Source organism: Neobacillus niacini (genome assembly GCF_023715785.1).
GTDB lineage: Bacteria > Bacillota > Bacilli > Bacillales > Cytobacillaceae > Neobacillus > Neobacillus niacini_E.
On sequence record NZ_JAMBOX010000005.1, the window covers coordinates 1 to 115,343 of the forward strand.

Below are 115,343 nucleotides of genomic sequence, written 5' to 3' on the forward strand. Positions count from 1 at the left end.
AAAGCGAAGCACCTGGAACGGAAATCAACAGGCCCCCTAGCAGGGGCAATTTTAATAAAATCGGCCATTCAATTTCCATTAAAATAAAAAATTGCCGAGAAATATACCCTTTCTCGACAATCTGAGCGTGCACTTCGATGTGCACGCTTTTTATATTATGCAAATTGGATACTGTTGTCATTATTGCTCGGAAACAGCTTTGATTACATCCTCATTAAACACTTTATAGGATGCTAGAATTTGATCCAAAGAATCGATCATAGCACCTCTGTTTAGTTGTTTTATCAAATATCCATCTGCCTCTGCTTCATATGCTTTTTTCTGGTATTCAAGATTGTCAACCATGGTGAAAATGACGATTTTTGCTTCCGGCAGCAGTTTTCGCAGTTTTTCAAGTGTTGCAAAACCATCTAATTCACCCGTCATAGACAAGTCAAGCAGGATCAAATCAGCAAGAATGGTCTCCGCAAGCTCTACCGCTTCAATACCGTCTGATGCATAATATAAATTGTCTACACAATAAGCCTGCTTAAGTATTAATGAAAGCTCCTCTACTACAATTTCTTGGTCATCGATGATCATAATATTCATCCCTTAAAAAACCCTTCCCCTCTTTATCATTTCCTCGTAGCCATCAACTTTTATAAAGCCGCTATTATTACAGGCCATCCAATCTCCCCAGCCATTTTCTTATTGAATTGCCATAATTCTCTTACTTCAATTTTAGCTTGAAAATGGGCCATTCTTCTGCTCATTTCTTTAACATTAGGTGACAGTTTCCACTAAATTGTTGATAAAATGTTACAAAACGTTGGAGAAATGGGAAACTTGAGAAAAAGTTAGTCCGGCCGCGTTACAATGAAGAGAGGACTGTAAAGGGGTGAAAACATGTCATTATGGATGAAATGGCTAGAAAGCCTTAGCCATGAAATAATAGCAGCCGACCATTGTCTGCGGAAAATTAGCCCATTTAGCACCTGTACCTCCTGTGTGGATAGCTGTGAGACGCAGGCGATTTCTTTTGAAAACGGAATCCCTATGGTCAACAATCAAAACTGTAACCTCTGCGGCCGTTGCGTAACGGTGTGTCCCGTTGTGGCGCTTGAGGGACAATCGCCCTCCAGAAAAGTTGTCAATAAAGTTTTAATTTTGGAAGATGGACCAACGCCTACGGTTAACGAATTATTATTTATGTATAAAAATGAGATTAGAACAATTTCCATATCCAGCCCCAATCAGAAAGTGGACCAAATTATAAAGGAGACGAATTCTCAGTTAATGGGGATGAATCACCTACCTTTTGATATTCGTAATGATCATGAATCTGTTAAATTGCAGGCAAAGAAGCTTTCAAGGCGCGATTTTTTCAATAAACTTTCATCTGATAGCAAGAAACTTGCCGCAACCACTGTAACACCAGCAAAGTGGCGCTTCAATCACGCGAAATTCAAAATGACGAACTTGTATCCCAATTGGGCGTTTTTTGCGATTGAATTCCGCAAAGAACAATGCACCTTATGTGAAGCTTGTTTTCGTCTCTGTCCCGAAAACGTATTTTCGAATGATGGAGAACAGCTTACGATCACCGCCGTGAATTGTACGGGTTGCTCGCTCTGCGTTGATGTTTGCAGATACCAAGGAATAAAGATTAAACAAGAAATACGTGAATCTGCAGCAGAGTGCATAACCATCCATAATACAAATTGTAAAACTTGCGGTGACCCTTTCTATTCATGGGAGGAAGAAGATAACTGTTTTATTTGCAAAAGCAAGGAAGCGAACAGTATTTTGAATTTCCTCTAATAGAAAAACAAAACAAGTATAGCAAACTGGCAGTTACCAAACTGTTCGTTTTTTATTTGCTAGCCAGATTCCACTTAACAAGTTCCAGATTGGTTAAGATTAAAGGAAATCTACTAGGAAAAATCAAGACGGATTTTGCAATTGACGAAGTAACAGTTCAGGACGGTAAAATTTGAAAAAAAGCGAACAGTGTTATAGACACTGTTCGCTTAACAGATGGTCGAGAAAGAGTTTATCTCGAAAATTTTTACTTTGTTTGCATTCAAATGATATTATTCCTGAAAGATTGTTGTTTTAAGTTCCATGTTTTTGGCTTTCAGATCGACATAACAGTTTATTCTTCACTTCGGTCGTTTTGAACCGCTCTTATCGACCAGCAACACGGTTTTTTCTTGGCTTCGGTCGTTTTGAACCGCTCTTATCGACCGGCACCACGGTTTTTTCTTGAGTTCGGTCGTTTTGAACCGCTCTTATCGACCGGCAACACGGTTTTTTCTTGGCTTCGGTCGTTTTGAACCGCTCTTATCGACCGGCAACACGGTTTTTTCTTGAGTTCGGTCGTTTTGAACCACTCTTATCGACCGGCACCTCGGTTTTTTCTTGGCTACGGTCGTTTTAAACCGCTCTTATCGACCGGCAACACCGTTTTTTCATGAGTTCGGTCGTTTTGAACCGCTCTTATCGACCAGCACCACGGTTTTTTCTTGAGTTCGGTCGTTTTGAACCGCTCTTATCGACCGGCAACACGGTTTTTTCTTGGCTTCGGTCGTTTTGAACCGCTCTTATCGACCGGCAACACGGTTTTTTCTTGGCTTCGGTCGTTTTGAACCGCTCTTATCGACCAGCACCACGGTTTTTTCTTGAGTTCGGTCGTTTTGAACCGCTCTGATCCCGAGCAATGACCATGGCACTGTTCGCTTTTTTCTTAATCTCTCTCCAAAAGAGCCGCACCGGAGATCCCCGGTTTAGTCATTTCATATATATTTAAGATGAGATCCAATTCTTCCTCGGTCAACACATCATATTTTAGGCATAATTCACGTACAGATTTGCCGGTTATCGTTGCTTCCCGGGCAATTCTTGCCGCCACTTCATAGCCAAGATGCGGGTTAACAGCCGTGATAATCCCGACACTCTTTTCTACGTATTCTTTTAATTTAGCTTCGTTTGCTTCAATCCCCTTCAAGCAATAATCGGTAAACGAACGGAAGCCGTTATTCATGATACTGATGGATTGCAGCAGGTTAAAAACTAGCACTGGTTCCATTACGTTTAGTTCTAACTGCCCCGCTTCGGAAGCCAAACAGATGGTATGGTCATTCCCGATCACCTGAAACGCAATTTGGTTAATCATCTCTGGCATGACCGGATTTACTTTTCCCGGCATGATCGAAGAGCCTGGCTGACGTGCTGGCAAGGTGATTTCCCCCAACCCCGCGCGCGGACCAGAAGCCATTAAGCGGAGATCATTAGCGATTTTCGACATGTTCATCATGCAGACCTTCAGCGCTGCCGAAACCTCGGTATACGCATCCGTGTTCTGTGTCGCATCAACCAAATGTTCAGCATTAACCAATGGCAGGCCGCTTATTTCAGCCAATTGTTTCACCACATCTTGAATATAGTTCGGGTCCGCATTTAATCCAGTTCCTACGGCGGTTGCCCCCATATTCACTTCATATAGGTGGGCACGTGATTGCTTAATTCGCTTAATATCCCGTGCAAGCACCCGTGAATACGCTTCAAATTCCTGCCCAAGGCGGATTGGCACAGCATCCTGAAGATGGGTACGCCCCATTTTAATCACTTTTTCAAACTGCTTCGCTTTTTCAAGAAAAACAGCATGCATATCATCCATTGTTACTAGCAATTTATCCAGTAGGTTGAGAGCGGCAATATGAATCGCGGTTGGAAATACATCATTGGTCGATTGCGACATATTGACATGACTGTTGGGACTTAAGTGCTTATATTCGCCTTTTTCATGCCCCAGCAATTCTAGCGCCCGATTGGCAATGATTTCATTGGCGTTCATGTTCATGGAAGTCCCTGCTCCGCCCTGGATCGGATCGACGATAAAATGATCATGCCACTGTCCGGCAATCATCTCATCGGCGGCTTGGACAATTTTTTCGCCTAGCCCACTATATAAACGCTTTGTATTCATATTGGCAATGGCCGCCGCTTTCTTCACCATCGCCAATGCGATGATTAACTCTTGGTGAACTTTATAGCCGGTTATCGGAAAGTTTTCAACTGCTCTCAGTGTTTGAATCCCATAATAGGCATCCGAAGGTATTTCCTTCGTTCCCAAGAAATCCTGTTCCACTCTTGTTTTATCCATCTGCAACATTTCTCCCACCTCTATAATTAAAAAGAATACCCTTTCAATAAAATAATACCAGTACATTAAGGTACTGTCTCCTATTTCACTGTTTTTTAATAATATTGGACCAGTAACTCCGCAAAAAGAGCACTGGTCCGGAAATGCTACAGATATGTTCCGTTTTGATTTTTAATTATTTTTGTATAATAAATGTAAATGGGCCATTGAAAGGAGATTTATTAAATGCAAGCACATGAGATTATGATCAGTCCAGTCCATAAAGTGAAAGACAGCGACCTGGTCAGAGCGGTTATTGAAAAATTTATTGAATATCGAATTAGCGGGCTTCCTGTCGTAAATGACAAAAACGAGGTGGTCGCCTTTGTCAGTGATGGCGACATTATGCGATACATAGGTAAACACAAGGACAGAGTCGTAGACAGCTTTTTCTATACGTTTGTTATTAAAGGCGACCAGGAAGAATTTGAAGAACGGGAAAAACGTTTGCTAAACTTAAATGTCATGGAAATTGCCAAGAAAAAGGTGTATAAAGTGGACTGGAATGAAAATGTCGAGGACCTTGCGGCTATTTTGGGTAATAAGCAAATCAAAAAAGTTCCGGTTGAACGTAACGGGGTATTGGCTGGCATCATCAGCCGTGGCGATGTGATCAGAAATTCCTTCAAGGCTTTGCTCTAAACCAAAAAAGGATCTGTACCATTGCAGATCCTTTTTTGTATAACTCTAATGAATATCCCGCTTTTTGAAGCGGCCGCCGCGCACTTCGGAAATATCAGCAATCGCCAGAAATGCCGAAGGGTCAATATCTTCTACAATTGTCGTTAGTTTTGATTCCTCAAGTCTGGTAATGACACTGAAAATAACCTTTTTATTGTCGCCAGTATAAGCTCCCATACCTTTTAAATAAGTGACTCCCCTGCCTAGCCGTGCATTTACGGCTTCACCAATTTTTTCGGCGTCATCACTGATAATCCAGACAGATTTTGATTCCTCGAGCCCTGCAACCACGGTGTCAATCGCCTTAGATGCAATCACATAGGCTAACAGCGAGTACATGGCCCGGTCCCAGCCAAATACAAAACCGGCCGTCCCCAAAATAAAAATATTCATTAACATGATGATTTGCCCTACCGAAAACGGCACTTTTTTATTTATGACAATGGCGAGGATTTCGGTTCCATCCAAGGCACCGCCATTGCGTATAACAAGGCCGACACCTATGCCTAAAATCATTCCGCCAAAAACAGTAGCCAGAAGGATATCTTCAGTGAACGGAGGAATCGGGTGAAAAAATGAAGTAAAAATAGATAATACGATAATGCCGTATATAGTTGAAAATGCAAATGTTTTCCCCATCTGTTTATATCCCATATAAACAAAAGGCAGGTTTAACAGGAACAGAAATATTCCCAATTTCCAACCAGTTATATGAGACAGCATAATGGAGATCCCGGTTATGCCTCCATCAATGACATGGTTGGGAACCAGGAATATTTCCAGCCCCGTCGCCATCAGGACGGCTCCGATGGTAATGGCAATGATTCTGACTATGATCCTGGTTAGAGGAAGTTTGCGGTGTTGAATTGTTGATTGAACAAGTTCTGTCATCCAATCACTCCTTTACGATATTATAGTCTCCCTAATTCAGTTTACAAGTGAGAGTTATCTTAATTATATCATTTTCGGTCAATAATATGAACCCTAGTTCAGGTTTGGATAGGAACAAAAAATAGCGGACGGTCGCTTTTTGACTGTCAGCTTCAGATTTATTATTCGGTAAAACCAACCATGAACTCGTCCGGATTAGAACCAGTACGCTCATCCTTATTCAATCCGTTCAATTTTTCCATATCTTCAGCAGTTAGCTCAAAATCAAAAATTTCAGCATTTTCAATGATTCGCTGTTCTTTAATGGATTTTGGAATGGTCACTACTTTATTTTGCAAATCCCAGCGTAAAATAACCTGGGCGGTTGTTTTTCCATATTTTTCAGCAATTTCCGAAATGGTCGGTTCATCTAATAACTTGCCTGCCTTGAGCGGTGACCAAGCCTCAAGCTGAATTCCTTCCTGCTGGCAAAATGCCAGTAAATCCTTTTGTGTCAGGTGTGGATGATATTCCACCTGATTCACCATTGGCTTGATCTCGGCATCCTTGAGCAGTTCCTCCAAATGATGGATATGGAAGTTGCTTACACCAATCGCCCGGACCCGGCCTTCCTTGTACAATGTTTCAAGCGCTTTCCAGGTTTCTTTAAATTTATCTTTACCCGGCCAATGGATTAGGTATAAATCCAGGTAATCAAGACCTAATTTCTTTAGGCTTGTTTCGTATGCTTGAAGCGTGGTTTCATAGCCTTGGTCAGAATTCCACACCTTTGAGGTAACGAATATTTCTTCCCTGGGAACTCCGGATTCGCGAATGGCCTGGCCAACGCCTTCTTCGTTTTTGTAGACAGCAGCGGTATCAATGCTGCGGTAGCCGTGTTTCAGGGCAGCTTTTACGGATTCAATAACCTCGCTGCCTTCTTTTACCTTAAAAACTCCCAGGCCGAACCATGGCATTTCTACGCCGTTATGTAATTTGGTCGTGTCCGTTAAACTTTTTGGCATCTTCATTCTCCTTTAATCATGATATGTACGAAACCTATTTCCCTGCCCATCCCAATAAAAATACTACATGAAAATAACGAAATCTTCCATTAAGAAACCTTGTTAAGCAAAAAAACACCCGCATGAGTGTTTTTCCTACTGTGACGCCCTCTTTATAATAATATCCTCGATGGAATGATGTTTGCTAAGCTGACCGGTATGGAGAATTTCTATACCTTGTTTTTGCATTTGGTGCACTTTCTGATTTACTTCAGCAAGGAGCAGACCGGAAAATAGTAAATACGGAACGACAATGACCCTGCCGGAGGTTTGTTCGGCAATCACTCTCAAACCATCATCAAACCTTGGTGACGCCGCGGCAAGATAACATACCGAAACAGATGCTGTTCCAAGCCTCTCACGGATTCCTTCGGCAATTTTTGAAAAAGCAGGATGAAGATCCGCGTCACTGCTGCCCCTGCCAACGATTAAAATCGAGTCGCTCCGGGAGATGTCCCCCGCAGATTCCCGAATAAGTTCTGCCAGCCCGTCAAGTAGGCCCGATTGTATACCAAACGGGTCCTTTACCTGCACTTTAACAGTTGGATAAGTATTTTTTAGTGCAGCAAGGGCTTGGGGAATATCCTCTTTAATATGTCCCGCAGCAAGCAGAAATAAGGGAACAACACTTATTTGAGTTGCCCCTTTTTCAATACAACGGGCGAAACCTTCTGCAATCGACGGCTCCGTCAATTCCAAGAAAGCGAGCTCCTGAATCGGTAGATGGATTCGCTCCATCACCCTTTGGACAAAACTCCTTGCTTCCGCGGCGCCTGTTTTTGAGCGCGTGCCGTGGCCGACGTATAGGATTGCTTTCATCCTGGCTGCCCCCCTTCTGCTGTTGCAAGATTGCCTTAAATGATATTTTGTCCACGTAAATAGTTTAATACTTGTTCTACGGCCTCGGCAACTGATACCTTATATGATTGAATCGTTATTTCCGGCTGTTCCGGTGCTTCATATGGAGAATCAATCCCTGTGAAATCCTTGATTTCGCCTCGGCGAGCCTTTTCATAAAGCTGCTTTGGATCGCGGCGTTCACACTCCTCGAGCGGACAGCTGACATATACCTCGATGAACTCCCCTGCCTCAAACAGAGTCCGTACCCCATCACGGTCCGATCGAAACGGGGAAATAAATGCCGTGGTTACAATTTTGCCGCTGTCAACAAACAGCTTGGCGACTTCCCCAATCCGGCGAATATTTTCAGTCCGGTCATCTTCCGAAAAACCAAGATCCTTATTCAAGCCATGACGGATATTATCCCCATCCAAGACATATTCATTGATCCCCATGCGGTACAATTCATGTGAAACAGCGTTGGCGATCGTCGATTTCCCGGAGCCAGATAGCCCGGTAAACCATAGCGTGCAGCTGCCGTGGCCATTTTGGATCCGGCGGTCTGATTTTGTGATCGACGTTTCATGCCATGTGATGTTGGTTGCTTTCCCCATTTTCCGATTCTCCTTATACAGTCGTCTTTTCTCGCATGCCTTCAATCAATACTTCCACCACTTCTTTGCGGCTGAAGGTGGAAGGCGGAAGCACTCCGGCACGAAGCATCTCCCTCACCTTTGTTCCGGAAAGAATGACCCTATCCTCTTTGCCATGCGGACAAGTTTTATCGGACGCCATTCCGTCACACTTCGTGCAATAAAAGCTGTGCTCAAAGAACAATGGCTTAATACCTAGTTCCTCTTCGGTAAATTCGCTAAAAATATGCTGGGCATCATAGGTGCCGTAATAGTTGCCGACACCGGCATGGTCCCTGCCAACAATAAAGTGGGTGCAGCCAAAATTTTTCCGGGCAATTGCATGGAAAATCGCCTCTCTTGGCCCGGCATACCGCATCGCCGCAGGATAGACGCCAAGCTGTACCCGCTCTTTCGGATAATAGTTTTCAAGTAGTACCCGATAGCTTTTTAACCGGATATCCGCTGGGATATCATCCGATTTTGTATCCCCGACAAGCGGGTTAACGAACAGGCCATCAACCGTCTCAAGCGCGGCTTTTTGAATGTATTCATGGGCGCGGTGGATTGGATTTCTCGTTTGGAATCCAACGACAGTTTTCCAGCCTTTTGCTTTGAAAAATTCCCTCGTTTCTTTCGGCTCAAACCACACATCACCGAATACGCCTTTTTCCGCCTTTTTTACTAGCACGATCTCACCGGCCACATATACCGGCCCCCGTTCAAATAAACGTTTTACCCCCGGATGGGCGATTTCCTCTGTTTTATAAACCTCGATGGCTTCTTTAGTTAAATCAGGTTTAAACGTTTCGGAAACTGTGATCACCCCATACACTTCGTTGTTGTAGGTGAGCTTGACTTCCTCGCCAACAACCAACGAATCTGCCACTTCATAGGAAACAGGCAGGGTTACCGGAATCGACCAAACGGTACCGTCCGCTAAACGCATCGTGGTGACCACTGCCTCGTAATCTCTCTTTCCAAGAAAGCCTGTTAAAGGGCTGAACAAGCCTATTCCGATTAGTTCCAAGTCACTTAAAGCAACTGAATCAATTTCTATTTCTTTTTTTACTGAGCTAATATCGTAGTGCGGATTGAAAGCTTGAACAAGCTTCCCGCCATGTGGTTTGGGTAGGAATGACATTTTTAATCAACCTTTCGTAATAAATCTTTTGTAAAATTTGTCTCAGTTACAGCCGCTGTCTTTATCAATTTCAGAACACCGAATACGGAAATGAGCACGCCGGCCATGACAATAATCGGGTAAACATTCTGTACAATTACCAGCTGGATGATGGTATAGGATAAGACCATGGATAAGACAGGGGAAACGAGCCAAACCGTAAGCAATTGAACAACAATATCCTTTTTTAGCACCGATTTTCCATGCTTGGCAAAACCGATTCCGATAATGGAAGAGGTAGTAATCTGCGTTAACGGCACCGGAATTCCAAAAATGGATGCTGCCGTGACAATGCCTGCCCCCGTTCCGGATATGACACAACCCTCTTCCAATCTTAATGTAGTGATTTTTTTACCATTGGTTTCAATGACCCGGTGGCCCAAGAGACACGCGCCCAACGCGACGGCTAGCCCGCCCCAAAGTACGCCGCTTTCCTTGGACATCAAGGATGCCGCAACAAGCGGCCCAACGGCATTGGCCACATTGTTCATTCCCGCCGAAAAGGCTTCAAACAGGCCCATAATCACAACCAAAACAGCCAGGATTGGAGCCGTCTTACTCGTTGCCAGCAGGGATTGAACGGCTTTTATTTTTAAAAAATAGGTGGCGAAAATCGCAATGAAAAAGGCAGCAAAGGGAGTGAGCAGCCAAAACATCATAATCCATAAAAGCTTCCCTACAAACACAGATTGATAGACAATCCCTGCTCCGACAACGGAGCCGACCGCCACTTCGCTCGTGGATAGAGGGATTCCAAAGATATTTGCCAGGAATAATGACAATGCTGCTGAGGCCAACACGATTAACGCAATCGCATTGGTAAATGTGCTGCTAGGTACGATTTCACTGCCAATTGTTTTGACCACTTCACCTCCGCCGAGCCATGCCCCTAGAAAAACAGCGATGGCACATAGAAATAAAGCCAATTGCTTCTTCACTACTCCGGCGCCATAGGGAATTCCCATTGAGGCTGCCGCCCCACTAGCACCGATATTGACGGCAAAAAACAACCCGATTGTAACTGCAATGATGGTTACCGTAGGAATCCCCTCCTTAAGATGTGTGCAAGCCACACTCTGTCTTGCTGCTTCCGCTCCAGCGGCCGGCACGGGAATCGCCATCACTTCCGACCGCCTGTGTACATGGGAAGCAGCCAATGCTCGGATAATTCCGGTCGTGCAGTTCGTTGTACGGGAGGTCTCGGCTTCTGATGTACTGCCAAACCTCATCCCATGTCCAATGAATTAACGGGCAGATTTTAATATTTTTGAACTTTTCATCTTTGTTTAGAAATTGGGTATCCTTCCTGGTTGGCGATTGATCCCGGCGAAGGCCGGAAATCCAGGCTTCCTTTGAGGTCAACGTCTCTCTTAACGGGATCACCTTCCTGATCTGGCAGCATTGGTTAGGCTCCCGTTTCCATAATGCCGAGCCATACTGGGCCGCTTGTTCCTTCAAGGTTATCGCCGGTTTCTTCTTTTCAATCTTCAATGACGGGAAACGTTTCTCGATTTTTTCAATAACTTCATAGGTCTCGAGAAAATGAAGGTCGGTATCCAAAAAAACGATATGGGCATCGGGCTTCACCTGATAAATCAAATCAATCAACACGATTGCCTCTGCCCCGAAGCTCGAAGCATAAACCATTTTGTTCTCTGAATATTGACTATACGCCCATTCCAAAACGGCGCGTGCCCCTTTTGTTTCATCATTTGATAAAAAGTTGTCGGAAATTTGGTTCCAATTTTCATATGTCACAGTATTTGTCAAAGTCGTTAGACCTCCTATCTCTGCAATAAAAAAAGGCAGTCTTCCACCATTATAGGTGCAGACCGCCTCTAGTTTGTCTAGTCAGCGAGTTTTATTGTTTTGAAGACGAACCTTCTCATTTTTCTCAATTTGCACTACTTTCCCATCTTGGACAACTAGTGTAATCGATCCAAATTTAATACTTTCAAGCATTGCCTTAAGATGTTGGGCAATTTCATGCCATTCTTCTGTTGGTCGCAGCCGATTCGCCCCCCCTTTTTTAACTTTTATCTCGCTTGCATTTAAAATTAATATTAAAATTAATCCTATTATACCGATAGGAATTTGTCAATAATGTGTATTTCAATTTTTCAAAATTTTTTACAGAAAAAAAAGTTGACAATGATTTTTCCCAAGCGAAACATTTTTTGCTATTACAATAATTTTAATAAGAGACTAAAAAGGTTGCTCTAGACACACTCGACAATCGATTGCTAAGATAATGATGGCAGTAGAAATTGGGGGCTTTAACCATGGAGCAAGAAAAGTATCTGGAATTAAAAAAGGGCGAACGCGGGGCAATTATTAGTATAGTGGCATACCTTTGTTTATCCGCACTAAAGCTAACAGTCGGCTTTTTTACAAATTCCGAAGCATTAAAGGCGGACGGGCTTAATAATACAACCGATGTCCTGGCTTCAATTGTTGTATTGATTGGGTTGAAATTATCGCAAAAACCTGCTGATCGAGATCACCCTTACGGTCATTGGAAAGCGGAAACTGTCGCCTCCATGGTATCTTCTTTTATTATGATGGCTGTGGGGATTGAAGTACTATATGCTGCGGCAACGACCATGTTGAATGGGAGAAGTGTCTCCCCAGATCCAATTGCGGCCGTTACCGGTTTATTTTGTGCGATTGTCATGTATGTTGTTTACCGCAATAATCGCAAGCTCGCTGAAAAAATCAACAGCCAATCGGTAATGGCGGCGGCCAAGGATAACCTTTCCGATGCCTGGGTCAGTATTGGGACGGCCATCGGCATCATCGGCGCCCAATTTCAGCTTCCCTGGCTTGACCCGGTAACCGCCATTGTGGTTGGCTTGCTTATTTGTAACACAGCGTGGGACATCTTCCGCTCCGCTTCCCATAGTTTGACCGATGGATTTGATGTGAAGGAAATGCACTCTTTTAAAAATACAATTGAGGAAATTCCCGGTGTAAAAGGAATCAAGGACATTAAAGCACGGAATTACGGAAACAGCGCCGTGGTCGATGTCGTCATCCTGGTCAATTCCACGTTAAACATTCGGGACGCGCATGATGTGGCCACAAAGGTAGAGAACGAGCTAATCAAAAAACATGATGTTTTTGATGTCCATGTACATGTCGAGCCAAATTAACGCGAAAAGGCGGAGAATCGTTCATTCACCGCCTTTTAACCATTTTTTCTGATTTATATTACTAATGAGGTAGGTGATAAAAGAAAGACCAACGAGTCCGGTTGCCCCTTTCCAAAGGATCTCTTCGTTAATATACAGACCAGAAAAAACTCCGGCCACTCCCAGGATCGCCAGAAAAAATGCTTGTTTCTTCTGATTTTCAAATTTGGTAAAGTAAAACTCTCTTTGCTTGAGTGCCTGCGTTTGCTCAAGGTAACGATTCGGCGCCTCAAGCAAATCAGTAATAGAATGAAAGATTTGAAAAACCGGCTGGGAATGAATCCATTTTAATACAAGCTTCCATTTACTTTGATTGCCATGATTCAGCCAATCAATAAAAGCGGGTTTGGCTATCTCTAGCAATTCCTGGTCCGGGCTAATGCTATGAAGCATTCCCTCAATGGTTACGAATGATCGGCCAAGGAAAATAAATCTGGTTGGAACCTGGATTGGCAGTGATTTAATCATTTCATTCAGGTCTTTTTTTACCTGAAACAGGTCCATCTCCTTCAACTGATTAAAATCAAAAGAAAAGGCTTCTTTTAATACCGGCTCAATGGCTTTTGTGTTGGCGCCAGGTTGGATGAAACCCAAATCTATTAAAACTTTGACTGCCATGGCATAGTTTTTTGCCAATATCGCTTGAATCAGGTCCTGGAAATTCAGCGCGTCTTTTTTCGAAATCTCCCCGATTATGCCAAAGTCCAAAAGGATGATGGTGCCATCCGCTTTCACCAGTACATTCCCAGCGTGTGGGTCTGCATGAAAGATACCGGCCTCCAGCCATTGTGGGATAAACATTCTAAACAGCCGCTGGGCTAGTTCTGCCCTGTCTATCGAGTTTTGTTCTAAAAAATCAAGGTCAGTAATCCTTGCCCCTTCCACCCATTCCATGACCAAAACTTTCGAGGTTGATAGATTGGGATAGGTTTTAGGAATGGCGAGCCCTTGAAAGGACTGAAAACGATGGCGGAAAGTTTGGATTGCTTCCAGTTCCTTTTTGAAATCCACTTCTTTTTCAATCACCGTTTTTAGTTCCTGAAATAACATCTTAAAATTAATAAAACCCTTTGGAACAGGGGCAAAATGATCGGCAAACCAAATAATAATCGACAATGCCCGAAAATCAGTCGTGATAATCGACTTTATCATAGGACGCTGCACCTTGACAGCCACTTCTATTCCGTCTTTGAGTATGCCGCGGTAAACCTCGCCAATGGATGCAGAAGCTACAGCTATCGGGTCAATAGATAGCATGAATTGTTCAATCGGACCGCCCCATTCTTTTTCAATGACCACTTTGATTTCTTCCCAATCGGAGGGGGGCACCTGATCTACTAAGTCCTGTATTTGGCTGATAAAACTATTGGGCAGCAAATCGGCCCGAATACTTAAAAATTGACCGACTTTTATTAACAATCCCTCTAAATCAAAGAGCAATTGTCGAAACTCTTGTCCAATATTCCCCCATAGCTTTTCCCGCTCTATTTCGGATTTTTTCATCAACTTGTACCAGTACACCCTTAGGAAAACAGACAAAGCAAAGGACAAAATCCTCCACATCCGCCGCGACTTTTGCTTGTATTTCATTGAATATCCACCCCTCGTTAAACAGCTACATTAGTATTATAGACGTTTTGCCTAGAACTGGAAATACTTTGATTTCATTGGTATGTTAGGGATATTTTTGTCAAGACGTGAAAAACTAATGTTGCTTAAAAAAGGAGGTTTTTCGATGGATAAAGAGATGTCCTACGGAAGTGATTACAAGTTTATTCCAGCTACTTCCATTGCCAGTGGTATTGGAATTGAAGTGTTACCAGATATTTATTCTTATACCATCCAAATTGTCAATATATGTTTTGTGGGAAACCCGGATCGAAACGAGTATGTTTTGGTGGATGCCGGAATGCCGGAATCAGCAGAGGAAATTATTAGGGTTGCGGAGGAACGGTTTGGCAGCGGCAGCCGACCAAAGGCGATTATTTTAACGCATGGGCATTTTGATCATGTTGGAGCCATTGTGGAGCTGGTAAACCATTGGCAGGTTCCGGTGTTTGCCAATGAAATGGAACTGCCGTTTTTAACCGGCCTTCAGAGTTACCCTGAACCGGACCCAACGGTCGAGGGCGGCATGGTAGCCAAGATGTCACAGATGTTCCCGAATGAGCCAGTTAACCTGGGGAGCCAAGTGGAAAAGCTGCCTTCCGATGGAACCGTCCCGTTTTTAGATGGGTTCCGCTGGATTCACACACCAGGCCACTCGCCTGGGCACGTTTCCTTTTTTAGGGATTCCGACCGGGCTTTGATTGCTGGTGATGCGTTTATTAATGTAAAACAGGACTCTTTATATAAGGTATTGACGCAGGAACAGGAAATCAATGGCCCGCCCCGGTATCTGACGACAGATTGGCAGGCGGCAAAGAGCTCTGTTCAACGGCTAGCCGAATTGAACCCTTCTGTTGCTGTTGTCGGGCACGGGGCCCCTGTTGCAGGTGATACGCTATCTAACGGACTTCGGAGGCTGGTGAACGACTTCGACCGGCTGGCAATTCCGGATTACGGGAAATATGTGGATGGTGGCGGGCCGCACTGAGGTTTTATTGAATAGGGTTTGCGGTGTCTTTTTGTGGCGGGTTTAACGGGTTATTGAGCGAATCGCGGATATATTCGGATTATCGCAGATATATTGAATTTATCGCGGATATAGTCGCGACTATCGCAGATATATTAAAATTATCGCAGATATAGTTGGTTTTACCGCAGATATATTTTTTTTCACCCGAGATGAAGGACAGTTTCTCCATTTTGTCCTTCCAAAAACAAAAAAAGGATTGCCGCACATCCCCATGCGGCAATCCTTCCCCATTCCTTACACCATAATTTTGCAAATATTGTTGGTAAACTCTACCGGGTCCTCGACTGGCAACCCTTCGATCAACAGGGCTTGGTTGTACAGCAGATGGGTATAGAGGCCAAGTTTGTCTTGATCGGAGGCAAATGCTTCCTTCAACGCATCAAAAACCTCGTGGTTGACGTTGATTTCCAATACTTTTTCGGCCTTGATGTTTTGGTTGTTCGGCATCGCACTCAAAATTTTCTCCATCTCGATAGAGACATCGCCGTCGGTCGATAAACATACCGGATGTGACTTCAGACGTTTGGAGACGCGGACATCCTTCACTTTGCCTGCCAAAATTTCCTTCATCCGCTCGAACAAATCCTTGTTGTCCTGCTGTTCGGAAGCAGCTTCCTTTTCCTGCTCTTCCGCTTCAAAGCCCAAGTCGCCACTGGACACGGATTTAAATTCTTTCTCCTTATAGCTCATCAACATTCTGATGGCAAACTCGTCAATTTCATCTGTAAAGTATAAAATCTCATATCCTTTATCTGCCACCAGCTCTGTCTGCGGCAATTTTTCAATTCGCTCATTGGAGGCGCCGGTTGCATAGAAGATGTATTTTTGGTCCTCCGGCATTCTGGACACATATTCATCCAATGTAACTAGCTTCTTCTCTTTAGAAGAATAGAACATTAATAGGTCCTGCAATTCGTCTTTATGTGAACCGAAATCGCTATAGACCCCGTATTTTAACTGGCGGCCAAACGCCCCGTAAAATTGCTCGTATTTTTCTCGGTCATTTTTTAACAAGCTCAAAAGCTCACTCTTAATTTTCTTGTTGATGTTCTTGGCGATCAGCTTTAGCTGGCGGTCATGCTGCAGCATCTCACGGGAAATGTTAAGCGATAAGTCCTCTGAATCGACCATCCCCTTAACAAAGCTGAAGTAGTCCGGAAGCAGGTCGGCACACTTGTTCATGATTAACACACCGCTGGAATACAACTCCAAGCCCTTTTCATATTCGGCAGAGTAATAGTCAAATGGAATATTCTCCGGAATATAAAGGATGGCATTATATCGGACGGCACCGTCAACGCTGATATGGATATGTTTTAGCGGCTTGTCGAAGCCATAGCGCTTTTCTGAATAGAAATTGTTATAGTCCTCGTCGGTTAGTTCGTTTTTATTTTTCCGCCAAATCGGCACCATACTGTTAACGGTCTGTTCTTCGACGTATTCTTCATACTCCGTTTCGCTTCCCTCTTTCAGCCGGCTATTGGTGACATCCATTTTTATCGGGTAGCGGATAAAGTCGGAGTATTTCTTGATAATCGACTTTAGACGGTATTCCTCAAGAAACTCATCATAATTTTCATCCTCGGTATTTTCCTTGATTTTTAAAATAATCTCGGTACCTAGGGAGTCTTTCTCACATGGTTCGATGGTATAGCCATCTGCACCCTTTGATTCCCATTTATATGCTTCTCCGCTGCCTAATGCCTTGCTGATCACGGTGACCACATCGGCAACCATAAACGCAGAATAGAACCCCACACCAAACTGGCCGATAATATCATAGCCGTCCTTTAACTCATTCTCCGATTTGAAGGCTAGTGAACCGCTTTTCGCAATTGTACCTAGATTGTTTTCCAGTTCTTCCTTGGTCATCCCAATCCCGGTATCAACGATTCTCAGGGTTCGATTGACCTTATCGGCAGTCACCTTTATGTAGTAATTTTCTTTGTCAAAGGTCAAGGACTCGTCCGTTAACGCCCGATAATAAATTTTGTCAATGGCATCGCTTGCGTTGGAAATAAGCTCCCGCAGGAAAATTTCACGATGCGTGTAAATCGAGTTGATCATCATGTCCAATAAACGTTTCGATTCGGCTTTAAATTGTTTTGTTTCCATCACGCTCTCTCCTTCCATTTCTACCTATTCATCATAATTGCCGGAAGTCAATAAATCAATTGGCACTCATCAACCTAGAGTGCTAACAACTATTTTAATATCATAAAATATCTTTTTCGTCAATAAAAACGCGAATGGTCCGGCACCATTCGCTCTAAGCATTAGATAGGCAATTTGACACTTATTGTTGTTCCCGTTTGGCTGCTTGAGATCCCAATTGTCCCTTGATGATTTTCAACAATTTGCATGCTAATCATGAGTCCGAGTCCTGTCCCATTTTCCTTTGTCGTGAAAAAAGGCTGGCCAATTCTGTCAAGATGCCCCTCTGAGATGCCACATCCTTCGTCAATAAATCGAATTTCGAGGTGCTCCTCGTCCATTTTTTTAACTTCGATCTCGATTTTTCCGCCTTTTGGCATCGCCTCGACGGAATTTTTCAGGAAATTGATAAACATCTGCTTGAGCTGATTTTCGTCGCAATATACCTCAGGGATATCTGTTAAGTAATGGATCGTAATTTCGATATTATTTAGTATCGCCTGGGTATCAATTAGTGCTTTCACATGCTCGAGTATATTGGACATTTCCCGCTTCTTAAATTTCATCGCCTGCGGCTTGGAAAGCAATAATAATTCACTAAGAATTAATTCAATTCGGTTTACTTCCGAATTGATAATGCCAAGGTAATTCGAATTAAATGTATGGTCTGCTTCCATCAGTTGGATGAAGCCTTTAATGGACGTCAGCGGATTTCTGATTTCATGGGCAATTCCGGCGGCAAGCTGGCCGGCAACAGACAGCTTTTCTGACTGCAGCAATAATTTTTGCGTCCGCTTCTTTTCCGTTATATCGCGGATAATAATATGGCGGGCTGGTTCATTTTGGTAAATCGCTGGAATCGCTTTTACTTCCACTTCGATTTTAGTGCCATTTTTGTGGAAAAGTTCCACATCCATAAACTCAACCGCCGTTCCAGCTTCCACTTGCTTAGCCCGTTTTTTTATAACTTTAAAATAGGAAGCATCAAGGAATTCAAACACGCTTCTTCCGATTAATTCCTGTTTATCTTTTGCCCCAACTAATTGAACAGCCGTATCGTTAGCAAATAAAATCTGTTCATCTTTGGCAATGACGACTGCATCAGGAGAATGTTCGACAATATCCCGATAGATATTTTCCCGGTGCTGAATATCTTGGAGGAGTTTTTTTCTCTTCAGCTTGATTTCTGTTATATCCTTTGCAATACCATATAACCCGACAATTTCTTCTTTAATAACAATGGGATAATAGGTTATGTTTAAATCTTTCAGTTCACCGCTTTGATAGACGATTTGGCAATCAAAGTTTTGCAGCTTGCCCTCCAGTGAATTGTAGAACATATTGATGGCCCGTTCCAAATGCTCTAATTTTACCACTTTCATATAGGACAGCTTGGAAAATGACTCCGAATCGTAGCCGAAAATTTCCTTGCATGCCGGATTTAGCGGCAGGAAATAGCCATCAAGGTCCATTGCATAAATCGCGTCAGAATCACACGCAAACAAGGGATGATAGCTTTTTAAACTTTCCCTTACGTAATTTTCTAATAATAACCGTTTTTCCTTTTTTATAGTGAGTATAGAACTTTGCTTCACGATCTTAAAGTTCCTTTCCTAAAACTTTCCAAAAAAGCCAAATTAGAAATAGTGCATTCATTCTACTTCCAATTCGGCTCTTGTCAAGATGCAATGATATACATAGTTCAAACTTACCAGATTTTTAGCAGATTGGCACTGATTTTTGCGGTTTTTCTAAAATAATTTTAATGGTAATGGCTGGGAGATTCAATATATAGATTGTAATTTACCTATTTTCATAAGTTGGGAAAAAACCTTTACAGATTTTTTAAAGGAGTAAATACATATCTTTGCAAAACAAACTTTCATATTCTTTTTTATTTCCTCATAAAATGGACAAGGAAGGCAAGTCCCAGGGGGCGAAGAAATATGAAAAATCCGTGGATTTACTGGAAGTTTTATTAATTGGCGATGAATAGAACACTATTAATATATGCCTGTTTATTTTTTGGGGCCACCCTGCAAGGCATGTCCATGTCCCTGTTTTTATTTCCCCACTCCATTCCTTCCGGCGGGGCAGCGGGTTTGGCCATCTTAATGAATCATTGGTTTGGGTTGTCACTAGGTTTTTCCTTGTGGCTCGCCAATATTGTGTTTTTGCTTTTTGCCTTGAAATATTTTGGCTATACATGGACATTCCGAACCATTCTTTCAGTGGCCACCACATCCACTGTTGTCAGTATCATTACGACATCCGTGCCGCATTCACACATTCATGTGTGGTTTGACATGATTGGCGGCAGCATCTTTTTTGGAATTGGCGTTGGGCTGTTGATTCGCGCAGGAGCATCGAGCGGTGGTATGGTGATCCCGGCATTAATGATTGCCTCCTATAAAAAATGGAGTCCGGGAAAAGTAATGATGGGGATTAATTTGTTGATCTTCTTGCTAACCGCACTGGTGATTGATTATAAGATCGTTCTTTACGCGGTCATTTGTCAATTCTTCTCCACCAATATCATTGATTTCATTTATGAGTTAAGGTTTCGAAAACTGCTTTTTTTAACCGCGAATTGGCGGAGAAGGTAAAAAGAAGACCCTTTTTTACAGGATCTTCTTTGATTTTAAAAAGCTTAAAATTTGCTGTACCGATTCCTCGATTTTTGTTTTATCCGTTTCAATTGTGATTTCCGGATGTTCAGGAATTTCATAGGGTGAGGATATTCCGGTAAACTCCGGAATTTCCCCTCGTCTCGCTTTCTTATACAATCCCTTTGGATCCCTGTCCTCGCAGACTCCAATTGGACAATGCAAGTAAATTTCTATAAATTCACCTGGCTCAAATAGCTTACGGACGATTTCCCGGTCACTGCGGAAAGGGGAAATAAAAGCGGAGGATACGATTTGGCCGCTGTCCACAAACAGTTTTGCCACTTCCCCAATCCGGCGGATATTTTCCCTTCTATCGTGGGCACCAAAACCCAAATCCTTGTTCAACCCATGGCGGATATTATCGCCATCGAGTACATAGCTTTTGCAGCGTTCCTGATATAAAGCCAAATCAACAGCATTTGCCAAGGTTGATTTTCCCGATCCCGATAACCCGGTAAACCAAAGTACACAGCTTTTATGCCCATTTACGAGATGACGGTCCAATTTGGTAACGGCTGAATGATGCCATGTAATGTGCCTACTTTTCTCCATTTCCGACACCTTCTAATTTATAAACTTCCTGCATCCCCTGTATTAGAATGGCGACAACCTCCGGACGGCTGAATTCCTTCGGCGGCTGTTCGCCATTTTGCAGCATCCCTCTTACTTTTGTTCCCGATAAAATCACATGGAATTGCCTGTCATGCGGGCAGGTCTTTTCAGATGCCATATTCTCGCATTTTTTGCAGTAAAAGCTGTGTTCAAAAAACAACGGCTTGATGCCAAGCTCTTCTTCAGTGAAGTTGGAAAATATTTTTTGCGCATCATAGGTCCCGTAATAGTTCCCTACACCAGCATGGTCCCTACCGACAATGAAATGAGTGCAGCCAAAGTTTTTTCTGACAATGGCATGAAAAATCGCTTCTCGCGGGCCGGCATAACGCATCGCGGCAGGAAACACCGATAGGAACACCCGGTCTTTTGGATAATAATTTTCCAATAACACCTGATAGCTTTTCATCCGGATTTCGCCAGGAATATCATCAGCCTTCGTCTCGCCGACCAACGGATTCAAAAATAAGCCGTCGACCGTTTCCAGTGCGGACTTTTGAATATATTCATGGGCACGGTGGACTGGATTGCGCGTTTGGAACCCGACAACTGTATCCCATCCCAAAGTACGAAATTTGTCTCTCGTTTCCACAGGGTCCAAATAATACTCTTCAAATTGGCCTTTCTCGGGTCTGGCAGTCAAGGTAATCGGACCGGCAAGATAAATTTCCGGACGGTCAAACAGTTTTTTTACACCGGGATGCGCCAAATCCGATGTTTTGTAAACATTTTTGGCCTCTGTCTTTTTATCGGGGACAAACTTTTCGGCAATCTCCATCATGCCATAAACCGTACCGTTATGAGTGAGGTGAACGGTTTCACCAACCGATAATTCATTCGACTTCTCGATACTTACGGCTAAGGTAATCGGCAACGACCACGGCAAGCCTGAGGTCAGCCTCATTTCCTGCACTACTGATTGATAATCAGCCTTTCCCATAAAGCCTTCCAGCGGGCTATAGGCGCCATTGGCGATTAGCTCTAAATCGCTTAATTCTAAATTATCCAGTTCCACAACATTCAACGAATAATCCACAAAATGGGTAAGATTGATTCGATTGATTAATTTCCCGCCATGGGGAATGCTTTTACTCACTGGTTTTCCCTCCCCAAAAATAGTTTTTGTCTCTATAATTGATGCAGTCCGCATTCTGTTTTTGATTGTCCTGCCCACCTGCCGGACCGCGGGTCTTCCGAATCCTTCACTGGGAGGGTGCATGGCGCGCAGCCAATACTTGGATAGCCCTTGTCGTGCAATGGGTTATAAGGCAGGTTGTTTAAATCGATATACGTCATAATTTCGTCCCATGTCCAATGGATCAGCGGACAAATCTTGATATTTTGAAACTTTTCATCTTTATTGATGTACTGGGTCTTGCTCCGGGTAATCGATTGCTCCCGTCTCAGGCCTGATATCCAGGCCTTTACACCCGATAACGCTTCCCTTAGCGGGGCGACTTTTCTTAATTGGCAGCAAAGATTGGGATTCTCCTTCCATAGTTCTCCGCCATATTGTTCGAATTGCTCTGTTAACGAAAGCTTTGGTTTTATCATCTCAATTTTTAGGGTGGGATAGCGGTCCTGCACCTGATCAATTAATTCGTATGTCTCCACGAAATGAAGTCCGGTATCGAGGAAGATAATTTTCGCCTGCTTGTTAACCTTGGATATTAAATCAATTAATACGATACCTTCGGCGCCAAAGCTGCAGGCGTAAACAACCTCTTCGCCATATTCCTGATATGTCCACTTCAGGACATCGAAATAATCCTTCTGCCCTTCGATAATACCAGCCACTTTTTGTTCATCCCAATTTTCATAGGTTAGCTCTCCTGTCATCCTCACTCCCCCAATTTCAATGTGACTATAGAATTATTTTCCAGCACCATTTTGTTCATCCGGTTTATATGACCGTATTTATAGTATGAAATCAGCGCCCGAATCCAGGAGCCGTGACCAAATACTAAAATATTTTGATAGTATCGATACTTTTTTAAAAATTGGACGATTCGTTCTTCGAAATCAATAAGACTTTCGCCAAGAACCAAGTCCAATGGATTATCGATCCATTCCTCCCCATACGCTTCAACCAATTTCCCTTTGGGATACCCTTCAAGCGGCCCAAAATCCAATTCATCCAGCAATCCTTCTGTTTCAGCGTCGAAGCCGTATGCTTCAGCGGTTTGATGCGTCCGTTTTAAGCTACTTGCGAGAACCACATCAAATGGAGCGAGCTCATTCAATAAGCAGCGATTCTCTTCGATACCACGAATAAACTCATCAGTAATCGGAGAAATTTCGATATCCCGCTTCCCTTGAAGTTTCCGCTTTTTATTCCAATTGGTCGGCAAATGGCGGATTAAGGTAATTTGCATGTCTGGTCCTCCAAATAAAACGTTTCACTTCTAAGGCCACAGCGCTGGGCTTCCAGCATTAAAACATCGGTTAACTTGACATTGCCCAAATTAACATTTGGTCCCAATTCCCGAATAAAATACATTTGATGCTTTGGTGTTGGTGCTTCAAAAATGATTTTGTTTTGGTCCAAATCCTTTACAAGCTCGCGAATTAAGTCTGATTTGACCGAGCCACAACTTTCATATATCCCGGCAGTTCCTGAATCTCTTCCTTCGGTGATGACATATTCGCATCCGGCATCGAGCAGCTGCTTCATTTCTTCTCGCCACTGTGAAAGTGACATTTCTTTTTCTGTATCCTTTGATCCCACCTCGGCAATGACATGAAAGTCATCTTTTAACATCGTAATCATTTCTAGTCGTGTCGCCAGCGGGATATCGAGTGTGCCGTTTGAAACCTCGACCCATTCAATTCCCAGATTTTTCAAATAGTCAATATATTCTGGGATTTTGTTTTGATAGTAGCATTTTTCAAATAAGGTGCCTCCACAATAGGGCTTAATCTGATAATCCTTATATAAATCCACTTTTCTCTTTAAGTTTGGCGTAACATACGCAGAGCCAATACCGATTTTGGCAATATCAATGATGTGGCTGTAATCTGCCAATATATTCCCTAATTCTCCCATTGGCGTTCCAAAATCAGCTATTGAGGTCAAGCCGTACGTTCGGTTTCCTTGTGTGCGGACAGGAAGGGTTAAAAAATCCATAGGCAATGTTCCTCCTCCTTTTTTTCTAGGATAGAGTATTCAAAAAATGGGTGAATGTGTAAATTATAGGTCAATTCATTAGAAATTAGGCATTCGCCTTGAATAAACTTCAGGCCCCTTTCACACACTAAAATAGCTTATTCTAACGATAGGGGTGCACTCTGTTGCCAAAGCAAAAACATAAAGGGATGACCATTACTGCCATTGGTTCCATCCCGCTCATATTAGTGTTGGGTAATTCGATGTTAATACCGATTCTGCCGAAAATGAAAACGGAGCTTGGTATTTCTCAGTTTCAAGTAAGCTTGGTCATTTCGGTCTTTTCTATAGCAGCAGCGATATCAATCCCGGTACTGGGCTATTTTTCTGACCGTTTTACACGGAAGGCAGTCATCATTCCGGCGCTGATCCTTTATGGTAGCGGCGGGCTATTAGCCGGGGCTGCCGCTGCCTGGTTCGACAATTCCTATACCTGGATTCTTGCCGGGAGGATTGCCCAGGGAATTGGCGCTGCGGGAACGGCCCCCATTGCCATGGCATTGACAGGCGATTTATTTAAAGGTGGAGAGCAGAGTAAAGTTCTGGGCTTGGTGGAAGCATCGAATGGGTTTGGCAAGGTCATCAGCCCAATTATTGGTTCATTGTTCGCCCTTTTGTTCTGGTATGCGGCATTCTTTGCATTTCCAATATTTTGCCTGTTTTCCATACTGTTAACCATCTTTTTTATCAAGGAAAAGAAAGCGAAAAAAGAGCCGCCTCCTATTGGAAAATATGTTAAAGGGCTGGTATCCGTCTTTAAAACAGAAGGGCGCTGGCTATTAGCCGCTTATTTAACCGGTGCTGTCTGTTTATTCACCCTATTTGGGATTTTGTTTTACATTTCCGATATTCTCGAAAAAGATCATGGAATTGATGGGGTCCTAAAGGGGGCCATACTGGCAATCCCACTGTTGTTTATGACTACGACCTCCTACATTACGGGAAGTAAAATCGGAAAAAGAATGAAACTGATGAAAACCTTGATTATTTTGGGATTGCTACTAATGACGACATCCTTTGCATCGTTAATTTTCTTTAAAAAACTGGTGCCGTTTTTCTCTGTGCTTGTCGTCAGCAGTATTGGGACTGGCCTCGTCCTGCCATGTATTAACAGCTTTATCACAGGCTCTGTTCCTACAGACAGAAGAGGGTTTGTGACATCTTTGTATGGTTCTGTCCGCTTTTTGGGAGTCGCCATCGGACCGCCAATCTTTAGTAAATTGATGGATTGGTCGCGGCCAGGCATGTTCCTAACGACGGCCGGGTTAACCTTGTTTTGCGCCCTGCTTTGTATGGTACTGATTCATGTTGCGAAAAAAGAACCATCTAAAGAAAAAGAAACCGATACATTATTTGAAAAATTGCAGTTTAGCTAAAGGAGTGGAATGGATTGCAAATATATTTTTCGCCTGAAGTAATTACACCCGAATATCAGGTACTAAATGTGGTGGATTCCGCTAATAAAGCCGTTGGGAACGTTGCCTTTTTATTTGATGAAAAAAAGCTGTTTGTGTATGGGATTTTGGAGGAGGAAGGTGTAGGCGAGGATTTCAAGGACTTGGTCACCCCCTATATCAAAGGTATGACCAAAGCAAAACCAGGTCTCGATGTTTTCTCCTGCCTGTATGTCGGCTGTAAAAAAATCAAGCTAAATGAGAAAGAAGAGGAGAAATAACCGAATATTTCACAAAATGAGGGCTTGTGCCCTCATTTTTTTTTAGAAATGGGCTGACAAGGCATTTAACTACTTCATATTTTATTGATGAAATGTAGTCTAGAGATATTGGAGTGTGTGCCTAATGAGTATTGGCATCATTGTCATGGGGCTGTTGATTGGCTTTATGGTCGGGTTGACTGGAGTGGGCGGGGCAGCCCTTTTAACACCTATCCTGATTTTATTGGGAATCAGCCCATCTATTGCTGTCGGAACAGACCTGTTTTATAACTCAATTACCAAATTGTTCGGCTCGATTCAGCATTGGCGGCAAAAAACGATTGATTTTAGGCTGGTAAAATATCTGGCCATTGGTAGTATCCCAAGTGCACTTATAGCCGTAGGGATGCTCCACCTATTTGATTCTTTTTTTCATAACCAGGAGCAGATCATCAAGCATGCATTAGGATACGTTCTCATCCTTGTTGCCATTGCCACCCTCGTAAAGACCTTTATGAAAAAAAGGCTGGAATGGAATCGCCTGCAATTAAAGCCACTTCATGAAAAAAAGGCGCTTACCATCATGATTGGGGCGATCCTTGGTTTTATCGTTGGCTTAACCTCAATTGGCTCCGGTTCCTTATTTGCTTTGGCAATGCTGTATCTTTACAGGATGAGTCCTTCCCAACTTGTCGGCACCGATATTGCCCATGCCTTTCTATTGGTCACCGCTGCCGGATTAATGCATGCCGGTATCGGCAATGTCGATTACTTATTAATGATGAATCTTCTTATGGGTTCCATCCCGGGTGTCCTGATCGGCAGTACCTTTTCTTCAAAGTTACCAGCTAAACCTCTAAGAGCCGTGATGGCGATTATGATTCTGTTTAGCGGATTGAAATTAATTTAGCCCCCTGCTTTGGAAACTGTGACTATCCCAGTCCCGTTCTAACCATAACAAGAAAACACGGTGGAAAACCGTGTTTTTTCTTGTACTAGGGAATGAAGCAATCCTGTAATCACATTGAATTTAACGACTTCTCGTGATGTTTACTAGCACTTCTCCTGACAAAGAGAAACAATAAGATCAGAAGAACTTCCAACCCGAGGCCCAGTGAAGCCCATGAATAGAAAGAAAAATGAGTATGCTCCATGCTATTTTTAAATAACAACAGCGATAGGTATCCAAAAATGAAAGCAATCGGGAACAAAAATTTATTAGTATTTGATTTATAGAAAAAACCAAGGCAATAATTAATCGCATAAAGCATGTAGGCCAATTTTGTTACCATGCAAGGGATCCATACCGACACTAATACTAAATCAAGTCTGTCCAAAAAATCAGTGATATTAATTTGTTGGATTAGAATGTACGTTGGATACGTGGTTTCCATAACAATATTTGTACCTAAAACGATGATTTCCATGAATAGGACAATGAAAACTAGCAGAAAACCTAGCGCCGTCCCACTAATGACTGCCTTTCTCGCTTGCTTAAGAGGATTCACACTCGCAATGATAATCAAGAATAGAATCATCTCTCCCAGCCATGAAGATATAAAATAGGCAGATTTTATTATATCCATTATATTGGAAATGCTGGGAAGCGGTTTTAAATTTCCAGGCTGCCACTCATTCAATAATAGCAAGGGCAATGATAATACGGTTATCACTAGAATAAAAAAATGGATGCTATTGATCCTTGATATGACCTCCAAACCAGCCATACTGATGTAAATAATAATGAAAATGGTCAGAATCATTAAAATATCCAACGGTGTACTCGGCAACAGCACGGAAGCAATAAAATCCAACAAGGCTCGCAGGTCCGCCAAAAAGGCAATCGACACAAAGAGAAAGAAGACGAGGATAAAGACTTTCTCCATCCCCCTGCTTTTCTTTCCAATCGCAAACAGATCCTTAACATGATCGATATTTCTTCTTTTCCCAATAAGCACATAGACAACCAGCCAGAAGACAGGAAACAAAATAATCGGAACGAGCCAAGAATTCTGGCCGCTAACATGAACAATGATTTGCGGCAGGCTAATGACGAAAGCCGAGAAGATAAAATTGGCGACCAATAAAATTAATTGAAGATTGGATATTCTCTGGGTCATATATTCACAACCATTCTTGAAAGTCTGCCAAATGTATGATTCATAAATGAGGTCACACCGTGCAGGGAGATATTGAGTCCGGCCACGATGGAGAACCCTAGTGCCGCGGCGACCAATAGATACATCCATTTTCGCTCTTTTTTTCCGATGATTTTGGCTTTCCATGAAATCAATATATAAATGAAAAGTGACAGCCAAATCAAAACTATACTTTGGTGCATTTTGTCATCCCTTCTCGACCTTTCCTGAGTTCATCCTTCTCTGAATATCACCATCAACGTTAACCTTAACCTTCAATTGCGGCAAGAGCCGTTCCCAATCCTTCTTCCATTCCTTCTCCCATCTCTGGTATCGGTTTTTATATAAATGCCAGCCAAAACCATAAAAATCGATCCCTTCCGAAAGGGAATGCCTTAGAATTTGATTCACATTTGTTTCTATTTCCTTTTCCATTTTTCGAATAATCATATAATATGTCTTCGGATCCTCTATTCTTAAGTTCGGCTCATTTTCAAGCATGGTGCCGGTCGCACGGATCTTTAATTCAAACACCGGCTTTCCTGCTTCCATGCTCAAATCCGTTTTGACATGATTATCAATAATTTGCAGGGTAATTTCCTTATTTTCCATCGTGGAGAAGGTGAAGGATTTCTTTTTCATTTTTCCTAGAAGCCAAAGAATCCCTTGCGTTTCCTTTTCGTTCGTAAAAAACGAAAGTTTATCTTGTTTCAGTACTGCAAATTGTCTCATGACGACCTCCTTGCCCTTATCATCTTCTTTAAGGGTGCCAGTTGTATCGATAACGGGGACAATTGGGTCTTTTCCTGGCCGCTGCAAATCCTGAAGCACATCCATTACAGTCCTGTTTGAACTGGCCTTGGCCATTTCTCTGATTGCCTCAGCCGAAAATTGTTCCATTCTGGGCTGTGATTCGAGCAATTTCACGGCGTCTCCTTTTGATATCGCAAGATAGGTAGACAATCGGGACTGCGGCTGCATGAAAACCGCACGAACTACTTCTAAAATTCCATCCTTCGCCAGATCCTCACCAATAATAATTACCCGGCGATGGGCAAAATACAGCTTTCTCGATAATCTAATTTGGATATCTTCCATTCCTTCCCGGATGTTTCTTCCCGTCCCTTGGGTTATTAAGGTAGGTCCTTCCCCACTCGTTCCACCACCACCGCCGCTAGACCCGGCACCGCCCAAGGAGCTAGGAAGAGGAATTTGAACAGAAAATCGGACTTTGTTCTTTTCCCCTTTATCGACTCCGGATGCAACCACATAGGCATTATCGTTAATTTCGGTCCGGTCCCAACAACCGGTCAACAAAACGGAGAAACAGGGGAGGATCAGCAGGAAACGTATTTTTCTCATCATGAACTCCCTTCCTCTCCAACTTTTGGAGGTGATGGCATGAGGTTATCTGCTTGTCTTGTCCTATCTTCCTTAACCAATTGACTTGGTCTCCGATCCATCGCCCACCATGGCACTCTTACAAGTACATCTTTTAATGACTTAAATGAGATAGGGGCGACAGGCCAAAAGTACGGAATACCGAAGGAACGCAATTTACAAAGATGGGTTAACACAAGGAGGGTGCCTAATACTACACCAAATAATCCAAACATTCCGCCCAATATCATTAACGGAAATCGAAGCATCCTTATCGACATCGACATGTTGTATCGCGGGATGGTAAACGAGGCTATTCCTGTAATCGAAACGATGATAACGGTCGGTGCCGATACGATCCCAGCCTCAACGGCTGCCGACCCAATGACGAGCGCTCCCAATATCCCAACGGCCTGCCCGACAACCTGCGGCAGTCGCACTCCCGCTTCCCGCAATGCCTCAAATGAAATTTCCATAATCAAAGCCTCAAAGAACATCGGGAACGGAATGGCCTCCCTGCTTGCTGCGATACTAAACAGCAAAGAAGTGGGAATCATTTCCTGGTGAAACGTTGTGACTGCCACGTAAATTCCGGGCAATGTCATGGCGATGAATAAGAAAAACACCCTGAGCAGCCTTAAAAAGGTGTAAATATGAAAACGGCTGTAATAATCCTCGTTTGACTGAAAAAATTGCCAAAAGGTCGCCGGAATTATCAGCACAAATGGCGTCCCGTCTACGATAATGGCAACTCTTCCTTCAAGCAGATTGGCAGCGACCGTATCTGGCCGCTCCGTATTTTGTACTTGCGGGAACGTGCTCCAAGGGCTGTCCTCGATAAACTCCTCAATATAGCCGCTTTCCAGAATCCCGTCAATTTTGATTCGATCAAGCCGGGATAACACTTCCTCCAACAGTTCGGGCTGTGCCAATCCCTCGACATAAAGAATCGCAATCCCTGTTTTGGTTTCTTCGCCAATATCTTTGGATAAGATTTTTAACCGGTTTGAGCGAATTTTGTGGCGGACTAAGGCTGTATTGGGACGCAATGCTTCTGTAAACCCTTCCCTTGGGCCCCGGATAACCGATTCTGTTGTCGGCTCTGACACGCCCCTGCGGTTCCCGCCTTTTGCATCAAAGATAATTGCCTTGGTAACACCGTCAACTAACAGAACCGTATTTCCTTTTAGAACATTGCTGACAACCTCATCCAATTTGGGGGTTTCATCAACTGAACTAATCGAAACAACTCTTTCTTTTATAATGTCAGCCGTAATCCGCTCGCTTTCCAGGTCTTCGATTAGCTGGCGTATTCCGTGCATCTCAATCGAGGAAGAATCAATAAAGCCATCCACAAACAATAAATATGCTTTGACCCTTCCTGCTAGAATCGGCCGGAAGACGATGTCGGAACAGTCCTTGAACAGGTCTTCCAATATTTCAATGTTGTCTGCTATATCCTTCTGAATCTCTTTATTCGTTTCATCACTTTCCACAGCTTTTTGTTTTTGCGCAAAGCTGGTCCTTTTAAATTTTTTCATTCGTCAAACCCCAAGTTTTATTTTTTCTTGCTGAGGAATCCTCCGCCATCATTACCTTTTTTTACTTTAACCCGCAAATAGAAAATTATGCCTTTTGGAAGGAGTTTGTTCGATAGTCAAAACTTTTCATAAAACTTGTCCTGCGATTGGGGAAGCCATCATATAATGTGACAGAACCATTACTAGGGTAAAGGGGCGGAGCGCCGCATAAACAAATTACTTTAGACAAGTTGAGTGGAAAAAATATGCTTTTTCAGAAATGGAATAGGATAAGCCTAGCTCTGCTCACACCGCCTTATTGGCAATGTGTAGAGGTCTGAAAAAGTTTCCATAGTGAATGTAGACTATCCACAAAACAAAGCTTGGACGGAGGGTACATATGTTTATTTTCATTGAAAAAGTGGTATTGGGAATGGCCCTATTAAGAATACTATCCGGCAGCATCGAAATCTTTGCCGCGTTTTTGATGCTTAAATTTAATTCGGTTGAAAAAGCTCTCATTGTAAATAGTTCATTGGCACTGGTAGGGCCGATTATCCTTATTCTGACAACGACAATCGGAGTTCTGGGGCTTGTCGGGGGAAATATCTCGGTCGTTAAAATTTTGTGGATCTTCCTCGGGGTAAGCTGCATTTTAATTGGGGTAAGATGGTAGACAAAAAAAGCAAAAATGCTAGTTGCACTAGCATTTTTGCTTTTTGTTTACGGCGTCTCTTTAAAACTAACCCCGTCTAAACCCTTCCTCAACCAGAAACACTTCTGCTTCCTCATATGTCGCAAAGGATTCCTCCAGGTTTAAGCCGAAATAGATATTCCAAAAATCGTCTTCATTAATCAACAAAAGAACTTGATTATCTTTATTCACCCACCGCTCCTCTTGGTTGTCCCCAACAATAGCGGCTTCCTCCACTGGTTTTTCCTCAGCAGACAAGCTTTGAATGGATTCCCCGATTACCTTTTTTAGCTCCTCAGCTGAATAGTCCCGGATGTTGACCATCCCCTTTTCATCCGTCTGATAGCCCTGCAAACGGCCAGCATAAACAAACCCATTTCCATTGGGATGCAAATGGTATACGACATTTTTCTTTTCATAGACACTTTCATTAAATTGGAAATTCACCCGGCCGAGTGACACATTTACTCGTTCAAGCTCCGGAAAAGATTCAATGATAGCCAGTTTTTCTTCAAAAGTCAGCATAGTAGCCTCCAGATTTTATTTTCCTACCTATTTTATCACAAAAATAATCCGGGCAACCGTGCAGTTCAAGGTACACTGGTCATTTGCCATGGACTAGCCTTTTAGACTCCAGTGGAATTTAGGGGAAAAAGGGTACAAACCTAGTGCCTGTCTAATCCAAAATTCATATAGATATTGTACAACCTGACAAGAGGGATAGATGGAATGGGGGGACATAAGCGGAATCAATGTCATATGGAGGCAATGCCGATACAGGAAAACACCCTGAATTTACAACTAGATGAAAGGAGATTTATATGATTCATTTAACCGTTTGGATCACCATTATTACCTTTTTGGTTACGCTCGGATTCATATTGTGGAGGCCACGAAATATAAATGAAGCCATTCCGGCCGCAATCGGCGCGGTCATTGTCGTCCTTATTGGAAGTGTCTCATTCTCAGACTTAGGGATTATTACCGAGACCATAAGCGGTGCGGCCATCACCATTATGGCAACGATCGTCATGGCGATTGTGCTAGAAAGCTTCGGTTTCTTTAACTGGATGGCGGAGAAACTCGCTGAAAAAGCAAAGGGATCAGGAGTACGTTTATTCTGGTACGTGAATCTATTATGTTTTCTGATGACGCTTTTCTTTAATAACGATGGAAGTATCTTAATCACAACCCCCATACTCGTGATGTTATTAAACAACATGGGCTTGAAAAACCATCAAAAAATTCCGTATTTGCTGTCAGGAGCCTTAATTGCCACTGCTTCGAGCGCTCCTATTGGGGTAAGCAACATTGTCAATTTAATCGCCCTCAAAATCGTGCATATGGATTTGTGGCTGCATACGGTAATGATGTTTGTTCCGGCCACATTAGGATTACTGCTACTGACCTGGTTCTTATTCCTACGCTTTAGACGAATCTTGCCGAAAACCGTTCCTACTAATGTTACAGGGCTAACAAGTTCTTCCTACCACCCACTGAAGCCACAAAGTGGTATTCAACATCCTTCGGAGAAAGCTCGTTCAAAATTTATGCGAAATGTTCTGTTATTTGTATTTGCGGTGCGGTGCAGCCTGTTTGTAGCTTCGTTCCTGCACATTCCTGTTTCTCTTATGGCTGTAATTGGCTCGCTCGTTCTTTTAGCCTGGAGATGGGCCTATTTAAAAATATCCCCTGCCGATATGCTAAAAAAAACGCCGTGGTATATTATCGTTTTCGCTTTCTGTATGTATACCATCATTTACGGTCTCAATAACATCGGGTTGACAGACTGGTTAATCACGTTCATGAAGCCGATGGTTTCTGGCAGCCTGCTTAATGCGAGTGTCATGATGGGGACCCTGCTATCTGTCCTCTCCAATATTTTCAATAATCACCCGGCTCTTATGGTTGGAACCCTCACGCTAATGAATATGGACCTAAGTCTACTTGAATTGAAAATTGCCTATTTGGCCAACGTCATCGGCAGCGATATGGGATCATTGCTGCTTCCGATGGGAACCCTTGCGACGCTGATGTGGATGCACATTGTAAGGAAAGGGAAAGTCATGATCAGCTGGTGGGAGTATATAAAAATCACAGTCGTCGTCATACCGCCTGCCACTTTGTTTACCTTAGTCGTTTTATATTATTGGGTTTATTGGCTGTTTGGAAGCACACTTGCACAGTAAGATTATGAGGAAAAAGGAGAATGAAGATGCTTATCGATTTTGTTGAATTAATCGGAAAAAAAATAGAAGTTGAAATTTCGGGAGGCAATTTTCACAGAGGCATTCTGGTAGACAGCGGACTTGACATCATCGTCCTTTTCGACGGTAAGTCAAATTTCTTCTACTATATTCCATTTGTTCATGTTCAAAGATTAAAAGAATCAGTTTCGGAGGAAGAAGATACCTATACTCAACCCTCGGAAAAACCAATTGAATCGGAAACAATCTCATTTCGCAAGGCACTTACCGCTGCAAAAGGATTATTTGTCCAAATCTATGTAACCGGGAATAAAACCATTCATGGCTATTTAACTAGCATTATGAACGACTATTTCGTTTTTCACTCGCCTGTTTATAAAACAATGTTTATCTCAATGAATCATGTTAAATGGCTCATCCCTTATAAGCCAAACACAACACCCTATTCCCTAAGCAATGAAAATCTGCCACTGATGCCGAAATCCACACCGCTTTCCCGTTCCTTCAATGAGCAATTAAAAAAACTTGAAAATAAGTTGGTGATCATTGACGGAGGAAACAATCCGGAAAAAATCGGTTTGCTCCAACAAATCCGAAATAACAAAATAACCCTCATCACAGCTGAAGGGGAAAACGTTTTTTGGAACCTTGAGCATATAAAAACAATTCAACAGCCTTAACATGGAAGGAGAGATGATGAAAATACCCTATCAAAAAGAATAATCCACCCTGCATGCAGACAAGGATGGATCATTCATACAATAGTCAAATTTTTGAACCGTGGTTCCCTGACCACGGTTTTTTCTAATGGACTTCTTAGTGATAAATTATGCAATTCCAAATAAAAAGGTTCTAAACAAAACGAATTATTTGCCCGTTGCGACTTTTCCCTTCATTACACCATTAAAAGCATTGGTTTTCCAATAAGCCAAGCCCATCGCTGCCAAGAGAAGGATTCCGGTTGTGGCAAACACAATTTGAACCGGGAACAGCCCCCCAATCAATCCGCCAAGCATTGGGCCGGCCATTCCGCCGATTTGATTGGCAGTTTGGTTTAAGCTGAAGGCCCGTCCGCGGAAATCGGAAGCCGTTGATTTTACAACCAATCCGTTTATTGCCGGGAAAACCGCACAGAAAAAAGCACCATAAACGAAACGGATAATAGAAAATCCCCATATGCTTCCAAAAACAATCTGCGCGAGAGTGCCAATCCCACCGCCTAACAGTCCAATTACCAAAACACGATGAAAACCGACTTTGTCAGCCCATCTGCCCCAAAACGGCGCGAAGAGTGCACTGGCAATTCCAGGGAGCGAGAATACAATCCCAGCAACCAATGAAGCTTTTTCTACAGATCCTCCCAATTCCACAATATATAAGGGGAGGACTGGTTCGATTGTCATCACTGACCCTGCGGTGATTACTGTTAACAAAAGGACCAACATCAAAGGGCGGTTTCTCCAGGCAATTTTTAAATCATTTTTAACCGAACCGCGCTCCTTGCTCGGTGTGAAATTATCCTCTTTTACCCAAAGGATGATTAAAATGGTCGAAATGAATACAATGACTCCGGCACTGGCAAACGCAAGCCGGTTTCCAACCAAATGGGAAATTGTTCCGCCGAGCAACGGGCCAATAATTCCCCCGGATGCGGACGCAGTGGAGATCATCGACAAAGCATAGCCCACTTTATCATTTGGGGTATTTGTCCCAATCAAAGCAATCGCTCCAGGAATAAATCCGGTCAGCAGCCCCTGGGCAATTCGCAACGCCAATAATTGATAGGGATTGGTGACAAATGCGGTTAATGTATAAATCAAAAATAGAAATATGCCAGCCCGAATGATCATCGGCTTTCGGCCGTACTTATCAGCGATGCTCCCCCAGAACGGAGAAGCGACGGCCCCCGCAAAAAACGCCGCACTAAATAATAAACCAGACCACATTTCTATATGCTCATGAACACCAATTTGCGGCAGAAAAATCGGCAAGAAAGGTATAACCATCGAAAAGCTTGCCGAAGTGAAAAAGACGCCAATCCAAAGCACTATTAAATTCCGTTTCCATACTACCATATCATTCCATCTCCAACTGTCACGCTACCTTAATAGATAAACTCAATACTACCATATTTTTATTATATTTTCATTCTCGAAATATTCGAGTAATGAAATAGATGAAATATAAAAAGAAAGCCAGCCCTATTGCAAAGGCTGGCCATCTCTCCATAACCAGACCACAATATGGTTAAAGTAAGTCTGATTTTACTATCATAGATCATTAATAACAATATAAGACGCCTTTACCGGCCCATGGACACCGACGACTAGATTTAGCTCGATATCAGCAGAATTACTTGGTCCGGTAATAAAGTTGATGCATGAGGCAACATGGCCAGTCTGTTGATAGATCTCCCGCATTTTTTGTGCGGCCTGCGTCATTCTTGGCACCAAGGAGCTTTTTGGAATAAGAGCGATAAAGGTGGATGGTAAAAAACTAACACTTCTCCCTTTATTTTCGTCGCTAAACAGTACTACTGTGCCTGATTCGGCAAGTGTAACCTCACTAATAATGATACCGACATTTGCATTTTCGGCTTTTGTAATGTTTTCTTGGCGTTTGGTGTTGTCCCATTCATAGACTTCGATGCTTTCCTGCGGCCAATCCGAGTTCATTAATCGTTTTAATCCCCATTGAGCGAACCTCTCATCCCTCCATGTAACAATTGGACCACCACCGTAACCCGCGACAACTTCGTTTAGGATAGACGGTAATTCTTTCAGGTTTGTTGTATAAAGAGAAGTATGGATTTTTTTGCACTGTTCTCTCAATACGTCTAATAGATGATCCTGAGTGGCATCTTTTAAAACTTCATCCTGCGGACGGTGTTTCCAAATCGGCGGTTCTTCAGGAGTAGACCTACGCGGACGCCCGAGTCGGCTGGCAATTTGGTTTAAAAACACCTCGCGATTTTGGATTGTGCCCGTCAACTCATTCGCCCTCCTTTTCACGCCTCTTAAACCAGTCTCTAAATCTTTCCTTATTTGGTGCCGGAAACTCGCGAATTTCCGTCCAGGCCTTTAATGGTCCAGGACCTTTGGATATTTTGTCTCCGACTGTAAATGGATTCATCGCAGTTGGCGCAATTTTCGAACCGATTTTATAAAGAACAGGTGATGCCGCTCCCAAGCCAAATGCCTTCATTGCCAGTTTCTCCGAAATCGGGGCTTTTCCTTCTTTTTCAACAATGACTTCTCGATGTTTATGAAGCAAATTATGCAGCGGAATTTTCACCGGACAAACCTCGGTACAGGCCCCACAAAGCGTTGATGCATATGGCAGTTCTTTGTATTCGTCATATCCGCCAAGCAATGGTGAAAGTACCGCTCCAATTGGCCCTGAATAGATGGAGCCGTATGAGTGGCCGCCGACATGGCGGTAGACCGGGCATACATTGACGCATGCGGCACAACGAATGCATTGCAGGACTGATTGGAATTCGCCGCCAAGAATATCGGAACGACCGTTATCAACTATGACAAGATGAAACTCCTCTGGGCCATCTACGTCACGTTCTTCTTTCGGTCCCGTTAAAACCGTAATGTAACTAGTTAATTTTTGGCCGACAGCACTTCTAGTTAAAAGCGAAACCAGAACTTCCATTTCCTCGAAGGTTGGCACAATCCGTTCCATACCCAATACTGTTATTTGCGTTTTTGGGAGTGCCGTGACCAAATCAGCGTTGCCTTCATTCGTAACCAATGTAATTGAGCCGGTTTCAGCAACCGCAAAGTTACAGCCTGTTATGCCGATGTCTGCAGTTAAGTATTTCTGACGGAGCATTTCCCGGGCGTGCCAGGCCAGTTCTTCAGGCTTGGAAGATTTTTCATAGCCAAGTTTTTTTGCAAAAACATCACGGATTTCCTCTTTATTTTTATGAAGCGCAGGTGCCACGATATGCGACGGGGGATCGTGATCATCCACTTGAAGAATGTACTCGCCGAGGTCTGTTTCAATCACCTGGCAGCCTTCTTTCTCCAAAGCATCATTTAAGCTGATTTCTTCCGTAACCATCGACTTCGATTTGACAATCTTCTTTGCGTTTTTCTTTCGGGCGATATCACGAATATACTCCGTTGCTTCTTCCTTCGTTTGGGCAAAAAACACATGCCCACCGCGTTTGGCAACATTTTCACTTAATTGCTCCAAGTAATAATCCAGATTCACGAGTACGTGCTGGCGGATTTCTTCCCCATGGGAACGCCATTCTTCCCAGTTTCCCAGTTCATCGGCGGCAATGCGTCTTTTCAGCCCCATCCCATCCTGGGCCTTGGAAACAGCACCGCGCATAAAGTCGTTATGTATCCCTTTCTCTACACGTTTCTTAAATTGCTCGTTGCCAATTTTCATAGCCATTGTATTTCCCCTCCAATCCGCCTTTAATAAAAAATTAACGACTATTCAAAACCTCAGCAATATGCAAAACCCTAATCGGTTTTCCTTGTCTTTGTATACGGCCACCGATATTCATTAAACATCCGGCATCGGCACCGATTAGATATTCCGCTTCCGTTTCCTCCACATGACGCACTTTTTCGTCGACCATCTGCTCGGATATTTGTGCCATTTTTACCGAAAAGGTGCCGCCAAACCCGCAGCATTGTTCCTTTCCCGGCAATTCCGTGAATTTTAGCCCTTTAACATTTTTTAATAGGATCATCGGTGCATCCTTCACGCCAAGCAGTCTTGTCATATGGCAGGAGGTATGATAGGTTACAGCCCCTTCAAAGCTGGCTCCGACATCCTCTATTTTTAAAACATCCACGATAAATTGGGTGAGCTCATAAGTTTTCTCTGCCAACCTCTTGGCTTTTGGTTCCCAAACCGGGTCACCCTCGAATATATCAGGATACTCTTGAAACATATAAGCGCAAGAGCCTGAAGGTGACACTACATAATCCGCATCTTGAAATGTCTCCATCATTACCTTCATCGCTTCTTTGGATTCTTTCACATAACCACTATTATAGGCCGGCTGGCCGCAGCAAACTTGCGACTCCGGAAAATCCACCTCACAGCCAAGCCGTTCTAGCAGCTCTACTATTGCTATCCCTACATGGCTTTGAAACATGTCAACAAGGCAGGTAGCAAATAAACTTACCCTCATTTTTTTACTTCATCTCCTTTTGCAATAAATAGCAAACACATTTATTTGTTTAATTATATTATATTTTCGAAATATTATAATGAAATTATCAAAACGAGCATTTTTAACAATGACATATTACAGAAATTTATTTTTAAAAAATGGATAAACTATCTTTGTGCTTCGGAAAGGAGGCACTTGTGATGAATAAAATTACATATTCACTTAGGAGGTTCAAAATGGGAATTTTAAGCGGCAACCCTAAAGAAGAGCCATTGCACTATGGCGAGGTATTTGATATTTGGGCGTCAGATTTAGGCGGGAATGCGATGATTGCTGGTTTCCAAACGATGGTAAATCATGCCGGGGATGAGGACTTAAAAAAGTTATTAGTAGAAGCTATTGAGTTAGGCCAACAGCACAAGAAGCAAATTGAGGAATTGTTAAAAGAAAATGGCATCGGATTGCCTCCGGCACAACCGGAACCACCGGAAGCATGTTTGGAGGATATTCCAATCGGAGCTAGAATCCCAGACCCTGCCATTGCTGCAACCCTTTCAGCTGATATAGCAGCTGGGCTGGTTATGTGCAGTCAAATTATCGGAAAATCGATTAGAGAAGATGTTGCGATGATGTATACCCAATTCCATAATCAAAAAGTTGCTTTAGGGGCAAAAGTTCTTCGTTTGAATAAAGAAAAGGGCTGGCTGATTCCGCCTCCATTGCACTTTAACAAACACGGCGACTGTTAGGCCATCTTGCTAAAAAAAGCAGCGACAAACCAAATTTTTCCCAACCTATTACATGAAAAAAGGCCGAGTCCCCTCAGTCTTTTTTCATTTTTTTCTTATGCACGGTTAGAAGCATAAAAAAGAGCTGTCGACCAGCTATCACAACCTTTTATATTTGTTTACGTTTTCTGACCATCACTCCTAACGTCAGGATACCAAGTGTGAAAATCAAACTTAAAAAGATATGGTAATAACCGCGAAGTTCCTCCATGATCATTAAAACGGATAGATAGATGAGGGTTCCGGCTCCTCCATAAACCGGAACTTGGATATTTTAGGATTACGGTTGATAAAAACGAGCTAGTTCGAACTACTCCCGATGATTGACCACACCAAAACACGTTTCCTTTTTTCGATTCGATTGGAAGTTCACGGACCACGATTCCGATAATCAAGGCACTGTCCACACTCATAATTAAATTGATGAAGATGACTTTCAATAAATCAATAAATAGATTGACGTCCATCGACTTGGTTCTCCTCATAAAAAACACATTTAGTACTATATTATTCTGTAAATATTTAAAAAGAAGGGTTTTTCTGACTAAATACTGAGCACCACAAAAAAGCTGTGTATACTCAGCTACACTGTAGAAGAAATCTTACCAAGCGCGATATATGAACATCTCTAATGACGTGTTTGAGAAAAGATCAGAGTCAAACGCGTTATAAGAACGACTCTTATGACTTGTTTGAGGTAAAATCAGAGTCAAACGCGTTATGAGAGCGACTCTTATGACTTGTTTGAGAAAAAATCAGAGTCAAACGCGTTATAAGAGCGACTCTTATGACTTGTTTGAGAAAAAATCAGAGTCAAACGCGTTATGAGAACGACTCTTATGACTTGTTTGAGGTAAAATCAGAATCAAACGCGTTATAAGAGCGACTCTTATGACTTGTTTGAGAAAAAATCAGAGTCAAACGCGTTATAAGAGCGACTCTTATGACTTGTTTGAGGTAAAATTAAAGTCAAACGCGTTATAGGAACGACTCTTATGACTTGTTTGAGGAAAGATCAGAGTCAAACGCGTTATAAGAGCGACTCTTATGACTTGTTTGAGAAAAAATCAGAGTCAAACGCGTTATAAGAGCGACTCTTATGACTTGTTTGAGGTAAAATCAGAGTCAAACGCGTTATGAGAGCGACTCTTATGACTTGTTTGAGAAAAAATCAGAGTCAAACGCGTTATAAGAGCGACTCTTATTACGCGTTTGAGGTAAAATTAAAGTCAAACGCGTTATAGGAACGACTCTTATGACATGTTTGAGGAAAGATCAGAAGTCAAACGCGTTATAGGAACGACTCTTATGACATGTTTTTTGATTATTCAGTTTCCTAAGCATCGAAATTCCTCCACTATTTAAACCTTAAATTCAACTATTTCGAATTCGAGATAATTCTAAACTTACTCTGAGTTTTGTTAAAACAACGACAATCTTACCAGTCTTTTTTTCCAGCAAATCCGTATATACATAATGAATACCTATTACAAAAGTCCTTTTCAGGATAGTTAAAAAGGTGGGAACCAGCTTGAAAAAAATTGCGATTGCCATTATTCATGGTATCGGCAGACAGGACAAAGAGTTTGCAAGAGAAATGATAGAATTGCTAAAAAGTCATTTTGCCAGCAAGGCAGGAAATCTGGTGAAGGATCCGTCTTCACAGCTCATTTTTCAGCCGATTCACTGGTCAAAGCTATTAGAAGAACGAGAGGAAGATTTGTATAAAAAAATTGTCCATGACCCAAGACTTGATTATCAGGGACTCCGAAAATTTTTTATTCATTATTTAGGAGACGTGATTGCCTACCAGCCTGTAGAGTCTGCGAAGCATAATTACGGGAGAATCCATGAAAGTATCCGCGAAAATCTAAACACCCTTGCCAAAAACGCCGGAGGTTATGCGCCTTTATGCGTTATTTCCCATAGTTTAGGTTCTGTGCTTGCCAGCAATTATTTCTATGATATGCAATCCAAACAGGTGGAAGGCACCCCATCCGCCTTGGAAAAAGGCGATACGCTGGCACTTTTCTATACATTGGGGACAGCCCTGCCATTGTGGAGCTTGCGCTATCATAATTTTGACCGACCGCTAAATATCCCCTCACCTAAACTTAACACATACTATCCAAGTGTTATGGGTGAATGGGTAAACTTTTATGACAAAGATGATATTCTGGGCTATCCATTAAAAGCAATAAACGAAGTCTACCAAGATGCGGTTACGGAAGATAGGCAGGTAAATGTAGGTAATATATTAACAAATTGGAACCCATTATGCCACACCAGTTATTTTACAGACAAAGACGTCATTGATGGAATTGTTGACGGGCTGATCCGAACATGGAGGCAGGTAAATAATCGATAATTTAGTAGAGTCGGAACATGGCGTTCCGATTTTTTTAATTGAAAAACTGCGAATATTTTGTCAATTCTGCAGGAGAAGCGATTGGACGCGTAAGAGGAGACAATAAGAATTTCTTCCCGGAATACTACGTGATTCCGACAAATGACAAGGAACAAAAAAATAATTATGAAGCCCACAAGATGGTAGAATACCTGCTTCGCAACGGCGTAAAAGTGGAACAAACGACAAAAAACATCAATGTTAATGGGACCATGTATCCTAAAGGAACTGGGGACTTCGAACCCTGTAAAAAGAGAAATTTTGAAAAAGCCTAAAGTAGCGGTACTCGGTTCTTCACAATTGATTTTCTCGCTAAAGGAACTGGGATTTGACCTAGTAGGTCAAGCTGAGGCAGACATCATTATTAGTGATGGCTCTACCTTCAGTCCAAGCACAATCTCAGGAAAATCATTTGTAGGGATTGGTTCTTCTGCTATGCGTGCGGTGAAAAACAGTGGAGTCCTCCCAGGGTTGGATTATGCGGCTACCGGAAATGGCCATGAAGGTCTAATTAAAGCCGTCGTGAATGATCACGTATTGACTTCCGGTTATCAGAAGGATGAACTACTTTATACTACTTGGGGTGCATGGATCACTTCTGTTCCCGAAGATGCCGAGGTATTAGCAACCTTCAGCAACTCTGATGATTTCTATGTGGCCGGATGGTGGCCAAAACACGAGAAAGCAAAGGGCCAAATACTTGCCATTACGAAAAACTTTGAAGACTCTACAATCACCTTGTTTGCCAACGACCTAGCCTTTAGAGCCCATACCCAGTACAGCTACCGCTTATTGGCGAATAGCATCTATGCATCAGTAGGGACAGAGGTTCTGAAGAAAGGCAAAGGAAAAGTGAACGGTAAAGAAGTGAAGGCTGAAAATAACAAGGCCGATAAATCCTTCTTTGAAATTGGCAGAGACCGAGACTAAAGCTTGAAATGGGGCCGCCCCAAGAGTGTTTCAAACTCTTGGGACAGCCCCATATTTATTATGCTTCTAGACCTCTTCCCCATTCGTAGCGATAACCCGCTTATACCAATCGAACGATTCCTTTTTCGATCTTTCCATTGAGCCGTTTCCTTCATTATCACGGTCCACATAGATAAACCCATAACGCTTTTTCATTTCTCCTGTTGTAAATGAAACGCAGTCAATGCAGCCCCACGGCGTATAGCCCATGACATCCACCCCATCGAGGTCAATTGCCTTTTTCATTTCTTTAATATGTGCACCTAGGTAGTCGATGCGATAATTATCATGAACGGTGCCGTTTTCTTCCTTCACATCGATGGCTCCAAAGCCGTTCTCAACAATAAATAGTGGCAGCTCGTAACGTTCGTATAATTGATTCAAGGAATAACGCAATCCAACCGGGTCAATCTGCCAGCCCCAATCAGATGCCTTTACATAAGGATTTTTCACGCTGACGCTTGAACCAACTACATGATCAGTGCCTTGTTCATTCACGCCGCTTTTGACAGCATCTGACATATAATAGCTAAGCCCTATGTAATCCACTGTTCCTTCTGCCAAAATCTTGTCATCTCCTGGCTCCATTTTGATGTCGAAGCCCTTTCGTTCCCATTCCTTTAGGGCGTAATTAGGATAGTGCCCTCTGCAGTGTATATCGGCAAAGAACCAGCGGGCATGCATGGATTCAACTTGAAGCATCATGTCATCCGGGTTGCAGGAATATGGATAAATCGGAACAAAGGCAATCATACAGCCAATTTCAAAATCAGGATTAATCTGATGCCCTGCCTTCACCACCATGGCACTAGCGACAAGCTGGTGGTGTGCCGACTGGTACATTACCTCTTCCGGATTCTCTCCATCTTCCACTCGAACTCCAGAATTGGTCCACAAAAAGATTGGATTATCGGTATTCATTTGGTTGTTGATTTCATTAAAGGTCATCCAATATTTCACTTTATTTTTATAACGCTCCATGACCGTGGTGGAGTAGCGGACGAAGAAATCAACCAGTTTCCGATTGCGCCAGCCGCCATATTCTTTTGCCAGATGGTACGGCACTTCAAAATGGCTTAAGGTAATGACTGGTTCGATGCCATGCTTTAACAATTCATCAAACATGTCATCATAAAATTGCAATCCTTCTTCGTTTGGTTTCATTTCATCCCCTTTTGGAAAAATCCTAGTCCAATTAATGCTCGTCCGAAAACATTTAAAGCCCATTTCCGCAAATAACGCGATATCTTGTTTATAGCGCCCATAAAAATCGATCGCCATATGATTTGGATAATATTTGCCTTCAACAATTCCATCGGTAATTCCCCTAGGTACACCATGAGCACCCGCTGTCATCACATCGGCAACACTCGGTCCTTTACCGTCTTTATTCCAACCGCCTTCGACCTGATGGGCTGCAACCGCACCGCCCCATAAAAAATCTTTTGGAAAAGTCATTTCGATTTCCTCCTCTAAAAATTATCTAGGACATCTTAAGTTTACCACTCCACCGCCGAGCTAGTAATCCGTTTCACCCCGCGAATGGAAGCTACTTCTTCAACAAGCCTCTGCATCGCCAAATTTTTCTGCTTCGCCTCAATCATAATATCAAAGTCCTGGTTTAGCTCCTTGGCCATTTTAAAAAATGGCAGGACAAATTCTAAAGAAACAAAGTCCGCATGAGACCGAAATTCCTTTTCGGACTTGGGTGAAGAGATATGAACTTTCGGTACATTTTTCGTATGATTCCATGTGTCAAAAATACGCGGCAAATAATCTTCTAGGGCAACTTCCCCTTTATTCGCCATAAAGTGATGGTAATCGAGAACCATCGGAACGTTTTCCTGTTCACAAACAAGCAGTGTTTCTTCCACATTATACGTTTTGTCATCATTTTCAAGCGTCATATGTTTTTTGAAATCGTTCGGCAGCTTCTTTAAATTTTTGTGGAACCGGATTAAAGAAGTTTCTTTATCCCCATAGGCTCCTCCAATATGGATATTGATGACTCCCTTTTCCAGCCCGTTCATGGCTTGGAGCATTTTGTAGTGATACTCCATGTCCTTAACGGCATTATCGGTGACCTCTTCACGAGGACTGGTGAAAAGCGTAAATTGATTTGGATGGAAGCTAGGCCGAATCTGAAATTTTTGAATCAATTGGCCAAGCTCCTTCCATTCCTTTTTAAACGGGGTGATGAAATCCCACATCACTTCCGGATGGGTTGCCAATGGTACGAGCCCGCTCGAAAACCGATACAATTCGATTTCATGAGCGATATTATAATAGAGAATTCTTTTCGTATGGGTTAAATTTTGGGCTGTTACCCATTTCAGCGTATCGATTCGCTCATTTTTTGGAAGCTTACCGTATCGAGTAAACGTCAATGTTTTTGAAGGACTGGCATCCCAGAGGTCCAATGCTGTGGCCACATATCCGAATCGTATTTTCATCAAGGTACCTCTTTACGTGAAATATTCGATTTTTGCCTCTGGAAAATAGGTATGGATATAGCCGCCGAGGGTGTCCTTTATGTCTTCCTGCTCCGAATCTGTGTACACATATTTGCCAATTCCATACTTTCCCCATTTATATTTCCGTTTTGATTCATCCAGTTCCAATTTGGTCATTGGATAATTTTTTTCAATGACACGTTTGGCAGGCTTGGTAAAGCGATGTTGAATCATTTCAAAGGTTAAATCTCTTTTAGCGGCAGCGGGCAGTTGAGCCTCCAATTTTTCAAACATTTCCTTATAGCCCTCTTTCCAGCCATCATGCAAATAAATCGGGGCAATGATAAACCCCAATGGATAGCCGGCCTGGGCCACCTTCCCCGCCGCCTCGATTCTTTCATCCCTTCTTGATGTGCCTGGTTCAAACGTCTTGATGATGTATTCGTCATTCATACTAAATCGAAACCGCGTCCGGCCATTATGCTTGGCATCAAGCAGGTGATCGACATGAGCAAATTTCGTGACAAAACGGAGTTTCCCATATTCTGATTGTCCGAAAAACTCAATCGCTTTCTTAAGGGTATGGGTTAAATGATCGACCCCCACGATATCGGAAGTACAGGAAGCTTCAAATCTGGTTGGTTCGGGGGCACGTTCCTTCATGTACTTCTCGGCAGCCTCAAAAATATCATCAATATTTACGTATGTACGGATGTATGGTTTACTTCCCATCGTTGTCTGCAGGTAGCAATAATGGCAATGTCCCATACAGCCCGTTACAAATGGAATCGCATATTCCGCAGAAGGTTTTGAGGTATCAAATTTCAGGGTCTTTCTGATACCTACTACCAGGGTGGATTTGGCAATCCGATACCGTTGAAAATCGGTATCCCCCGGCAAATTTCGAATTTGGTTGTGCGAGGTCGTTTCCCTCACTTCAATGCCCATATCGGTAAATTTATCCACCAATTCTTTCCCTAAAGGATAATCCAAGGCTGCCGGTTCAACATAAACAAGCTGTGGGACAAATGGCTTAACCATAATAATAATCCTCGATTTCTGTTTGGCCAAAGGCTTCCTGATAAGCATGTTCTGCCTCGCTAGCACTCGAAAAAACTGCTACTTCATCATTTAATGGATAGAAGGTTTCATACACAAATAATGCTAAATCGCCCGGGGAATCGGGGTTCTGGACAACGGCCGCTTCCTGAACGTTCGCGACGTCCTGAGCATGCGGGTTTCGAATAATGACGTAGACAATTTGCCCTGGTTGAAAGGCTTGATTCATGGTCGTGTCAACTCCTTAAATACATTTTGCTTAGTTTCTCCTAAGCTGAGTTCGTTCATCCTTTCGTTTAAATTAGACTTAATGGAAAATAATATCTTTTAAAAGAAGCAAATGGTGGGGTGCCAAATGAAGAAAAATGTCATTGGAGCAATTCGAGATCACGCAATACCGTTAACAGGTATCGACGATTTACAGCCACTTTTGGATGAGATTAAGAACGTCCCATATGTTTTACTGGGTGAGTCCTCACATGGTACATCCGAGTATTACAAGATTCGCGCGGAACTGACTAAAAAATTGATTGTTGAGAAAGGCTTCACCTTTATAGTGGTTGAGGGCGATTGGCCGGCCTGTCAGGAAGTAAACCGCTATATTAAAGGCTATACCTCTGACGATTCTGATGCCTATGAGGTGTTACGGTCGTTTAACCGCTGGCCGACCTGGATGTGGGCCAATGAAGAATTAATGGATCTAGTGGAGTGGCTAAAAACTTATAATCAGGCGCTGCCTCAGGAACAGAAGGTAGGTTTTTATGGAGTTGACGTGTATAGTTTGTGGGAGTCGATGGAAGAGATTCTTAGCTATTTGAAAAAAATCAATTCATTTGACCTCGAAGCCGCCAAGAAAGCGTTCGCCTGTTTCGAACCATTTAACCGCGAACCGCAAATGTATGGGGTTTCCGCTTCTTTATATGCTGAAGGCTGTCGCGATGAAGTAATTAGGCTTTTAAGGGATATTGTCCTTAATAAGAAGAAATATGGAAGCACGGAGGAAAGCGCTTTGGTGCTCGGATTGGGCACCGGGCGATTGGGGTTGTTTATAATCCGCAGTATGAGCAATTTGGAAATTATGTTCCTTCGGTTATGTCTGAGAGGTACGATGCTTTTATTTTTGTTAGTTCAACCAATGCGCTGCAGCCGCTGGAGGTTGAAAGAGTGTTTGTTTGACGGGTTTTGTTAGTTGGGGGGGGTCTACTTGACCATGAGCTCTTAAAATCTAGCTCTACTGTCTCGGAGACCCTGTGTATTTTTATAAGACCAATACATATTGTACTTGATTAGGCGAGATGGCTGTTACGGCGTGAATGCGATACCCAATACTAAGCAGCTGGGATAATGTTTCGGCACAATTAGGACGTGCGGTCTCGATGGGTGCATGATAGCTTTTATATAAATTGATAAATTGATTATCCTTAGTACAGTTCAGCAAAATGACGTGTCTGCCGGTCCACGCCTGCCCGATGATCGGCTGTGGTTGTATACGTCTTATTCGTCTCAACTCCATACACCCTTTCCTAATTGATACCCTAGTTTATGTATAAAACCCAGTCCTGGTTCAAAATTACTGACTAGGATTATTTCTGTTCCTTTATATACCCGGTAGAGGGTTTTTGAGGATAATCCGAGATAAATTCTAGGGTGTTTGTCCTCATAGAGGCTTCATGAGGACATTTCAAGTTTCAGGGACATTTTAATATTATCTATTTAAGTAGTGATACAGCGCCCCATAAAGATTGGCATCATTTCGGTATTCGCACAGCACCAGATTCGGTGATGCGGCATGATGTGGATTATTCTTTTTTATTTCTTTAATCGCCCAGTTCAGCCTGTCGAGCAAGATTGGCTGGGAACTGATGCCTCCGCCAATCGCAAATAGTTCAGGGTCAAGGATATACTGCAGATTTAGAATCTGAACTGCCAAATGAAGGCAATACTCGTCGAATATGGCCATGGCGTCCGCGTCCTGCTGGTTGATAAATTCAAAGACAGCCTCGCCATCATTGAGATTTTCGAGCTGCTTTAGTTTCGCAATTTGCTGAACCATGCGCACAGCCGAACACTCATATCCAACAAAACTTGCCTTTTTCGAAGTCGGATCAAACCCATTCATCACATAACTAACTTCCCCAGCGGATAGGTTCACGCCTCGGTGGACTTTTCCATCCATGATAATGCCACCGCCAACACCGCTTCCAAGCACCAATACGATGGCATCCTTTTTCCCTCTCACACTTCCCAGCCATAATTCCGCCATGGCCGCGCATTTTCCGTCATTTTCAATCGACACACTTTTACCGTATTTCCCCCCAAGGATTTTGACCAGATTTACCTCATGCAAGAAAGGAAAAGAACCTCCCTGATAAATGGTGCCTGTGTCAATATCAATGATACCCGGGCAGCTGATGGCAATCCCGTCAATGACTGATAAATCCTGCTCTTCAATAATCGAAAAAAGCATTTGTTCAAAGTCGGCCAAGTTGGTTCTTGGTGCCGGTTTTTTATTTTTATCGAAAATTGTCCCTGCCTCATCCATTAATGCATATTTGGCAAAAGTCCCGCCGATGTCGATAACTAAGTACATGGTCTTCCTCCTGATGTATACATGATTATTAATTCTACCACGGTTTATTTTTGATTTGGAACAAAGTTTGTGAATGATCGGCTGAGGCTCTTCAAGGTGTGGAGTCTGGCCGTCAACAGGAATAAATCATCATAGTTATTGTTAACGTATTCCTCAATGATGGTAAGTCCTTTAATAAACCAATCTACTAAATAATGGGTATATTTTTCATCCCAATCAAACTGATTGATTCTTAGCAGTTCATCAGCGATAATTTGAAACTTGTATTCTTCGACTAGGAGTTTAATTTGAAACAACCTATCAGGATGAAACTTTCTGCTATGTTTATTTTCATAATGTTTTTGGACAAATTTTATTAAATCGTTCATATTCTCAGCAAGCATAATCGCCTTTTGCCTCTCAAAGTTCATTATTCCAGCTCCTCAAATTAATCTACTAAAAATTGTATGTTCCCCCCCTTAAACCTAATACAAAAAGACGAGGCTACCCGAAGGCAATCTCGTCTCTACCATTAATAGATTATCAAACCAATTGTAGTCTCTCTCTTGCAGCTGCATATTCTTCGTAGAGCTTGTCAACAAATTCTCCCGCGCCAGTGATATCGCGAATAACGCCAATTCCCTGACCGCATCCCCAAATATCCTTCCATGCCTTTGTCTTCGCATCTCCGGAAAAACTCATCTTGGATGGATCGCTCTCCGGGAGGTTTTCTGGATCCAGACCCGCTTTCCTGATGGACGGTGCCAAATAGTTTCCGTGGACACCCGTAAACAGATTGCTATACACGATATCGTCAGAGGTTGATTCGACGATGGTTTGCTTATATTCCTCGACTGCATTGGCTTCGTGTGTCGCAATAAACGGGGACCCGATATACGCAAAATCAGCTCCCATGGCTTGCGCTGCCAGTACCGCACCTCCAGTGGCGATGGAACCCGATAGCGCCAGTGGCCCGTTGAACCACTCGCGGATTTCCTGAATTAAGGCAAACGGGCTCTTAACCCCAGCATGACCGCCGGCGCCAGTTGCCACTGCAATCAGACCATCTGCCCCTTTTTCAACGGCCTTATGAGCAAACTTATTATTGATGACATCGTGCATCACGATTCCGCCATAACTATGTATTGCGGTATTGACATCCTCACGTGCCCCTAAGGACGTGATAATCAATGGAACCTTATACTTTATGCACATTTCTACATCGTGTTCAAGCCGGTCATTGGACTTATGAACAATTTGGTTAATCGCAAACGGTGCGGCAGGCCGGTCGGGATTTTTGGCATTGTACGCTGCCAATTCCTCCGTGATTTCTGAGAGCCATTCGTCAAGCATTGCGGCAGGCCGTGCATTCAGTGCCGGCATGGAACCGACAATACCTGCTTTGCACTGGGCAATGACCAATTTCGGATTACTAATGATAAAAAGCGGCGCCCCGATTACTGGCATACGTAAACCTTGAAGAATCGATGGAATGTTTGACAATTTTTCTCTCTCCCTTTTTAAAAAGTTTTTAATACTGCTTCTGTACTGAACTCGTCACCGTTTATAATCAGCGCATTGAGCTGGCCGCCAAAAGCGCACCCGCCATCAATACCGATGACCCGGTTCGTACCGAAATAAACTTCATTACTTTTATGAAGTCTTCTCGTCGGTGTATGGCCGAAAACTACCGTCTCTTGGCCATTGTATTCATAAATAAATTCGTCCCGAAGATGGAGAAACTCTGTCCTAGTTGTTTTTTCCAGCCCTTTCTTCGGATTGATTCCCGCATGGACAAAAATAAAATCTGATTCCTGTTTAAATAACGGGCAGGATTGCAAGAAGGAAATCTGATGCTGAAAATGATTTTGGATCTTTTTCTAATATCATTTTCCTTATTCTCATCATGCAGCAATTGCGTGTATTCAACCCGTTCGAACTCGATGCGGTCCAGAAAGCTGTTAATAGTGGCGATTCCCCCGGTTTTTCCGTAAAAATAAATGATTTCTTTCCCTTCGAGCCAGCGCAGGAATAGATCGTCATGGTTCCCCAGCAAAGCGGTTGCCCCTTGACTGCACCATTCACCAACCCGCTCGGCCACGTCCAAGCTGTTTGGTCCCGTATCCACATAATCTCCTAGAAAAATGATTTCGCCCGCCACTGCCTTTGTTTTTTCAAGAAGCCGATCAAGCTCGGCAGCACAGCCATGAATATCCGAGATTGCGATTTTCCTCATTATTCACCTCGCCTTTACACTCCATTGCAAGTAACGGATTGTTTTTGGATAAGATATGAAAATCCGTATTCTACATTTTAATATTCAACAATAATTGTTAGAATTCCTTTTATTTTCAAAAAATATCTCTACCTTAAATTGGAACATGTTATTAATCAAATTAATGAGTTTTGATATTATCATAAAATATATATGTCGTGTCATAGATTATACGCTTGGGGGAATGGCTCATGCTTAAGAAGATAATCACCTCATTGTTAACATTCACCATGATCCTTTGTGGCAATTTGCCTTTTTTCTCAATAGAACTAGAAGAAGCAGAAGCCTCATCCTACAACAATTTGGGACAACGCCCGTTTATGGGCTGGAGCAGCTGGAGTTCAATCCGCAAGAATCCTACGGAAGGGAAAATCAAAGCGGCGGCCGATGTTTTGGCCGAGAAATTTAAGTCCCATGGCTACCAGTATGTCAATCTTGATGATTATTATATGCTGGATTGGACCACAACCGTTGATCCTCATGGCAGGTGGAAGGTTGACCGGAAGAAATTCCCAAGCGGTATGAAAGCACTAGGGGACTATATCCACAAAAAAGGATTAAAGTTTGGCCTGTATGTAACATTAGGGATTCCGAAGGGCGCGGTTGATCAAAACACGCCGATTGAAGGAACATCCTACCACGCAAAAGACATCGTAGACTTAAGCAAAGGACAGAAGGTAAATTTTAATTTCAAGAATATGTACGCGATTGATTTTTCGAAGCCAGGGGCACAAGAGTTTATTAATTCCTGGGCAAGGCTGTTTGCTTCCTATGGTGTGGATTACCTAAAAATTGACGGTATCCGTAACGAAGATATCCCTGATGTCGAGGCTTGGGCCAAAGCGCTTCAAAAAACAGGAAGGCCGATTCATGTGGAGCTATCGAACAACCTCGATATAAAGCATGCTGATACCTGGAAGAGATTGTCCAATGGCTGGCGGACCGACCACGATATCGAGGCTTATGGGACACCGTTTCTGACCAATTGGAAAAAGGTATCGCGAAGATTTGATGATGCAGCTATCTGGCAGCCCCACGCCGGGCCAGGCGCTTGGAACGATTTTGATTCACTCAATGTGGCTAACGGTGTAAGAGACGGATTAACAAAAGCCGAGAAACGTTCGTATGTTACCCTTTGGGCGATAGCCGCATCGCAATTTGTGATTGGAAACGACCTGACAAAGCTGGACACCTTCGGAATCAGTCTCTTGACCAATGAGGAAATTATTGGCGTCAACCAAAGCGGGGTTGCCGGGAAACGCTTATATAAGACACCAACGTCTCAGGTGTTTTATCAAGCCCTGCCGGATGGGTCGTACAATGTTGCCCTCTTTAATACAGGTTCCGACAAACAAAATGTAACAGTAAAGTGGGCGGATTTAGGAATCAAAGGTCCGGCCACATTACGAGATCTGTGGAGGCATCATGAATTAGGAAGCATGGAGTCGGGATTTACAGCAAGCCTGTCTGCACATGGTTCCCGGATGATCCGTGTGGTTCCTGGGCCATTACTTACTGATTCTTAAACACGTGGCGCTGCAAGTGTTGAACCCCGAAAAAATTAATACACCAGACTGGGTCATGATGGAGCGGAAAACAAAGGGCTCGATTTGACTAATATCGAATCCGAAAAATGGGTGCGGAATCCTATACGGTTTTTCGAAAAGAGGTTAACTTCCTTAGGTTTAGTAGCGGTTACACACTCTTCCTAAAAACCCAAGACAATCTCAGATTGGGTCTTGACTACTGACATTCCATAGTAAGAGGAATTTGGGTACCCAATCAAGCCTATTAGCGACCGTAACCGCATGGATGGAACCTTTTGGGTAGCCAATGAGTTATTGGTTACCCAAATTTCTTCATAAAATTTTTGCTTTTCTCTATTAATTTCTTTTCAACACCATCCAAAGTAGAGGTAATCGCCTCTGAATGGCCCGCAGCATCCAACAACCACACCTGGTGATGATGCAATTCATGATAAACCGGTGGTACTTGGCCTGCTTTTAAATGCTGTAGTATCCTTAAATATTCCTCCAATTCATTTACCATATGGTTTAAAAAAGTAGGAGTAAGATGGATTTTGATTTTACCGGTAAGGTGTTTTCTGATCAATTCCAATTTAAATTCCCTTAATCCAATGACCTCCGGTTCGGCTTTGGCGGCCAATTGCCCTGTATCAGAGGAACTTGCCTGTCCGAGCAATGTATCAAATACTCTTATAAACGTCTGGGCCTGTTCGATTTCCGCTTGTTGAACCGGTGCAATGCCTTCATAAATAAACCTCGAATGATCACCTAATATTTGCAGCCAGAAACGGTGTTCTAACCCTACTGTCCGCTCCAATCCATCATTCATGGTTTTTGCCTCCCTTTAAAAATTTCCACACTAATTTGATATTTATTCGCTTCAAGTCGTGCATATGTAACAAACGATAAAAATTAACCCCAATAAGCTCCACTATTTGTTATCTCACGACCGGAATAGTTCCAATGAATTGAGCCACTATATATATGTAAGACCAATTTTTAAGGAGATGATTCATTTGCATAAAAGATGGGCAGCTTTGTTATTGACCTCTACCCTTATTGGGTTAACTGGCTGTAATACCGATAATCGAAATACCGGCAATGATACAGGCGATTTCGGCGGGATGAATAACCTCAATAACAACAACTTCTACAATCGTGTTACTGACACAAATAATGGGAATAACGATAGAAACAATGATTTAAACAGAGGCACTACTGGGAGAAATGTTGCCAATCAAGATGTAAGGACCACTCGTGCTATTCGAAATGTTGAACGATTAAGAGAAGTGGAACGGGCCCATGTGGTCATTTATAATAATGTTGCCTGGGTAACTGTCCGTTTGAATAGAGGTCAAGATGATAATGCGACCGGAGACGTTACAGGAACTAGAACCGGAAATCGTGCAAACGACGTAAACAATAATATCGGAATCAACGGCGGCAATACAAATGCGATAATGAATGACAATAACGGAAATACCGGTGCGGGGACCAACGCAAGCATTTACAACAATAATGCGGGTGTCAACGATAATACAGGGGCTGGCACGGATCGGATCACCGGAAACACCACCAACGACAATAACAGAGCGGGCCGAACAGGTACGAGAAGAAACACAACTAATGACATAAACAAGCATAACTGGACAAACGGCACCGACTTTAAAGAAGCGTCCACCCGTTTGGAACAACGAATTGCCGACCAGGTCAGAATTACGGATAAGTCGATCCAAAAAGTTTATATTTCTTACCAACAATAATCAATAGACATCCGTCAATGATATTCCGGAGGTTTTTAACCGATCAAGCAAAAACTGCCGATTGGCGCAAAAATCGGCAGTTTTCCTTTATCACGCTTACTGTTGATCTGACACAAACACCTTATGGTCTTCAAAGAATTTATCCAAATCGCGTTTGCTGGTTTCTTCCATAATTCGAATAAAATCAGCCGTAGACGAAACGCCAAATTTCATTTCGTTGAAATAGGCATGCATGGAAGCGTAAAACTGTTCATCCCCCAACTCTTTGCGAAGATCATCCACGGTTTTTGCCCCGTATCTGTATGCCATATTATAGTAGGAAATGGTGCCTTCCTTTCCCTTCTCCTTAAATTTTTCAATCGAATGAGAAAGGTGCCAATCCCCTAATCTTGAATTGTCAATCCTAAACGGCGTCTGTTCCAATCCATCGTGTAACATGGCTGCAAAGCTAGCAAAGGACTCATCCAGCCATGGTTCATCATATTCATTATTGCCGATAATGCCGTAGAACCATTGGTGACCAATTTCGTGCGCAGTTGTGGAGGCCACTCCTTCTACTTGAATTTCAGGTGCAATCGTAATCATTACCAACTGAGGATATTCCATTCCCCCAAACCAGCCTTCCATTGCAGTAATATCGAGCTCCGGCCATGGATATTGACCAAACTTCTCACTGAATAACGCAATGCTTTTCGTGCCGGCATTTAGCATTGTATCGACAAACTTGGCATGCTCCTCTTTGTAGTAAACATTAATATTGACTTTCCCTGCCTTCGCCTGTTTAATTTTATAATTTGGATCCAGTTCCATGGCAAAGTCGCGGACGTTTTCCGCCTTATAATGATGGGTAGCCAAAGCACCGTTGATTTTAGGTTCCCCGACCTCGGTACCAGTAGTGGCAATGACCTGCTCTTTTTCAGTCGTAAAAGTAACTTCAAAATTTCCTGTTAAGGAATAAAAGGATTCACCGGAAGGGAAATAAGGGTCCACGTTCCAGCCTTCATCATCATAAACAGCTAAAATTGGAAACCAGTTTCCTAATGATGTCGTCGTTTTACTCCAGCCAAAACGGTCTTGACCTTCCGGGAGCGCTACGGAAAAATTCATTTCAACCTTCGCTTTCTCACCCTTCTTTATCGGCACATCAGGTATATGTAATGCCGTTCCGTCAAGTGTATGGCTGACAGGCTGGCCATTTACCTGTACTTGGTCTATTTCCACATTGGCATCCTTTTTCGCTGCCGCTAAAAAAACCTTAGCATTCCCCCACACATTGAAATACAGGTTATTTAAATCGACATCCAAATTATTGATAAATTCGACACTCATGGTGCCTGACACTAGATGACTAAAGGAATCATAGCTTACATCCATGAAATAGTTCAGATTTGCTGGCCCTTTTGTCTTGCTTCCCGGGCCGTTAACAATCTGTACACGATGCTCTTCCAGGTCATCTGCTTTTTCCGGCGTTGTGCTCTTTTCTTCCTCTTTAGGCTGATTTTCCGGCGGCTTGTTTTCTTCTGTTTGAGGCTGTGCCATGGCCTTTTCCTTTTTTAAAGCGGTTACATTCTTATCAGCGCCTTCTAGCAAAATCAGCGAACCCAGAAACAGAATCAGAAAGAACCCCAAGCCAATCTTGGGTGCCCTAGTGGTCACGCTATTTTTCTTGGAGGTAAGCAGGGTCCATCCAAGAAAAAACAACGCACCTGCTAATGAAAAAATCACAAGATATAAAAACATTAAAATCCCCCTTTTAATCTGACAATCTTCATTATACTAAATTTGAATTATTTTACAAAATAGCACATTTTTACTATATTACTATAATATTAAGTTACAGAGATTAGGCTCCTTGAGCGGATCTCCCGGATATATCTATATGAAAACACAGGTCAATTGTATATAAATGTCCTTTCATATTTTTCCAAACAGAGGAGAAAATAAAGGAACCAAATTAAATAAGCCATTTTTTCGAAGGGAATGACAGCAGTGGAACGCGAAACATCCCATTATGTAAGGCTTACAGCCCCAGAAATCGCAAATATCTGGACACAATATCAAAATGACACGATGGCCATTTGCGTGTATACCTATATGCTTGAAATTGTTCAAGACGATTCGATTCGCCCCATTTTAGAATACGCTTTATCCTTGGCAAATGGACATATTCCGGTGATTAAGGAATATTTTACAGCAGAAAAGTTTCCGATTCCTCATGGATTTACCGAGGATGATGTGAATTCACAGGCACCTCGTTTATTTTCTGACGAGTTCTGCTTAAGCTATACCTACATCATGAGTGTTCACGGTTTAGCTGGGTATGCAGCTGCACTGACCACGAATATGCGTCGTGATATACGGGATTATTATGTACAATGTCAAAATGAAACGATGGAACTGTTTAATCGTTCCCTGGATTTACTTTTGGAAAAAGGAATTGTATCTAGAGCACCAATCATTAATCCTCCTAATGATTATGAGTTTGTGGCGACAAATAGTTTCATGCATGGACTTTTCGGGGGACAAAGGACACTGAATTGCATTGAGATTAGCAATATTTTTTGGGATTTGAAAAAAGCACAGTTGGACAAATCATTGTGTATCGCGTTTGCCCAGGTTGCCCAATTACAAGAGTTGAAGGATTTTATCTGGCGTGGAGTTAAAATAGCCGGCAAGCATGTGGAGATTCTTGAAACATTATTGTCTCAGGACCATCTTCCATCCCCAAAATCTGAAGACGCCGAAATTACAAATTCCACTATATCGCCGTTTTCTGACCGCCTCCTGATGTACCATATCGTGATTATCGGTTCTACTCAAGCAGGACTTTATGGCACAGCGATTGCAACTTGTCAACGTTATGATTTAGGTGCACATTTTATCAGACTAATGATGGAGCTTGCAGAGTTTTTGAAAGATGGGTTTAAGCTGATGATTAAACATAAATGGGCTGAACAAATGCCTCTCGCAGATGATAGGGAGAAACTTTCAGGCCAGAGATAGAGATTCTCAGTATTGTCTTAAAAAATTTGTTCGCTTCTAGGTTAATCTACAAAGGAGCCACTGTCTTTGACTCAGGCTCCTTCCCAGGGTTGGGCTGTATACTTTATCCCTTATATGCTTTTCGTAATTCAGCAAGATCAAATTTCTTCATTTTAAGAAATGCTTTTGTTACACGGTCCATTTGCTCAGGTGTACCTTTTCTCATCATCTCATCCATTTCACGGGGCACAATCTGCCAGGACACACCAAACTGATCTTTCAGCCAACCACACTGCTCTGCTTCTGGAACTGCAGAGAGCTTGCCCCAGTAGTCATCAATCTCCTCTTGGTTATTGCAGTAAACCATGAAAGAGATAGCCTCGTTAAAACCGAAATTATGCTTATGGGCGCTGTCCATGGCCGTAAACCAATGATTTTCTAAGCTAAAATCAGCGAACATAATTGTTCCTTCTTTGTCAGGTTCCATTCCTTTAGGGTAGCGAAACAGAAGTCCCTGCTTTGCGTTCTTAAATACCGACAAGTAAAAATCAATCGCCTCTTCCGCTTTACCGCATTGATCACCGACAAACAAAAGAGATGGAATGATTGCCGGGCGCTCTTCCCCTTCAGGATTGGTTAGGATTAGCTGCCAGGACAAACCAAACTTGTCCTGAATCCAGCCATACCTTTCACTGAACGGATACTTATCAAGCGGCATTAACACTGTTCCGCCTTCGGACAATTTGTTCCAAACCTCATCTATCATTTCGCTTGCGGCTTTTTCTCGTGACGGGTCAAAATTAACCATGAACGAGATTGACGGATTGATCTTGAAAAAAGGTCCTCCGCTGATTGCCGTGAACTTCTGCCCCCAAAGCTCAAAAGAGACGATATCAGAGTCACCCGAGGGTGTGTCGTGAATGGTTGTTACATTTGTAATTTTCGAATCTGGGAATATGGCAGTGTAAAACTCGGCGGCTTCGTTTGCCTCTTTGTCATACCATAAATGCGGAACGATTATTTGATTTGTATCGAACATCGTTATTCCTCCTTGAATTTTATCTTCTAGCTATCATCTCGATTTCGACCTGTGCACCAAGAGGCAGGGATGACACACCTATCGTTGTACGAGCGGGATATGGCTCAGAAAATTGTTTAGCATAAACTTCGTTCATTGCTGTAAAATTATTCATATCAGTTAAGAATACATTTACTTTTTCAACATGATCAGGAGTTAAACCTGCTGCTTCCAATACATTGAAAAGATTCTTAAAACATTGATTTGTCTGTTCTACAATATCACCATCTACAAGCTTTCCAGTCTGTGAGTCTACTGGGGTTTGCCCAGATAAAAATATTAAATCTCCTGCTTCAATTGCATGTGAGTAAGGACCAACAGCAACAGCTCCAGATGCACTAAAAGCTTTTCTAGACATATAAAACTCCTCCTTTAGTATAAAAATAGGTATTTGTTTTTATACTTGCTATTTCCAATGCTGGTACTCCACAAGAGAACGGCTTGGTCTTAGGCTTAGGCCCCTTCGGTATTCGCCGCTTTTCTTGCTCTTAAGAATCGGACTGTATTTAAAACGATTACTTTAGAAACAGCATAGGTCGGAACGGCCAAGACCATTCCAAGTACGCCTGCTAGATTGCCTGCCGCCAACAGGATCATAATGATGGTTGCCGCATGTATATCCAATGACTTCCCTAAAATCATAGGTGACAGCAGGTTCCCTTCAATTTGTTGAGCGACCAGGATGACAACGATAACTAACAAAGCTTTCGTCGGTGAGTCAAATAGACCGACAATCACAGCCGGTGCACCGCCAATGATTGGCCCTACATACGGGATAATATTGGTGAAGGCGACAATGAGCGCCAAGATTAATGCATAAGGTAAATCAATAATTAAATAGCCAATAAAGGACAAGGTTCCGACTGCCAGGGCAACCATCACCTGGCCCTGGATGTAAGACGATAATGTCTCTCCTGTTTCCTTCAAAATTTTCATGCCCTCATCTCTGTAACTTGCAGGAAAAAACTTTGAAACGGCCTGCGGAAATTTATGCCCATCCTTGAACATATAGAACAATAAGAATGGCACGGTGACAAGAATGATCGCTAGATTGGTGACCACACCAAAAATCCCCATAATCCCGTTTGTCAAAGTGGTTGGAAGTGTGTTGGCATACTCCATTAATCGTTGTTGCACATTGTCGAAAATCTCAGCTTGTTCGTCCCTAAAGTTTTTAAACTCCGATGACTTAACCGTTTCATTAAAGAATTCAATCGTCTTATGAGCAAACACTGGTAGATTTTCTGCCAAATCAGCTGCCTGTTTTGAAACAGTCGGAACGAGACTGCTGATTGCTAGGACAAGAAGGCCAGCAAAGCCAATATAAATGACTAGTATTGCCGCAATCCTTGGAAGTTTTTTGCGTTCAAGAAATTTGACCAACGGGTTTAACAGGAAAAAGAGGAATCCGGTTATCAGGATTGGAAAGAAGATCGTTGAGAAAAAGATTCCGATTGGCTTGAACAAAAATGTAATTTTTGATGAGACGAAAATAATCGTTAAAATAAGTAAAATTTGAATCAACCAAAATTGTGTTTTCGATTTTAACACGGTATGTACCTCTTTGCTTAGCATATTTTGCTAAAAGTATATCAAAGTCATTGGATAATATACAGTATTTTCTGTTAGGGGATTGGACCTCAAATATAAAAAGCTGTTCAATGTGAATGAACAGCTGAAGGTCGACATAAACAACTTTTCTAAATTCCTAATGCTTTTTTCGTTGCTGGTCCGTAAACCCCGTCTACGGCCAGTTTACGATCCTTTTGAAATTTCCGTAGTGCATTTTCTGTATTTACGCCAAAAATCCCATCCGTCCCCCGGGTATCATAACCAAGAGATGTCAGCTTACTTTGCAGTTCCTTAACCGCAGGACCGCGGCTTCCTCGCTTTAGGATTTCCCCTTTGGTATTACCGGAAACTGGGACACTATCATCCCCTGTTACTCTAAAACCATTGGCTGCAGCGATGGCATTAAATGATTTCGACGAGGACGTAATAATAACAGGGGTATTAATTGGTACCTGGTCAAACAGCCACTCTACCTCCTCATCATACATCCGAACACAGCCGCTGCTTACATACCCGCCAATTGAACTTGGGTTGTTGTTTCCATGAATCCCATAAGTGGTCCCCCATGTTCCACGGGCGTTGAGGCCCAGCCACCTATTTCCAAGCGGATTTCGTGGGTCTCCTCCAGGTATTTTCCCTTTGTAATAGGGTCGATTGACAATTTTGTTAACAATTTTAAACTTACCTTCAGGAGTCAACGATTTGCTCCTTCCGGTACCTACTTTAAATTTTTTTATCAACTGACCATTGTCATAGTAGGCAAGCAAGTTGTTGGCCTTATTAATAATAATTAATTTGCCGCCGGTAGCCGCAGCAGACCCAGCCGGCACATTGACTATAAAACTAGCCACTAACAGAAAAGCTAACACGAAAAAAGTTAACCATCTTCTTGGCATGTATATATCCCCCCTTACGACTTTTCAATAACAATCTATACATCTTATGTCGCAGGAGAATGTTCGCACTACCTTTTTCCTAAAAAGTTTACAAGAAAAATGGCTCAGTTCACATACTGAGCCATTCCTTGGTCATAAAATAGCCAATTCCATTATTACTTCCAGTTATGAATAAAGTTTTCATCATCCTAGCTATTCAAACTTCCTTTTAACCAGGCACGAGGACGATATGGACCCATAGGGATTTGGATGAGGCTCGTTAAATTTTTCGAATCAAATCTGTAAAGTTCATCACATTGCTTCACATCAAAACCTAATAGCGGGTGTCCCCCCATTCCCAAGGCACACGATATCAAAAGCAGCCGTTGCACCAGGATACCCGCTTCCATCTGTTGAATTCGGTATCCTCGATATCCCAGTTCCTCTTTAAGGTGATCCTTGCTTCCAACAACATGCAGGCAGATCGGCACTTGAAATAAATTTACATTAGGCATAGTTAGTCCGTTTTGCAAATTCTGTCGGAAATCCCCATTAGTTATTCTTCGGAGTCCATGGGTGTTTTTGTCATAGGCGTAAGCGCCATTCGGAACAGCCTCCACGTTATAAAAAAATCCGTTCAATGATAAACTCGTCTCAGGATCCTCCTGTGTATCGTTAAGGTCATTATGATACGAAAAAGATAATGTCTCCTTTAACAAAGTGGAAATGGTTTCTTGACTGACTTTCCCCATTATAAAATCAATATCAGGAGAATGTCTCTCTCTGCAAACAGATGGAAGATCGTACGAAAAGGATTCCGTATAGGGCAACATAATGAACTCCGTACCAAAGGGCTTTTCAGCACGATCGTCTTTTTTTAGCTTCACAAATGACTGTGTAGAATCAAGCATGGATGCTTCATTCATCTCTTTAAGCAGCGGGTAATCAAGGATTCTCTTTGAGCGGCTATAGGTTTCCGTTTTTAGCAATGGCACTTCCTGAGTCAATTCAGCAGCAGAAACAGGTTCTTCACTCTTAAAATTGTCATCTGTTTGGATAGATGGGTAAATGGATAATGGCATTACCGCATAAACACTTTCGTCATGTTCTGATAGTCCTAACAAATGATTAATAGAACGATCAAGAAATTGGTAACATACCCGGGAGGAAAAACCCATAACATCGGCCACTTCCAATGCTTGCCCAATGACTACACCGGCATCCAAGCCTTGAAGCCTGTAAGAAAAGTTATTATATTTGTAGAAATTTTTCCAAAAAACCGTAGAGACAAAGATCGTGCAGAAACAATCAGAGACGTCGCAATTTCCGAGACTTCGAGACAAGTAGGAATCGTAATTTCCTTCTCGCAGCAAGCTGAGGCGGTGATGGGCCACATCGTAATGGTAGATTCCAGTTGGTACGTCCTCCAGTTTTATATATACATATAATTCATTTGGATACAATGCCCCTCCAGAGGGAACAAATCTTCGAAATAACTGGGCGTAGCTTACTGCCGTTTTTTCCTCCATGTCCATGATGAAAGGGGATTGTGCATATTGAGTTTGGCCATATACATACCATAAAAAATGACCAAGCTCCTCTAGTCTGGGGTCAGCCTGAGCTTCTCGCCTGCCGAGAGTCAATGGAACATCGCCGGTCAGTGCAATCGCCGGTAAACCACGGTACAGTTTGTAGGGAAGCGGCGCATCCTCCCAATCCACTTCCCAATCTGGCGGACTAAGTTTTTCCGTGTCAAAGTGAAGGTGGTGCAGAAATGTTTCCAGTTTCAAAAATAAACCTCCTACTTTTCATTTATGGGAACGGATGGGGATGTGGATTCAGCTGTTCATACGTTAACGGCTGTTTGGCAAATCCAAGCTTCACTGGTACTTGGAGGACCCTTTCCAGCCCTTTGACTCGGGTAAGATGATGTCCGAATGTCATCGGCAGCATCCCAGGAATCAATACCTTTACACAATATAATCCGTTCCGCTTGGTTATTGGCGTCGTTTGATCCACGACAATGACCTCAAGGTCCAACTGGCGGAACCTCAGAAGAATTTCCTCAAGATCATCTTTCAAATCGGCATTTGCCGGAGGCTGTTTAAATTCCTCAGCAAACTTTCGCAATGGACGAGGATCATCCAATATAAAGTTCAGACGTTCCTCTGCTTCCCGCAAGCCATAGAGCAGTCCGTGGTCCTCCATATTACGGACCGCATAAGGGTTCGTTAGCATCTCTTCATATTTTTGCCGGTTTTCCTCCAGGATTTGGTCATGCCTAACCATCATTCCCGCCAGTTCGTATAGCGAGCTTTTTACAGCTCTAATAGGATCGGGACTAGCACCTCCCGCACAAATAAGATTTACCCCCTCTAATCTTCGGTTTTTTGCCACTGCAAAAATGCTGGGTATCTCATGTTCCATCGTCGAATTGTACAAATAAACGTCATACCCAGACACCTCACGCAAGCGTTCGACCATCATATCTAGTTCTTTATCGTCAGCAGAACGAGGATCCAGGCGTGGAAGCGGCAGCCGGGCATACCAGGTTAACAAGAAGGAATCCCGCTCGACGACCTCCATAATGCCATGAAAAATGGCTTCCTCCATGCTGCCTCCCAATGCACACCCGTTGGAGGTTTCATAGACAAAGCCCTCCCCATGGCCCAAACTGTAATAGGCAAGCAACTCCGGAACCAGGATCGGACGTTCTTGTAAAAACGAATAGCCCCACACCCAATTCATTGGGGTATCAGGATGAAACGGTTTAAACGGAAAATGAGGCAATGCATAATGTTCTTGGTCATGTAAGCCTACCCTAGTGGGATTTAAGGCGATATGCTTTATATTTTTATAACTCTCACGAATCTTCTTCTTTTTGCCTTGTGGCTCGATGCCGCAATGTCGCTCTAACCCCTCCAAAATGGCCGTTAGCTCACTCATCTCATAGGAATTCGTACGCCCTGCTACTCCCTCATCAGCTCCAAACAACGGCATGTTAACCAAAACATCCGCAAATGGGAGTCTGAAATCCGCCATTTTTCCATTCATGATACCCGTACGCTCATCGAGATAGTCCGAAGTTAGCACTGTTTTCAATTCTTCCATAGAACGACAGCGATATTCGGCACCAGTTAATTTAGGACTGGAGCCCAAGCTAATGTGTGCTGACTCTGGAGAATCTTCTGGTATTGGACTGCAAATTGGGCACAATGGATCAGGCAGGAAAAAGTGACTCGAGGTGGTTAACATTTTCAGATTGGTAATGAATATCCTTTCTTCCAAAAAGGAAGATTCCCCCTGAAGAACTTTCTGCACTTCGGTACTGATCAATACTGCCATTTGAGAGAGCCCCGTTCGGGAAGCCCATGCATCACGCATCACATTGGCTTCAGTCCCCATTTTCGTTTGAAGGTTCCACATTTCATGACGATCGAGCCCTGCAAACAAGCGTCGTTTATCAGCACAAGCAGAACATCCCGATGTGCCATGCCAAACAAATGGACCAATGATTCCCTCGCCAAATGAAACGAAACCTCGGAGCCAAGGAATACCGGCATTCCTGAATCGCTCTTCCGCCTTATGATGTGTGGATGGATTCCAGGCATCGTCAAGAACAAGCGCTAATCTTGTATCTTTTGGTATTTCGTCCAGCATGCTTTGGCGTCTTACTAGATAGCTGGTAGACAATTGTTCGCAGACATAATCCGCTAATAAACCGTTTCCGTCAATCAGAATACATGCAGTCATTGAGGGGCCCCCTCTCGAATCTGCACACCATATACCCCTGCCAGCCCTTGTTTTAAAAACGGCTCAATCGACAGATCATAGACGAATAATTGTTTGTTGTTTTTTTTCAAAACCTGAATGGAAGATTGTAATAGTTCCAAATGTGACATTTCCTCACAAGAAGGGATTTCGAGTTTAGATTCGATTTTTTCCAGATAAAGTATAGGCTGAGTCTCTTGCCTCTTTACGGAATGGATCTTGTTTTGGGCATCCAAAATGGCTTGCTCCAAAGCATTTCGCAATGCCAATGTGGTATTTAGACCTGCGCCTGTGTACCAGCGGCCAGTTGACCTTACCCATACCACAGGGAAGCCTAACACATCCTCTTTTAGTCCAATGGCTGGTGAACCGTTCAAGGTAGTCAGGGCATTTAAATAAAAGCGGCAGCTTTTGTCCTCTATTGCTCCCATCGGCAAACGAAAAACAGCTTGATCGCCCTTTCTATGTTTTAATTCTTCATTAAGGTAGTCTTGCATCCCCCGACAAACAGCCTCTGCGACTGATTCCCCTGAACCGATGCCAAGAAATCCCTCTGGCAAGTTCCCACCTACCCGATCGATCAGATGTTTGAAGCCATATTCACGTGAATCTATCATTCTAGAAACATACATTTCAATACCCTTCAGGCCGGCATTTCTTCTTGCTTCTTCATGTGTCATGCCCGAACAGACAACTTCCGGCAACAGTTCCGCCGGTCCCGCTGAGACTGGGTCAACAACCTGAACAAAACACTGGGAAAGAGGAAGCTGTGGCAAATTTCGTTCCTCCCAGTTATGGAAAATACCAATTTCTTTTGAAGTTATCGAACCGAAATATTCCATAAGCAAACCCTCTTGTTCATCCCTGTCCGGTTCCTGTTGGAGTCTTGGTTCGAGATCTTCTATCAATTCAGGCTTAACACTTTTCAATGTAACAGATGGATGTGGAATAAATGAAAGCCAATCTCCTTCCATCGTATCAAGATCAAGCAGGTATATTTGATTACTTTGATCGGAACCTGCGATTCCTGTGGCCTTCTTGAACAATTCGAATACAGAAATATTTGCCAAAAGCGCTCCCGAAGCGGAAGAGAAGACCTGAGGTTTCTTATCGGCTTTCAGTAAAGATTGATGGATTCTGCGCCATGCTGACTCAAAGCACCCCTCTGATTCCGGATGAGTTAACGGACCGGACAACCCAACTTGATCTAAAAGGATGGCCGGGAGAAATGCCTTTTTTTCTTCTTTACAAACTTGGTTAATATTCCTTAATTCATTTACATTACCATCCTGAGAAACATACAGGATCCAATCATAATCCTGAACAACTTCTTTCCAAAAATTTCTCCCCGCCCCTTTATGATAGGGTACCTCCACCATTTCCACATCTGGGTCTATTTTCCTCGCATTTTGCACCAGCTCACCTAGCCGTAGTCTATTGGTTGGTATCGTATCTGGGATCATGACATTTATTCTGGGCAGTCCGGATTCGATTAAAGCAGCAACCAGTGATACCATGAAGGGGCCAGAGCCAACCGTCAGAACATTTGTATGACGGTATTCTTGAAATCGATATGCAGCTGATTCTACAAAATTCTCGATGAATTCTATTTGTGAAGCATATTTTTCAAGAACCTGAGGCTGCAACTGATGGGGAATATCTTTACTGACATCTCGAACAAACCCATTTTTGAATAACGTTTCGCCGATTTCGTATACCCTGTCTCGGTAGGGTGGCGTTAGCCCATGAGTCAAAGCGCCCAAGGTTTGTTTCCCATTGAACATCGGCACCAATTTTTCAATCCACTGATAGATGGTTTTCCCTTCCATTCGGAATGAACTCGTGTTATTTCTAAAATAGACACCACCCTTTGGGTCCGGGATAAAAAAGGTATCCCTTTTGACCTTTAGACACGAGGACGAGTTAAGCTCTGCCATTTTAGCCCTCCTTATTCTTATTAATAACTACTTGTGCACTATCAGTTTATGTAGGATTTTTTGTCCAATATGATTAACATGGTAAAGAAGTGCCCCTGAGGCACATGTCCAAGCAGGGGCATTTTGATTCAAGTATTTTTCGGTAATGACCAAAAGCCATACCAATTAGATAAAACCAAAACCGATGCCAACACAGCTAAAACCATAGCCACCGTAACCATAACCGCCGCAACCAAAGCCGCCACAACCAAAGCCGCCACAACCAAAACCGCCACAACCAAAACCGCAACGACCGAAGCCACCGCAACGACCGAAGCCACCGCAACGACCGAAGCCACCGCAACGACCGAAGCCGCCACAGCGCATACCAAACATGCGCGGGTCTTGGTTCTGTATATCCATTGATACTAACTGACCCGTTTGATATGGGTCAAAAGCCAACCCTTGAAGCTCATATTGAAAATTCTGCATTTCTTCCTCCCCTTTGTATTTATTCGGAATTTATCCTGAGTTGAGAGTTGAAAAATATTTATTAGATTCGTGTAATTAAACATTAGAAATGATGAAAAGCCAAACCAATTAAATAAAACCAAAACCGATGCCAAAGCAGCTAAAGCCAAAGCCAAAGCAACCGAAACAGCCGCCGCAGCCAAAGCACCCACCGCAGCCGAAACAGCCGCCACAACGAAAGCCAAAGCAGCCACCGCAACGAAAACCAAAGCCACCGCATCGGAAGCCAAACAAGCGCGAATCCTGGTTTTGAATGTCCATTGAAACTAACGGACCAGCTCGATAAGGATCGATCGCCAACCCTTGAAGTTCATGTTGAAAACTCTGCATTTCTTCCTCCCCTTTGTATTTATTCTAAATTAATCCATAGTAGAGAGTTGAATAGTAAATTATCAGATTGGTGTAAAACAACATTAGATTTACTGTGTACTCTCATCAACAAATTATGATTTCCTATAGGTCACTGTTACTAAATCAATAGCCTATTTTAAGTTGAGGGTGTAAATGGGTAGTGTGCGGATAATGTGAAAAGATAATCAAATCTGGCTAGAGAAGCAGATAGACAACAAGTAGCTGAAATAGCCGAAGAATGAGTTGACTTCTGGGCGGATTGAACAATTTTCCGAACACAATAAAAACCTGGCAACGTTCTGCCAGGTTTTTATTGTCTGTATTAGTTTTATGATAAGTCTACTCAAGCTCACTGGTAAATTCGATAGGCTGGAACGATGGTGTCCGAAACAATTTCTTTTCCTTTTTCGCGAATGAAGTCCAATTTATAATAGGCCTCAAATCGTTGGCTGATTTCCGTTTTCACCAATTCGGGCGGAGTAACGACAATGAATTGGAACTTCAGTTTTTCGGCAACTGAAAAGATCGGGTCGAGGACATGTGCTGACGCCGCTTGTCCGAACGGATTATCACAGACTAAAGGGACCCAGCTTTGGTCTGATTCGTTTTTAACAGACAATAACATCATCATCATAACCATTCGGGCAGACAGCTTTTGTCCCCCACTGCCATCTGATTTCGTCCTTGAACCTTGATTAATGGTCTGCCAGGTTGAGTAATGCTCTCTTTGCGGTTTTCCGTACATAAAAGCATTATCCGTTCGCATATTATAAACGAGTAGCTCCGGATAGCGATTTCGGAGTGATACGAATAAAATTTGCTCATCACTTATCAGTTGTTTAATTTCTTGATCTACGGCTTGGTTATTATGATCAATCGTATCAAATTGTTTGGTAATCTTGTTTATCGCAGCTACGAAATGCTGCTTCAGCAGCGGCTCAATATCTTCAGGCTTTTTAGGTAAGATATCTTCTTTTAACTGGACGAGCGGGAAGGATCCTCGTTCATTTTTCAGCTTCATTTTTGCAATCATCGAACGAATTGCCTCTGAAATGCTCATGACCTTCATGCTGGCACGGCTGGCCCAGAAGTTTTGCGCCTTCTCTGCCCTTTCTTTGTCACGCTCTAATTGTTCCAATCCACTTTGTGAGAAGCGCTTCATATTTTTAACGACACTTTGAATATGCGAATAATGCCTCGTATCCATATGGTCTAATGTGGTTAATACTTCATTTTTAAAGCGAATCTCCCAATCTTTCCCTTCAATGATCAGCTTTAAATTTCGCAACGATTGTTCGATTTTCGCATGCTTCTCCTTACCTTTTTCCTGAATAGCTTGATGTTCTTCACACCAGGATAGAATACATGCTTTACCTTGATTCTTCACTTTTTCTAAATCCGTATCAGTAAATGCTGCCGGGTCCTCCTTGAGGATCACGGATAAGGTTAACAAATCCCCTTCATACCCAGCAATGTTCGATTCTGTTTCTTTTTGAAGCTTTTCAGCCTGTTTTATTTCCTCTAGCGTTTGTTTTGTTTGGTCTTTTATTTCAATCGCCTTTACATCTAAGTCAAGGTTTTCCCATTCTTCAGGCTGTTGTTCATGCTTTGATATTTTCTTTGCGGCTTTGTCACGCTGTTGAGAAGCATGTTTTAAGGACGTTTCCGCGACGGTTAAAGCTGTTCCTTGTTCCCGTTCTTCTTTTTCTGCCGTTTTTGCTTCCTTCTGTGCCGTCTGCAGCAGATTTTCTAATATACTGATCGGTTCATGGGGTTCCGGAGCTTCCTTCCACTCCTTATTTTGGGTATCGAGTTTTTTCTCTAATTTCTTTTGCTGCTTTTGTTCCGTTTCTTTTTTCGCTTGAATAACCAGTAATTCTCTAGCCTGTTCTTCCTTTGATTTTTGAAGCTGCTTTAGCTCTTCAATGCTGCCATTGATCTCCTCTAATAAATGTGGTGATAAACGTGGAACTTCTTCACAAGCTTCTGTTTTTTCATCAGCAGGAAAAACGGCTGTTTCAATAAAGAGGGCAATCTCTTTTATATTTTGTTCGGTTGTAACCTTCCATTCTAAATAGGTTTGATGCCACTTTTTTTGCAGTTCAACAATATTTTGATGCTCTTTTACAATTTCCTTTTGCCCTAAAATTAACGTTTCCTTTCGTTTTTCTTTCTCTATTTTCACACGGTTATTTTCTTGCTGAACTAGCTTATCACGTTCATACTCTTCTATTTTCCCTACATCTCTGGTCAGCTTTTCAATTTTTATCTTTGTAGTCTCCAACTCTTCTTTTAGCTGGCGCTGTAATTCTTTTTGTTTTTGCTGTTGAGTTGTGTTTTCTTGTAATTGAACCTTCTTGGAAAGAAGGGCGTTCTGTTCCTGATTGAAAGCTCTCTCCATATCAACAGCAAGCTCGCGTGACAGGAATCGATCGATTTCTTTTAAAATACCACGTAAGGAGGTTTCTGTTTTTTCAATTTCAATAAGGGTTTCTTTCTTTTCTTCTATTTGTTTAGCAATATTAATTTTCCAGTTGGTAAATTGATTTTTATCCGTTAATAGCTCCTTCTCTGTTCCGTTAATCATGACAAAGGATGGCTGGTGATGTTCGCTGTTCATTTCCTCACGCAGGAATATCGGAACCGGGCTTTTAAACATTCTTCCTGAAAGAACCTGCTGATTAATTTTTTGCCATTGCTGCCCGCTTACGATTAATCCATATGGAAGGAGAGGATAGGTTAATAGATAGTTGACGAGTTCCTCTTTACTTAAAGATTGAAGAAACTGGGTTCCATAAAACACATCAATACCAGTCTTTTCATCAATCCATTCCTTTAATTCTTTCACATCTTTATTGGGAATCCAGAAGTGCTCATCATTTAAGGAATGATCCAATTGTATTTCCCATAAATCTTTTTTAATTTGTTCACCTTGTTCTCGATTATTGCCTAGTATCTCTTCAATCTGCAGGGCATATTTCGAAAGAAGCGCGTGAGTTAAAGGTACAGTGACATCATCTATTAACCCATGAAGTCTATCTATTAGTTTTGCTTCTTTTTGCTTTTTTTCTTCAATTTCAGCTTTTAACTCTTCACATTTTTCTTCTGAAAACTGAATGGATTGAACGAGTGTCCCATGGGAGGTGGCAAATGTGTTTAGCAATTCTCTAGATTCTTTTTCTTTTGCCTGCAGCTCTTCTACCCTGGCTTTTTTATCTTCAATTTGCTTAAATAGAAACTCGATAAAGCCTCTTACATCATAGGATAAGCGGTCGCCAAATTCCTTGATCAGGTTTTCTTCCTCCAACTCAAATGTTTGCATTTGCGTATAAAGGAAGTCAATTTCGGAACTAAGCTGGGCAATCGCTGTAGTCTTTTGTTTATCCTGCTGTGACAGGTCATTTCCTTTTTTCGTTAAGAACTTTTCATACCCCAAATACTGCTTAACTGATTCTTGTATGGATAGATATGACTGCTCCCATTGTTTGCTAGCTTCTTGTTTGATTTCGTCCATTCTTTGATTCACTTGCTCTAAACCGCTATTTTGTTCTAATGTCGCGATCTGCTGTGAAAGAGAGCGAATACTTTGCTCGTTTTCATTCCACTCTTTCAATAGCAGTTGAAAATCCAGCAGTTTTTTTCGTTCCTGTTTTTCTTTTACAAATTCTTGTAAGGAAGCATGCTTATTTTTTTCCTCTACTAATTTCTTCTCCCAATCTAGTACCTCTCTGTGAGCTTTTGCATACTCTAAATTGTCTTGTTGAAAGCGTAAATCCGCTTGCCGCAGTTTTAATTTTTCCGTATCTTTCGCTATCGTAAGCAGCGTCTCCTCATCTGTTTGCTTCAAATGCTGGAGCGCACCAAGCAATTGCCTTCCTACCTGTACACTGTCCGTAACAATTTCTTTATGCTCTACTCCTTTTGCCAGGTTTTCTTCAAAAGGGATAATGTCTTCCAAAAATTCTTTATGTGCTTGTTCTCTTTTTAAAAGAACAGGTAAATCCTTCGCAATACTTGCCTGACTCTTGAATATCTCGACAAGATCATTCTTTTGATGTTCTGTCCTGTGCAAGACTTGACTTACAGTCGGAATGATTCGTTTTTGAAACAGGGAATGATCATCCTCCGCTCCCTCAAAATATTTCCCAACTCCTCCCTCATCTTTGTTAATCTCTTTCATAATATCCCAGTCTTTACGGTTAATTCCGTATGTATCAAGAATGCGATAGTGTTTCTTTATATCTTTGTAAACGTCATATCCATTCCATTTTAAATAATCCTTCAAGCTTTCTGTTTCCGCAACTTCATCATTTTCATAGAGAGGAATATGCTCTAGTGATGCCTCTTCTTTCCGCTCAAATTCTCTTGTATAAAAGGTAATATTAGGGAGAATCTTTGCTTCCTGCTCCAAGGATTTGCTTTCATTGCCGCTTTCTTCATTTACCGAAATCCGCTGCTCGGCGGAGAACATGCCTCCTGTTACCAAGTGCCGGCGGTCGGCGCCATCCAATTCCCATTGAATAACAACATGAAAGGTATAAGGAATAAATTGCTCTTTATTATTAAAAAAGAACTGCTGGTAATATCGGTTGTTTTGTTTTCCCCATGAAGTCCCTGGCTTGAGAATTTGGAAGATGGTTTGCAGAAACACACCCTTCCCGCCCCCGTTCATCATCGCAATCAGGCCATTTGTGGATGTCTCTTCATTATGAAAGTTAAAGGTGGTATCTTTATATTGCTTTTGCATGCCATCATACTTCAGGCCTACAATTCTAATTCGATGGATTTTCGGCATGCTCCCCCTCCTCCATTGTCATTAACTTTTTAAATAATTCATAACGATCGTAATCGTGGTATAGGTATTCAATCCGCTCAAAAAGCTCTTGTTTAGGAAGTGCCTTTGGAATATCGTCCCGGTCAAGAATAATGATCAGTCCTTCTGTCTCCAATAAACGCATCGAACTGGCAACTAAACCGATTCTGGTCCGCCGATTGCCTTTTTTGGCGCCATAATCATCATTGTCAACCTCCATGTATTTCCACGTTGTCACAACATCCTTCATATCAATTCTTTCCTCTTCGCCAAACGCAGGTTTTGCTTTAAGGATGCTTTCCCAATTTGTAATGAGATCGTTGACAAGACGTTCCAATGCGTAATAGCTAATCCCTTCCCGCTTTGTTCGGATTTTTGCAGCCTGATTTTGGTCGATGGCTGCAAGGAAAGCCATAATCACAATGCTGATTAGATGAAAATGTTTTTTCGTTTCCACCTGCCGATGCTTGTCCTTCAAATGGGTAAAATTCGTAGCAAAGACAGAGCCGGTGGGCTGGACAACTAAGTGAATCCGTTTAGGCGATTCAATGATATATGTACCTGATTCGTCTGCTAATAAAAGAACGGTCTGTCTCACTTCCGGCTCAAAATACGTCTGGAAATGTTCACTATTTTCGTCAATTACTTTATCTTTTAATAGCGTAAAATAGACAGTTGATGCTTTTTTGATTGATTCTGCATTCATCTTTTTTCCTCCATTACACAAATCTTAAACGGGGTAATTTTCATTTGATACCAATAATGAGGCTCTGCTCGGTGATCAAACATAGTAAAGAGTTTTAAGCCTTCAAAAGTTTGAAATTGTGGATATTCCTGCATTAATTTATAAAGGAGAATTTCCCTCTCGTCACTTAATGTTTCTTCTTTCCTATGCAGCACTTGAACCTTCAGCGGTTTTTTATCAAACATCATCCATAAATCAATCGTTTCCGATTCTTCAAACCATATATCCTGCACTTCTAATGGCAGCGTGGATAAATCTGCTAATGAAAATTCTCCGTATGTTTGTAAATGCTGAAAAACATAACTCCATGCCTTAACAACAGAATCCCAGTTCGTCACTCGTGGACGAGCAACACTTTCTTCTGATTCTTCTTCGATTACGGCATCACTAAGTTGTTTTTCTTCAAATTCCTGTTCTCCCCAGATCCAATCAAGCGGCAAAATAAATTCATTCTTCGGTGAAAATAACGGAGAAAGTACTGTTTCGATTGTCTCGAAACGTTTAACCCCTTCCTTCATGAACCAATTTTCATAAAGATGTTCTCGAAATGAAACCAGACTGGTTTCCCAAAACAAGGAAGGATTTTCTGCTTTTAATTTCATCTCATACGAGATATTTTGAATGACGAGCTTGGCAAAACGGTCATGCAGCTGCCTTGTATGGCCAATTTTTTCTTGGAGAAATATCAATTCTTTTTGGATCGCCTCATCATCTTCATTACTTCGTTTCGTTTTTTCTATCATCCTCGTAATCGTACGGAAGTGATTTTTTTCTTCTTCAAATTGCTTTTCAATTTCAACCCGATTGTCGGCCCTTTGCCATTCTTCTTCCATCAGCAAGATTTTGGGATTGTTAATCATTTCCTTCTGGAAAGTGAATTCCTTTGCCATTAAGCGGTTTACGCGTGAAATGAGGTGATCGAGGTTTCGGGTAGCTTTTCTAAAGTTACCGTTTTTAATCAGCTGCATACTATACAGTTGTTCGATCGTTATCGAGAATTCTTCCGCCATTTCCCTGCTCATAAAAATCATTTCCTGAGAAACATCTGTAAGTTTATAAACAATCGATCCGCCCAGCTCTAAATTCGTATAGATTTCATCCATCGTGACATACCGGAACACCTGGGTTTCCCATGATTGTCTGATTTCATCGTAATATAAGGCTTCAAACGGTTTGCTATACTCTTCTTTTCCCTGATATAATAGCCCACTTGTAATCCGTTCAACTTGCTTATCGTCTGCCAACAGCTTCATTTGCTTAATGGAATCTTCTACCATATACTTGATATCTGATTTGCTTCTATGATCATCATCATTTAATTCTCGATAAAAGATGGTAAGGAGCACCTGCATCAGAATACTTTGGATATGAGGCTTTAGCTCTCCTACTTCCATTCCCCTGCCAAGCTCAAACAGGGGATTCAATCGTTGCATTCGCTTGGCAAACCCTTCCCATGATTCGTTCACGTCCATCGCCTCCATGTTTCTACCGTTAAGACCTCTTGAGGAATTCTCTTATTTTCGTGCCATAATTGCCGTAATTGTACTTGCTCCTCCTCTGTAAACCATTTTAAAAAAAGATCACGGTATTTGAGGTTTTGTATTTGACCGATTTTCTGGTCATTTTTTTGGTCTAAACATTCTAGCATTTTACGATAGATTTTTAAGGCAGGCTGAATACTACAATCTGGATATTTTTCGATAAGCCGAATGAGGATTCCGTAACCTGCGGCATCAAGATCTCCTGCGTAGTAGAAAAGATAGGACTTTGGCGGAAACATTCGAAAGAAAAAGGAGAAGCTCCGTTCAATTTTCGTGCCTTCCCCATAAATAATCAGTTCGGGTTCATAATCGAGTTGATGATCTTCCAATAATTTAATAGAAGTATGAAAGAATGATAGATTTTCGACGATTAGTACTCTCTGAATATCTTTCAATTCTTTCCCTTGTTTCATCCAAAATACAAAAGGTTCCCCATAGTTTACCATTTTAAGTTGGTCATCTGATATGCCTATTCTAGTCAAAAAGCCTTTTCCATCTGGAAAGCTTTCACCATCTAATAAGAATTTTTCATGGCCAAACAGCTCGAGGCTTCTTTCTTCTACTGATACGAGTTCCCGTTCCTGACTGGCCTTTAGAAACGTATATACCTTCTGGATTCGCTGCCATTCATCCTCCGTCTGCCATTCGGGATGCCGTTCATAATAGGAAAAATCAAACTGATCACTTAATTTCATCATCTCAAGACGATCCCATTTTTCAGCCAGAACTTTTTTATTTACCCAGTAATACAAAGGAAGCACAGGGGTTTTCCCATTGTATTGATTATTTTGAATGGGGGTTAGCTGTCCTTCCGCTTGCAACGTTTCGATCGCGCGATAAAACAACGAATAACCATCCATTTCAAAATAATCATCCATTAACTTGCGCAACTGAAATTCCAAATCGTTACTATTGATTTTCTTTTTTTGTTTCGGGTGTTGAATATCAGAGATAAAACCCCTCACCCGTGTTTCTATGATGTCGATTGTACTCACCTACTTACATCTCTTGGAGTCACGAATAGACTCCTATTCCTATTTTAGACATCCTTTTATTATAAACTAGTTGCGTATCTGTGGGTAAATGAAATTTTCTTAAAAGGATAGCAGACTGCACCAACGACATTACCACGCATAAAAGTGTTTTTTTCCGCCTATTAAAAAAATTATCCCCCCCTGTCCTTTTCACCCAAAAAACCATATATAGAGGGTGAAAGGAGGTGAGTGACTCATGGCACAGGGATTATTAGAAGGAACTAAGCTTCGTTTGGTGTTTGAAGCAGGGTTGGATGACCTTGGCAAACCAATCTACAAATCTAAGACGTTTAGCAACGTGAGAAAGGAAGTTACTGTTGATCAGTTATTCCAGGCATCACAGGCGATTGCCTCATTATGTATGGACCCGCTAAACAAGACGGAACGTAACGACAGCACTGAAATCACCGCTTAATTTTGAGAGTGATGATTAAACCGGTACCTAGCCGTCAAAGCGGAGGCCGGTATGACAAAGGAGGTGAATAACATGGCAAAAACATTGGAATTGCAATTTGGTACGGAGCTGGGCAAAACTGCCCGCCTTTCCTTGGACAACCCGAAGGAACCGATTGACGAAGCGGCGGTTAAGCAAGCGATGGAGCAAATCATTGGAGCGGCGGTTTTCACATCGGCCAGCGGCAGATACGTGGAGGCCAAAAGTGCCCGCGTTATCAATCGCAACGTCGTAGAATATGAGATTGTATAATGTGCAGAGGCCGGGATTCAGACGATGAACCCGGCCTTTTTTATAAAAAATGTCAGGAAAGGAGTGAACACCCGTGGATCAACTCATCCCCCTCGTCAGCGAGGTAGGCTTCCCTATCGTTGTGACCCTTTATCTACTTTACCGAATTGAATCCAAGCTTGATTTAGTGGTCCAATCGATTCAAAATCTGCCTGAGCGGATGAAAGGCTGACCATATCCGAATTAATTGGACGCGGAACCCCACTACAGACTTGGGGTTCTTATTTTTTGGCGCTTTTCTAAGATAATGTTGCTTTTCGACGTAAAACACCTTTCTTTTAAGAAGAAATGGCTTTCTGCTTCAACGTAAGCATTGGAGCTTTGAATAAATCACCGCTTCAGCCGTACCTAGCCCCTCTACGTGACCGCCAGATAGGAAAAAGGTTGAAATTGGTCACGTAGGCTGGTTCTACGTGACCCCGGCCAAGAAATCCGGAGGAACTGGTCAAGTTGGGCCTTTCTATGGATCCAGCGTTTTTAAAAACTAAAACGTATCCAAGAACTTGTCTTTAAAGTTATCAAACTGAATATCTATGGTCCCTGTGACAATATTAAATAGTCTTGGGATGGACAAAAAGAGCGCAAACCCAGTGTTGATACAGGTAAAACGAATGAAATAATGCCCAAGTGTTTTCATTTTTTCCCCCTAAACTTAAATTACTGCGCCCACAAAACGACTAGTCAGTTTATTTTACCAATAATATACTAATCAGTCTATTTTTAAGCTATAATCATTATTAAATAAGGATGAATAATCAAGGTTTTTTGCAGATTGATGATAAGTACAACGAAGTATTCAGAACCATTTAATCAAATTTATCTATATGAGGAGCAGGACTATGCCAGTAGTGTCTGATGACTATAAAAAAAATAAAAAAGCCTTAATACTGAAAAGTGCTTTTGAATGTTTTGCCGAAAAAGGATTTCAAGTTGCTACAATGGAGGATATCGTAAAACACTCTAACATAAGTAAGGGTGCTATATATAATTATTTTAGCAGTAAAGATGAAATCTATATTGAGCTTATGAACGAGCGCACTTCTGAAAGCATTAATAAGCTGAGGGATGAACTGGGCAGGTTAAAAACCTCCAACGAAAAGCTGGAGCATCTGTTTAATGTATACAGCGATGTTAATAAAACATCTGACTATGTCAATGCGACAAGAGTGCACATTGAATTCTGGCTGTATTCCACTAGGAAAGACGATTTGCGTACAATTATGATCTCAAGATTCAATATGTATAAAGATTTATTCAAAACGATTATTGACGAAGGTATAAAAAATGGGGAATTTTCCAAGAAAGCAAATTCGGAGGAACTCTCTCTCATCTTCTGGGGGGTTATAGATGGCAGTTCGTTACATCATGCTATGCTTCTAGAACTTTTTCCCTTTCAAAATGTCATAACAGAACTGAAACAAATCATTTATTTAAAGTTAAAAGAAAAATAACGGGCAGGATTGTTGAACAAGGCTGTTCTTTAATGATATTTACTAACAGAAAATCAATTTTACAAGATAATATTATTATTAGGAAGACGGCAATTCTTTTATCAGCAATATATTCCTACACGCGTCATGAAAACCAGTTTCATGACGCGTTTTTTTCCTAAATGAAAAATATTATCTACTTTTATTAATTTAGGACGTTTATACACAGCCATTATGTTCGAACTATGAAAGAAACAAAAAAATTTATTGGGAATTTTTTTTAAAACCAAGAAAAATAATAAAGTAAAAAGTAGGTAAAAGGAGATGGTTGAAATGACCTATAATAAAGAAATTCAAAGTATACTTGGTTTTGATGTTCATGCACGTTCACGATTTTTTTATGAAGATAGTGAAGATCATGATCCCTTTAAAAACCCAATAATACATAAACAAATAAATGGACGGGTGATCGTTCCACTTAATGTAGAAAAATTATTTGGAAAATAGGTCATTTTTCCTAAAAAACGTATACTCATTAGAAACTAAATCATGATAAAAGGGGCACTTTGAAGTGTCAAAAACTCTCCCAAATCCCAGAACAAATGTCGTCACACAAACACCCGTATTTAACTCCATAATCGGGTGTTGTGGCTTTTTTCACTGTTTGGCCATACTTACAATAAATTTTTTGATATTTCCTATTCCCTATAATAAAGTTTTTTTCCTAATAAGATAATACAAAAGAAAATCAGTATTCCAATGAGATGGGGGTTTTTTAGCATATGAATTTTACTTTGTTTTTTGGGCTATTAATTTTATCTCAGCAAGTAAGTATGCCAAGTAATTTAGTTATCACTAATAACGGGTACCCAATCTCAGTTGTAAATCGTACTGACTTTTCGATAAATTATCCTGTATTACCCATTATTAATACGGAAAAGTTAATAAAATTTATAGACGAAATTGAACAACAAGTTACTAAAGAACCTAAAAATGCCGTAATTGATGAGTACGGAAATATCATACAAGAACAAGTAGGTTACCGATTAAATCGCCAAATTTTCACAAATAAAATTATGTCTTATTATTTTGATAATAATTCATCAGAATTGGAAATCCCCTTACAAACAATTTATCCAACTGTTGATAGTGAACTACTTGGAAATATTCGAAGTGAAAAAATTGGAGAATATATGACATCCTTTATTAATAAAAGAGTAGAAAGAAACAATAATATTCATCTTGCTGCAAAAGCTATTAATAATTACGTACTTTTTCCAGGTGAAATATTCTCCTTTAATAAAGTGGTTGGTGAAAGAACAGCAGGGAAAGGATATATGCCTTCTACAGTAATCATTAAAGGGGAGTTTTCAGAAGACTTAGGTGGTGGAATTTGTCAAGTATCATCAACCCTTTTTAATGCTATCGATAATGCTGGTTTAAAAGTTATTAAGCGTTACTCACATAGTAGAGAGGTTTCATACGTTCCACCAAGGCGGGATGCCACTGTTAGTTGGAATGGACCTGATTTAGTCTTTAAAAATGAATACAATCAACCTATACTAATTCAAGCTAAAACATTAGAGAATCGATTATTAATTGAGATTTATTCTTCTGATGTAATTACTTATACCCCTAAGAGTGTTCCATACCTTCCTTATGAACAACATCGCCCAAAGTAAAGCTATACTTGGGGCTTTTTCTTTTAGGGAATTAACGGATAAGACCACTGAGTTAGGCTTCGATTCACCTCATTACATTCCTTGCAAAAACAGGAATAAGAAGGTGGGCAGGACACAAACTATGCGTAAAAAGGAGGGTGTATATCATGGATGAAAAGAGTTTAACACAGAACGCCAGTAATACTTTACGTACGAATAAACAGAAAACTTCAGATAGAATAGCAAGCATTGATGAGTTGAAAAGAGAGCATGAACCAGAGTATGTCTTTTTATATTGGGATGAATCGTGATAAGAACTTAAGAAGAGAAGATAAAATGGCACCAAAATATAGCAATTCTCCTTATTGAGAATTGCTTTCAATCCACCATAATTAGAAAACCAGTCGCTCAAATTATTATTTAAGATCAGATAATTTTTCGCCAGTCAGTATCTCGAATAGTTCTGCTTAATGGTTCTTATCTAATTGAACATATTTGCTTTCAGCATCAATTACAAGTTCTACCTTGTCGTTATTTGGACTTATTCAAAGTTCATACAACGCAACTTTTGTTTCTATTTCCGGATTTTCATATTTATTTCAGCAGCAATGATGGAATGTGGATAATGCTCTTTCCGTTGGGCAAAATAGGTTGGGGAGCGATGCTAACAAAGGTTTGCATCTGGTCTCCTATCTTAATTAGGGAGTGAAATATATGGCTAAAAATAACGAACGCAATCGATTTGGTGGAAATGAAGACAGTAATGCTATGAACCAAGCTGGGAACAATGCAACTAATCAAAATGGTAGTGATGTCGGTGAGGCGGTAGGTACTATTGGTGGTGGTGCGGCAGGTGCTGCGTTAGGTTCTGTTTTTGGACCTCTTGGCACTGTAGCTGGCGGCCTAGCGGGTGGCGCGCTTGGTAACCAAGTGGGCGAGGAAGCTGGCGGAAACAACAATGCTTCCGCTAACAATCGTAATAATAACCAAGGTTCTCAGAACGATTAAGAAAAAAGGGCTTGAGGATTTCCTCAGCCCTAAATTTATTTATGAAACAAATTGGTTTTTACAACCTCTTTCGTAGCTGCACTCAAGTTGATGGCTTATCTGTGCTTGGCGAAAATTTTTCAGCATATAGCCTTCCCGTCTACACTGAATTGGACTTTCTTTTCCCAGTGGAGTTTTTTTTTCGATTATTTGAAAATAAAAAAGACATACCCCATAAAAGGAGTATGTCTTCATATTTGGTAATTATGCTTTACGGACGTTAGCAGCTTGTGCTCCACGTTGACCTTGCTCAACGTCGAAAGTCACAGATTGGCCTTCTTCAAGTGATTTGAAACCTTCGCCTTGGATAGCTGAGAAATGAACGAAAACATCTTCTCCACCTTCGCGCTCGATGAATCCGAATCCTTTTTCTGCATTAAACCATTTTACTTTACCTTTTTCCACTTTTGTTGCCTCCTAGTGTGTATGACACACAATGTTAATACTATCCTTGATCTCAGTATCGCAAAGACGAAAAGTTAAACTTATACTATTCTTTACACTGAACAAAAATAATTCTAATTTAGAATACCACTTTTTCAAAATAATTACAAGCCTACTTTAGTGTTTTTTAAAAAAATAGCTAATGGAACTGCATTTAAACGACTTTTTTGTTCAACATATCTGTGGCCTGATTTTCAGTTAACCCTTTAATGAACCCTAATTCACTGATGAAAATCTTTCGTGCACTCTCCAGCAGCTGCTTTTCACTTTGATTAAGTGACTTCTTTTTATTTATGCGCATTAGGTCCCGTACCACTTCAGCACACTCTTGAATATCGCCCGTTTTAAATTTTTCCAGGTTTATTTTGTACCTTTCTTTCATGGAAAGATTGGTATCGGTTTGCCCATAATAAAAATTATGCAATACCTTTTCAAGCGTAACATTATCCGATACTAAACGAATCCGTGATTTTTTTTCCTTACCAATAGGAACCATGACTTCCATTTTACTGCTAGGAATATTAATCACATAATACTGTTGTTTCTCACCTAAGATTTCCTTTTCTTCAATAGCCTCAATCACTCCGGCTCCCTGCATCGGATAAACAATGAAATCGCCAACTTGAAACAACTACAGCACCTCCAAATTTAATACCTGTTTAATTGTATCACACATGGCTATTTTTATCAAATTTTTTATTTTAACACGAATTATCATGGAGAGTCAATATTTTTCTTTTCTAGAAAAATATATTTTTTTCCTGTTTATTTTCTAAACGATATTGCAAGCTTAATGAAGCATTTTTGGTAATCTGTCAAATGAAAAAAGCGTATTTCTTTGGAAACACGCCAAGTTTAGTCAAAGTACTTTTCTCTTTTAAAGATTTCGAGCGAGTATCATTGTTAAATGTTTAATAAGTGGCGGACTGCATAAGAAAACCCATTTTCATCATTTGTCTTCGTAATCATATCCGCTTCCTGCTGAATCCAGAAAGGGGCGTTACCCATTGCTACAGAGGTAGTGGCCACTTTGAATTGATCAAGGTCATTTCCCCCGTCACCAAATGCAAAAATCTCATCAAATTTTTGGTTCACCAACTCTTGGTACCGCAGCAAAGCGGCTCCTTTATTCGCATCGATCGAGGTAAACTCCACATTATTCGGATGCGAAGAAGCCATTGACATATCAAATTTTCCCTCGACGGCTTTTTTTACTTGATCAATTTTCTCTTGCTGATCCACTCGTGATACAGCCATGACTTTATAAATTTTTAGATTTTCTTTTTCAAGGATTTGATCGTAATCATAATTTCGGAAGATCGGTGAGATTTCTTCAGGACTTTTATCTTGAATCTCGGGATTTCGGCATGGAAAGCCGCCCTGATTGGTGTAGACCATGATCCATACACCGATTTCCTTTAAAATTGGCATCAAATCTTTATAGATGGAAATCGGCAAAGAGGCTTCGTACAGGACATCTCTTGTTTTCGAATATAGAACCGTTCCATTAATACTAATAACTGGGAGTTCCAGCCGGCGCACGGCATCAAATTTAATGACATCTTCATAAGCCCGGCCCGTATTGATAATAAGGCTATGCCCTTGTTGATGCAAGTCCTGTAAAACCATGAAATTCTCTTCCGTTATTTCATGGTTTGAATTCAGTAACGTACCGTCTAAATCAATTGAAAAACATTTCATTTTATTAGTCCCTTTCTCTTTTTGCAAGATAAAAAAAGCATACCCTTTTGCTAGAGTACACTTCAAGAGTTTATGTTTATATATGTTCTACAAATATCGATTCATTCATTTTACTTTTGCAACTCCTAATGCAAAATGGCTCCAAAGTATTTCTTCTATTAAATCAACTTGCGATTCTTTACAATCAACAATTAAGATTACTTCCGAGCGTTTTCCATTTAAAACTCTTTTCTTTTTCTTTATAACCAATTCCATGAAAAGCCGAATCGCAAATCCTAAAACAAACCCAACAAAGGCACCTATCAGTCCCCAATAAATGGGTCCCCAGGCTAATGTAAACCCAATACTTGCTCCAATAACTGAAAAAGCAGTTGCAAGCCCCATTCCAATATCAATCAGGCTTGTTCCATCTGAGCGATGAAGATTATCAATGATTTTACGGTCTTCTGCTCTATTATCCAAAGGGATAGCAAAAATACTTTCTTTTTTTATTCCTCTTTTTTCTAAAGTTGAAATGGCCATTTCTAAAAATCCAGTGGTTTCAAATGTTGAAAATAGCTGCACATCGATCACTTCACTTTTTGTCCTTTTAGTATTTTGAAACCCTCCGATTGATAATTCTTGGTTAAGTGGGACCTTAACTCTTTCTCGAAAAGTTTGTTATTCTCAACCGTATTAATATAAGAATCATATATAGCAAACCCATAATGCGAAGGGAGAAAAAGGAGCCATTCAGGCTCTAAAACAGAGGTTGCTTCTTTGATTTTACCTAAAAACAAGAGTACGACCGCCTCCTGAACATGCGAATAGTAAAAAAACACCACTAACCATATGATGACAAATACAGCGGTTAAAATCCTATGTATATATAGTTGTCCTAGACCAGGCACGAACAAAGACCACATGACTGAAATGACGGGATTTCGTTTATCTAGGTAGTTAATCTCTAATGTTCCTAATGAAAATGTATTAAAACGGTGTTCCTCTCGCTCGGCTAAAAGATAGACCTTGTTCATATCAACTGTTGTACGATAACTGTCCCAAATACCGAAAAGGTAAACAGGGATATACATAAGAAGCCAGCTTGTATCTATTACCTCTTTTGCCCTGTCAATATTCCCTTGAAAGGAATAAATCATGGCTGAATTAACATGGGCTTTAATATTAACGAAAACTTCCCAAATAAATAATGCATATCCTCTAAGATATTTAGATAAAAGCATGTGCCCGAATCCTGGAAACGCTGCGGACCACCAAGCAATAATATAAGGATTTCTCAAATGCAGTTGTGTAGTTCCTAAAATACTAACATGGGCTTTATACCTTCTGGCGGTGTTGTCGTTTGTGTAGTTATTCATAAATTCACCTACAGGAACCATTTATAATAGGTTTCCAAATTTAGGATATATTTATTCCCATCTGCCATTTAGGTAATAAAATGCCAGCAAAATAAGGCTGACCCAATGGGATGTTCTCTTCATTCAAAACCTTTAGTCATCTATATGATTGAAACAAAAAACCCTTAGAAATTAATCTAAGGATTTTTGCTACTAGAACAAAATTAACATTAATTAAAAATATCCCGCTTAGTAAACATCGAGCTGGCAAACCGCCACATGACCTTCGGTTTGGTCAACCACTGGATTTTTGCATCATTGTCCTGGTTTTCAAGCACTTTCTCGGCAAGGAATTTCGTGACCGGTTCGACCTTGTCACCCAAGATGTTGAAAATCTTCCGATTGTGGTCATCAAGCGATTTTCGTAAAAAATCTGTGGCGACCATCCCGGGACTTAGCGTACCGACTTTTATATTTGTCTGCTTGGCCTCAATTGCCAAAGAGCGGGTAAAATAGCTGACGGCACTTTTTGACGTTCCATACAACGTCATCTTTTCGCGCATCATACCATTGCTGCCAAAGCCCTCCATGTTAAAAATCTGGCCATAGCCCTGTTTTAACATATGATTAAACGCTACATGGCAGCCATTCATGACACCTTTAAGATTGGTATGAATAACCTGATCGTACGCCTCTTTGTCCAATTCCCAAAAGAACTTTCGCTCCTGGTCAATTCCGGCATTATTAATCCAAATATCAATCGTACGGAACTTTTGCTCGGCGTAATTCCATAATTGCTCCAATTCATCCCGTTTGGCGGCCGTTCCTGCAAACCCTTCCACTGTACCTGAAATAATCTTTCTAAGACTATCCAATGCAGTATCAACACTTTCCTGTGATTGTCCATTGATCATGACCCGACATCCTGTCAATAAAAATTCCCGAGCTAATCCATAGCCAATACCTCTAGTGCTCCCAGTAATGACAACATGCTTCATGTGCTTGCCAACTCCATTTCCATGAAAAAAATCGATTACCTTCATTATAAAACTTTTTTTCAATGGACAAATGCTGCTGGCAAGCGTTAAATATTTAGATTTCGTGAACTTTTATCAAAAGATCTTAGACGTGTTGCTGCATTACAGTACAAATGCCTCTTCAAAATAGGCTTTTGCTGTTTTTATTCCATTAATAAGTGAATCAACGTCTTCCTCCGTATTGTAGAAATAAAAACTAGCACGGGCCGTTGCCGATACATTTAACCATTTCATTAATGGCTGGCAGCAGTGGTGTCCAGCGCGAATGGCGATTCCCTCTGAATCCAAAACGGTTGCCAAATCATGAGGGTGAACATGATCAACATTGAATGTAATCAATCCACCTCTTTGTTCAGTGTCTTTTGGCCCATAGATGGAAATCCCTTCAATGGTGGACAGTTGTTCCAACGCATAGCTGGTTAGTGTTCTTTCGTGAAGTCGAATAGTTTCCAGTTCAATTTGCCCCAAAAAATCGATGGCAGCCCCAAGACCGATAGCTCCCGCAACGATTGGTGTGCCGCCTTCAAACTTCCAGGGAAGCTCTTTCCAAGTAGAGTCATACAACTCGACAAAATCAATCATTTCTCCCCCAAATTCAACTGGAGGCATTGCCTCTAATAGTTCTTTTTTGCCATATAACACGCCAATTCCAGTTGGTCCCATCATTTTGTGCCCAGAAAAAGCCAGGAAATCACAATCAAGGTCTTGGACATCTACCTCAAGATGGGAAACGCTTTGGGCGGCATCGACGCAAATGACTGCGCCTTGTTGATGTGCCAGCTTGGCGATTTCTTTTATCGGATTAATGGTTCCTAATACATTTGAAACATGTGTAATTGAAATAAATTTTGTTTTAGCGGTGATCGATTTCTTTACATTGTTCAAATCGACCATTCCATCTGATGACAGAGGAATATACTTTAATACCGCCCCAATTTTTTTAGCCGCCTGCTGCCAGGGGATCAGATTGCTATGATGCTCCATCTCGGTAATTAAAATTTCATCGCCCTCTTTGAGAAATTCCCCCACATAACTTTGAGCCACCAAATTTAACGAAGAAGTCGTTCCTCGTGTAAAAATAATTTCTTCCGTTTTCTTTGCGTTTATAAACGTTTTTACTTTTTCCCTTGCATCTTCGTAGGCATCTGTTGCTTTCACCCCTAAAGTATGGACCCCTCTGTGTGGATTTGCATTGTAAGTTCGATAGTAGGTTTCCAATGCATCAATTACGGCTTTCGGCTTTTGTGAGGTGGCAGCGTTATCAAGATATACTAAACGGTGTCCATTAACAGACTGGTTCAAAATCGGGAAATGAGTTTTTATTTCTTTTAGGTTCATCTTTTATGCTCCTTTCACTCAATAATTTTATTTTGACAGCGAAAAAGGTATAATACAAATATAATTATTTTTATAATAGTATAACTAAAGTATTATAGGTGTGATATTTTATGAATACCCATCATTTATCTGTTTTTAAGAGAGTTATGGAAATGGGGAATATTAGCCAAGTAGCAAAAGAAATCCATGTCAGCCAACCAGCGATCTCAATGATGCTAAAACGGCTTGAACAGGATGTAGGCGTCCACTTATATACCGTAGTTGGGAGAAATATTGCAGCCACAGACGGTGGTTTGACCTTACTGGAATATGCTGAGACAATCCTGTCTTTAGAGGCGCAAGTATATCGAGCAATGGAGGAGTTTCAGGAAGGCAGCCGGGGGAGAATTGTTGTCGGTACTTCGCAAGTATTGGGGACCTATTTATTACCCAAAATGATCCTTTCCTTTAATCAAAGTCATTCCAATATTACTGTCGATTTGGAAATTAGAGAAGATCAGGACATTGAAGGTTTAGTTAAAACCGGGAATATTGATATCGGGATCACCTTAACGCCTCCGGTGGATCATTTTTCACTAAGAGTAAGTAAAATTTCCGAAGATCGATTAATAGGAGTACAGCCTCCATTTCCGATCGATTCAAAAACTATATTTATCTCTTCTGACATTCCTTATTTAATAGATAAGCTGGAGACAAAGATACTGTTTTCAACGGAGGCAGTAAAGCAGTTTGTTATCAAAGGAATGGGATATGGCGTCGTCTTAAAATCTGCGGTGGAGTTGGAGCTTTCTTGTGGCATGTTAAAGTATTGGGATGGATATGAAGCAAACTCAATGATAACCAATGTGATAACACGCCCAGCGGAACGTCTTTCGAAAAGTGTATGGTTTTTTTTGTATCATTTAACTGAAAATTAATATTTGTCCCGTATTTTCGGTGTTTTTTTCAAAAAAAATAGCCTAGCTCCGTATGGAACTCAGGCTTATTTTAAGTTTGTGCGAAATATGATTGCTTTCGATTTAGCTACAATTTCTTGTTTATCATTATAAATCGAACACTATGCTTAATATTAGTATTTGATATAATTATCTGCCCTTTAAAAACTTAATTGAGTATTTTGGTCATGATAAAGTCCGTTTGTTCTTCATCCCCCATATAAAAAGAGTGAGCACTTGTTTGAACAAATCCCAATCTCTTATAAAAAGCAAGGGCATTTTCATTTTTTTCCCATACGCCTAGCCAGATTTTCTTTTTATTGCGTTCCGTCGCAATTTCTATCGCTTTATTTAACAGAACTTTACCTAGACCATGCTTTTGAAATTTGCTCTTTATGTAAATCCTCTCGACTTCAAGTGATTCATTGCCCATTTCTTCGGACTGGGCATCATCGATATTGACCTTTATATAGCCTGCAAGTTCATTGTTAAAATAGACAAAAAAGAATCGCGATGAACTATTGGATAATTCTTTTTCTAATTGGTTTAAGTTAAATGCCCTTTCCAAATAGGCATCCATATTTTCAGGTGAATTCTGATCCTTAAATGTCTCGTTAAAAGTTTCAATACTTATTTCTTGAAGAGTGCGCAAATCCCCAAGGTTACACTGGTTTATTTGTATTGTCATGTAAATATGCAGCTCCTTACTATCATCAATAATTTCTCTTATTTCCTTTTTAACATAGTCATAGACTTTTTCTATATTTTTACTATCTCTATGATTTCGGTCGCCAATGCCCGCATTAAATATAAAAAAGCCGAAAATATGCAACAATAAAAGCATGCATATTTTCGGCTAATAAATCAATTATTTATTGCTCAAATATTCATTTAAGAATTCTTTCGCTTTTTTGCTGTCTGCCACCACTTTTAAACCAGTGTCGACTAGAGGACTTACCGTCGAAACAGCCTTCATCTTGTTTCCTTGGTAGAAGCTAATGAATTCATCTTGGTTTACAGAGTAAAGAATAGCTTTACGTAATGCCACGCTTTTAGAAACTTCGCGTCCTTTCATGTTGAAGGCAAGGTAGGAAACCCCGTTACTCTTGTTTTGTTGCAGCGTTAATTTTTTATCTTCTTTTACAAGATTATATTTTGTTTCCGGCACACCATTGAAGATATGAATTTCACCGTTCCGCAGTGCAGATAAAGCACTGTCTGCATCTTGGATGAATTTCACAACAATTTCATTTACTTTTGCTTCATTTTCAGTACCCGGCATGTAAGCAGGATTTTTTACAAAATGAGCTTCATAATCATTTTTATAAGTTAAAATATATGGACCGCTAGCATAAAGGTGATTGTTGTAGCTTGCACCTTCTGTTATCGTTCTTTGGTCGCCATATGGCACATCTTTGTTGATATCAAAGTTTGCTACATCATAGGTATTGATGCTTTCCACTTGTTTTTTCGAAACAATGCCGGCAGATTGGTGAGCCAGATAGTTCAATACCTGCGGGAATGGATTCACAGTTGTTATTTTTACGACTTGGTACGCACCAGACTCGTTATTTGCTTGCGTTTTGTCGGTAACTAATTGCTTAATTTCTCCATTAATTCCTGCTTCTAATGCTTTACGGATGGTTTTTCCATCTGCTGTTTTTCCATCAAGCTCGCTTAAATCGTTAATGATGGAGATGGAGTCCATATTTTCATGCAGACTGTAAGTACGATGGTCCGGAACAGATTTTTGATCCTTCGCACGGTTCAGAGAAAAGACTACATCTTCTGCCCCAACACGTTCACCCGTATCTACCGCTTTTTTGTTGTTAACAGCCGCGAAATGAATATCATCGCGCAGCAGGAAGTAGTAGTCTTTGCTTCCTTCAGCAATCGCGTGATTTAAAGAAAGTGAACCATCAGATACAACCTTGTCATCGTCAGTTAGGTTTACCAAACGTACATACATGTTTGTATTTAACGTGTTGATTGAACCGTCATTCCCTTTAATCGGGTCTAAAGATGTTAAAGAAGCAATCTGCTGATGAACGATCAACGGCTGGCTAGCGCGTTTGGATGGGTCGACGAAGTCGTATTTTTCCCAAACCTGTGCCCTTGATTTTGGCAAACGGACAGTTGATTCATTCACTACTTGGTTGTTAACCGCTTGAGCTTTATAGGAAGTAAACATCGGTACAATGTAGGCATTGTCTAAAACCACGTGTTGTTCTAATTCTTTGTATGTTTTTTGGTATTCTTTAGGTAATTGTTTAGCCGCTTTGCCTACTAACTCATCCGCTTTTTTATCAGCAAATAAGCTATTGTCACCGTCTGAAGTAAATAATGAACGAACGGCATAATCAGGGTTACCTGTTACGGTTGTCCAGCTATTTACCGATAAATCGTAGTTACCAGCTTCTTTTTGAGCCGTAAAGCTGCCGTAATCCGGTTGGATATTTAGCTTTACCTCAAAACCATTTTTAGTCAGTTGGTCTCGCAAGATGTTCATACTATCTTCGCTTGTAGACATCCCTAAAATTTCAATCGTTGGTGCTTTCCCTTTTGGAGCTGATTTAGCATCATCTTTTACATCTGATTCAGTTTTAACGCAGCCTGTGATAAATAACATGAATGCTGCTAGCAGAAAACCTAATCTCTTCATTTCTGTTCAACCTCCGTTGTGATTTTTTTAAAAGTGATCTATTAAAAAAAATAAATCTACGAATCTAACTTTGGATCCAACGCATCCCGTAAACCATCCCCCAGGAAGTTAAAGGAAAGGACCAACAGAATAATGGCTATTCCAGGGAAAATGGCTAAATGTGGATTGGTTTCCAGATACATACTGCCGATTTTTAATATATTTCCCCATTCCGGAATATGCGGTTCCACTCCCAAGCCTAAAAAACTTAAGGAGCTTGTCGCAATAACAGCACTGCCAATAGTTAACGAAGCTTTCACAATCATTGGCGCAAACGCATTTGGAACAATCTGTTTAAAAATAATTTTCCATTCGTTTTCACCTAATGCTTTGGCTGCCTCAACGAATTCAAGATTGGAAACAATCAAGACATTCGCCCGCATCGTTCGTGCATATGTCGGAATCGAGCCGACGCTTAATGCTATGATTAAGTTAAAGGTACTCGATCCAAATGCCGCAATAATCGCAATCGCCAGCAAAATGCCTGGGACGGCATATAACACATCAAGGCAACGCATGATGATATTATCTATCGATTTTTGATAGTAGCCCGAGATGGCTCCTAAAAAACCACCAATGACAAGTGGGATCAAGGTCGTCAACAAACCTACCACCAAGGAAATCCGCGCACCGAAAACGATTCTGGAGAAAACATCCCTACCGAAATTATCGGTACCAAAGGGATGTGCCAAGCTCGGTTCCAAAAGGAGTGCACCGTAGTCGTTTTCTGTCGCAAAGGAACTGACAAAGGTTCCGTAGCTGGCGATTGAGATCGCCAACATTAAAAACACGAATAAAAAGCCCAGCATGGCCGTAAAGTTGTTCGTCATGCTCATCCAGAATTGATTCCACTTATCGATGGTCGAGGCATCATTGCTTCGTGATTTCATCACCAAGCTATAACCTAGAATCAAACCAAAGACATTCCCAGTTAAACCAGTCAAAAAAACGATGATGCCCAGCCATTTCAATAATGGCTTTACACCCTGTTCTACATCCGTTTTTGCCAGGATGATGACCAAAAAGAGTTCAATTACCATTGCGAAGATTAGCAGGATCATCGCGGGCATGAATAGATTTGACACATATGGTTTAAACAAATTGAACAGGGAAATCGCGAAAACCAGAAATTGTGTCAGGAACATATAGTAAGCAAGGGTATACTCAATCGAATCCTTCTTTTTCAACATTCGAAAGGCAAATGCCGCAGTAAAAAGATTCCCTGCAAATAAACTGAGCAGTTGAACAGCACTCAGTAGTCTTGTGCGTTTCTGGATCGCCCCATAAGTCAATAAATCTTTTTTTAGAAGCAGGGCAATGGCCCCTTGCAGGATGGATATAACAAAATAAGCAGCCGTTACGATTCCCCAGACGAAATTCCAGGTCCCTTGTGCAAAATCATAAGCATTAAAGAGGAAGAGCAAGGTTAATGCGAATGAAAGGCACACTGAAAAATTTGCATTCTTATATTGTTGTGATTGTTTTAGGGCAAACTCCTGTTGTGTTGTCACTCCATTCACCTCTTAAGAACTTTTCATCTGAGAACGGATTCTCGGATTTAATAAAGCATAGATAATATCAACCACAAGGTTTACAAGAGAGATCGTAATCGCAATATAGACAACCCCTGCTAAAATCGATGGAGTGTCCGGAACAAATTGTTTATCGACGATAAAGCTTCCGAGACCGCTAATATTGAAGACCTTCTCCGTAACGGCAGCGCCGCCGAGCATTCCTCCAAACTGCAAGCCAATCACCGTAATGATTGGAATCATCGCATTCCTTAGGGCGTGCTGGATTAGAATTTTTCTAGGCTTAAGCCCTTTCGCCTTCGCCGTCACGATGTAATCTTCATTGATGACTTCAAGTATGGATGAACGTGTCATCCGAGCAATCGATGCCGTCAGTCCTGTACCAAGGACCATGACCGGCATGATGATCGACAGCCAATCATTCGGTGAATAGGTTGCCGGCAACAAATGCCATTTAATCGAGAAGTTCAGAATGAAAACCAATCCCTGCCAAAAATTCGGAATCGACAACCCGATTAGTGCAATAAACATAAAACTGTAGTCCCAGATGGAATTCCGTTTCGCTGCAGAAATGATGCCGATTGGAATCGCCACCACGACGGCCATCAACAAGGAACATACCGCGATTATTAATGTAATGGGGAACTTATTGGCGATGCTTGCTGCAATGTTCTCATTTCCTGTGTAGGAAAACCCTAAGTCAAAGGTGATAATTCCTTTGACTGCATCAGCAAGTTGCACCAAATACGGTTGATCGAGACCGTATTGATGATTAAATTCTTGTCGCTGCTCCATCGTAGCTGCCTCACCCAGAATGTTCGCTGCCGGATCTGACGGTGAAAAATATAAAATCGTAAAGACGAAGATGGCTACCGATATAATAACGAAAATCGTCATCACTAGCCGTTCGAGTATATATCGGAGCATCGGTCTTGAATAGCCCCATAAGAACAAATACATTAAGATTCCCGGTATAAAACTAACCTTAACGAAGGCTGGATTTCTTAAACGCTCTCCAAAGAATGGCAGATAGGCGGCATCTTTGATATTTTCCTCTGACAAACGAGCTTTAGCCATTTCCTCAGCTTGTATATCCGCTAGTTTTCTAGCTTCACGGCGCATCTCTTGCTCATCTATCGATTTATTAAAATAGTGCATTTTACTTTTGTATTGATCTTCATAACGGTCAATCCATTGGTCGTATACAGGAGACTGTTGCACTGCTTTTTTCTCTTTTTGGAGTAAATGCCCATAGGATGAAGGTTTATACTTAAGTTGATAAATGAGCCAGGTCACCATATGAACAGGAAGTCCGAGCAGGATCAATAAGTACTTGAATAATGGCTGTTTTATGATTCCTAAATAATTCTTTTCAAAACGAAACGGTGTTTGTTCATTTTTTTGACCCTTTTCCGAAAGCAAATACTCACCCCCTTAGGACATTTTTTATTGTTGATAATTCCGAGTAGTTTAGTATATATTATATGTAACAGTGAAAAGTATATTAATAAAATGATTATATGTCAACTTAAAAAAATACAATAATATTACTACTAGAAATTGAGGCTATTCGACATGGACAAATTATTATCAGTCAACAATTTGCATATCTCTTTCCTGTCTAATCATGAAGTTTTCGAAGCGGTCAAAGGGGTTACTTTTGATGTCCGCAAAGGAGAAACACTCGGGATTGTGGGTGAATCCGGTTCTGGGAAAAGTGTGACGGCTAGGACAATCATGCAGCTGCTTCCTTCTCCCCCGGCCTTGATGACAGAAGGCTCGATTGAATTTGACGGAAAACTTATCTCTACTTTTATAGATAGTGAAATGGAAAAAATCCGCGGTAAAGAAATCAGTATGATTTTTCAGGATCCGATGTCGTCATTAAACCCTACCATTAAAGTAGGTAAACAAATCGATGAAGTCTTAATCAAACATCAGGGGCTTTCCGTAAAAGAAGCGAGGAAAGAATCTATCGAAATGTTAAAACTCGTCGGCATAAAAAACCCGGAAGAACGCTACGATCAATACCCGCATGAGTTTTCAGGAGGTATGAGGCAACGGGCCATGATTGCCATGGCACTCACCTGCCGGCCAAAGCTATTGATTGCCGATGAGCCGACTACCGCTCTCGATGTCACGATTCAAGCGCAGATTTTACGGTTAATGAAAAAAATGCAAAAGCAGTTTGGCACATCGATCATCTTAATTACCCATGATTTAGGGGTTGTTGCCGGGATGTGTGACCGGGTTGTTGTCATGAAAAATGGCGAAATCGTCGAAAGGAATACCACGGATAAGATTTTCTCCTCACCGGAGCATCCTTATACTAAAAAGCTTTTGAACGCCCTGCCTCGGTTAGATGAAAAGAAACATCCCAAGGGTAATATCGCTTTACCCGAAGATATCAATCCGGGACGCCCGTTAATTGAGGTACGGAAATTAAAACAAGTCTATCCGCTTGGCGGCGGAAGAACGTTAAAAGCGGTAGACTCGATTAGTTTTTCGATACAGCCAGGTGAAACGCTAGGGCTCGTTGGGGAATCCGGCTCTGGAAAATCGACAACCGGCAGACTGTTATTACGTTTGCAAGAGGCAACGGAAGGAGAAATCCTTTATAAGGGGATGGCGGTCAACCGATTAAATAAGAAAGAATTGAAGCAGCTGCGCAAGGAAATTCAGATTATTTTCCAAGATCCTTATGCTTCACTTAATCCACGCATGAAGGTGCTGGATATTATCGGACATCCCTTGGATATTCATAAATTGGTAAAAAACAAAGCCGAACGAAGAGAACGAGTTAACGAGTTATTGGAACTTGTCGGGTTGGAAAAAGAACATGCGGATCGATTCCCACATGAATTTTCAGGCGGTCAGCGGCAGCGGATCGGAATTGCCCGAGCGCTTGCGGTTAATCCGAAATTCATTGTATGTGATGAACCGTTATCTGCGTTGGACGTATCCTTGCAGGCTCAAATCGTGGACTTATTAAAAGACCTGCAGAAAAAGCTAGGGCTGACCTACTTATTTATCGCCCACGATCTTTCGATGGTCAAACACATCAGCGACCGTGTGGCTGTGATGAATGCCGGAAAAATTATTGAACTTGCTGAAAGTGAAGAGCTATACAGCAATCCGCTCCATCCGTACACGAAATCGCTGCTGGCTGCTGTTCCGGTTCCCGACCCTGCAGTCGAGACGAACAAACTAAAGCAAGAAATGCCGGAAATGCCTCGTTTTGATTTCAGTCAATATGCTTTGCAAGAGGTGAAACCCGGGCATTTTGTGCTAGCCTAATTTTGGGGGCCTGTACTTCCTGCGCATGTTAAAAAAGCAGGAGGAACAGGCCCTTTTCGGCATAAAGCAATGATATTGATAGATGATTAGGTTTACACTACAATTATAGGGATATTGCCTTAAATCATGATAGTAAGGAGTTTAACATGAAGCCGAAAATATGGATATTGTTCCTCGCATCCTTTCTTCTATTATCTGCGTGCGGACAAAAAACACTCAGCGAGCCCGTTACATTATTAAATCAGGACCTGGACGAAGTAACATTTCCTCAAGAAAAACCGACGGTATTCTTTTTTATTACGTCCTATACCTGAGGACTTTGTGCACAGCAGCTGGTTCAGTTGCATGGAAATCTCGATAAGTTTGAAGACATGGATGTTCAAATGTACATTATTAGCAAGGATTCACCGGAAGAACAATACCAATTATATAAACAACTGGAAGAAAATTATGGTCACAGCCTCACCTTTGTTTCCGATCCGAATTTTGAATTAATTGAACTTATGGGGATGAAAAATGGTGATGTCGCTTATAGGGGCTACGCAATGATGGACCAGGAGGGTAAGGTTGTTTTTAATAGGATCAACGACCATTGGGGAGAGCAGATTGACAAAACTGCTGACGAACTGAAAAAAGAATATAACGACCTCAAATAGTCCAATAGATATAACAAAGCTAAAAGTTAAACAAAAAAAGTGCCCTAAAGCATATGGGCACTTTTTTGACCTATTTGATCAATCCCGCTCATTTCGACGATTGTCTGATTTTTTCTTGTAATTTTTCGTAGTAAAGATCCGCATTTACAGGGAAATCAACGCTCTGGTTCATCCAGGATGACAAATAAATCGCATTGGCAATTTCTACACTATGTAACCCATCTTCACCAGGTGCAAGCAGAGGTGTTCCTTGCACAATGGCATGGATCCAATTTTGAATGATTCCTAGATGGCCTGGATTATTACCATCCACTGGTACATCAATTCTATTGGATTCCGGCATTCCAAAGCCGCCTTTATATGTGGCGTTAAATTCTCGTTCTGATTGTGCCAGTTTGTAAAAAGTTAGGGCGTTATTTTCTACTACCATTTTTCCGCGGTCGCCGGCGATTTCAAAGCGATTCGTTCCAGGAGCTTCCCCGGTTGAAGCGATAAATACGCCTGTCGCCCCATTTCCATACTCCACATAGGCAGTCACATCATCTTCCACTTCAATATCATGATATTTGCCATAGTGACAGAATGCATGAACACGCTTTATTTCAAGGCCGGTTATCCATTGCCACAAGTCCAGTTGGTGTGGAGCTTGGTTTAACAAAACGCCGCCCCCCTCCCCTTTCCAAGTCGCTCTCCAGCTGCTTAAATCGTAATAGCTTTGGGACCGGTACCAATCTGTGATGACCCAATTGGTCCGTTTTATTTCCCCCAGTTCCCCCGCATGAATCAGTTCCCGTAATTTTTGATAGAGCGGGTTTGTCCGTTGATTTAGCATAATCGAAAATACCTTGCCGCTCTCTTCGGCCGCCTCATTCATTTCGATGACATGCTTGCTATAGACCCCTGCCGGTTTTTCAACGAGAACATGTATCCCGTTGGCAAATGCCTTTGTGGCTAATTCTGGATGACTAAAATGGGGTGTCGCAATAATCACCGCATCAATCCCTGATTCTTGAAAAAATGCATCTTCATCTTGGTAATATTGGACATTTCCTGTCACTTGCTCTTTCATATCAGCAAGCTGCTGATTTCGGCCGCAAACCGCCGTTAACACTGCACCCTCTATCAGGCCCTTATCCAATTGAAGCGCATAGGTCCTGCCCATATGACCGATTCCAATTACACCGACTTTTATGTTCCTCATCATATTACCTCGCCATTCATCATACTTTTTATCCCAATAGTTCGTTCGATAGGAACAGCTTGGATAGCCTAATCTGTACTAATGGAACACTTCTACTCATATTCTAAAAAAAAGAATACCATAAAAAGGAGTGGAAAGTTAGGTGATAAAAGTTAAAGTTCGGCTACGGCCCATCGTTAGCAACATCAATTTACCGACGGTTTTGAAAACAGCGATCCTCCCGGGTGACTCTGTTGAAAGATTATTTATTGCCACCCAAGTTGGCGAGATTTATTACATAGACAATGGCGTGATCAAGTCCTTTTTAGATATTCGCCCGCGAATCATTAAACTAGGCACTTCCAACGGCGGTTATGATGAACGGGGCTTGCTGGGACTAGCGTTTCATCCCCAATTTACTTATAACGGCCTATTTTATCTTCATTATTCAGTTGTCAGATCGCAAGGACCGGGTTCTCTGACTGCTTCTTTTGAGCCTAACCCGTGTGATCCAAACACCTTAAACCTAAGGTGGACAAATCGAGAAACCCAATTTGATCATATTGATACAGTGGAAGAGTGGATTTTGCAAGATAATGGCCAGCCGCAAAAACGACGGACATTGCTTAACTTAAGAAGACCATTTATGAATCATAATGGTGTCAATAGCTTAAACTTTTCGCCTGAAACGGGAAAACTTGTGTTAACAACCGGTGATGGCGGATCAGGCTTTGATCCATTTAATTTAAGCCAGGATAATCTAGAAATCGCCGGTAAGATTATCGAAATTGATGTGGTTAAGAATACATTTATCTCTAATCCACCTATCGTCACCCGTTTTGATGAACTCCCCCTCCCCATTCAGGAAACGCTTACGGTCATAGCCAAAGGGGTCCGAAATATACCAGGCATTTCCTATCAAAGATTTTATAATCAGTATGTCAAATATGCAGGACAAGTCGGCCAGGAACTGGTAGAATCAATTTTTTCATTCGTTCATTATAAACCTTTTCCGGTTAAACAGCTTGTCAACGCTTCTTTAAGGAATATCGAATCTATCGAGGAAGGGTTAATAAACTTGGGCTGGCGCGGATGGGAAGGCACTTTTCCTACTCCGATTATCAGGCCATGCCCTGAAAACCAAACTTCTGATGCTAAAACGATTGCCTATTACAATGAAGTGGTGGTAACCGCACCGAGACGTCTTCCGCCTTTAACTAGTTATTTTCATCGGGATCTCCGGGCCGATAAGTTTGCCGGAACCGCACTTACTGGTGTGCAGCCCTATATGGGCACTGGAATCCCCGCTTTGACGGGAGGCGTTGTGTTTACGGATATTGCGCGGAGAGGAGAATCGGGGTCTCCTACTAGGGGGGTATTAGCTTATACCAGGGTAAGAGCGGATGGCAGACTAAATGATTTTAGCGTAATTGAACCCGATGATCCTTTTGGTTCACAATCTGCTTATTATGTCAGCTTGGGAACAAATCGGGGGCAGACCAGACTGTATTTAGGTGTTTATGGCTCGATGACCGTGACGAATTTTAATCAAGGCACTGTTTTTGAAATTGTTCCGTGATTCATAAAATTCGACTGCATGCAAAACATAAATGAGAATCATTTGAACAGAATATAGCTTTGGAGGTGATAAACATGGGTGAAAACACAAAGATTTACCAGAACGTACAATTAGGCGGACAAAAGTCTAATGAAAAAGGTGAAGGCGATTCGAACCATAAGCGTTATGACTTTCCGGATAAAGAAGAACTCAAGAAAAGAAAATAGTAATGGTAAACCCAGATTGTACTAGTATCTCTGTAGAGTAATTTTAATTTGCATAAGTTGTTCGGATTCCTTGATTTAAAGGATTTTTCGAGCAACTTTTATTATTTTCAGGATTTCTAATCGATTATCCCATAAGACTTGCCTTATCTCTGTTTATTTCATTATAATGGAAGTACAGGAAAATTTTAAATTTTCCCACATATTTTCATCCATTCAATTATAGCGACGATCGTCTACTATTTTCATTACTTCACCTATGAACTTCATGATTTTGAAAACCTTTTCACCAGCATCATTGGCCTACTTAAAGCATACTGTAAAAATTTTCATCCTCATTTCCCAAACATATTTCTTTCAATTTAGATTCATAATTTATTATAATGCTAAATAATAATTATTATAATGATTAATTAATAATTATTATAAATTATAGTATCTTAGTTTTTTAACTAGGATACATAATTATATACTATTAAATTTACATAGGAGGAGAGAAAAAAATTATGGATACTAAAAACAATGGCAACATCGAGGGTTGCCCATTTCATGGCGGTGCGACTAGCGTAAAGTCTAGCGGTACTACAAATCGGGACTGGTGGCCCAACGCGTTAAACTTGAATATTCTCCGTCAGCATGATAAAAAATCTAACCCAATGGGAGAAGACTTTGATTACGCGGAAGAATTTAAAAAGTTAGACTACGCCGCCCTTAAGCAGGATCTTCGCGAGCTTATGACAATCAGTCAGGATTGGTGGCCTGCTGATTATGGCCATTACGGACCTTTCTTTATCCGTATGTCCTGGCATGCTGCCGGTACATACCGTATTGGTGACGGACGCGGCGGCGGCGGAACAGGCAACCAACGTTTTGCACCGCTTAACAGCTGGCCTGACAATGCCAGCCTTGATAAAGCCAGACGACTTCTTTGGCCAGTTAAGCAAAAATACGGCAACAAAATTTCTTGGGCTGACTTGCTCGTTATGGCAGGCAATGTGGCGATTGAAGACATGGGCGGTCCAACCTTAGGTTTTGGAGCAGGACGTGCAGACATTTGGCATCCGGAAGAAGATATCTATTGGGGAACTGAAACGGAATGGCTAGGCGATAAGCGTTACACCGGCGACCGTGAGCTTGAGAATCCGCTTGCTGCCGTGCAAATGGGGCTTATCTATGTCAACCCAGAAGGCCCGAACGGGAAGCCAGATCCGATCGCAAGTGCCAAGGATATTCGTGAAACCTTTGCCCGAATGGGAATGAACGACGAGGAAACGGTTGCCCTTATCGCCGGCGGCCACACGTTCGGCAAGGCACACGGTGCAGGTGATGCCTCTCATGTCGGCCGGGAGCCAGAGGCTGCCCCTATCGAAGCAATGGGCTTGGGCTGGCAAAATTCATATGGCAAGGGTAAAGGCCGCGACACCATCACCAGTGGCATTGAAGGTGCCTGGACTGCCAATCCGACACAATGGGATAATGGTTACTTTGAGCTATTGTTTGGCTATGAATGGTGGCTGACAAAGAGTCCTGCAGGTGCATGGCAGTGGCTGATTGTCGACCCTGCTGAGGAGCATCTAGCTCCAGACGTAGAAGATCCTTCGATTAAAGTGCCTACAATGATGACCACGGCTGACATGGCCTTGCGTCATGATCCAGAATACGAGAAGATTGGTCGTCGTTTCTATGAGAATCCGAAAGAATTTGCCGATGTATTTGCTCGCGCCTGGTTCAAACTATTACACCGTGACATGGGGCCAAAAGCAAGATATCTCGGTCCAGAAGTTCCAGAAGAAGATTTCATATGGCAAGATCCTGTACCTGCTGGCAATTACGATTTAACAGAGGCTGATGTAACTGAGCTTAAAGCTAAAATTTTAGACTCCGGACTTACCGTCAGCAAGCTGGTAACAACTGCTTGGGCTTCTGCGAGCACTTACCGCGGCTCCGATCATCGCGGTGGTGCCAATGGTGCCCGTATCCGCCTTGCTCCACAGAAGGATTGGGAAGTCAATCAGCCGGAACAATTGGCTCAAGTTCTTCAGGTGCTAGAAGGCATTCAAAAGGAATTTGAAAAAGAAGTCAGCTTGGCCGATTTAATTGTCCTAGGCGGATGTGCCGCAATTGAAAAAGCGGCCAAAGATGCAGGCTTTGATGTTACGGTTCCTTTTGCGCCTGGACGCGGCGATTCCACCCAAGAGCAAACAGACGCAGAAAGCTTTGATGTGCTGGAGCCTGTAGCTGATGGTTTCCGCAACTACCAAAAGAAGCAGTATAGCGTAAGTCCGGAAGAGCTTCTGATTGACAAGGCGCAGCTATTAAACCTAACTGCACCTGAAATGACAGTTCTTATTGGCGGTTTGCGTGTTCTGGGCACAAACTACGGCGGCACTGCACACGGTGTATTTACTGATCGTGTCGGCCAACTTACGAACGATTTCTTTGTGAACCTGCTTGACATGGGCGTGGCTTGGAAGCCAGTGGATGGAGTTGTCTATGAGGGACGCGAACGCAAAACGGGTGAAGTCGTACGTACTGCCACTAGAGTGGATCTCGTGTTTGGTTCAAACTCGGTTCTTCGTTCAATTGCTGAAGTTTATGCTCAGGATGATAATAAAGAGAAGTTTGTTAAAGACTTTGTCTCTGCCTGGGTTAAGGTAATGAACGCTGATCGCTTCGATCTTAAAACAGCTGACGTTAAGAAAGCTCAACTAACAGGTAAATAGAAATGTAAAAAGAACCGCCGTCAGTTTTCGGCGGTTCTTTTTTTATTCAATAAAACTTGAAATATTTAGTTAGAACGCTCTGCTAACCAGTTGCCAATCGTAGGATACGTTATTTTATTTGCCTGACTGCCAAAGGTAATGGAAGTATGGCCAACCGGTAAATTCTTGTATTGTTTATCCTGGCTAGAGATAGCGCCCATTAATGCTTCCACCATATGCGGCTGGGCAATTATGTCGTTTTGTCCTGCTAGATTAAGGACATTGGCCTTGATATTCTTCAAATCGACTTTTTGGCCGCTTACAACAAGCTCCCCTTTAATCAGCTTGTTTTTCTGGTAGAAATCCCTGATCCACTGACGATACGCTTCACCTGGGAATGGAATGCCATCGTTTAACCATTTTTGAAGCAGCTTAAAACTTTTTACGAACTTTTCATTGTCCGCACGATCCACAAGACTGACATAAGGTCCATAGAAGCTTGCCATTGGTTTGATTAGTTTGTTGCCAAAGTCGATCATTGTAGGTGGAACAACCCCAAGTGTGTCTACTACTTTATCAAGATCAAAAAATTGCTCGTTTAGCATGGCGCCGTAAGAGCCTGAATTCTCAAAATTAAACGGAGTTGTCATAAATACAAGATTTCGAATAGGCAATTCAGGATGCAATGCTGCAAAAATAGACGTCATTGTACCGCCCATGCAATACCCAAGAATGGACACTTCTTCCACATTAGACTTTCTCATCACTTTTTTTACAGCCCGCGGGATGTAATCCATAATGAAATCATCGAGTTTCATATTCCGGTCTTCATATCCAGGGGTGCCCCAATCCAGAAGGTAAACATCAAAACCCTGATTAACCAAATATTCTATTAAGCTGCCGCCTTTTGTTAAATCTAGTATATATGGTTTATTAATGAGCGCGTAAACCATAAGCAACGGAATTCTGTGTTTTTTCGGCTGGTCAGAAATGTAACGATAAAGCTTCGTTTTATTTCTCGTCCAAACGATTTCCTTTGGTGTTGGTGCTACTTCTGGTTCAGCATCGGTGGTTAGCACTTGGGTAGCCCGGTATACACGCTTCAGTATATGCTGAAATTCTTTAGGGTACAGATTGGTGTACTTTTCCCAATCTTTGGTCATAGGAACACTAATGACAGCTCACTCCTTTTCAGTTTTAACGTTATACAAACCACATTAATAATTTACATCTATATGAAATTTACATATATAGGCCGTCTGTAGACTTAAATCGTCGACCCGTTATGTAAGCCACGTCTTTATATAAAAACATGGCACCGGTATTTCCACTTGTTAATTTGATCCTTCCGACGCCTTTAACAATGCAAGAATTTGATTCACTTTATTTTCAAGACTCTTTATATCCTTTTTGATGGAAACCATTTCCTCTTGGAGGCTGGCAACATGAGGTTGATTTGCGCTGCTTTCTTCCAACAATTCTTCTAAGTTATCAACTTTTGCATCCACATTGACAATCATGGAAGAAAGACTGGCCAAATCGTTACGCGATGGAATGTTTACTAATTCCAGGTACTTTTCCGTACTTTCATCGATCATTTTTTTGAACATTAGATTCATTTCCATGACTTGAGCAATTCCTTGTGATGGAAAATTCTCCGTGATCCTCTCATCAAACATATTTGTAGACTTTGAATAGAAATCCTTCCACATATCAAAAAGGTTGGTTTCCAGGCTCATTGTTCTTCTCCCCTATTCGTAAAAATTTAACATTCTTATCATACTAATTACTGGAAAATAAATGAAGGAAAAACATTCGAAATTATCAGAACAAATTCTTACATTTTTTGACAAAATCCGAAGAAAATTTGCAATCAGCGATGTACATGTTCAGTATCAATCAATGATTACATTACAAGTAGCTTCCAATTTTGATCCAAAAGCAACAAGAAACTCAGTTTAAGAACATAACCGCCATCAAATCGACGGCGGTTACTTTTTACCTGCCAGAAAAAGGCTACTCGACTACACCATGTCCAATCAATTTAACATCTGCCGAAACCTCAAATTTCGCATTTTTATATTCTTCATTCCATTTTTTGTAATCAAAATTTCGTGTCCTTGTTTTGGCGAAGTGGCCAAAGCCGACCGGGTCAATATTCTTTCTTTGAAATTCCTCAATCAACATTTTGCATTCCTTTGAGATTTGTTGTGCCAATTTGTTCTCAATTTCTCGAATCTCGCCTTTCTCAAGGATCCTTTCCTGATGCTCGGTAAGATCTCCCTTTAATTTAATCTTAATCGAGAATGTATAGGGATTCCTTCCTTTCAGTCTTATGTTTTTCTTTAACCCAATACTTTTGACAGTCGATTCTCCATGAGCCTCCTTCACTTTCACGACCCCCAATGTGTGATGGTCTACAAGGAGCTTGAAATAATACATTTTATTCTCATGGAGAATGTCAACGAGCTTTTCATCTTTAAAAAGCGCTAATCCAGATATCGTCACTAAATTACGACTACTCTTCTTAAGCATTGGTAAATATGGATCCATCCCTTTTTGGTAAAACGCAGCCAAAAATCGATGAAGATTGGTTAAAGGCAAATTTTGTTGCTCCATATTATGTTCTAGTAACTGTGTCAGGTATTGAGCGTTTCCACGGTCACCATATTTTCCTTTAAAAATATCAATCGCTTTCCCATTTACTACAGCCAATTGAACCCTTGCACCCACACTTGGATCCCGCAAAAAGACGTCTAAAGTATTAATAAGTCCCTCACGCGCGACATCCTCTCCAAAAAGGGCAATATCAAGACTGCCGCTGACAATTGGCTGTGATGCTTTTTTCTGCATTTCAGATACCAAATCCCGGATCACTTTTCCTTTGGCCTTAAAAGTAAAATTCCCGAATGACTTGTCTGGCTTAAACACGGGGATCATGATACTTCCAAGGAACTGTTTCTCACTTTTATCAATTCCGATGCCAGTGGCAATATTTACATCATCAATCACCTTTTTTTCTACACATCCAGGCAGGATTGTCAAACACAACAGTAACGTTACAATAAGGCAGGATTTTTTCACTCCGCTTTCACCTTCTTTTTGATCAGCAGTAAAAGATAGAGAAGAGGTGTGTAAATATAAGCTAAGGAAAACCCAACAATTGCCGTATAGTTAAAAAGGACGTTTAGTCTTTCACGAGTAGGAATGAGCACCACAATAACCAGACACACCAACGCAATAAAAATAACCGATTTTTTTTGATTAATATGAAAAATGCGTTTGGTCACTCTGCTGGCTGCCCATAAGGAAAGGGCTATACTTGGGAGCATAATCAAGGTCCAATTGGCAATTCCCAAATACTCAAACCTCTCAATTATTGGAAGCCGGACAATTTTCCACATTTCCAATGTTGCCCATATTGATTTTTCAAGCAAACCCAGCGGAAAATAGGCAAAGGTTATAACTGCTAAGGCCGTGTAAATGAAAATGGTTGACAAAAGCCCGATATGAACAAATTTCTTTGATTGTTCAGGGTTCTTAATAAAAGGGTAAAAAAACAATAAAATGCCATATCCCAGGTAACTGAGTGACATGTGGTAGCCGCCTTTTACTAGTTCAATAAAGGAATGGTCCATAATCGGCAACAAGTTGGTAAAATCCCCGTACTGTAAGGCAAAACCAAAAGAAAAAAGTAAATAAAAAGGTATAACCATTCCGAAAAACGAGGTTCCTGCTACGGTCCGAAAGCCTCCGAAAACAATATAGATTCCTAAAAGTAAATAGACAGCTCCGAACCAAAACGGACTTAAACTTTGAAACATCCAAGTACGTATAATTTCATAAAGGCCGCCAAGTGTCCCTGCACACGTAACTGTATAATAAAAGATAAAAAAGGTATTTATGCTATTGCCGATTATTTTTCCAAATAAGTAAACATTGGCATCCAGTATATCACCATTTACGGTCTCACAAATCTTATACATCATCCACACGATGATGTGGATGGTTAATCCCGCCCCAATAACCGATATCCAGGCATCTGTGCCGGCATCTTTGGCAATAATGCGCTGAAAACCAAGGACTCCTATTCCAATCTGCATCGAAACAATGACATACGCGGCCATAAATGGTGATATTTGGAGTCTCTCCTGGATGGATCCCTGCATCATTGCTTCTCCCTTCCTTTATTCATCAATGTCCTTCTTTTTATTGGCCTTCTTCTTGCTAAACCGGATGGGATCATCGGTCCTTAGATACTGCGGACGTTTCGCCTGACTTTTAAAAGGCAGACGAAATAAGGCATCTTTAAAATCTCTCAATCTTAGAGGGAATATCGGCTCCATAAACGGAAGGCCTAATGAAGTAAGCCGCAGCAGATGTGTAAGCAAAAAACAAAAAGCAATCGTAATCCCGACTAATCCCCATAATTCGGCCATGATCAGAAACGGAAAGCGCAAAATCCTGATGGTATTACTCATTTGATAGACTGGAGTGGTAAAGGAAGCGAGTGCAGCTAGCGCGATTAAAATTAATAGAACATTACTCGTAAGCCCCGCTTCCACTGATGCTGTTCCCAAAACAATACCGCCCACGATACCAATTGTCTGGCCGACCTTGGTTGGAAGCCTTGCCCCTGCTTCCCGTAGAAGTTCAATCGTTACTTCCAAAAACAACACCTCTAGTATGGGTGGGAAAGGGACAACACGCCTAGAGGTAACTAACGTAATTAATAAGTCTTTTGGAATCATTTGATAGTGGTAAGTCACCACTGCAACATAAAGAGGTGTAACCATAATCGAGAAGATAACCGAAAATAAACGGATTAATCGAATAAAGGTTGCGAGAATCCAGTTTAGAAAATAATCTTCGAAAGAGTTAAAGAACTCCGTCAAAGAGGTTGGCCCGATTAAAGCATGGGGTGAGCCATCAACCAAAATAACGACTTTCCCCTCAACCAGGCTGGATGACACACGGTCAGGCCTTTCTGTGTCGAGCAGCTGCGGAAAAGGAGAGTTCCCATTATCAGAAATCATTTGAGTAAAATAGGAACTGTCTGCGATTTCATCCTTGTCAAGATCGCTAATCCGCTGCTTTACAGTATTGATTATTTCCTTATTTGTAACCCCTTCGATATACAGGACACACACCTTGGTTAACGATAATTTTCCGACTATGAATTGTTCTATGATGAGTTCCTTTAATGGCAAACGCTTCCGAATCATATTTATGTTCTGGTCAATGGGTTCCACAAAGGCTTCTTTTGGACCTACAACACTAAATTCAATCTCGGGTGCTGAAACCGACCGCACAATTTGTTTTGGTGAGGAAATGAAGGCAAACACCTTATCCCCTTCCAAGGTAAGCATGACAGAACCTTTCAGCAGCTTTTCGGGGATATCTTTAAAACTGCTTGATAATTCAACATCTGCTAAAGGAAGGAGCTTTTTAACATCGTCTATATGATGAAACTCGCCCTCGAGTAAAGGCGGAACAGCATTATTATCCATCACCTTTTCTTCGACAAGCGTAGATAAGTACGTAAGAGTAAATTTCTTACCTGACTTTTGATTAAAATAATAGCTCTTTTGATAATCCTTTGATTTAGTAAGCTCCTTCTCCCAGTCTTCGGCTTGATCTTTGCGATGTTCACGTTTTTCCGGGCCGCTTTGGTGGTCTTTTTGTTCATCTAGTGTGAATTTTCTCTTTAAAAGACGTTTTACTGATTTGAAAAGATTAGCCATATTAGCACCATTTGGAAAGTTTTTCTTTATCATTTCCGAAATAGATAAGAATATCCTTTTTTAATAAAAAAAGCCAAAAATATGCAAGATGAATAAAACATATTTTTGGCTTATTTATATTTTAAGTGACAGAAACTAAGATCTAATATCGGTTTACGAAACTGGTTCCTCAATCGTTTCTTTTTTGAAAAAGTTTAGCTTCGTTTCGGAAATGATAATGGCGCAAAGTATCAGGAGTGCTCCAATGATCATTTTCAAGGTAATAACCTCGCTTAACAGGATGATGGAGAATACCATCCCCCATAACGCTTCGGTCGATAAAATGATGGCTGCATTTGTTTCGGTTGTAAATTTTTGCGCAAACGTCTGTAGCAAAAACGCAATCGTTGTCGAGAAAACACCCAAATATATCACATTGGAAACCCCTTCGACATTCATCGAAAAGCTTGTTTCCCCTTTGAAAAGGACGACAATCATTCCTAAAATCGCTGCGACTGCCATTTGAACAATGGTCAAAAGAACCGGATCTTCATCTTTTACAAACTGTGCTGTGTAGAAAATATGGAAAGCAAATCCTACCGCACACAACAAGGTAAGCAGGTCCCCGAAATTCACTTCAGCCGTAAGCTTTAACGAGATGACACCGACACCTGTAATCGCCAGAATCGCTCCAAAAAGCTCAAACTTATCCATTTTTCGCTTATAAATAAAAAATGCAATAAACGGAACAATCACCACATTTACCGCAGTGAGAAAGGCATTTTTTGATGGCGTTGTATACTGCAAGCCCACGGTTTGCAGGGCAAATGCCAAGTATAAAAAGATTCCGATAATGGAGCCCTTAATAATCGTGCTTTTCTTCATCAGTTTAAATTTCTTAGAAAATACAGCACTTAACAAAAGTACCCCTATCAAAAACCGGATCGCTAAAATCTGGTATGGCGTATAATGCTCCAGTGAAACCGCACTGGCCACAAATCCGCTTCCCCAAATGACCGCTACAATCGTAAGACTTATTTCCCCAATGTATTTACGCATTTCATCATCCTCTATTTCTTCTCTACTTAGTTCGAGAAAAACACTCGATGTCCACGTAAAGGAGGTATCGACGAGTCCCTTGCCGGAGAATGGGTCAAAATTCTCTGCCATACCGCCTGCTAACGTAGTTTATAAACTTATCGCGAATTCTCTCCCCCATTTCACTGTAGCCAAAACTTATCAAAGAATCAACAAAAAGATAATTAACCAGCGCCCAAATCGGACCGAGCCAATACGCGATTTTCGTCTTGAAGGCGTTCCTCAAAGAAGAGCAGCTAATGTCACAACAATCGACCTCCAAACGCTGCAAGGTGGCTAAGTTAGACGTTGGATAATGACCTAAAATCGAGAGGGTGAAAAAATGAATGAAAAAAAATGGAGAGCATTGGATCAATGCGAGAAAGATAAGAAAACAGAAGCAGATGTAACGCAGGAAGCAGATCAATTATTTACAAACAAACAACAATCTTTCGAATGGATTATTGTAAAAGATTCTGAGCAAGTGGATGTCCACACGACTGACACTCAAGTGGCCATTTCCTTACAAGCCGCCATTCAAATTGCCATTGTCATTACCATTACAGTTGGAGATTCAGATAAGGGCAATGCCGTTGTGGAAGACCTAAAACAATTCTTTAAAAATAAACAACGCAACACCCAAAAAAACAATTATTCATGGATCTAAAAATGTAGAGGTTATCACAACCGATACTCAAGTGTCTGTTAATATTCAAGCATTGCTCCAAGTGCTAGTCGCCATTGTTGCCAAATTGGATGTTGGTTAATCATTGTGAAAAAGGAGAATACATCTTCACGTATTCTCCTTTTTCCTTAAAAATTGTCGAATAAATGACAATTAGAGTCGGATTGTTGATTTACTACTATAATCCATTGTAATATAGTAGTACATTCATTTTATGGGGCCGAGTGGGGTACTGGTGTCCTCCTCAGTCTTCAAAACTGCACGAGACCTGCGTGCCAGGTCTGCTGGGTTCGATTCCCAGGCGGTCCCGCCAAATCATACATATTGACACGCACAATGATTGTGCGTTTTTTTTGTGTTTTCGATTAACACATTGTGTTTGCTTGTCAATTTGCCGAAAAACAGACTATAATAAACTGAATAAACGTTTTTGTAGGTGAATTTGCATGCAGCTTAAAGGTTGGTTTTTGTGGTTTATCCTGTTTTGGGTTGTTTTTTTAGTAGTGATGATGGCCATCGGCGGCTTCTTTATGTTTCGCAAGTTTTTAAAAAAGATGCCAAAAGAAGATGGCAAATCCGATATGGAATGGGAAGAATATTATGTAAATGAATCGCGGCATTTATGGGGCCCGGAGGAAAAGGCCTTGCTTGAGGATTTGGTCAGCCCGGTACCCGAATTGTTCCGTGATGTGGCCCGCCATAAAATTGCCGGCAAAATTGGCGAGCTTGCCCTTAATGAAAAGGTGCCCAAAATTACCGAAGATTTGGTGATCCGCGGGTATATTCAGGCCACCCCGAAACGAGATCATAAATTTTTACGGAAAAAGTTGTTTGAAAACAAGATTGACGTCGCTCCTTACGAGCATTTATTCTAAAACCGTCCTGATTTGGGCGGTTTTTACTTTTTTTGCTGCAGTTATCGCACTTTTTATATCTGTTTTGGCCCGCTCAAAAATATATCCGCGATGTTTCCCCGTTTATCCGCGATACTAGTGAATATATCCGCGATAAAATAATTATATCCGCGATAATTTTGATATATCCGCGATGATCCCAATTATATCCGCGATGCCCAAAATCCACTCCCCTCTCAAGAGGATTTTATATCCTGTTTGAAAAACAGGCCCTTTACATATTCTATTTATGGGTTGGTTGTTAACTCAAATTATTTTATACGGGGGGATTTTGATGAATACCATTCAGCATTCTCTTTCACATATTCAGAGCTGCCGTCATATTGCTCAACAAATGATTCAACAAACACAGCAGAGCAATCATCAGTATCAGCAAATGCTCCAGAATGAACAGCAGAACGTTCAAATGTTGAATCAGATGCTGCAAAGGGAGCAGGCCGCTGTACAGACGATTCAGCAGAGTCTGAGAGGTCATGAGATGGCGATTCAAAGATGCCAGCAAGTGATTGCTGAGTGTACCCGCTTGGAACAGGAACTGTCAGGTCAAGTCGGATTTAACGGCGGGTTCCAGACCCAAACGTTCACAAATCCATCCTTCCAACCAGCAGGTCCAAGCCGTTCAGAACTCCCCGTTTAGACAACACTAATGAGCATGGGGGCGGTTCATGCGATTTTTAAAAAGCGTGGCACCGCCCCCGCTCCCTGAAAAAGAAAAACACCAACCCCAAAAACAGAGTCAGTGTTCATTCTTTTGAAGTTCCTTATAAAGTTTTTTATAGGAAAGATACATCGCAAATCGCCAAGGGACAATCATGCTGAACGCCAGTAGGAAGAACATTCCGCTCAATTGGCCAAAATCAATGGTACTGCTTAAGATTGATTTCAATCCCAGTCGAATGACAAGCAGCCCAGCTAGAATAAAGAAAAAAGCTTTAGACCTTTTTAAGTAAATATCATGATCACGGATCTCGAATTTTGAGGTTTTGATTAACAGGATAGAAAATAACATCCCCAACACGACAGCCTCAAGAATCTCCATCGGAGTCAACCTGAATTGCGGCACCACGTACATCAGCGCACCGCTTGACATAAACACAGGCGGCATAATGATTTTTTTCACGCTTGTCGGCTTTTTGGCGGCTTTCATCCGAACGAACAAGGCAAGTATCCCCATAAAAACAGCGCCGATTGAAGAAATCACAACGTAGTTCATTGAATCCTCTTCCTTTGGATAAATAAGTACCTTCACATTATATCTCAAAAAAACAAAAATGGTTATCTATTTGTACTGTAGTCCTGCTCCCAATATTGGAAACCTCGTGCATTAAAAGGAAGAGTCAGTTGATTCTTCCAACTTAAAAACCGGTAAAACCGCCGAATAATGGTGAAAGGATTTGAATGATTTTAGTCATCCAGTCAAAAAATAACACAATCCCCATGACAATCATAATGTAGCCGCCGATTACCATAATTTTTGCGCTGTTCTTTTTGATCCAGTTCATGCGGCCGACGAAGAAGGAAAGAATAAAAAATGGAATCGCAAAGCCTAAGGTGTAGGCAGTCATGTACAGAATACCCGAGCCCGGATTTGTTGCAGCCAATGAAATAACGAAACCAAGAATCGGTCCTGTGCATGGCGTCCAGCCGGCAGCAAAAGCCATCCCAATCAAACTGGAGCCCAAATAGCCTGACGGACGATGTTTGAATTCAATCTTGCGGTCCTTCATCAGGAACTCCGGCTTTAGAATGCCGACAATCATTAGCCCAAAGAAGACAATGAAAATCGCCCCGAGCTGGCGAATCAAATCCTTGTATTCACTGAAGAAGCTTCCAACAAAGCTCGTTCCAAATCCAATTGCGATAAAGATGACAGAAAAACCGATGAGGAAAAATAACGTATGCAGCATACTGCGTTTTTGCAGCATCGCGTTTTCACCCTTCAGCTCACCGACAGACATTCCGGTTATGTATGACAAAAAGGCGGGATACAACGGTAAACAGCAAGGTGAAATAAAGCTCAGGAAACCTGCACCGAACGCCATAAATATGTTGACATCAGACATATAAACACTCCCACAATAGTTGATACCCTTTCATTCTAACAAATCTTTCACCCAATTGATATTGAATAACATGAATATTTTGTGTCGCTGATGCTTTATCGAAAATGTTTGTTCTATTTTTGACAATTATTTAATAATGGATATTTTTTTACATATGCCTTTGAAATAATTTACAAGTTAGGGTATACTAGTAAAACAGTGCTTATTTAATAGTCTCAAATTCTCTTATTTTTACCAAAGTTTAGGAGTTTTCCAGAAAGGACAGCGGTCGTGATCAAACAGGATCTAGTGACACTTATTGAAAAAAAGCGTGCTGAATTGATTAAAGCAGCAAGTGCCAACGGCTTGACCTCCACCGTCGTCATTCGTTACAGCCAAGAGCTTGATCATCTATTAAATGAATATAATCGAATCTTTTTAGGAAAAGTTTCCTCGCATTCATAACAAAAGCCCGGGTTGCCCCGGGCTTTTTTTCTATTAGTTGACAGCATCTTCCAGCTTTTCTACCAATCCGTTTTGCAGCAGGTACATTTTATGGTAGAGGCCGCCATGCGCCAGCAGCTCCTGATGGTTTCCTCGTTCAATGATTTCCCCCTGGTGCAGCACGAGAATCAAATCGGCGTCCTGGATTGTCGACAGCCTGTGGGCAATCGCAATAGTCGTCCGCCCTTTTCGCATTTTTGCCAGAGCGGTCTGAATCGCTTCCTCCGTCTCCGTATCGATATTAGCTGTTGCTTCATCCAACACCAAAACTTTCGGGTTGGCCGCAATCGTTCTGGCAAAGGCGATCAATTGCCGCTGTCCGCTTGAAAACGTCGAGCCCCGCTCAACGACCCTATGGTTATAGCCACCCTCCAGCCGCTCGATAAAGGTATTCGCTTGAACAAATTTTGCGGCTTCCTCAATCTGCTCATCTGACATCGTTTGATCGTGAAGCTTGATATTATCCTTTACGGTGCCATAGAACAGGAACGGGTCCTGTAATACAAGGCCCAGTTTCTCCCTTAATTCAGTTTTGGAATAATTCCGGATCGATTCGCCATCAATCAAGATTTCACCGCGGTCAAATTCATAAAATCGCATCATCAAATTGATAATTGAGCTTTTGCCGCTACCCGTATGGCCGACAAGCGCGACTGTCTCCCCAGGATTCGCCGTAAAGGTGATGTTTTTTAAGACGTCGCGTTTGCCGTCATAGGAAAAACTTAAGTCCTTAAATTCAATTTTTGCTTGATCGATCCGTTTCGTCCCATCATTTTGTTGGGCCGGTGCCAGTGCGTCTTCGTCCAAGAGCCTGAAAACCCTTGAACCGGCAACAATCGCCTGCTGGAATAAGGAAAGCCGCATCATCATCTGGTTCACCGGTTCAAAGAAACGGTCCAAATAATTAATAAACGCATAAATGACCCCGATTTTTACCGAAGTTTCAAACGAAGTGATCCCGAAATAACTCAATACAATGATTAAAGCGAAAATATAAATCAAGTCAATTGCCGGCCTTAACAGCAGGGCATCGATTTTAATATTTTTCATGCCAGCCTGATAGTGTTTGTCGTTAATCGCGCCAAATTCCTGACGCAGGCGCTTTTCCTGGCGAAATACTTGGATGATCGCCATCCCTTGCAACGATTCGCTAAGTTTCGCATTCAACTGGCTCAGTCTTTCCCGCATATCCAAATAATAGCGTGAGCTTAATTTACGGTATAAAGCCATGACAAAAATTAAGATCGGAATGATCACAACACAAAACAAGGCCAGTTTGACATTCAAGATGAACATCGCGATAAAAATCCCCGATAATAGGAATCCACTTTGAATAAACGTCGAAATTACCGTCACGAACATGTCTTTAATCGCTTCTGTGTCATTGGTTACCCGTGAAACGATGCTGCCCGCCGGTGTTTTATCAAAATATTTCAGGCCAAGCGCCTGTACCTTTGAAAACACGTCAATTCTTAGCTGTTGGATAATATATAAGGCAATCTCCTGGAATCTCACCAATTGAAAAAACAAAAGAATTCCTTTGACGATTTGGATGCCCATATAGGTAGACCCGAGAATCAGCAGCGGCTTATATTCAAGGTTCTCCGGAGTGAGATAATCGTCAATAAAAATTTTGACCAAAATCGGTAGGACGATATCCCCTACTGTTGTTAACACCAACAGCAGAAAAGCCCATCCGATGATTTTCTTATGTGGTTTTGTATAGGAAAGCAGCCGGAATAATACTTTGCGCTGTTCACGTCCTGATAGTTCTATTTTTTCTTCCATTTTATTGTCCTCCGAGCTCAACCAATTCTTCCAGCTGCTGGCGCAAATACATTTCTTTATACCAACCGCCGATATCCATCAGTTCTTCATGGGTGCCTCTTTCGATAATCCAGCCATCCTCCAGCACAATAATGAGATTGGCATGTTGAATCGCGCTTAAACGGTGCGAAGTGATGATTGTTGTTTTTCCTTCCCGATTCTCTCGCAACGAAGACAGGATGGCTTCCTCGGTTTTCGCATCGACCGCCGACAAGGAGTCATCAAGGATTAATACTTCTGGATTCATTAGCAGCGAGCGGGCAATTGAAATCCGCTGTTTTTGACCGCCGGACAATGATACCCCACGCTCGCCGACAACGGTTTGGTAGCCGTCGGTAAATTGAAGAATATCATCATGAATATTGGCCAGTTTTGCCGCCTGTTCAATTTCCTCTTGCGTGGCAAGCGGGTTGGTAAAGGCTATGTTTTCGGCAACCGTGGCTGAAAACAGGAAATGATCCTGCGGCACATAGCCGATTGCTTCGCGCAATTTTTCAAGCTTATAGGCTTGGAGTTTGTGCCCGCCGAAGCTAATCTCCCCTTGCTCGCCATCAAATTCGCGGATCAGCAGCTTCAACAGGGTGGTTTTTCCGGCGCCAGTCTTGCCGACGATTCCAAGGGTTTCGCCTTGATTTAACGTAAAATAAATATCTTTTAAGACCGGTTTTGCTTCCCCAGGATACGTAAATTCGCTAATATGATAGCTCAAATCACCGTTTGGAACAGCATCTAAAGCATCATCACGATCGATGATATCAACCTTTTCCCGCAGCAAGGCGGAAACCCGGTCATAAGAGGCCCTGCCTCGTTCCACTATATTAAACAACCAGCCAAATGCCAGCATCGGCCAAATTAACAATCCCAAATAAGCGGTAAACGAGATTAACTGGCCAATGGTCAGTTCTCCCGCAAGCACATACTTTGCCCCAAACACAATCGATAGGAAATAGGATATACCGACAATAATCGAAATAGTAGGATCATAGAGTGAGTCAATTTTGGCAACGACAAGATTCTTTTGCACCACATCTTCCGACTGTTTCCGAAAATCTTCGATATCCTCCTGTTCCTGGCCAAATGTCTTAATCACCTTGATCCCCATAATACTTTCCTGGGTTTTATCATTCAAAGATGAAAAAGCTTCCTGTGCCTTATAAAAGCTTTTATGCAACATCGTCCCAAACCAATTGGTCAACAGCGCCATGATTGGCATGGGAATCAAACATATCAACGTCAGTTTCCAGCTAATGGTAAAAGCCATCGCGATGATGACAAAGCCGCCGGTTGATAATGAATCAACAAGCGTCAGCACTCCCGCACCGGCCGTTTGCTGGATCGCGGCCAGGTCATTGGTGGCATGGGCCATCAAGTCGCCAATCCGGTTCTTCTGGTAAAACGAT

General features: G+C 41.6%; 113 protein-coding genes, 1 tRNA gene and 1 pseudogene (1 of these 115 running past the window's edge). 39 read left to right on the forward strand and 76 right to left on the reverse strand.

What is annotated here, in order from left to right; all coding sequences use genetic code 11:
* On the reverse strand, positions 1–181 hold a 181-nt coding region (locus tag M3234_RS11055), incomplete at its 3' end, for a hypothetical protein (RefSeq protein ID WP_262304782.1).
* A complete protein-coding gene (locus tag M3234_RS11060) occupies positions 181–591 on the reverse strand; it encodes a response regulator (RefSeq protein ID WP_262304783.1) in 411 nt (136 codons plus the stop codon). The genes M3234_RS11060 and M3234_RS11055, both read right to left, overlap by 1 nt.
* A 297-nt stretch (positions 592–888) precedes the next feature.
* Between M3234_RS11060 and M3234_RS11065 the strand changes: the two genes are divergently transcribed.
* On the forward strand, positions 889–1,803 hold the full coding sequence (locus M3234_RS11065) for a 4Fe-4S dicluster domain-containing protein (protein WP_262304784.1): 915 nt from the start codon (positions 889–891) through the stop codon (positions 1,801–1,803).
* A 925-nt stretch (positions 1,804–2,728) separates the two neighbouring features.
* Here the strand turns inward: M3234_RS11065 and aspA are convergent.
* Entirely contained in the window at positions 2,729–4,147 is a 1,419-nt protein-coding gene (gene aspA, locus M3234_RS11070) for an aspartate ammonia-lyase (RefSeq protein ID WP_396953947.1), read from the reverse strand.
* Between the two features lie 225 nt (positions 4,148–4,372).
* Here aspA and M3234_RS11075 point away from each other — a divergent pair, with 225 nt between their 5' ends.
* Positions 4,373–4,828 carry a CBS domain-containing protein gene (locus M3234_RS11075; RefSeq protein WP_262304786.1) on the forward strand — a complete coding sequence of 152 codons (456 nt, stop codon included), beginning with the start codon at positions 4,373–4,375 and terminating at the stop codon, positions 4,826–4,828.
* 45 nt (positions 4,829–4,873) lie between these two features.
* Here the strand turns inward: M3234_RS11075 and M3234_RS11080 are convergent, their stop codons facing one another.
* The 8 genes from M3234_RS11080 to M3234_RS11115 all read right to left on the reverse strand — a co-directional run bounded on the left by M3234_RS11080 (position 4,874) and on the right by M3234_RS11115 (position 11,466).
* Complete coding sequence (locus M3234_RS11080; protein WP_262304787.1) at positions 4,874–5,758, reverse strand: YitT family protein; 885 nt, start codon at positions 5,756–5,758, stop codon at positions 4,874–4,876.
* A gap of 161 nt (positions 5,759–5,919) precedes the next feature.
* Positions 5,920–6,762, reverse strand: coding sequence for an aldo/keto reductase (locus tag M3234_RS11085; RefSeq protein WP_262304788.1), 843 nt, complete (start codon positions 6,760–6,762; stop codon positions 5,920–5,922).
* A 135-nt stretch (positions 6,763–6,897) separates the two neighbouring features.
* Positions 6,898–7,620 carry a sirohydrochlorin chelatase gene (locus M3234_RS11090; protein ID WP_262304789.1) on the reverse strand — a complete coding sequence of 241 codons (723 nt, stop codon included), beginning with the start codon at positions 7,618–7,620 and terminating at the stop codon, positions 6,898–6,900.
* 35 nt (positions 7,621–7,655) lie between these two features.
* Entirely contained in the window at positions 7,656–8,255 is a 600-nt protein-coding gene (gene cysC, locus M3234_RS11095; protein ID WP_262304790.1) for an adenylyl-sulfate kinase, read from the reverse strand.
* A 13-nt stretch (positions 8,256–8,268) separates the two neighbouring features.
* Positions 8,269–9,417, reverse strand: a complete 1,149-nt coding sequence (gene sat, locus M3234_RS11100; RefSeq protein ID WP_262304791.1) for a sulfate adenylyltransferase — start codon at positions 9,415–9,417, stop codon at positions 8,269–8,271.
* Positions 9,418–9,419: 2 nt separating this feature from the next.
* Positions 9,420–10,577, reverse strand: a complete 1,158-nt coding sequence (locus M3234_RS11105) for an inorganic phosphate transporter (protein WP_262304792.1) — start codon at positions 10,575–10,577, stop codon at positions 9,420–9,422.
* Complete coding sequence (locus M3234_RS11110) at positions 10,510–11,226, reverse strand: phosphoadenylyl-sulfate reductase (protein WP_262304793.1); 717 nt, start codon at positions 11,224–11,226, stop codon at positions 10,510–10,512. Before M3234_RS11110 ends, M3234_RS11105 begins: the two co-directional genes overlap by 68 nt.
* 81 nt (positions 11,227–11,307) lie before the next feature.
* Positions 11,308–11,466 carry a YezD family protein gene (locus tag M3234_RS11115; RefSeq protein ID WP_262305005.1) on the reverse strand — a complete coding sequence of 53 codons (159 nt, stop codon included), beginning with the start codon at positions 11,464–11,466 and terminating at the stop codon, positions 11,308–11,310.
* 272 nt (positions 11,467–11,738) lie between these two features.
* Here M3234_RS11115 and M3234_RS11120 point away from each other — a divergent pair, with 272 nt between their 5' ends.
* Positions 11,739–12,608, forward strand: a complete 870-nt coding sequence (locus tag M3234_RS11120) for a cation diffusion facilitator family transporter (protein ID WP_262304794.1) — start codon at positions 11,739–11,741, stop codon at positions 12,606–12,608.
* Positions 12,609–12,629: 21 nt separating this feature from the next.
* On the opposite strand, the gene M3234_RS11125 is transcribed toward M3234_RS11120, so the two are convergent.
* Entirely contained in the window at positions 12,630–14,237 is a 1,608-nt protein-coding gene (locus tag M3234_RS11125) for an ABC1 kinase family protein (protein ID WP_262304795.1), read from the reverse strand.
* Positions 14,238–14,382: 145 nt separating this feature from the next.
* On the opposite strand from M3234_RS11125, the gene M3234_RS11130 reads away from it, so the two are divergent.
* Positions 14,383–15,243, forward strand: coding sequence for an MBL fold metallo-hydrolase (locus M3234_RS11130; RefSeq protein ID WP_262304796.1), 861 nt, complete (start codon positions 14,383–14,385; stop codon positions 15,241–15,243).
* Positions 15,244–15,519: 276 nt separating this feature from the next.
* Here the strand turns inward: M3234_RS11130 and htpG are convergent, their stop codons facing one another.
* A complete protein-coding gene (htpG, locus tag M3234_RS11135; RefSeq protein ID WP_262304797.1) occupies positions 15,520–17,400 on the reverse strand; it encodes a molecular chaperone HtpG in 1,881 nt (626 codons plus the stop codon).
* 161 nt (positions 17,401–17,561) lie between these two features.
* Entirely contained in the window at positions 17,562–19,034 is a 1,473-nt protein-coding gene (locus M3234_RS29525; RefSeq protein ID WP_262304798.1) for a PAS domain S-box protein, read from the reverse strand.
* A 393-nt stretch (positions 19,035–19,427) separates the two neighbouring features.
* Between M3234_RS29525 and M3234_RS11145 the strand changes: the two genes are divergently transcribed.
* Positions 19,428–20,045 (forward strand): YitT family protein, encoded by a 618-nt coding sequence (locus M3234_RS11145; protein ID WP_262305006.1) that lies wholly within the window; start codon positions 19,428–19,430, stop codon positions 20,043–20,045.
* A 15-nt stretch (positions 20,046–20,060) separates the two neighbouring features.
* On the opposite strand, the gene cysC (M3234_RS11150) is transcribed toward M3234_RS11145, so the two are convergent.
* From cysC (M3234_RS11150) to M3234_RS11170, 5 genes are read right to left on the reverse strand one after another with little or no spacing between them, the layout of a single operon-like run.
* Positions 20,061–20,660 (reverse strand): adenylyl-sulfate kinase, encoded by a 600-nt coding sequence (cysC, locus tag M3234_RS11150; RefSeq protein ID WP_262304799.1) that lies wholly within the window; start codon positions 20,658–20,660, stop codon positions 20,061–20,063.
* Entirely contained in the window at positions 20,647–21,816 is a 1,170-nt protein-coding gene (gene sat / locus M3234_RS11155) for a sulfate adenylyltransferase (RefSeq protein ID WP_262304800.1), read from the reverse strand. The genes cysC (M3234_RS11150) and sat (M3234_RS11155) overlap by 14 nt, the downstream gene beginning before the upstream one ends.
* 32 nt (positions 21,817–21,848) lie before the next feature.
* A complete protein-coding gene (locus M3234_RS11160; RefSeq protein WP_262304801.1) occupies positions 21,849–22,559 on the reverse strand; it encodes a phosphoadenylyl-sulfate reductase in 711 nt (236 codons plus the stop codon).
* 2 nt (positions 22,560–22,561) lie between these two features.
* Positions 22,562–23,095, reverse strand: a complete 534-nt coding sequence (locus tag M3234_RS11165; protein WP_262304802.1) for a histidine phosphatase family protein — start codon at positions 23,093–23,095, stop codon at positions 22,562–22,564.
* Positions 23,080–23,847, reverse strand: a complete 768-nt coding sequence (locus M3234_RS11170) for a phosphosulfolactate synthase (protein WP_262304803.1) — start codon at positions 23,845–23,847, stop codon at positions 23,080–23,082. Before M3234_RS11170 ends, M3234_RS11165 begins: the two co-directional genes overlap by 16 nt.
* A 161-nt stretch (positions 23,848–24,008) precedes the next feature.
* Between M3234_RS11170 and M3234_RS11175 the strand changes: the two genes are divergently transcribed.
* From M3234_RS11175 to M3234_RS11185, 3 genes are all read left to right on the forward strand, one after another.
* Complete coding sequence (locus M3234_RS11175) at positions 24,009–25,262, forward strand: MFS transporter (protein WP_262305007.1); 1,254 nt, start codon at positions 24,009–24,011, stop codon at positions 25,260–25,262.
* 14 nt (positions 25,263–25,276) lie between these two features.
* Positions 25,277–25,561: a hypothetical protein gene (locus tag M3234_RS11180; RefSeq protein ID WP_262304804.1), complete on the forward strand. Its 285-nt coding sequence runs from the start codon at positions 25,277–25,279 to the stop codon at positions 25,559–25,561.
* Between the two features lie 124 nt (positions 25,562–25,685).
* Positions 25,686–26,450, forward strand: a complete 765-nt coding sequence (locus M3234_RS11185; protein WP_262304805.1) for a sulfite exporter TauE/SafE family protein — start codon at positions 25,686–25,688, stop codon at positions 26,448–26,450.
* Positions 26,451–26,559: 109 nt separating this feature from the next.
* Here M3234_RS11185 and M3234_RS11190 read toward each other — a convergent pair whose 3' ends face one another.
* Genes M3234_RS11190 through M3234_RS11205 form a run of 4 tightly spaced genes read right to left on the reverse strand, consistent with a single transcriptional unit; the run spans position 26,560 to position 30,599 of the window.
* On the reverse strand, positions 26,560–27,660 hold the full coding sequence (locus M3234_RS11190; RefSeq protein WP_262304806.1) for a GerAB/ArcD/ProY family transporter: 1,101 nt from the start codon (positions 27,658–27,660) through the stop codon (positions 26,560–26,562).
* Positions 27,657–27,881 carry a hypothetical protein gene (locus tag M3234_RS11195; RefSeq protein ID WP_262304807.1) on the reverse strand — a complete coding sequence of 75 codons (225 nt, stop codon included), beginning with the start codon at positions 27,879–27,881 and terminating at the stop codon, positions 27,657–27,659. The genes M3234_RS11190 and M3234_RS11195 overlap by 4 nt, the downstream gene beginning before the upstream one ends.
* A 4-nt stretch (positions 27,882–27,885) precedes the next feature.
* Positions 27,886–29,043 carry a Ger(x)C family spore germination protein gene (locus tag M3234_RS11200; RefSeq protein ID WP_262304808.1) on the reverse strand — a complete coding sequence of 386 codons (1,158 nt, stop codon included), beginning with the start codon at positions 29,041–29,043 and terminating at the stop codon, positions 27,886–27,888.
* Entirely contained in the window at positions 29,040–30,599 is a 1,560-nt protein-coding gene (locus tag M3234_RS11205) for a spore germination protein (protein ID WP_262304809.1), read from the reverse strand. Before M3234_RS11205 ends, M3234_RS11200 begins: the two co-directional genes overlap by 4 nt.
* A 379-nt stretch (positions 30,600–30,978) precedes the next feature.
* On the opposite strand from M3234_RS11205, the gene M3234_RS11210 reads away from it, so the two are divergent.
* Entirely contained in the window at positions 30,979–31,254 is a 276-nt protein-coding gene (locus M3234_RS11210; RefSeq protein ID WP_262304810.1) for a YqhV family protein, read from the forward strand.
* A gap of 66 nt (positions 31,255–31,320) precedes the next feature.
* Here M3234_RS11210 and M3234_RS11215 read toward each other — a convergent pair whose 3' ends face one another.
* Positions 31,321–31,797, reverse strand: a complete 477-nt coding sequence (locus tag M3234_RS11215) for a hypothetical protein (RefSeq protein WP_262304811.1) — start codon at positions 31,795–31,797, stop codon at positions 31,321–31,323.
* 296 nt (positions 31,798–32,093) lie between these two features.
* Between M3234_RS11215 and M3234_RS11220 the strand changes: the two genes are divergently transcribed.
* Positions 32,094–33,461 (forward strand): arsenic transporter, encoded by a 1,368-nt coding sequence (locus M3234_RS11220; protein ID WP_262304812.1) that lies wholly within the window; start codon positions 32,094–32,096, stop codon positions 33,459–33,461.
* 26 nt (positions 33,462–33,487) lie between these two features.
* Entirely contained in the window at positions 33,488–34,159 is a 672-nt protein-coding gene (locus tag M3234_RS11225) for a DUF2642 domain-containing protein (RefSeq protein WP_262304813.1), read from the forward strand.
* Positions 34,160–34,345: 186 nt separating this feature from the next.
* On the opposite strand, the gene M3234_RS11230 is transcribed toward M3234_RS11225, so the two are convergent.
* The 4 genes from M3234_RS11230 to M3234_RS11245 form a co-directional block, all read right to left on the reverse strand.
* Positions 34,346–35,554, reverse strand: a complete 1,209-nt coding sequence (locus tag M3234_RS11230; protein WP_262304814.1) for an MFS transporter — start codon at positions 35,552–35,554, stop codon at positions 34,346–34,348.
* 195 nt (positions 35,555–35,749) lie between these two features.
* Entirely contained in the window at positions 35,750–36,469 is a 720-nt protein-coding gene (locus M3234_RS11235) for a LutC/YkgG family protein (protein ID WP_262304815.1), read from the reverse strand.
* A 1-nt stretch (position 36,470) separates the two neighbouring features.
* Positions 36,471–37,895: a LutB/LldF family L-lactate oxidation iron-sulfur protein gene (locus M3234_RS11240; RefSeq protein ID WP_262304816.1), complete on the reverse strand. Its 1,425-nt coding sequence runs from the start codon at positions 37,893–37,895 to the stop codon at positions 36,471–36,473.
* Positions 37,896–37,929: 34 nt separating this feature from the next.
* Positions 37,930–38,646, reverse strand: coding sequence for a (Fe-S)-binding protein (locus M3234_RS11245; protein WP_262304817.1), 717 nt, complete (start codon positions 38,644–38,646; stop codon positions 37,930–37,932).
* A gap of 218 nt (positions 38,647–38,864) precedes the next feature.
* On the opposite strand from M3234_RS11245, the gene M3234_RS11250 reads away from it, so the two are divergent.
* The gene (locus M3234_RS11250; protein WP_262305008.1) at positions 38,865–39,377 is read left to right on the forward strand and encodes a DUF3231 family protein; all 513 of its coding nucleotides are present in this window, start codon (positions 38,865–38,867) and stop codon (positions 39,375–39,377) included.
* A 158-nt stretch (positions 39,378–39,535) separates the two neighbouring features.
* Here M3234_RS11250 and M3234_RS11255 read toward each other — a convergent pair whose 3' ends face one another.
* On the reverse strand, positions 39,536–39,883 hold the full coding sequence (locus M3234_RS11255; protein ID WP_262304818.1) for a hypothetical protein: 348 nt from the start codon (positions 39,881–39,883) through the stop codon (positions 39,536–39,538).
* 1,064 nt (positions 39,884–40,947) lie between these two features.
* On the opposite strand from M3234_RS11255, the gene M3234_RS11260 reads away from it, so the two are divergent.
* From M3234_RS11260 to M3234_RS11270, 3 genes are read left to right on the forward strand one after another with little or no spacing between them, the layout of a single operon-like run.
* A complete protein-coding gene (locus tag M3234_RS11260; protein WP_262304819.1) occupies positions 40,948–41,784 on the forward strand; it encodes a chemotaxis protein in 837 nt (278 codons plus the stop codon).
* Positions 41,785–41,822: 38 nt separating this feature from the next.
* Positions 41,823–42,098: a hypothetical protein gene (locus M3234_RS11265; RefSeq protein ID WP_262304820.1), complete on the forward strand. Its 276-nt coding sequence runs from the start codon at positions 41,823–41,825 to the stop codon at positions 42,096–42,098.
* A complete protein-coding gene (locus M3234_RS11270) occupies positions 42,085–42,753 on the forward strand; it encodes a hypothetical protein (protein WP_262304821.1) in 669 nt (222 codons plus the stop codon). The genes M3234_RS11265 and M3234_RS11270 overlap by 14 nt, the downstream gene beginning before the upstream one ends.
* A gap of 66 nt (positions 42,754–42,819) precedes the next feature.
* On the opposite strand, the gene M3234_RS11275 is transcribed toward M3234_RS11270, so the two are convergent.
* The 4 genes from M3234_RS11275 to M3234_RS11290 are packed head-to-tail and all read right to left on the reverse strand — an operon-like array spanning position 42,820 to position 46,533.
* On the reverse strand, positions 42,820–44,250 hold the full coding sequence (locus M3234_RS11275; protein WP_262304822.1) for a 6-phospho-beta-glucosidase: 1,431 nt from the start codon (positions 44,248–44,250) through the stop codon (positions 42,820–42,822).
* A gap of 41 nt (positions 44,251–44,291) precedes the next feature.
* Positions 44,292–45,245, reverse strand: a complete 954-nt coding sequence (uvsE, locus tag M3234_RS11280; protein ID WP_262304823.1) for a UV DNA damage repair endonuclease UvsE — start codon at positions 45,243–45,245, stop codon at positions 44,292–44,294.
* Between the two features lie 12 nt (positions 45,246–45,257).
* The gene (splB, locus tag M3234_RS11285; RefSeq protein WP_262304824.1) at positions 45,258–46,286 is read right to left on the reverse strand and encodes a spore photoproduct lyase; all 1,029 of its coding nucleotides are present in this window, start codon (positions 46,284–46,286) and stop codon (positions 45,258–45,260) included.
* Entirely contained in the window at positions 46,279–46,533 is a 255-nt protein-coding gene (locus M3234_RS11290) for a transcriptional regulator SplA domain-containing protein (RefSeq protein ID WP_262304825.1), read from the reverse strand. The genes splB and M3234_RS11290 overlap by 8 nt, the downstream gene beginning before the upstream one ends.
* A gap of 126 nt (positions 46,534–46,659) precedes the next feature.
* Between M3234_RS11290 and M3234_RS11295 the strand changes: the two genes are divergently transcribed.
* On the forward strand, positions 46,660–47,493 hold the full coding sequence (locus M3234_RS11295; protein ID WP_464514760.1) for an erythromycin esterase family protein: 834 nt from the start codon (positions 46,660–46,662) through the stop codon (positions 47,491–47,493).
* A 69-nt stretch (positions 47,494–47,562) separates the two neighbouring features.
* On the opposite strand, the gene M3234_RS11300 is transcribed toward M3234_RS11295, so the two are convergent.
* The 5 genes from M3234_RS11300 to M3234_RS11320 all read right to left on the reverse strand — a co-directional run bounded on the left by M3234_RS11300 (position 47,563) and on the right by M3234_RS11320 (position 51,109).
* The gene (locus M3234_RS11300; protein WP_262304826.1) at positions 47,563–47,811 is read right to left on the reverse strand and encodes a hypothetical protein; all 249 of its coding nucleotides are present in this window, start codon (positions 47,809–47,811) and stop codon (positions 47,563–47,565) included.
* A gap of 198 nt (positions 47,812–48,009) precedes the next feature.
* On the reverse strand, positions 48,010–48,894 hold the full coding sequence (locus M3234_RS11305) for an ROK family protein (protein ID WP_262304827.1): 885 nt from the start codon (positions 48,892–48,894) through the stop codon (positions 48,010–48,012).
* A gap of 44 nt (positions 48,895–48,938) precedes the next feature.
* Positions 48,939–49,304: a hypothetical protein gene (locus M3234_RS11310; RefSeq protein WP_262304828.1), complete on the reverse strand. Its 366-nt coding sequence runs from the start codon at positions 49,302–49,304 to the stop codon at positions 48,939–48,941.
* A gap of 112 nt (positions 49,305–49,416) precedes the next feature.
* On the reverse strand, positions 49,417–50,376 hold the full coding sequence (locus M3234_RS11315; RefSeq protein ID WP_262304829.1) for an NAD(P)H-dependent flavin oxidoreductase: 960 nt from the start codon (positions 50,374–50,376) through the stop codon (positions 49,417–49,419).
* Positions 50,377–50,560: 184 nt separating this feature from the next.
* Entirely contained in the window at positions 50,561–51,109 is a 549-nt protein-coding gene (locus M3234_RS11320; RefSeq protein ID WP_262304830.1) for a metallophosphoesterase, read from the reverse strand.
* Between the two features lie 230 nt (positions 51,110–51,339).
* Here M3234_RS11320 and M3234_RS11325 point away from each other — a divergent pair, with 230 nt between their 5' ends.
* The gene (locus tag M3234_RS11325) at positions 51,340–52,674 is read left to right on the forward strand and encodes a glycoside hydrolase family 27 protein (protein ID WP_262304831.1); all 1,335 of its coding nucleotides are present in this window, start codon (positions 51,340–51,342) and stop codon (positions 52,672–52,674) included.
* Between the two features lie 319 nt (positions 52,675–52,993).
* Here the strand turns inward: M3234_RS11325 and M3234_RS11330 are convergent, their stop codons facing one another.
* Positions 52,994–53,503 (reverse strand): DUF2935 domain-containing protein, encoded by a 510-nt coding sequence (locus tag M3234_RS11330; RefSeq protein WP_262304832.1) that lies wholly within the window; start codon positions 53,501–53,503, stop codon positions 52,994–52,996.
* A 187-nt stretch (positions 53,504–53,690) separates the two neighbouring features.
* On the opposite strand from M3234_RS11330, the gene M3234_RS11335 reads away from it, so the two are divergent.
* Positions 53,691–54,437 carry a hypothetical protein gene (locus M3234_RS11335; RefSeq protein ID WP_262304833.1) on the forward strand — a complete coding sequence of 249 codons (747 nt, stop codon included), beginning with the start codon at positions 53,691–53,693 and terminating at the stop codon, positions 54,435–54,437.
* Between the two features lie 96 nt (positions 54,438–54,533).
* Here the strand turns inward: M3234_RS11335 and M3234_RS11340 are convergent, their stop codons facing one another.
* Complete coding sequence (locus M3234_RS11340; RefSeq protein WP_262304834.1) at positions 54,534–56,177, reverse strand: M1 family metallopeptidase; 1,644 nt, start codon at positions 56,175–56,177, stop codon at positions 54,534–54,536.
* Between the two features lie 249 nt (positions 56,178–56,426).
* On the opposite strand from M3234_RS11340, the gene M3234_RS11345 reads away from it, so the two are divergent.
* Entirely contained in the window at positions 56,427–57,440 is a 1,014-nt protein-coding gene (locus tag M3234_RS11345) for a DUF3231 family protein (protein WP_262304835.1), read from the forward strand.
* Between the two features lie 103 nt (positions 57,441–57,543).
* On the opposite strand, the gene M3234_RS11350 is transcribed toward M3234_RS11345, so the two are convergent.
* The 13 genes from M3234_RS11350 to M3234_RS29535 all read right to left on the reverse strand — a co-directional run bounded on the left by M3234_RS11350 (position 57,544) and on the right by M3234_RS29535 (position 75,607).
* Positions 57,544–58,458 (reverse strand): VOC family protein, encoded by a 915-nt coding sequence (locus tag M3234_RS11350; RefSeq protein WP_262304836.1) that lies wholly within the window; start codon positions 58,456–58,458, stop codon positions 57,544–57,546.
* Positions 58,459–58,477: 19 nt separating this feature from the next.
* Positions 58,478–58,855 (reverse strand): RidA family protein, encoded by a 378-nt coding sequence (locus M3234_RS11355; protein WP_262304837.1) that lies wholly within the window; start codon positions 58,853–58,855, stop codon positions 58,478–58,480.
* Between the two features lie 95 nt (positions 58,856–58,950).
* Entirely contained in the window at positions 58,951–60,048 is a 1,098-nt protein-coding gene (locus M3234_RS11360) for an AI-2E family transporter (protein ID WP_262304838.1), read from the reverse strand.
* A 149-nt stretch (positions 60,049–60,197) separates the two neighbouring features.
* Entirely contained in the window at positions 60,198–60,965 is a 768-nt protein-coding gene (locus M3234_RS11365; protein ID WP_262304839.1) for a L,D-transpeptidase family protein, read from the reverse strand.
* A gap of 188 nt (positions 60,966–61,153) precedes the next feature.
* Positions 61,154–62,734, reverse strand: coding sequence for a SagB family peptide dehydrogenase (locus M3234_RS11370; protein ID WP_262304840.1), 1,581 nt, complete (start codon positions 62,732–62,734; stop codon positions 61,154–61,156).
* A gap of 22 nt (positions 62,735–62,756) precedes the next feature.
* A complete protein-coding gene (locus tag M3234_RS11375) occupies positions 62,757–64,697 on the reverse strand; it encodes a TOMM precursor leader peptide-binding protein (RefSeq protein ID WP_262304841.1) in 1,941 nt (646 codons plus the stop codon).
* Positions 64,694–66,652 carry a putative thiazole-containing bacteriocin maturation protein gene (locus M3234_RS11380; protein ID WP_262304842.1) on the reverse strand — a complete coding sequence of 653 codons (1,959 nt, stop codon included), beginning with the start codon at positions 66,650–66,652 and terminating at the stop codon, positions 64,694–64,696. Before M3234_RS11380 ends, M3234_RS11375 begins: the two co-directional genes overlap by 4 nt.
* A gap of 165 nt (positions 66,653–66,817) precedes the next feature.
* A complete protein-coding gene (locus tag M3234_RS11385) occupies positions 66,818–67,123 on the reverse strand; it encodes a heterocycloanthracin/sonorensin family bacteriocin (protein ID WP_262304843.1) in 306 nt (101 codons plus the stop codon).
* A 108-nt stretch (positions 67,124–67,231) separates the two neighbouring features.
* Complete coding sequence (locus M3234_RS29670) at positions 67,232–67,492, reverse strand: heterocycloanthracin/sonorensin family bacteriocin (protein ID WP_396953948.1); 261 nt, start codon at positions 67,490–67,492, stop codon at positions 67,232–67,234.
* Between the two features lie 370 nt (positions 67,493–67,862).
* Positions 67,863–72,308, reverse strand: coding sequence for a coiled-coil domain-containing protein (locus M3234_RS11395; protein ID WP_262304844.1), 4,446 nt, complete (start codon positions 72,306–72,308; stop codon positions 67,863–67,865).
* The gene (locus M3234_RS11400; protein WP_262304845.1) at positions 72,286–73,032 is read right to left on the reverse strand and encodes a DUF6063 family protein; all 747 of its coding nucleotides are present in this window, start codon (positions 73,030–73,032) and stop codon (positions 72,286–72,288) included. The genes M3234_RS11395 and M3234_RS11400 overlap by 23 nt, the downstream gene beginning before the upstream one ends.
* Positions 73,029–74,543, reverse strand: coding sequence for a hypothetical protein (locus M3234_RS11405; protein WP_262304846.1), 1,515 nt, complete (start codon positions 74,541–74,543; stop codon positions 73,029–73,031). Before M3234_RS11405 ends, M3234_RS11400 begins: the two co-directional genes overlap by 4 nt.
* Positions 74,534–75,607, reverse strand: a complete 1,074-nt coding sequence (locus M3234_RS29535; protein WP_262304847.1) for a Wadjet anti-phage system protein JetD domain-containing protein — start codon at positions 75,605–75,607, stop codon at positions 74,534–74,536. Before M3234_RS29535 ends, M3234_RS11405 begins: the two co-directional genes overlap by 10 nt.
* A 235-nt stretch (positions 75,608–75,842) precedes the next feature.
* On the opposite strand from M3234_RS29535, the gene M3234_RS11415 reads away from it, so the two are divergent.
* The 3 genes from M3234_RS11415 (at position 75,843) to M3234_RS11425 (ending at position 76,563) form a co-directional block, all read left to right on the forward strand.
* On the forward strand, positions 75,843–76,061 hold the full coding sequence (locus M3234_RS11415) for a DUF1659 domain-containing protein (protein WP_262304848.1): 219 nt from the start codon (positions 75,843–75,845) through the stop codon (positions 76,059–76,061).
* Positions 76,062–76,133: 72 nt separating this feature from the next.
* Positions 76,134–76,352, forward strand: coding sequence for a DUF2922 domain-containing protein (locus M3234_RS11420; RefSeq protein ID WP_262304849.1), 219 nt, complete (start codon positions 76,134–76,136; stop codon positions 76,350–76,352).
* 73 nt (positions 76,353–76,425) lie between these two features.
* Positions 76,426–76,563: a YvrJ family protein gene (locus M3234_RS11425; RefSeq protein ID WP_066308016.1), complete on the forward strand. Its 138-nt coding sequence runs from the start codon at positions 76,426–76,428 to the stop codon at positions 76,561–76,563.
* 312 nt (positions 76,564–76,875) lie between these two features.
* On the opposite strand, the gene M3234_RS11430 is transcribed toward M3234_RS11425, so the two are convergent.
* The gene (locus tag M3234_RS11430) at positions 76,876–77,028 is read right to left on the reverse strand and encodes a hypothetical protein (RefSeq protein WP_262304850.1); all 153 of its coding nucleotides are present in this window, start codon (positions 77,026–77,028) and stop codon (positions 76,876–76,878) included.
* 211 nt (positions 77,029–77,239) lie between these two features.
* Here M3234_RS11430 and M3234_RS11435 point away from each other — a divergent pair, with 211 nt between their 5' ends.
* The 5 genes from M3234_RS11435 to M3234_RS11455 all read left to right on the forward strand — a co-directional run bounded on the left by M3234_RS11435 (position 77,240) and on the right by M3234_RS11455 (position 80,490).
* Positions 77,240–77,842, forward strand: a complete 603-nt coding sequence (locus M3234_RS11435; protein ID WP_262304851.1) for a TetR/AcrR family transcriptional regulator — start codon at positions 77,240–77,242, stop codon at positions 77,840–77,842.
* A 312-nt stretch (positions 77,843–78,154) separates the two neighbouring features.
* The gene (locus M3234_RS11440; RefSeq protein WP_262304852.1) at positions 78,155–78,328 is read left to right on the forward strand and encodes a hypothetical protein; all 174 of its coding nucleotides are present in this window, start codon (positions 78,155–78,157) and stop codon (positions 78,326–78,328) included.
* Positions 78,329–78,603: 275 nt separating this feature from the next.
* Positions 78,604–79,503, forward strand: a complete 900-nt coding sequence (locus tag M3234_RS11445; protein WP_262304853.1) for a VanW family protein — start codon at positions 78,604–78,606, stop codon at positions 79,501–79,503.
* 146 nt (positions 79,504–79,649) lie between these two features.
* Complete coding sequence (locus tag M3234_RS11450) at positions 79,650–79,793, forward strand: hypothetical protein (protein ID WP_262304854.1); 144 nt, start codon at positions 79,650–79,652, stop codon at positions 79,791–79,793.
* A 403-nt stretch (positions 79,794–80,196) separates the two neighbouring features.
* The gene (locus tag M3234_RS11455; RefSeq protein WP_262304855.1) at positions 80,197–80,490 is read left to right on the forward strand and encodes a hypothetical protein; all 294 of its coding nucleotides are present in this window, start codon (positions 80,197–80,199) and stop codon (positions 80,488–80,490) included.
* Between the two features lie 243 nt (positions 80,491–80,733).
* Here the strand turns inward: M3234_RS11455 and M3234_RS11460 are convergent, their stop codons facing one another.
* The 7 genes from M3234_RS11460 to M3234_RS11490 all read right to left on the reverse strand — a co-directional run bounded on the left by M3234_RS11460 (position 80,734) and on the right by M3234_RS11490 (position 86,386).
* Positions 80,734–80,934: a cold-shock protein gene (locus M3234_RS11460; protein ID WP_066307977.1), complete on the reverse strand. Its 201-nt coding sequence runs from the start codon at positions 80,932–80,934 to the stop codon at positions 80,734–80,736.
* 193 nt (positions 80,935–81,127) lie between these two features.
* On the reverse strand, positions 81,128–81,604 hold the full coding sequence (locus M3234_RS11465; protein WP_285858405.1) for a CarD family transcriptional regulator: 477 nt from the start codon (positions 81,602–81,604) through the stop codon (positions 81,128–81,130).
* Positions 81,605–81,876: 272 nt separating this feature from the next.
* Positions 81,877–82,674, reverse strand: coding sequence for an HAD family hydrolase (locus tag M3234_RS11470; RefSeq protein ID WP_262304856.1), 798 nt, complete (start codon positions 82,672–82,674; stop codon positions 81,877–81,879).
* Positions 82,675–82,779: 105 nt separating this feature from the next.
* Positions 82,780–83,238 carry a hypothetical protein gene (locus tag M3234_RS11475; RefSeq protein ID WP_262305010.1) on the reverse strand — a complete coding sequence of 153 codons (459 nt, stop codon included), beginning with the start codon at positions 83,236–83,238 and terminating at the stop codon, positions 82,780–82,782.
* Positions 83,239–83,243: 5 nt separating this feature from the next.
* The gene (locus tag M3234_RS11480) at positions 83,244–84,032 is read right to left on the reverse strand and encodes a hypothetical protein (RefSeq protein ID WP_262304857.1); all 789 of its coding nucleotides are present in this window, start codon (positions 84,030–84,032) and stop codon (positions 83,244–83,246) included.
* Between the two features lie 209 nt (positions 84,033–84,241).
* Entirely contained in the window at positions 84,242–85,072 is an 831-nt protein-coding gene (locus M3234_RS11485) for an SDR family oxidoreductase (protein WP_262304858.1), read from the reverse strand.
* Between the two features lie 78 nt (positions 85,073–85,150).
* Positions 85,151–86,386 carry a cysteine desulfurase gene (locus M3234_RS11490; RefSeq protein WP_262304859.1) on the reverse strand — a complete coding sequence of 412 codons (1,236 nt, stop codon included), beginning with the start codon at positions 86,384–86,386 and terminating at the stop codon, positions 85,151–85,153.
* Between the two features lie 110 nt (positions 86,387–86,496).
* On the opposite strand from M3234_RS11490, the gene M3234_RS11495 reads away from it, so the two are divergent.
* Positions 86,497–87,303 (forward strand): LysR family transcriptional regulator, encoded by an 807-nt coding sequence (locus tag M3234_RS11495; RefSeq protein WP_262304860.1) that lies wholly within the window; start codon positions 86,497–86,499, stop codon positions 87,301–87,303.
* Positions 87,304–87,490: 187 nt separating this feature from the next.
* Here the strand turns inward: M3234_RS11495 and paiA are convergent, their stop codons facing one another.
* From paiA to M3234_RS11515, 4 genes are all read right to left on the reverse strand, one after another.
* Positions 87,491–88,009 carry a spermidine/spermine N(1)-acetyltransferase gene (gene paiA, locus M3234_RS11500; RefSeq protein ID WP_262304861.1) on the reverse strand — a complete coding sequence of 173 codons (519 nt, stop codon included), beginning with the start codon at positions 88,007–88,009 and terminating at the stop codon, positions 87,491–87,493.
* A 180-nt stretch (positions 88,010–88,189) separates the two neighbouring features.
* Complete coding sequence (locus M3234_RS11505; RefSeq protein ID WP_262304862.1) at positions 88,190–89,983, reverse strand: ABC transporter substrate-binding protein; 1,794 nt, start codon at positions 89,981–89,983, stop codon at positions 88,190–88,192.
* A 56-nt stretch (positions 89,984–90,039) separates the two neighbouring features.
* Positions 90,040–91,533, reverse strand: a complete 1,494-nt coding sequence (locus M3234_RS11510; RefSeq protein ID WP_262304863.1) for an ABC transporter permease — start codon at positions 91,531–91,533, stop codon at positions 90,040–90,042.
* Between the two features lie 12 nt (positions 91,534–91,545).
* Positions 91,546–92,976, reverse strand: coding sequence for an ABC transporter permease (locus M3234_RS11515; RefSeq protein ID WP_262304864.1), 1,431 nt, complete (start codon positions 92,974–92,976; stop codon positions 91,546–91,548).
* 153 nt (positions 92,977–93,129) lie between these two features.
* On the opposite strand from M3234_RS11515, the gene M3234_RS29275 reads away from it, so the two are divergent.
* Complete coding sequence (locus M3234_RS29275) at positions 93,130–94,851, forward strand: ABC transporter ATP-binding protein (protein WP_285858406.1); 1,722 nt, start codon at positions 93,130–93,132, stop codon at positions 94,849–94,851.
* 329 nt (positions 94,852–95,180) lie between these two features.
* Positions 95,181–95,507, forward strand: a pseudogene (locus M3234_RS11535) (redoxin domain-containing protein); the annotation flags it as partial.
* Positions 95,508–95,595: 88 nt separating this feature from the next.
* Here M3234_RS11535 and M3234_RS11540 read toward each other — a convergent pair.
* Positions 95,596–96,708 carry a Gfo/Idh/MocA family protein gene (locus M3234_RS11540; RefSeq protein WP_262304867.1) on the reverse strand — a complete coding sequence of 371 codons (1,113 nt, stop codon included), beginning with the start codon at positions 96,706–96,708 and terminating at the stop codon, positions 95,596–95,598.
* Positions 96,709–96,850: 142 nt separating this feature from the next.
* Between M3234_RS11540 and M3234_RS11545 the strand changes: the two genes are divergently transcribed.
* From M3234_RS11545 to katG, 3 genes are all read left to right on the forward strand, one after another.
* A complete protein-coding gene (locus M3234_RS11545) occupies positions 96,851–98,266 on the forward strand; it encodes a PQQ-dependent sugar dehydrogenase (protein ID WP_262304868.1) in 1,416 nt (471 codons plus the stop codon).
* 74 nt (positions 98,267–98,340) lie between these two features.
* Positions 98,341–98,472 (forward strand): hypothetical protein, encoded by a 132-nt coding sequence (locus M3234_RS29280; RefSeq protein WP_285858407.1) that lies wholly within the window; start codon positions 98,341–98,343, stop codon positions 98,470–98,472.
* A 503-nt stretch (positions 98,473–98,975) separates the two neighbouring features.
* Positions 98,976–101,192 (forward strand): catalase/peroxidase HPI, encoded by a 2,217-nt coding sequence (katG, locus tag M3234_RS11550; protein WP_262304869.1) that lies wholly within the window; start codon positions 98,976–98,978, stop codon positions 101,190–101,192.
* A gap of 65 nt (positions 101,193–101,257) precedes the next feature.
* On the opposite strand, the gene phaC is transcribed toward katG, so the two are convergent.
* The 6 genes from phaC to M3234_RS11580 all read right to left on the reverse strand — a co-directional run bounded on the left by phaC (position 101,258) and on the right by M3234_RS11580 (position 107,953).
* On the reverse strand, positions 101,258–102,334 hold the full coding sequence (gene phaC / locus M3234_RS11555; protein ID WP_262304870.1) for a class III poly(R)-hydroxyalkanoic acid synthase subunit PhaC: 1,077 nt from the start codon (positions 102,332–102,334) through the stop codon (positions 101,258–101,260).
* 171 nt (positions 102,335–102,505) lie between these two features.
* Positions 102,506–102,910 carry a hypothetical protein gene (locus M3234_RS11560; protein ID WP_262304871.1) on the reverse strand — a complete coding sequence of 135 codons (405 nt, stop codon included), beginning with the start codon at positions 102,908–102,910 and terminating at the stop codon, positions 102,506–102,508.
* 277 nt (positions 102,911–103,187) lie between these two features.
* Positions 103,188–104,255 carry a Ger(x)C family spore germination protein gene (locus M3234_RS11565; protein WP_262304872.1) on the reverse strand — a complete coding sequence of 356 codons (1,068 nt, stop codon included), beginning with the start codon at positions 104,253–104,255 and terminating at the stop codon, positions 103,188–103,190.
* Positions 104,252–105,343: a GerAB/ArcD/ProY family transporter gene (locus tag M3234_RS11570; protein WP_262304873.1), complete on the reverse strand. Its 1,092-nt coding sequence runs from the start codon at positions 105,341–105,343 to the stop codon at positions 104,252–104,254. Before M3234_RS11570 ends, M3234_RS11565 begins: the two co-directional genes overlap by 4 nt.
* Positions 105,344–105,358: 15 nt before the next feature.
* Complete coding sequence (locus M3234_RS11575; protein ID WP_262304874.1) at positions 105,359–106,915, reverse strand: spore germination protein; 1,557 nt, start codon at positions 106,913–106,915, stop codon at positions 105,359–105,361.
* A 153-nt stretch (positions 106,916–107,068) separates the two neighbouring features.
* A complete protein-coding gene (locus tag M3234_RS11580; RefSeq protein ID WP_262305012.1) occupies positions 107,069–107,953 on the reverse strand; it encodes a DMT family transporter in 885 nt (294 codons plus the stop codon).
* A 361-nt stretch (positions 107,954–108,314) separates the two neighbouring features.
* On the opposite strand from M3234_RS11580, the gene M3234_RS11585 reads away from it, so the two are divergent.
* The 5 genes from M3234_RS11585 to M3234_RS11600 all read left to right on the forward strand — a co-directional run bounded on the left by M3234_RS11585 (position 108,315) and on the right by M3234_RS11600 (position 110,207).
* On the forward strand, positions 108,315–108,638 hold the full coding sequence (locus M3234_RS11585) for a spore coat protein (RefSeq protein WP_311315641.1): 324 nt from the start codon (positions 108,315–108,317) through the stop codon (positions 108,636–108,638).
* A 13-nt stretch (positions 108,639–108,651) separates the two neighbouring features.
* Positions 108,652–108,738, forward strand: coding sequence for a spore coat protein (locus tag M3234_RS29540; protein ID WP_311315653.1), 87 nt, complete (start codon positions 108,652–108,654; stop codon positions 108,736–108,738).
* A 134-nt stretch (positions 108,739–108,872) separates the two neighbouring features.
* Positions 108,873–108,969 (forward strand) — tRNA-Sec (locus tag M3234_RS11590).
* 133 nt (positions 108,970–109,102) lie between these two features.
* A complete protein-coding gene (locus tag M3234_RS11595; protein ID WP_262304875.1) occupies positions 109,103–109,531 on the forward strand; it encodes a DUF2621 domain-containing protein in 429 nt (142 codons plus the stop codon).
* Positions 109,532–109,844: 313 nt separating this feature from the next.
* Positions 109,845–110,207, forward strand: coding sequence for a hypothetical protein (locus M3234_RS11600; protein ID WP_311315642.1), 363 nt, complete (start codon positions 109,845–109,847; stop codon positions 110,205–110,207).
* A 99-nt stretch (positions 110,208–110,306) separates the two neighbouring features.
* On the opposite strand, the gene M3234_RS11605 is transcribed toward M3234_RS11600, so the two are convergent.
* Both M3234_RS11605 and M3234_RS11610 read right to left on the reverse strand, forming a co-directional pair.
* On the reverse strand, positions 110,307–110,783 hold the full coding sequence (locus M3234_RS11605) for a CcdC family protein (RefSeq protein ID WP_066320984.1): 477 nt from the start codon (positions 110,781–110,783) through the stop codon (positions 110,307–110,309).
* A 142-nt stretch (positions 110,784–110,925) separates the two neighbouring features.
* Entirely contained in the window at positions 110,926–111,633 is a 708-nt protein-coding gene (locus tag M3234_RS11610; RefSeq protein WP_262304877.1) for a cytochrome c biogenesis CcdA family protein, read from the reverse strand.
* Between the two features lie 270 nt (positions 111,634–111,903).
* On the opposite strand from M3234_RS11610, the gene M3234_RS11615 reads away from it, so the two are divergent.
* The gene (locus M3234_RS11615; protein WP_262304878.1) at positions 111,904–112,077 is read left to right on the forward strand and encodes an aspartyl-phosphate phosphatase Spo0E family protein; all 174 of its coding nucleotides are present in this window, start codon (positions 111,904–111,906) and stop codon (positions 112,075–112,077) included.
* A 33-nt stretch (positions 112,078–112,110) separates the two neighbouring features.
* Here M3234_RS11615 and M3234_RS11620 read toward each other — a convergent pair whose 3' ends face one another.
* The gene (locus M3234_RS11620) at positions 112,111–113,904 is read right to left on the reverse strand and encodes an ABC transporter ATP-binding protein (RefSeq protein WP_262304879.1); all 1,794 of its coding nucleotides are present in this window, start codon (positions 113,902–113,904) and stop codon (positions 112,111–112,113) included.
* A 1-nt stretch (position 113,905) separates the two neighbouring features.
* On the reverse strand, positions 113,906–115,343 hold the 3' portion of the coding sequence (locus M3234_RS11625; RefSeq protein WP_262304880.1) for an ABC transporter transmembrane domain-containing protein. It continues 314 nt past the right edge of the window; the window shows 1,438 of its 1,752 coding nt (coding positions 315–1,752); its start codon lies off the right edge, out of view; the stop codon is at positions 113,906–113,908.

Excerpts from the sequence above, each read along its gene's own strand:
- M3234_RS11060 (WP_262304783.1), bottom strand. The coding sequence starts at position 591 with ATGAATATTATGATCATCGATGACCAAGAAATTGTAGTAGAGGAGCTT.
- M3234_RS11065 (WP_262304784.1), top strand. The coding sequence starts at position 889 with ATGTCATTATGGATGAAATGGCTAGAAAGCCTTAGCCATGAAATAATA.
- aspA (WP_396953947.1), bottom strand. The coding sequence starts at position 4,147 with ATGGATAAAACAAGAGTGGAACAGGATTTCTTGGGAACGAAGGAAATA.
- M3234_RS11075 (WP_262304786.1), top strand. The coding sequence starts at position 4,373 with ATGCAAGCACATGAGATTATGATCAGTCCAGTCCATAAAGTGAAAGAC.
- M3234_RS11080 (WP_262304787.1), bottom strand. The coding sequence starts at position 5,758 with ATGACAGAACTTGTTCAATCAACAATTCAACACCGCAAACTTCCTCTA.
- M3234_RS11085 (WP_262304788.1), bottom strand. The coding sequence starts at position 6,762 with ATGCCAAAAAGTTTAACGGACACGACCAAATTACATAACGGCGTAGAA.
- M3234_RS11090 (WP_262304789.1), bottom strand. The coding sequence starts at position 7,620 with ATGAAAGCAATCCTATACGTCGGCCACGGCACGCGCTCAAAAACAGGC.
- cysC (WP_262304790.1), bottom strand. The coding sequence starts at position 8,255 with ATGGGGAAAGCAACCAACATCACATGGCATGAAACGTCGATCACAAAA.
- sat (WP_262304791.1), bottom strand. The coding sequence starts at position 9,417 with ATGTCATTCCTACCCAAACCACATGGCGGGAAGCTTGTTCAAGCTTTC.
- M3234_RS11105 (WP_262304792.1), bottom strand. The coding sequence starts at position 10,577 with ATGGCGATTCCCGTGCCGGCCGCTGGAGCGGAAGCAGCAAGACAGAGT.
- M3234_RS11120 (WP_262304794.1), top strand. The coding sequence starts at position 11,739 with ATGGAGCAAGAAAAGTATCTGGAATTAAAAAAGGGCGAACGCGGGGCA.
- M3234_RS11125 (WP_262304795.1), bottom strand. The coding sequence starts at position 14,237 with ATGAAATACAAGCAAAAGTCGCGGCGGATGTGGAGGATTTTGTCCTTT.
- M3234_RS11130 (WP_262304796.1), top strand. The coding sequence starts at position 14,383 with ATGGATAAAGAGATGTCCTACGGAAGTGATTACAAGTTTATTCCAGCT.
- htpG (WP_262304797.1), bottom strand. The coding sequence starts at position 17,400 with ATGGAAACAAAACAATTTAAAGCCGAATCGAAACGTTTATTGGACATG.
- M3234_RS11145 (WP_262305006.1), top strand. The coding sequence starts at position 19,428 with ATGAATAGAACACTATTAATATATGCCTGTTTATTTTTTGGGGCCACC.
- cysC (WP_262304799.1), bottom strand. The coding sequence starts at position 20,660 with ATGGAGAAAAGTAGGCACATTACATGGCATCATTCAGCCGTTACCAAA.
- M3234_RS11160 (WP_262304801.1), bottom strand. The coding sequence starts at position 22,559 with ATGACAGGAGAGCTAACCTATGAAAATTGGGATGAACAAAAAGTGGCT.
- M3234_RS11165 (WP_262304802.1), bottom strand. The coding sequence starts at position 23,095 with ATGCAAATTACCTTAATCCGCCATTTGCCGACCAATTGGAATAAAAAG.
- M3234_RS11170 (WP_262304803.1), bottom strand. The coding sequence starts at position 23,847 with ATGGATTTTTTAACCCTTCCTGTCCGCACACAAGGAAACCGAACGTAC.
- M3234_RS11185 (WP_262304805.1), top strand. The coding sequence starts at position 25,686 with ATGAGTATTGGCATCATTGTCATGGGGCTGTTGATTGGCTTTATGGTC.
- M3234_RS11190 (WP_262304806.1), bottom strand. The coding sequence starts at position 27,660 with ATGACCCAGAGAATATCCAATCTTCAATTAATTTTATTGGTCGCCAAT.
- M3234_RS11195 (WP_262304807.1), bottom strand. The coding sequence starts at position 27,881 with ATGCACCAAAGTATAGTTTTGATTTGGCTGTCACTTTTCATTTATATA.
- M3234_RS11200 (WP_262304808.1), bottom strand. The coding sequence starts at position 29,043 with ATGATGAGAAAAATACGTTTCCTGCTGATCCTCCCCTGTTTCTCCGTT.
- M3234_RS11205 (WP_262304809.1), bottom strand. The coding sequence starts at position 30,599 with ATGAAAAAATTTAAAAGGACCAGCTTTGCGCAAAAACAAAAAGCTGTG.
- M3234_RS11210 (WP_262304810.1), top strand. The coding sequence starts at position 30,979 with ATGTTTATTTTCATTGAAAAAGTGGTATTGGGAATGGCCCTATTAAGA.
- M3234_RS11215 (WP_262304811.1), bottom strand. The coding sequence starts at position 31,797 with ATGCTGACTTTTGAAGAAAAACTGGCTATCATTGAATCTTTTCCGGAG.
- M3234_RS11220 (WP_262304812.1), top strand. The coding sequence starts at position 32,094 with ATGATTCATTTAACCGTTTGGATCACCATTATTACCTTTTTGGTTACG.
- M3234_RS11225 (WP_262304813.1), top strand. The coding sequence starts at position 33,488 with ATGCTTATCGATTTTGTTGAATTAATCGGAAAAAAAATAGAAGTTGAA.
- M3234_RS11230 (WP_262304814.1), bottom strand. The coding sequence starts at position 35,554 with ATGGTAGTATGGAAACGGAATTTAATAGTGCTTTGGATTGGCGTCTTT.
- M3234_RS11240 (WP_262304816.1), bottom strand. The coding sequence starts at position 37,895 with ATGGCTATGAAAATTGGCAACGAGCAATTTAAGAAACGTGTAGAGAAA.
- M3234_RS11245 (WP_262304817.1), bottom strand. The coding sequence starts at position 38,646 with ATGAGGGTAAGTTTATTTGCTACCTGCCTTGTTGACATGTTTCAAAGC.
- M3234_RS11250 (WP_262305008.1), top strand. The coding sequence starts at position 38,865 with ATGGGAATTTTAAGCGGCAACCCTAAAGAAGAGCCATTGCACTATGGC.
- M3234_RS11255 (WP_262304818.1), bottom strand. The coding sequence starts at position 39,883 with ATGGACGTCAATCTATTTATTGATTTATTGAAAGTCATCTTCATCAAT.
- M3234_RS11275 (WP_262304822.1), bottom strand. The coding sequence starts at position 44,250 with ATGACTTTTCCAAAAGATTTTTTATGGGGCGGTGCGGTTGCAGCCCAT.
- uvsE (WP_262304823.1), bottom strand. The coding sequence starts at position 45,245 with ATGAAAATACGATTCGGATATGTGGCCACAGCATTGGACCTCTGGGAT.
- splB (WP_262304824.1), bottom strand. The coding sequence starts at position 46,286 with ATGGTTAAGCCATTTGTCCCACAGCTTGTTTATGTTGAACCGGCAGCC.
- M3234_RS11290 (WP_262304825.1), bottom strand. The coding sequence starts at position 46,533 with ATGAATCAAGCCTTTCAACCAGGGCAAATTGTCTACGTCATTATTCGA.
- M3234_RS11295 (WP_464514760.1), top strand. The coding sequence starts at position 46,660 with ATGAAGAAAAATGTCATTGGAGCAATTCGAGATCACGCAATACCGTTA.
- M3234_RS11305 (WP_262304827.1), bottom strand. The coding sequence starts at position 48,894 with ATGTACTTAGTTATCGACATCGGCGGGACTTTTGCCAAATATGCATTA.
- M3234_RS11310 (WP_262304828.1), bottom strand. The coding sequence starts at position 49,304 with ATGAACTTTGAGAGGCAAAAGGCGATTATGCTTGCTGAGAATATGAAC.
- M3234_RS11320 (WP_262304830.1), bottom strand. The coding sequence starts at position 51,109 with ATGAGGAAAATCGCAATCTCGGATATTCATGGCTGTGCTGCCGAGCTT.
- M3234_RS11325 (WP_262304831.1), top strand. The coding sequence starts at position 51,340 with ATGCTTAAGAAGATAATCACCTCATTGTTAACATTCACCATGATCCTT.
- M3234_RS11330 (WP_262304832.1), bottom strand. The coding sequence starts at position 53,503 with ATGAATGATGGATTGGAGCGGACAGTAGGGTTAGAACACCGTTTCTGG.
- M3234_RS11340 (WP_262304834.1), bottom strand. The coding sequence starts at position 56,177 with ATGTTTTTATATCTTGTGATTTTTTCATTAGCAGGTGCGTTGTTTTTT.
- M3234_RS11350 (WP_262304836.1), bottom strand. The coding sequence starts at position 58,458 with ATGTTCGATACAAATCAAATAATCGTTCCGCATTTATGGTATGACAAA.
- M3234_RS11355 (WP_262304837.1), bottom strand. The coding sequence starts at position 58,855 with ATGTCTAGAAAAGCTTTTAGTGCATCTGGAGCTGTTGCTGTTGGTCCT.
- M3234_RS11365 (WP_262304839.1), bottom strand. The coding sequence starts at position 60,965 with ATGCCAAGAAGATGGTTAACTTTTTTCGTGTTAGCTTTTCTGTTAGTG.
- M3234_RS11375 (WP_262304841.1), bottom strand. The coding sequence starts at position 64,697 with ATGACTGCATGTATTCTGATTGACGGAAACGGTTTATTAGCGGATTAT.
- M3234_RS11380 (WP_262304842.1), bottom strand. The coding sequence starts at position 66,652 with ATGGCAGAGCTTAACTCGTCCTCGTGTCTAAAGGTCAAAAGGGATACC.
- M3234_RS11385 (WP_262304843.1), bottom strand. The coding sequence starts at position 67,123 with ATGCAGAATTTTCAATATGAGCTTCAAGGGTTGGCTTTTGACCCATAT.
- M3234_RS29670 (WP_396953948.1), bottom strand. The coding sequence starts at position 67,492 with ATGCAGAGTTTTCAACATGAACTTCAAGGGTTGGCGATCGATCCTTAT.
- M3234_RS11395 (WP_262304844.1), bottom strand. The coding sequence starts at position 72,308 with ATGCCGAAAATCCATCGAATTAGAATTGTAGGCCTGAAGTATGATGGC.
- M3234_RS11400 (WP_262304845.1), bottom strand. The coding sequence starts at position 73,032 with ATGAATGCAGAATCAATCAAAAAAGCATCAACTGTCTATTTTACGCTA.
- M3234_RS11405 (WP_262304846.1), bottom strand. The coding sequence starts at position 74,543 with ATGGACGTGAACGAATCATGGGAAGGGTTTGCCAAGCGAATGCAACGA.
- M3234_RS11415 (WP_262304848.1), top strand. The coding sequence starts at position 75,843 with ATGGCACAGGGATTATTAGAAGGAACTAAGCTTCGTTTGGTGTTTGAA.
- M3234_RS11420 (WP_262304849.1), top strand. The coding sequence starts at position 76,134 with ATGGCAAAAACATTGGAATTGCAATTTGGTACGGAGCTGGGCAAAACT.
- M3234_RS11430 (WP_262304850.1), bottom strand. The coding sequence starts at position 77,028 with ATGAAAACACTTGGGCATTATTTCATTCGTTTTACCTGTATCAACACT.
- M3234_RS11440 (WP_262304852.1), top strand. The coding sequence starts at position 78,155 with ATGACCTATAATAAAGAAATTCAAAGTATACTTGGTTTTGATGTTCAT.
- M3234_RS11445 (WP_262304853.1), top strand. The coding sequence starts at position 78,604 with ATGAATTTTACTTTGTTTTTTGGGCTATTAATTTTATCTCAGCAAGTA.
- M3234_RS11450 (WP_262304854.1), top strand. The coding sequence starts at position 79,650 with ATGGATGAAAAGAGTTTAACACAGAACGCCAGTAATACTTTACGTACG.
- M3234_RS11455 (WP_262304855.1), top strand. The coding sequence starts at position 80,197 with ATGGCTAAAAATAACGAACGCAATCGATTTGGTGGAAATGAAGACAGT.
- M3234_RS11470 (WP_262304856.1), bottom strand. The coding sequence starts at position 82,674 with ATGAAATGTTTTTCAATTGATTTAGACGGTACGTTACTGAATTCAAAC.
- M3234_RS11480 (WP_262304857.1), bottom strand. The coding sequence starts at position 84,032 with ATGAATAACTACACAAACGACAACACCGCCAGAAGGTATAAAGCCCAT.
- M3234_RS11490 (WP_262304859.1), bottom strand. The coding sequence starts at position 86,386 with ATGAACCTAAAAGAAATAAAAACTCATTTCCCGATTTTGAACCAGTCT.
- M3234_RS11495 (WP_262304860.1), top strand. The coding sequence starts at position 86,497 with ATGAATACCCATCATTTATCTGTTTTTAAGAGAGTTATGGAAATGGGG.
- paiA (WP_262304861.1), bottom strand. The coding sequence starts at position 88,009 with ATGACAATACAAATAAACCAGTGTAACCTTGGGGATTTGCGCACTCTT.
- M3234_RS11505 (WP_262304862.1), bottom strand. The coding sequence starts at position 89,983 with ATGAAGAGATTAGGTTTTCTGCTAGCAGCATTCATGTTATTTATCACA.
- M3234_RS29275 (WP_285858406.1), top strand. The coding sequence starts at position 93,130 with ATGGACAAATTATTATCAGTCAACAATTTGCATATCTCTTTCCTGTCT.
- M3234_RS11540 (WP_262304867.1), bottom strand. The coding sequence starts at position 96,708 with ATGAGGAACATAAAAGTCGGTGTAATTGGAATCGGTCATATGGGCAGG.
- M3234_RS29280 (WP_285858407.1), top strand. The coding sequence starts at position 98,341 with ATGGGTGAAAACACAAAGATTTACCAGAACGTACAATTAGGCGGACAA.
- katG (WP_262304869.1), top strand. The coding sequence starts at position 98,976 with ATGGATACTAAAAACAATGGCAACATCGAGGGTTGCCCATTTCATGGC.
- phaC (WP_262304870.1), bottom strand. The coding sequence starts at position 102,334 with ATGACCAAAGATTGGGAAAAGTACACCAATCTGTACCCTAAAGAATTT.
- M3234_RS11560 (WP_262304871.1), bottom strand. The coding sequence starts at position 102,910 with ATGAGCCTGGAAACCAACCTTTTTGATATGTGGAAGGATTTCTATTCA.
- M3234_RS11570 (WP_262304873.1), bottom strand. The coding sequence starts at position 105,343 with ATGATGCAGGGATCCATCCAGGAGAGACTCCAAATATCACCATTTATG.
- M3234_RS11575 (WP_262304874.1), bottom strand. The coding sequence starts at position 106,915 with ATGGCTAATCTTTTCAAATCAGTAAAACGTCTTTTAAAGAGAAAATTC.
- M3234_RS11580 (WP_262305012.1), bottom strand. The coding sequence starts at position 107,953 with ATGCGTAAATACATTGGGGAAATAAGTCTTACGATTGTAGCGGTCATT.
- M3234_RS11585 (WP_311315641.1), top strand. The coding sequence starts at position 108,315 with ATGAATGAAAAAAAATGGAGAGCATTGGATCAATGCGAGAAAGATAAG.
- M3234_RS11595 (WP_262304875.1), top strand. The coding sequence starts at position 109,103 with ATGCAGCTTAAAGGTTGGTTTTTGTGGTTTATCCTGTTTTGGGTTGTT.
- M3234_RS11600 (WP_311315642.1), top strand. The coding sequence starts at position 109,845 with ATGAATACCATTCAGCATTCTCTTTCACATATTCAGAGCTGCCGTCAT.
- M3234_RS11605 (WP_066320984.1), bottom strand. The coding sequence starts at position 110,783 with ATGAACTACGTTGTGATTTCTTCAATCGGCGCTGTTTTTATGGGGATA.
- M3234_RS11610 (WP_262304877.1), bottom strand. The coding sequence starts at position 111,633 with ATGTCTGATGTCAACATATTTATGGCGTTCGGTGCAGGTTTCCTGAGC.
- M3234_RS11620 (WP_262304879.1), bottom strand. The coding sequence starts at position 113,904 with ATGGAAGAAAAAATAGAACTATCAGGACGTGAACAGCGCAAAGTATTA.